Annotated in this window: 89 protein-coding genes, 3 pseudogenes and 1 riboswitch (2 of these 93 running past the window's edge); of the genes and pseudogenes, 33 read left to right on the top strand and 59 right to left on the bottom strand. The window is 71.9% G+C overall.

From position 1 onward, the window contains the following. The 4 genes from SROS_RS18695 to SROS_RS18685 all read right to left on the bottom strand — a co-directional run. On the bottom strand, positions 1-908 hold the beginning of the coding sequence (locus SROS_RS18695; protein ID WP_012890513.1) for an FdhF/YdeP family oxidoreductase. 1,381 nt of this gene lie to the left of the window's left edge; only the first 908 of its 2,289 coding nucleotides appear in the window; the start codon lies at positions 906-908; its stop codon lies off the left edge, out of view. A gap of 115 nt (positions 909-1,023) precedes the next feature. Further along, positions 1,024-2,148, bottom strand: coding sequence for an aromatic ring-hydroxylating oxygenase subunit alpha (locus tag SROS_RS18690; protein WP_012890512.1), 1,125 nt, complete (start codon positions 2,146-2,148; stop codon positions 1,024-1,026). Positions 2,149-2,552: 404 nt separating this feature from the next. Beyond that, a complete protein-coding gene (locus SROS_RS50990; protein WP_012890510.1) occupies positions 2,553-2,711 on the bottom strand; it encodes a hypothetical protein in 159 nt (52 codons plus the stop codon). A gap of 50 nt (positions 2,712-2,761) precedes the next feature. Then, positions 2,762-3,334, bottom strand: coding sequence for a dihydrofolate reductase family protein (locus SROS_RS18685; protein ID WP_012890509.1), 573 nt, complete (start codon positions 3,332-3,334; stop codon positions 2,762-2,764). A gap of 72 nt (positions 3,335-3,406) precedes the next feature. On the opposite strand from SROS_RS18685, the gene SROS_RS18680 reads away from it, so the two are divergent. Next, positions 3,407-3,997: a TetR/AcrR family transcriptional regulator gene (locus SROS_RS18680; RefSeq protein WP_012890508.1), complete on the top strand. Its 591-nt coding sequence runs from the start codon at positions 3,407-3,409 to the stop codon at positions 3,995-3,997. Positions 3,998-4,202: 205 nt separating this feature from the next. Here the strand turns inward: SROS_RS18680 and SROS_RS18675 are convergent, their stop codons facing one another. Beyond that, on the bottom strand, positions 4,203-4,889 hold the full coding sequence (locus SROS_RS18675; RefSeq protein ID WP_012890507.1) for a hypothetical protein: 687 nt from the start codon (positions 4,887-4,889) through the stop codon (positions 4,203-4,205). A gap of 76 nt (positions 4,890-4,965) precedes the next feature. After that, positions 4,966-5,127: a LuxR C-terminal-related transcriptional regulator gene (locus tag SROS_RS54430; RefSeq protein ID WP_081453432.1), complete on the bottom strand. Its 162-nt coding sequence runs from the start codon at positions 5,125-5,127 to the stop codon at positions 4,966-4,968. Between the two features lie 72 nt (positions 5,128-5,199). Then, positions 5,200-5,298: riboswitch (TPP riboswitch) on the top strand. Here SROS_RS54430 and SROS_RS18670 point away from each other — a divergent pair. Then, the gene (locus SROS_RS18670; RefSeq protein ID WP_012890506.1) at positions 5,286-5,972 is read left to right on the top strand and encodes a TenA family protein; all 687 of its coding nucleotides are present in this window, start codon (positions 5,286-5,288) and stop codon (positions 5,970-5,972) included. It overlaps the preceding riboswitch by 13 nt. Positions 5,973-6,175: 203 nt before the next feature. Here SROS_RS18670 and SROS_RS18665 read toward each other — a convergent pair whose 3' ends face one another. Continuing rightward, the gene (locus SROS_RS18665) at positions 6,176-7,159 is read right to left on the bottom strand and encodes a LacI family DNA-binding transcriptional regulator (protein WP_218919872.1); all 984 of its coding nucleotides are present in this window, start codon (positions 7,157-7,159) and stop codon (positions 6,176-6,178) included. A gap of 257 nt (positions 7,160-7,416) precedes the next feature. Here SROS_RS18665 and SROS_RS18660 point away from each other — a divergent pair, with 257 nt between their 5' ends. The 4 genes from SROS_RS18660 to SROS_RS18645 are packed head-to-tail and all read left to right on the top strand — an operon-like array spanning position 7,417 to position 12,417. Next, positions 7,417-8,706, top strand: a complete 1,290-nt coding sequence (locus tag SROS_RS18660) for an ABC transporter substrate-binding protein (RefSeq protein WP_012890504.1) — start codon at positions 7,417-7,419, stop codon at positions 8,704-8,706. Next, positions 8,703-9,635 (top strand): carbohydrate ABC transporter permease, encoded by a 933-nt coding sequence (locus SROS_RS18655; RefSeq protein WP_012890503.1) that lies wholly within the window; start codon positions 8,703-8,705, stop codon positions 9,633-9,635. The genes SROS_RS18660 and SROS_RS18655 overlap by 4 nt, the downstream gene beginning before the upstream one ends. Before the next feature lie 51 nt (positions 9,636-9,686). Next, positions 9,687-10,460 (top strand): carbohydrate ABC transporter permease, encoded by a 774-nt coding sequence (locus SROS_RS18650; protein ID WP_012890502.1) that lies wholly within the window; start codon positions 9,687-9,689, stop codon positions 10,458-10,460. Further along, positions 10,453-12,417, top strand: coding sequence for a glycoside hydrolase family 127 protein (locus tag SROS_RS18645; protein WP_012890501.1), 1,965 nt, complete (start codon positions 10,453-10,455; stop codon positions 12,415-12,417). The genes SROS_RS18650 and SROS_RS18645 overlap by 8 nt, the downstream gene beginning before the upstream one ends. A 190-nt stretch (positions 12,418-12,607) precedes the next feature. Here the strand turns inward: SROS_RS18645 and SROS_RS52180 are convergent, their stop codons facing one another. Next, the gene (locus SROS_RS52180; protein WP_012890500.1) at positions 12,608-12,811 is read right to left on the bottom strand and encodes a hypothetical protein; all 204 of its coding nucleotides are present in this window, start codon (positions 12,809-12,811) and stop codon (positions 12,608-12,610) included. Then, positions 12,808-13,326, bottom strand: a complete 519-nt coding sequence (locus tag SROS_RS18635) for a carboxymuconolactone decarboxylase family protein (protein WP_012890499.1) — start codon at positions 13,324-13,326, stop codon at positions 12,808-12,810. Before SROS_RS18635 ends, SROS_RS52180 begins: the two co-directional genes overlap by 4 nt. Before the next feature lie 89 nt (positions 13,327-13,415). Here SROS_RS18635 and SROS_RS18630 point away from each other — a divergent pair, with 89 nt between their 5' ends. From SROS_RS18630 to SROS_RS18610, 5 genes are all read left to right on the top strand, one after another. Next, on the top strand, positions 13,416-13,955 hold the full coding sequence (locus SROS_RS18630; RefSeq protein WP_012890498.1) for a TetR/AcrR family transcriptional regulator: 540 nt from the start codon (positions 13,416-13,418) through the stop codon (positions 13,953-13,955). A 78-nt stretch (positions 13,956-14,033) separates the two neighbouring features. Then, positions 14,034-14,561, top strand: a complete 528-nt coding sequence (locus SROS_RS46045; protein ID WP_012890497.1) for a shikimate kinase — start codon at positions 14,034-14,036, stop codon at positions 14,559-14,561. Between the two features lie 223 nt (positions 14,562-14,784). Further along, the gene (locus tag SROS_RS18620) at positions 14,785-15,546 is read left to right on the top strand and encodes a carotenoid biosynthesis protein (protein ID WP_043656040.1); all 762 of its coding nucleotides are present in this window, start codon (positions 14,785-14,787) and stop codon (positions 15,544-15,546) included. Continuing rightward, a complete protein-coding gene (locus SROS_RS18615) occupies positions 15,534-16,964 on the top strand; it encodes a phytoene desaturase family protein (RefSeq protein ID WP_043656037.1) in 1,431 nt (476 codons plus the stop codon). Before SROS_RS18620 ends, SROS_RS18615 begins: the two co-directional genes overlap by 13 nt. Then, entirely contained in the window at positions 16,961-18,202 is a 1,242-nt protein-coding gene (locus SROS_RS18610) for a glycosyltransferase family 2 protein (protein ID WP_012890494.1), read from the top strand. Before SROS_RS18615 ends, SROS_RS18610 begins: the two co-directional genes overlap by 4 nt. Here the strand turns inward: SROS_RS18610 and SROS_RS18605 are convergent. Further along, the gene (locus SROS_RS18605; protein WP_012890493.1) at positions 18,126-18,749 is read right to left on the bottom strand and encodes a glycerol-3-phosphate acyltransferase; all 624 of its coding nucleotides are present in this window, start codon (positions 18,747-18,749) and stop codon (positions 18,126-18,128) included. The genes SROS_RS18610 and SROS_RS18605 overlap by 77 nt on opposite strands. 40 nt (positions 18,750-18,789) lie before the next feature. On the opposite strand from SROS_RS18605, the gene SROS_RS18600 reads away from it, so the two are divergent. Next, the gene (locus SROS_RS18600; RefSeq protein WP_043656030.1) at positions 18,790-19,452 is read left to right on the top strand and encodes a hypothetical protein; all 663 of its coding nucleotides are present in this window, start codon (positions 18,790-18,792) and stop codon (positions 19,450-19,452) included. A gap of 121 nt (positions 19,453-19,573) precedes the next feature. On the opposite strand, the gene plsX is transcribed toward SROS_RS18600, so the two are convergent. From plsX to SROS_RS18510, 19 genes are all read right to left on the bottom strand, one after another. After that, a complete protein-coding gene (gene plsX / locus SROS_RS18595) occupies positions 19,574-20,545 on the bottom strand; it encodes a phosphate acyltransferase PlsX (protein WP_012890491.1) in 972 nt (323 codons plus the stop codon). A 44-nt stretch (positions 20,546-20,589) separates the two neighbouring features. Next, positions 20,590-21,489: a phytoene/squalene synthase family protein gene (locus SROS_RS18590; RefSeq protein WP_012890490.1), complete on the bottom strand. Its 900-nt coding sequence runs from the start codon at positions 21,487-21,489 to the stop codon at positions 20,590-20,592. Further along, positions 21,486-23,000, bottom strand: a complete 1,515-nt coding sequence (locus tag SROS_RS18585) for a phytoene desaturase family protein (RefSeq protein WP_245564669.1) — start codon at positions 22,998-23,000, stop codon at positions 21,486-21,488. Before SROS_RS18585 ends, SROS_RS18590 begins: the two co-directional genes overlap by 4 nt. Positions 23,001-23,291: 291 nt before the next feature. Continuing rightward, positions 23,292-23,702, bottom strand: coding sequence for a hypothetical protein (locus SROS_RS18580; protein WP_012890488.1), 411 nt, complete (start codon positions 23,700-23,702; stop codon positions 23,292-23,294). A 27-nt stretch (positions 23,703-23,729) separates the two neighbouring features. Then, on the bottom strand, positions 23,730-25,070 hold the full coding sequence (gene hypE / locus SROS_RS18575; protein ID WP_012890487.1) for a hydrogenase expression/formation protein HypE: 1,341 nt from the start codon (positions 25,068-25,070) through the stop codon (positions 23,730-23,732). Next, the gene (hypD, locus tag SROS_RS18570; protein WP_012890486.1) at positions 25,067-26,194 is read right to left on the bottom strand and encodes a hydrogenase formation protein HypD; all 1,128 of its coding nucleotides are present in this window, start codon (positions 26,192-26,194) and stop codon (positions 25,067-25,069) included. The genes hypE and hypD overlap by 4 nt, the downstream gene beginning before the upstream one ends. A gap of 6 nt (positions 26,195-26,200) precedes the next feature. Continuing rightward, complete coding sequence (locus SROS_RS18565) at positions 26,201-26,452, bottom strand: HypC/HybG/HupF family hydrogenase formation chaperone (protein ID WP_231509982.1); 252 nt, start codon at positions 26,450-26,452, stop codon at positions 26,201-26,203. Further along, positions 26,427-26,819 carry a hydrogenase maturation nickel metallochaperone HypA/HybF gene (locus SROS_RS18560; RefSeq protein ID WP_012890484.1) on the bottom strand — a complete coding sequence of 131 codons (393 nt, stop codon included), beginning with the start codon at positions 26,817-26,819 and terminating at the stop codon, positions 26,427-26,429. The genes SROS_RS18565 and SROS_RS18560 overlap by 26 nt, the downstream gene beginning before the upstream one ends. A gap of 121 nt (positions 26,820-26,940) precedes the next feature. Then, entirely contained in the window at positions 26,941-27,045 is a 105-nt protein-coding gene (locus SROS_RS54425) for a DUF6893 family small protein (protein ID WP_012890483.1), read from the bottom strand. Beyond that, complete coding sequence (locus SROS_RS18555; RefSeq protein WP_012890482.1) at positions 27,039-27,542, bottom strand: hydrogenase maturation protease; 504 nt, start codon at positions 27,540-27,542, stop codon at positions 27,039-27,041. The genes SROS_RS54425 and SROS_RS18555 overlap by 7 nt, the downstream gene beginning before the upstream one ends. Then, complete coding sequence (locus SROS_RS18550; RefSeq protein ID WP_043652308.1) at positions 27,539-28,879, bottom strand: hypothetical protein; 1,341 nt, start codon at positions 28,877-28,879, stop codon at positions 27,539-27,541. The genes SROS_RS18555 and SROS_RS18550 overlap by 4 nt, the downstream gene beginning before the upstream one ends. A gap of 2 nt (positions 28,880-28,881) precedes the next feature. After that, positions 28,882-29,517: a DUF6084 family protein gene (locus SROS_RS18545; RefSeq protein WP_012890480.1), complete on the bottom strand. Its 636-nt coding sequence runs from the start codon at positions 29,515-29,517 to the stop codon at positions 28,882-28,884. Beyond that, positions 29,507-30,196 (bottom strand): DUF5947 family protein, encoded by a 690-nt coding sequence (locus SROS_RS18540; RefSeq protein WP_012890479.1) that lies wholly within the window; start codon positions 30,194-30,196, stop codon positions 29,507-29,509. The genes SROS_RS18545 and SROS_RS18540 overlap by 11 nt, the downstream gene beginning before the upstream one ends. After that, positions 30,193-30,753 carry a NifU family protein gene (locus SROS_RS18535; protein WP_012890478.1) on the bottom strand — a complete coding sequence of 187 codons (561 nt, stop codon included), beginning with the start codon at positions 30,751-30,753 and terminating at the stop codon, positions 30,193-30,195. The genes SROS_RS18540 and SROS_RS18535 overlap by 4 nt, the downstream gene beginning before the upstream one ends. A gap of 67 nt (positions 30,754-30,820) precedes the next feature. Further along, positions 30,821-32,629, bottom strand: a complete 1,809-nt coding sequence (locus SROS_RS18530; RefSeq protein WP_012890477.1) for a nickel-dependent hydrogenase large subunit — start codon at positions 32,627-32,629, stop codon at positions 30,821-30,823. 7 nt (positions 32,630-32,636) lie between these two features. After that, positions 32,637-33,713, bottom strand: a complete 1,077-nt coding sequence (locus SROS_RS18525; protein ID WP_012890476.1) for an NADH-quinone oxidoreductase subunit B family protein — start codon at positions 33,711-33,713, stop codon at positions 32,637-32,639. A 157-nt stretch (positions 33,714-33,870) separates the two neighbouring features. After that, a complete protein-coding gene (locus tag SROS_RS18520) occupies positions 33,871-34,548 on the bottom strand; it encodes a D-sedoheptulose-7-phosphate isomerase (protein ID WP_012890475.1) in 678 nt (225 codons plus the stop codon). Continuing rightward, a complete protein-coding gene (locus SROS_RS18515; protein WP_012890474.1) occupies positions 34,535-34,768 on the bottom strand; it encodes a HypC/HybG/HupF family hydrogenase formation chaperone in 234 nt (77 codons plus the stop codon). The genes SROS_RS18520 and SROS_RS18515 overlap by 14 nt, the downstream gene beginning before the upstream one ends. Next, positions 34,765-35,409: a D-sedoheptulose-7-phosphate isomerase gene (locus SROS_RS18510; RefSeq protein WP_012890473.1), complete on the bottom strand. Its 645-nt coding sequence runs from the start codon at positions 35,407-35,409 to the stop codon at positions 34,765-34,767. The genes SROS_RS18515 and SROS_RS18510 overlap by 4 nt, the downstream gene beginning before the upstream one ends. Positions 35,410-35,577: 168 nt before the next feature. Here SROS_RS18510 and hypF point away from each other — a divergent pair, with 168 nt between their 5' ends. Further along, positions 35,578-37,905, top strand: a complete 2,328-nt coding sequence (gene hypF / locus SROS_RS18505) for a carbamoyltransferase HypF (protein WP_012890472.1) — start codon at positions 35,578-35,580, stop codon at positions 37,903-37,905. Between the two features lie 39 nt (positions 37,906-37,944). Here the strand turns inward: hypF and SROS_RS47505 are convergent. After that, positions 37,945-39,141, bottom strand: a pseudogene (locus SROS_RS47505) (MFS transporter); the annotation flags it as partial. Here SROS_RS47505 and SROS_RS18500 point away from each other — a divergent pair. From SROS_RS18500 to SROS_RS18490, 3 genes are all read left to right on the top strand, one after another. Beyond that, the gene (locus tag SROS_RS18500; RefSeq protein ID WP_342632934.1) at positions 39,140-40,225 is read left to right on the top strand and encodes a LacI family DNA-binding transcriptional regulator; all 1,086 of its coding nucleotides are present in this window, start codon (positions 39,140-39,142) and stop codon (positions 40,223-40,225) included. The pseudogene SROS_RS47505 and the gene SROS_RS18500 overlap by 2 nt on opposite strands. Before the next feature lie 338 nt (positions 40,226-40,563). Next, positions 40,564-41,403 (top strand): metallophosphoesterase family protein, encoded by an 840-nt coding sequence (locus tag SROS_RS18495; RefSeq protein ID WP_012890469.1) that lies wholly within the window; start codon positions 40,564-40,566, stop codon positions 41,401-41,403. Continuing rightward, on the top strand, positions 41,400-42,041 hold the full coding sequence (locus SROS_RS18490) for a 4'-phosphopantetheinyl transferase family protein (RefSeq protein WP_012890468.1): 642 nt from the start codon (positions 41,400-41,402) through the stop codon (positions 42,039-42,041). The genes SROS_RS18495 and SROS_RS18490 overlap by 4 nt, the downstream gene beginning before the upstream one ends. A 91-nt stretch (positions 42,042-42,132) precedes the next feature. Here SROS_RS18490 and SROS_RS18485 read toward each other — a convergent pair whose 3' ends face one another. Further along, positions 42,133-42,801, bottom strand: a complete 669-nt coding sequence (locus SROS_RS18485) for a response regulator (RefSeq protein WP_012890467.1) — start codon at positions 42,799-42,801, stop codon at positions 42,133-42,135. Then, complete coding sequence (locus SROS_RS18480) at positions 42,798-45,338, bottom strand: DUF4118 domain-containing protein (RefSeq protein WP_012890466.1); 2,541 nt, start codon at positions 45,336-45,338, stop codon at positions 42,798-42,800. The genes SROS_RS18485 and SROS_RS18480 overlap by 4 nt, the downstream gene beginning before the upstream one ends. Positions 45,339-45,819: 481 nt before the next feature. On the opposite strand from SROS_RS18480, the gene SROS_RS18475 reads away from it, so the two are divergent. From SROS_RS18475 to SROS_RS18460, 4 genes are all read left to right on the top strand, one after another. Further along, entirely contained in the window at positions 45,820-47,667 is a 1,848-nt protein-coding gene (locus SROS_RS18475; RefSeq protein WP_012890465.1) for an ABC transporter ATP-binding protein, read from the top strand. After that, on the top strand, positions 47,664-49,511 hold the full coding sequence (locus SROS_RS18470; RefSeq protein ID WP_012890464.1) for an ABC transporter ATP-binding protein: 1,848 nt from the start codon (positions 47,664-47,666) through the stop codon (positions 49,509-49,511). Before SROS_RS18475 ends, SROS_RS18470 begins: the two co-directional genes overlap by 4 nt. 357 nt (positions 49,512-49,868) lie before the next feature. Further along, positions 49,869-51,905 carry a glycoside hydrolase family 71 protein gene (locus tag SROS_RS18465; RefSeq protein WP_012890463.1) on the top strand — a complete coding sequence of 679 codons (2,037 nt, stop codon included), beginning with the start codon at positions 49,869-49,871 and terminating at the stop codon, positions 51,903-51,905. A gap of 180 nt (positions 51,906-52,085) precedes the next feature. Next, a complete protein-coding gene (locus tag SROS_RS18460; RefSeq protein ID WP_012890462.1) occupies positions 52,086-53,687 on the top strand; it encodes a phospholipase D family protein in 1,602 nt (533 codons plus the stop codon). Positions 53,688-53,742: 55 nt separating this feature from the next. On the opposite strand, the gene SROS_RS18455 is transcribed toward SROS_RS18460, so the two are convergent. The 6 genes from SROS_RS18455 to SROS_RS18430 form a co-directional block, all read right to left on the bottom strand. After that, positions 53,743-55,494, bottom strand: coding sequence for an acetyl/propionyl/methylcrotonyl-CoA carboxylase subunit alpha (locus SROS_RS18455; protein ID WP_012890461.1), 1,752 nt, complete (start codon positions 55,492-55,494; stop codon positions 53,743-53,745). A gap of 150 nt (positions 55,495-55,644) precedes the next feature. After that, positions 55,645-56,934 carry an RNA-guided endonuclease InsQ/TnpB family protein gene (locus SROS_RS18450; protein WP_012890460.1) on the bottom strand — a complete coding sequence of 430 codons (1,290 nt, stop codon included), beginning with the start codon at positions 56,932-56,934 and terminating at the stop codon, positions 55,645-55,647. Positions 56,935-56,940: 6 nt separating this feature from the next. Next, positions 56,941-57,333 (bottom strand): IS200/IS605 family transposase, encoded by a 393-nt coding sequence (gene tnpA, locus SROS_RS18445; RefSeq protein WP_012890459.1) that lies wholly within the window; start codon positions 57,331-57,333, stop codon positions 56,941-56,943. 244 nt (positions 57,334-57,577) lie between these two features. Further along, positions 57,578-60,355: a helix-turn-helix transcriptional regulator gene (locus tag SROS_RS18440; RefSeq protein WP_012890458.1), complete on the bottom strand. Its 2,778-nt coding sequence runs from the start codon at positions 60,353-60,355 to the stop codon at positions 57,578-57,580. Positions 60,356-60,616: 261 nt separating this feature from the next. Beyond that, positions 60,617-62,374, bottom strand: a complete 1,758-nt coding sequence (leuA, locus tag SROS_RS18435; RefSeq protein WP_245564668.1) for a 2-isopropylmalate synthase — start codon at positions 62,372-62,374, stop codon at positions 60,617-60,619. Between the two features lie 16 nt (positions 62,375-62,390). Next, entirely contained in the window at positions 62,391-62,729 is a 339-nt protein-coding gene (locus SROS_RS18430) for a hydroxyisourate hydrolase (protein ID WP_012890456.1), read from the bottom strand. Between the two features lie 531 nt (positions 62,730-63,260). Here SROS_RS18430 and SROS_RS18425 point away from each other — a divergent pair. Then, on the top strand, positions 63,261-63,479 hold the full coding sequence (locus tag SROS_RS18425) for a hypothetical protein (RefSeq protein ID WP_012890455.1): 219 nt from the start codon (positions 63,261-63,263) through the stop codon (positions 63,477-63,479). A 408-nt stretch (positions 63,480-63,887) separates the two neighbouring features. Beyond that, a complete protein-coding gene (locus tag SROS_RS18420; protein ID WP_012890454.1) occupies positions 63,888-66,956 on the top strand; it encodes an AfsR/SARP family transcriptional regulator in 3,069 nt (1,022 codons plus the stop codon). A gap of 306 nt (positions 66,957-67,262) precedes the next feature. Here the strand turns inward: SROS_RS18420 and SROS_RS18415 are convergent, their stop codons facing one another. From SROS_RS18415 to SROS_RS18405, 3 genes are read right to left on the bottom strand one after another with little or no spacing between them, the layout of a single operon-like run. Next, entirely contained in the window at positions 67,263-69,080 is a 1,818-nt protein-coding gene (locus tag SROS_RS18415) for a serine/threonine protein kinase-like protein (protein ID WP_012890453.1), read from the bottom strand. Further along, complete coding sequence (locus SROS_RS18410) at positions 69,077-69,595, bottom strand: hypothetical protein (protein WP_043652299.1); 519 nt, start codon at positions 69,593-69,595, stop codon at positions 69,077-69,079. Before SROS_RS18410 ends, SROS_RS18415 begins: the two co-directional genes overlap by 4 nt. Further along, positions 69,547-69,831 carry a protein kinase family protein gene (locus SROS_RS18405; RefSeq protein ID WP_043652295.1) on the bottom strand — a complete coding sequence of 95 codons (285 nt, stop codon included), beginning with the start codon at positions 69,829-69,831 and terminating at the stop codon, positions 69,547-69,549. The genes SROS_RS18410 and SROS_RS18405 overlap by 49 nt, the downstream gene beginning before the upstream one ends. Positions 69,832-70,250: 419 nt before the next feature. Between SROS_RS18405 and SROS_RS18400 the strand changes: the two genes are divergently transcribed. After that, entirely contained in the window at positions 70,251-73,088 is a 2,838-nt protein-coding gene (locus SROS_RS18400) for a carbohydrate-binding protein (RefSeq protein WP_012890451.1), read from the top strand. Between the two features lie 307 nt (positions 73,089-73,395). After that, a complete protein-coding gene (locus SROS_RS18395; protein ID WP_012890450.1) occupies positions 73,396-76,791 on the top strand; it encodes a M28 family peptidase in 3,396 nt (1,131 codons plus the stop codon). 68 nt (positions 76,792-76,859) lie between these two features. Here SROS_RS18395 and SROS_RS18390 read toward each other — a convergent pair whose 3' ends face one another. Further along, positions 76,860-79,673 (bottom strand): ATP-binding protein, encoded by a 2,814-nt coding sequence (locus SROS_RS18390; RefSeq protein ID WP_012890449.1) that lies wholly within the window; start codon positions 79,671-79,673, stop codon positions 76,860-76,862. 290 nt (positions 79,674-79,963) lie between these two features. Further along, entirely contained in the window at positions 79,964-81,496 is a 1,533-nt protein-coding gene (locus tag SROS_RS18385) for a discoidin domain-containing protein (protein WP_012890448.1), read from the bottom strand. Positions 81,497-81,851: 355 nt separating this feature from the next. Between SROS_RS18385 and SROS_RS18380 the strand changes: the two genes are divergently transcribed. After that, positions 81,852-83,225 carry an ROK family transcriptional regulator gene (locus tag SROS_RS18380; RefSeq protein WP_012890447.1) on the top strand — a complete coding sequence of 458 codons (1,374 nt, stop codon included), beginning with the start codon at positions 81,852-81,854 and terminating at the stop codon, positions 83,223-83,225. Positions 83,226-83,558: 333 nt separating this feature from the next. Here SROS_RS18380 and SROS_RS18375 read toward each other — a convergent pair whose 3' ends face one another. The 3 genes from SROS_RS18375 to SROS_RS18365 are packed head-to-tail and all read right to left on the bottom strand — an operon-like array spanning position 83,559 to position 84,566. Further along, complete coding sequence (locus SROS_RS18375; RefSeq protein WP_012890446.1) at positions 83,559-83,885, bottom strand: DUF1048 domain-containing protein; 327 nt, start codon at positions 83,883-83,885, stop codon at positions 83,559-83,561. 1 nt (position 83,886) lies between these two features. Next, positions 83,887-84,243 carry a DUF1048 domain-containing protein gene (locus SROS_RS18370; RefSeq protein ID WP_012890445.1) on the bottom strand — a complete coding sequence of 119 codons (357 nt, stop codon included), beginning with the start codon at positions 84,241-84,243 and terminating at the stop codon, positions 83,887-83,889. Further along, positions 84,240-84,566, bottom strand: a complete 327-nt coding sequence (locus SROS_RS18365) for a PadR family transcriptional regulator (protein ID WP_012890444.1) — start codon at positions 84,564-84,566, stop codon at positions 84,240-84,242. The genes SROS_RS18370 and SROS_RS18365 overlap by 4 nt, the downstream gene beginning before the upstream one ends. Before the next feature lie 470 nt (positions 84,567-85,036). Between SROS_RS18365 and SROS_RS54215 the strand changes: the two are divergent. Together SROS_RS54215 and SROS_RS18360 are read left to right on the top strand one after the other, a co-directional pair. After that, positions 85,037-85,216: pseudogene (locus tag SROS_RS54215) on the top strand (IS630 family transposase); the annotation flags it as partial. Between the two features lie 117 nt (positions 85,217-85,333). Next, positions 85,334-85,663 carry a hypothetical protein gene (locus SROS_RS18360; RefSeq protein ID WP_012890443.1) on the top strand — a complete coding sequence of 110 codons (330 nt, stop codon included), beginning with the start codon at positions 85,334-85,336 and terminating at the stop codon, positions 85,661-85,663. Between the two features lie 3 nt (positions 85,664-85,666). On the opposite strand, the gene SROS_RS18355 is transcribed toward SROS_RS18360, so the two are convergent. The 6 genes and pseudogenes from SROS_RS18355 to pdxH all read right to left on the bottom strand — a co-directional run bounded on the left by SROS_RS18355 (position 85,667) and on the right by pdxH (position 91,686). Further along, entirely contained in the window at positions 85,667-85,927 is a 261-nt protein-coding gene (locus SROS_RS18355; RefSeq protein ID WP_043652290.1) for a hypothetical protein, read from the bottom strand. Between the two features lie 445 nt (positions 85,928-86,372). Then, positions 86,373-87,170: pseudogene (locus SROS_RS49660) on the bottom strand (helix-turn-helix domain-containing protein). Between the two features lie 387 nt (positions 87,171-87,557). Then, positions 87,558-88,190, bottom strand: coding sequence for a DUF2461 domain-containing protein (locus tag SROS_RS18340; protein WP_012890441.1), 633 nt, complete (start codon positions 88,188-88,190; stop codon positions 87,558-87,560). A 54-nt stretch (positions 88,191-88,244) separates the two neighbouring features. Then, positions 88,245-89,411 (bottom strand): 3-deoxy-7-phosphoheptulonate synthase, encoded by a 1,167-nt coding sequence (locus tag SROS_RS18335; RefSeq protein ID WP_012890440.1) that lies wholly within the window; start codon positions 89,409-89,411, stop codon positions 88,245-88,247. Next, positions 89,408-91,021, bottom strand: coding sequence for a (2,3-dihydroxybenzoyl)adenylate synthase (locus tag SROS_RS18330; protein WP_012890439.1), 1,614 nt, complete (start codon positions 91,019-91,021; stop codon positions 89,408-89,410). The genes SROS_RS18335 and SROS_RS18330 overlap by 4 nt, the downstream gene beginning before the upstream one ends. A 14-nt stretch (positions 91,022-91,035) precedes the next feature. Continuing rightward, positions 91,036-91,686: a pyridoxamine 5'-phosphate oxidase gene (gene pdxH, locus SROS_RS18325; protein WP_012890438.1), complete on the bottom strand. Its 651-nt coding sequence runs from the start codon at positions 91,684-91,686 to the stop codon at positions 91,036-91,038. A gap of 83 nt (positions 91,687-91,769) precedes the next feature. On the opposite strand from pdxH, the gene SROS_RS18320 reads away from it, so the two are divergent. Continuing rightward, on the top strand, positions 91,770-92,483 hold the full coding sequence (locus SROS_RS18320; protein ID WP_218919870.1) for a methyltransferase: 714 nt from the start codon (positions 91,770-91,772) through the stop codon (positions 92,481-92,483). Positions 92,484-92,739: 256 nt separating this feature from the next. Here SROS_RS18320 and SROS_RS18315 read toward each other — a convergent pair whose 3' ends face one another. From SROS_RS18315 to SROS_RS18290, 6 genes are read right to left on the bottom strand one after another with little or no spacing between them, the layout of a single operon-like run. Beyond that, a complete protein-coding gene (locus SROS_RS18315) occupies positions 92,740-93,120 on the bottom strand; it encodes a nuclear transport factor 2 family protein (protein WP_012890436.1) in 381 nt (126 codons plus the stop codon). Positions 93,121-93,142: 22 nt separating this feature from the next. Continuing rightward, positions 93,143-93,922: a thioesterase II family protein gene (locus SROS_RS18310; protein ID WP_012890435.1), complete on the bottom strand. Its 780-nt coding sequence runs from the start codon at positions 93,920-93,922 to the stop codon at positions 93,143-93,145. Continuing rightward, positions 93,919-95,046 (bottom strand): Gfo/Idh/MocA family oxidoreductase, encoded by a 1,128-nt coding sequence (locus tag SROS_RS18305; protein WP_012890434.1) that lies wholly within the window; start codon positions 95,044-95,046, stop codon positions 93,919-93,921. Before SROS_RS18305 ends, SROS_RS18310 begins: the two co-directional genes overlap by 4 nt. Further along, positions 95,043-96,485: a saccharopine dehydrogenase NADP-binding domain-containing protein gene (locus SROS_RS53895; protein ID WP_012890433.1), complete on the bottom strand. Its 1,443-nt coding sequence runs from the start codon at positions 96,483-96,485 to the stop codon at positions 95,043-95,045. Before SROS_RS53895 ends, SROS_RS18305 begins: the two co-directional genes overlap by 4 nt. After that, on the bottom strand, positions 96,482-102,106 hold the full coding sequence (locus tag SROS_RS18295; protein ID WP_148269123.1) for a non-ribosomal peptide synthetase: 5,625 nt from the start codon (positions 102,104-102,106) through the stop codon (positions 96,482-96,484). The genes SROS_RS53895 and SROS_RS18295 overlap by 4 nt, the downstream gene beginning before the upstream one ends. Continuing rightward, positions 102,103-109,128: a non-ribosomal peptide synthetase gene (locus SROS_RS18290; protein ID WP_081453429.1), complete on the bottom strand. Its 7,026-nt coding sequence runs from the start codon at positions 109,126-109,128 to the stop codon at positions 102,103-102,105. Before SROS_RS18290 ends, SROS_RS18295 begins: the two co-directional genes overlap by 4 nt. Before the next feature lie 321 nt (positions 109,129-109,449). On the opposite strand from SROS_RS18290, the gene SROS_RS18285 reads away from it, so the two are divergent. From SROS_RS18285 to pabB, 5 genes are read left to right on the top strand one after another with little or no spacing between them, the layout of a single operon-like run. Further along, positions 109,450-110,154, top strand: a complete 705-nt coding sequence (locus SROS_RS18285; protein WP_081453152.1) for a Phenylacetic acid catabolic protein — start codon at positions 109,450-109,452, stop codon at positions 110,152-110,154. Then, positions 110,133-110,711, top strand: a complete 579-nt coding sequence (locus SROS_RS51660) for a hypothetical protein (RefSeq protein ID WP_012890429.1) — start codon at positions 110,133-110,135, stop codon at positions 110,709-110,711. Before SROS_RS18285 ends, SROS_RS51660 begins: the two co-directional genes overlap by 22 nt. Continuing rightward, entirely contained in the window at positions 110,704-112,272 is a 1,569-nt protein-coding gene (locus SROS_RS18275) for an AMP-binding protein (protein WP_012890428.1), read from the top strand. Before SROS_RS51660 ends, SROS_RS18275 begins: the two co-directional genes overlap by 8 nt. 54 nt (positions 112,273-112,326) lie before the next feature. Continuing rightward, a complete protein-coding gene (locus SROS_RS18270) occupies positions 112,327-113,184 on the top strand; it encodes an aminotransferase class IV (RefSeq protein ID WP_012890427.1) in 858 nt (285 codons plus the stop codon). 19 nt (positions 113,185-113,203) lie between these two features. Then, positions 113,204-115,315 carry an aminodeoxychorismate synthase component I gene (gene pabB / locus SROS_RS18265; RefSeq protein WP_012890426.1) on the top strand — a complete coding sequence of 704 codons (2,112 nt, stop codon included), beginning with the start codon at positions 113,204-113,206 and terminating at the stop codon, positions 115,313-115,315. On the opposite strand, the gene SROS_RS18260 is transcribed toward pabB, so the two are convergent. Then, on the bottom strand, positions 115,269-115,343 hold the 3' portion of the coding sequence (locus SROS_RS18260) for a response regulator transcription factor (RefSeq protein WP_012890425.1). 663 nt of this gene lie beyond the right edge of the window; 75 of the gene's 738 nt are visible here — the last part of the coding sequence; its start codon lies beyond the right edge, outside the window; it ends in the stop codon at positions 115,269-115,271. The two genes, pabB and SROS_RS18260, sit on opposite strands and share 47 nt — an antisense overlap.

Raw genomic sequence — 115,343 nt, 5'->3', positions numbered from 1 at the left:
CGCGACAGGGCCTGGAAGAGCGCGAGGTCGCCGTTGAGCCGGATCTGCAGGAACCGGTCGGCCAGAGTCGTACCGCGCCCCACCACGCCGGACGGCCGCTGCGGGTTCTTGAAGCGCAGCAGCCCCGCCTCGGGCAGCGGGTTGACCGCGACGATCCGCGCCCCGTTCCGCTTGGCCTTCTCCAGCGCCGACAGCATGCGCGGATGGTTGGTGCCGGGATTCTGGCCGACGACGAAGACGAGGTCGGCGCGGTGCAGATCCTCCAGCGACACCGTGCCCTTGCCGATGCCCAGCGTCTGGTTGAGCGCCGAGCCGCTGGACTCGTGACACATGTTGGAGCAGTCCGGCAGGTTGTTGGTGCCGAACCGGCGCACCATGAGCTGGTAGGCGAACGCGGCTTCGTTCGAGGTGCGGCCGGAGGTGTAGAACACCGCCTCGTCCGGGCCGCCGAGCGCGCGCAGCTCCCGGGCGACGATGGCGAACGCCTCATCCCACGTCACCGGCACGTAGTGGTCGGAGCCGGCCGGCTTGTGCATCGGCTCGGTGAGCCGTCCCTGCTGGCCCAGCCAGTAGTCGGTACGCCCCGCCAGCTCTCCCACGGTGTGCCCGGCGAAGAAGTCGCGGGTGACCCGGCGGGTGGTGGCCTCCTCGGCGACCGCCTTGGCACCGTTCTCGCAGAACTCCGCCGGGCTGCGGTGCTCCCCCTCGGGCCAGGCGCAGCCCGGGCAGTCGAAGCCGTCCTTCTGGTTGACGCGGACCAGGGTCAGGAGGGTGCGGCCGACACCCATCTGGGCGTAGGAGGTCATCAGCGAGCGGGTCACTCCCGGCATGCCCGCCGCCCACTCCTTGGGCGGGCCGACCTCGAGATCATCCTCGGTGACATCCTCGCGCGGAGCCTTCCTCGCCATCCCGGCACCTCTTCCTCCGGTTTCCTTCCGGATCCCGGTTCTCCGCCGGGTGGTCCGGCCCTCCGCCGGATATCCGGCCACGCGGGCGCCGCCCTCGGCCCGCCGGACACCCAATCTACGCCGACGCCGCCCCCAGCCTGCCGAGCACCCAGGCGTGGAACTCCCCGATGTGGTGCTCGCTCGGCACCAGGACGCCGCCCCGGGCGTAGGCCCGGGAGCCCATCGCCGGCTGGCACCTCTCGCAGGCGTCGAAGTCCTGCAGGTTGACCCGGTGGAAGAGCTCGACCGACGGGCCGAGGTCCGTGCCCCGCCCGACGACGTCCTCGCGGAACAGCCAGTCGCACTCGACGATCGTCCGGCCGGCCGCCAGGGGGAACATCCGGTGGATGATCACATGGTCGGGCACCAGGTTGATGAAGACCTGCGGCTTGACGGTGATCGCGTAGTAGCGGCGGTCCTGGTCCTCGCTCACCCCCGGGATCCGGTCCACGCCCTCGGACCCGTCGACCGTGAAGCCCCGGACCTCCTCGCCGAACTCCGCCCCGTGCCCTACGAAGGACTGCGCCGCGTAGCCGTCGGCGAACTCCGGGAGCACCTCGGTGAGCTCGGGGTGGATGGTGGCGCAGTGGTAGCACTCCATGAAGTTCTCGACGACGAGCTTCCAGTTCGCCTTCACGTCGTAGACGATCCTGCGGCCCACGGCGAGCTCGTCGATGCCGTAGTTCCTGATCGGCTCCTCGGCGCCCAGCCGGGTCACCACCTCGCCGACCACGTCCGCCTCGAACGACGGGGGGTCGTCGGCCAGGCACACCCACGCGTAGCCGAGCCACTCCCGCACGTGGACGTTCACCAGCCCGTACCCGGACCGGTCGAGGCCGGGCATCCTGGTGAGGTTCGGAGCGGCGATCAGCCTGCCTTCCAGGTCGTAGGTCCAGGCGTGGTAGGGACACGAGAAGGCATTCTTCACCTGGCCCGACTCCTCGGTGCGGAGCCGGGAGCCCCGGTGGCGGCACACGTTGAGGAAGGCGCGGATCGAGCCGTCCCGGCTCCGGGTGAGCAGGACGCTCTCCCGCCCCACCTGAACCGTCCTGAAGGCGCCGGGCCTGTCCAGCTCGGCGGCGCGGACGGCGCAGAACCACATCGACTCGAAGATCTCCGCCTGTTCCAGGGCGAAGACGCCCTCGTCGGCGTAGTAGCCGCCGGGCAGGGTGGAGATCAGGCTGGGCGGCAGGGCGGTCACGGCGCCTCCTCCGGCGGGACGACATAGAGGGTGCCGTCCTCAGCCACCAGCCGGTGGGCCTCGCCTCGCAGAAGGGCGGCAAGAGGGCGCACGGGGATCATCGCACCCACCTCTGGTTTTACAGGAAGGAACGCTAAGCGCTATACGCAACAGCGTGAGCGCACGGAATTCCCCTGTCAAGAGTCGACATGGGCACCGGATCCCCCATGATCTCTGCGCGTTCCCTCCGTTGGACGGCTACGGCTCCGAACAGACCTGACGGCCGTGGAACCCGGCCGTCAGGTCGCCCCCGGTACCGGCCGAGGCCGCCGACGTGGCGGCCCTGGTCCGCTACGCCCGCGTCCGCAGGTGCGGCACGGCCGGTGCGGGGTGAACCCCCGCACGGCCGGGCCGTACCGGCCCGCTCAGTACCCGCTGCGGCGGGGTGCGGCGGTCGGGCGGCGGGAGGGGTTGGTCCGGCCCATGGGCTTGAGGTCGCGCGCCGGGTGTTCGCGGCGGCTCTGCGAGCGGTCCTGGTGGCCGGGCTTGGCCTGGGTGATCGAGACGGGGAGTTTGACATGCATGCTTTCTCCTTGCGGTTCTAGGCCCTGGTGAATCAGGTGATCTTGTGGTTCTACGCCCTGGCGAGCCAGGTGACCTGGGCGCCGTTGTCGAAGGACTCGCGCCGGGTGGGGGTGAACAGGGTGGGGCTGAACTCTCCCGAGAACATCGGGATGCCGGCGCCCGCCACCACGGGGTAGCTCTTGAGGATGATCTCGTCGATCTCCGGGAGCAGGGAGGCGGCGAGCTTGCCGCCGCCGCAGAGGTAGATGTCCATACCGGTGTCCTCGGCCTTCAGCCGCCGGACGAGCTCGACCGGGTCACCGGTCTCCACCCGCACGGTCGGGTCGTCGATCTTCAGCGTGCTGGAGACGACGTACTGGCGCAGATGGGCGTAGGGGCTCGTGGTGGGGACGGCCAGGGCCGGCTCGAAGGTGCCGCGGCCCATCACGAGCGTGTCGAAGACCTTGTTGGGGACGCCGTCGAGGCCCACGAGCCCGCGGATGTGAGTGGGGAGCGTCTCGGGATAACGGGCGTTGATCCAGGCGGCCATCTGGTCCGACACGGGATAGAAGTCGAACTCGGCGTTGGGGCCGGCGATGTAGCCGTCAAGCGAGACACCGATGTAGTACACAAGCTTTCGCATGCCGTTCAACTCCTGATGTAGTACTCTGTTTGAAGTGGTTTGAATGTAGTACTACACATGGAGTGGTGTCAAGTGCGGAGAAATCCCGAACGGCGGCAGTCGCTGATCGACGCGGCCATCGAGGTACTGGCCAGGGAGGGAGCGCGGGGGCTGACCTTCCGGGCCGTTGATGCGGAGGCGGCGGTGCCCGTGGGCACCGCCTCCAACTACTTCGCCAGCCGCGACGACCTGTTCACCCAGGTCGGCGGGCGTATCTATGAGCGCTTGCTACCCGACGAGGCCACGATCGCCCGCACCCAGGAGGGCGTGCAGGACCAGGCCCGCTACGCCGAGCTCATGCACGAGCTGGTGGACCGGGTCTCCGCCTTCGATTCGGGCTACCTGGCGCTGCTCGAACTCCGGTTGGAGTCCACCCGGCGCCCCGAGCTGCGCGCCGTACTGACCAAGCGCATCCGCGAGGACATCGACACCAACATCGGCAACCACACCGCCTCGGGCCTGCCTGGCGACACGACCTCGGTGCTGCTCCTCTACCTCACGCTGAACTGGCTCATCGTGGAGCGGCTGACACTGCCCGACATCTTCACCGAGCAGGAGATCCGCGAGCTGGTGGACGCGGCCGTACAGAGATCGCTGGATGTGGGCGCGGACGGGCAGACCTGAGTTCGGATCAGCCGTCGCGGCCGGAGTGCCGCAAGCGGCTGATCGATCAGATGCCCCGGGTGGACAGAGCACCTGAACAGGCCTCACGATCAGCCGCACACAGCCCGTACGGTCACCGGCGGCGAGCCCCTTTCCCCGCCGCCGCCGTCAGCCACACGTGGAGCAGGTGCCGTTCATCCCCCGGCGCTGCCGCCGGCGAGGTCCGTCAGGCTCGCGAGCCTGACGGAGTCGCCCACCAGGTTTCCAGGTCGTCGACGGGCTCATGGGTGAGGGAGACGCCGCCGGTCCGATGAGCTATCGAGCGCAGTTCGCTGACGCCCGGGAGGGTCTGGAGGTCTTCCAGCGACACAAGGGTGTTCAGGAGCATGTGGGGGCCGAGGGCGTACCAGTCGGCGATCAGTCCGTGATCGGACAGGTCCTCGGCGGCGCGGGCGACGGCGGCGACGGTCTCCACCAGGGACACGCGACGCGGCGCGACGGCGTCCTCACCTGTGAGACGTCCCTCGTCGGACATACGCCGCCACAGATCCGTACCCGCGTCACAGTAGACGTACGGGGGATCGACGTAGCCGTCCTCAAGCCAGGTCGCGTAGCCGTCGAAGTCGTCGTCGTCCTCATCGAAGACCCGCAGTGCGGTGAAGCCTTCCAGGCCGTCGAAGTACTCACGCCGCCCGGCGTGGTCAGGATGCTGATCCACGGGGAACCGGTAGGTGAATCCACGTCGCAGGAGGATGTCCATCACCCGGAAGTGCGTGAACGAGCAGTCGAATCCACCTTGGAACCTGAACAGCGCGACCACCCAGCCGCGGACGCGCGGGTCGGGGTCGGGATAGTGGGCGTCCAGGGCGCGGATCGAATCCGCGACGAGATCCTCGAACTCGTGCATCGACATCTGGACTCCCGGTCGGCGCTGGAACTCACCGTCGAGAATCTACCGGGATCGGTGCGCCATCCGTCCTCGGGTGGTCTCATCGGTTCTCTCTTGTCCGGGAGGCGTTCAGCCAGAGGGCCTCCTGAATGCGGCTGTCCACCCCCAGCTTGCGGTAGACCGCTTCAAGGTGCTTGTCCAGGGTTCTGATCGAGATCCGCAGCCGTCGCGCCGCGACCTGGCGGGTGAGTCCTGCCGCGATGGACCTGCTCCTCGCGCGGCGTCAGCGGGCGACGGCGGCGCTCCCCGCGGCGGGCAAACGAGCTGTTACCCTACTCGCGACGCGGGGTGCCCCGGCAGGTCCGGAGCTGAGAACACACCCGTCGAACCTGATCTAGTTCGAACTAGCGAAGGGACGTCATGTTCTGCGACGACGTCTGGGCACGCTCCGCCGCACTGCTGCGAGCCATCCACGAGCACCCCTTCAACGCCGCACTCGGCGAGGGCACCCTCGACCGCCGGCGGTTCGCCTTCTACATCGTGCAGGACGCCAGATATCTCGAGGCGTTCTCCAAGGCGCTCGCCACCGCCTCGGTGCGGGCCGCCGACCCCGAGGAGGCCGCGTTCTGGTCGAGCAGCGCGCACGCCGCGCTGGCCGCCGAGCGGACCCTGCACGAGGGCTACATCGAGGAGTACGGCCTGAGCGCCACCGACCTCTCGGGCATCCGCACCTCGCCCACCTGTCTCGGCTACTCCTCCTTCCTGCAGGCCGTCGCGCTGGCCGCGCCGTACTCGGTGCTCGTCGCCGCCGTCCTGCCATGTTTCTGGGTCTACCAGGACGTGGGGGCGGCGCTTGTGAAGCAGGTCGGCGACGTCGCCGGCCATCCCTACCGCGCGTGGATCTCCACCTACGCCGATCCGGATTTCGCCAAGTCGGTCGAGCGGGCCAAGGAGATCGCCGACCGGCTGGCGGCCGGGGCGGACGGCGAGACCCGCGCGGCCATGACCGAGGCGTTCGTCCAGGCCACGGAGTACGAGTGGATGTTCTGGGACAGCGCCTGGCGGCGGGAGACCTGGCCCACGGAACAGTGGCGGCCCGGCAGCTGAGGTCCGCCGTCCCGTCTGCGATCCCCTCCTCCGGCCGCTGGGCCGAACACCCCTCGCCCACCGGAGGAGGCCACGGACCACGCGGCAGGCCCGGCTGCCGCCGACCGACCAGGAGTTCCCGACGGAGACGACGATGAGCAGACGCGGCCGGCGCTGAGCGCGCATCCGTTGCAACGGGTCGGCGGCGCGGTCCCCCCTCCGGGTCAGGAGGGTCCCCGGGGCGCGGTGGAGTCGCGGATGACGAGCCGGCAGGGCATGCGGTGGACGCCCGGGGTGGCACGGCCGTCGATGGCGGCGAACAGGTGCTGGGCGGCGGTGCGGCCGAGCGTCTCCAGGTTCATGTCGACCGTGGTCAGCGCGGGCCGGGTCTCGGTGGAGAACACCTCCCAGTTGTCGTAGCCCACGACCGCGATGTCGTCGGGGATGCGGCGGCCCCGCTCCCTGGTGGCCTCGACGAACCCCGCCGCGATCTGGTCGCTGCCGCAGAAGACGGCGTCCACCTCCGGCTCGGCCATCAGCAGCATCTCCGCAGCGTGCCGGCCCCAGCGCTGCGACCACGCACCGGAGAGCGTCTCGCCGACCTGGGCGACGCCGGCCTCCTCCAGCGCCCTCCGCAGGCCCTCGGTCCTGTCCCTCGCGGCCTTGTAGTCCATCGGTCCCGTGACGTGCGCGATCCTGCGCCGCCCCGCGGTCAGCAGGTGCCGTACGGCGAGGACCGCGCCGCCCACGTCGTCGGGGACGAACGAGACGTCGTCCGGGTTGTCGGACTCCCCGTAGGCGTAGACCACCGGGATGGGCAGGTCGCGGCTGATGGACGAGCGCGTGTTCGTGCTCTCGCCGACCACTATGAGGCCGTCCACGCGCCGGGAGAGCAGCGTGCGGATGTAGTGCTGCTCGCGGATGGCGTCACCACGGGCGTCGCACAGCAGCAGCGCCATCTCCCCCGCCCCGAACGCGTCCTCCGCGCCGAGCAGCACCGGGATCCCGAACCTGCCGACGCTGTCGCTGGTGAGCAGCCCGACGGTCCGGGTCTGCCCGGACAGCAGCCCTCTGGCCAGGGCGTTGGGCTGGAAGGCGAGCTCCTCCGCGGCCTCCAGCACCCGCTGCCGGGTCTCCGCCCGCACCTGGTCCCGGCCGTTCAGCGCCTTGGACGCGGTGGCGATCGACACCCCTGCCAGGGATGCCACGTCGCTTATGGTCACCGCACGTGATCGCCTACCGACCATCTCGCGAAATCCTTTTCTCTCATCCCGCTCCGGGCATCCGTGACAGCCGCGAGCCATTGCGAACAGACTTTAACGAGGGCTTCTCCGATGGGCAAGCCGCCCTCCGGCAGGCCGGCGCCGACGGACCCATTGACACTCTCCGAACGTTTCTTTTATGTTTCCGAAAACCTTTTAGTTCTGTTTCGTGCGTCTCGGGGGGATGCCGTGAGGAGAGGGCCATGAATCCACGTTCACCCCGAGGCCGGAAGGCCGGGATCGCCCTGCTGGGCCTGTTGACCGCCGCGTCGGCGGCCGCCTGCGGCGCAGGCGGCTCGGGCGCCACGGAGGCCGCGAAGTCCACCGGAGGCCTCACGATCACCATGTGGACGCGTGCCGCGACCCAGGCGCAGAGCGAGCGGCTGGTCAAGGCCTACAACAGCAGCCACAAGAACCAGGTGAAGCTGACCGTCATCCCGACGGACAACTACCAGCCGCGCATCGCGGCGGCCGCGGGCGCCAAGCAGCTGCCGGACATCTTCGCCGCCGATGTGATCTTCGTGCCCAACTACACCTCGCAGGGCCTGTTCCTGGACATCACCGACCGGATCGGCGCCCTGCCGTACAAGGACAGCCTCGCGCCCTCGCACATCAAGCTGGGCACGCTGGACGGCCGGTCCTACACGCTCCCGCACACCATCGACCTGTCGGTCTGGTTCTGGAATAAGGACCTGTACGAGAAGGCCGGGCTGGACCCGGAGAAGGGCCCCGGGACGCTCAAGGAGTTCGCCGAGCAGGCCGAAACGGTCGACGAGAAGCTCGGCAAGGACGGCAAGGTGCACGGCACGTTCTTCGGCGGCAACTGCGGCGGCTGCTACGTGTTCACCTTCTGGCCCTCGGTCTGGGCCGCGAACGGGCAGGTCATGAACCCCGAGGGCACGGCCTCGCTCAACGACCGGGCCCCGATGACCGAGGTGTTCGCGATCTACCGCGACCTGTACGCCAAGGGCGTCACCGGCCCCACCGCCAAGGAGGAGCAGGGCCCGACCTGGACCGGTTTCTTCCCCAAGGGCGAGATCGGCGTCATGCCGATGCCCTCGACCACGCTCGGCTCGATGCCCGAGGACATGAAGATCGGTGTCGCGCCGATCGCCGGGCCCGACGGCGGCGAGTCGACGTTCGTGGGCGGCGACTCGGTCGGCATCTCCTCCACCACCGAGAACGCCGACGCGGCCTGGGAGTTCCTGTCCTGGACGGTCTCCGACGAGGCGCAGGTCGAGGTCATGGCCAAGAACAAGGACGTGCCCGCCCGCACCGACCTGTCCGGCAACAAGTACTCCGCCGAGGACCCGCGCGTGGTGATGATCAACTCGCTGGTGGCCAAGGGGCAGACGCCGTACGCGCTGCGGTTCGGGCAGACCTTCAACGACCCGCAGGGGCCGTGGCTGCGCCTGGCCCGCGAGGCGGTGTTCGGCGACGCGGGCAAGGTCGCAGGGCTCAACGCCGACATCACCAAGTCGCTGCAGCAATGACGGTGACCCTGACACGACGCGGCGGGCGGGCGGCGCGCGGGGCCGCCCCGGCTCCACCCCCCTGGTGGCGGAGCCGGGGGGCCCAGGGCTGGCTCTACGCCGCGCCCACCGCGCTGATCGTGGGCGTGCTGTTCGTGGTGCCGCTGGCGCTGGTCGTCTGGATGTCGCTGAACCGCTGGCCGCTGCTCGGCCAGGCGGCGCTCAACGCCCCGGACAACTACACCAAGATCGCCGACAACCCGCTCTTCCTCGACGCGGTGGGCTTCACGCTGAAGTACACCGTCATCACGACGGTGCTGCTGGCCGGGGCGGCCCTCGGCCTGGCCCTGCTGGTGCAGGAGCGCAGGCCGGGCGTCGGCTTCTTCCGCACGGCGTTCTTCCTGCCCGGCGCGGTCGGCTTCGCCTCCGCGGCGCTGCTCTTCTACGCCATGCTGAACAGCGACTTCGGGCCGATCGACCCGATCCTGCAGGCCCTGGGGATCACCGACGAGCCGGTGAAATGGACGGGCACCCCGAACATGGCGCTGTTCTCCACGATCGCGCTGGTGCTGTGGCGGTTCGCCGGGTTCAACATGCTCATCCTGCTCACCGGCCTGCAGTCGATCCCGGTCGAGGTCTACGAGGCGGCCAGGAGCGACGGCGCCGGCCGCCGGCAGATCTTCACCAAAATCACGCTGCCGCTGCTCCGGCCGACGCTCGCGCTGATGCTCATCCTCAGCGTCACCGGCTCGCTGCTCGCCTTCGACCAGTTCTTCGTCTTCACCAACGGCGGCCCGGACAACAGCACCGTCTCCATGGTCATGGTCGTCTACCGCGACGCGTTCTTCCGCTTCGACCTCGGCGGCGCCGCGGCGCTGTCGGTCGTGCTGCTGGTCGCCCTGGTCGCGCTCAACGCCCTGCAGATGCGGGTGCTCAGGAGGTCGGAGTGAACAGGGAACCCGGCGCGGCCGGCGGAGCGGGCGAGGAGCGGTGAACGACCGATGAGAACGCGGTACTACAGCACGATGTCGGCCCTGGCGGTGCTCTTCCTGTTCCCGCTGCTGTGGAGCGGCTGGTCCTCCTTCGACGGAGGGGTGGGGAACTACACCGAGATGGCCCGGTTCGGCGAGGGCGTCGGCACCTACCTGACCAACAGCGCGCTGGTGTCGGCGATGACCGTCGCCGGCACGCTGGTGATCTCCGCCCTCGGCGGCTACGCCTTCGCCCGCTTCGACTTCCCCGGCAAGAACCTGCTCTTCCTCACCACGCTGGCGATCCTGATGGTGCCGTACGCGACCATCCTGATCCCGCTCTACGTCCTGCTCGGCTACATCGGCCTGCAGAACTCCCTGGTCGGTCTCTCGCTCGTCTTCGTGATGTTCCAGCTGCCGTTCGCGCTGTTCATGATGCGCAACGCCTTCGAGGCCATCCCCCGCGAGCTGGAGGAGGCCGCCCTCATCGACGGCTGCGGCACCTTCCGGGCCTTCTCCCGCATCCTGCTGCGCGCGGTGCGGCCCGCTCTGATCACCGTCGGCCTGTTCGCCTTCCTCGCCTCCTGGAACGACTTCTTCGCGCCGCTCATCCTGCTCAACGACGGCGCGAGCTTCACCCTCCCGGTGGCCGTGGTCAGCATGACCCAGCGCACGTTCGGCGCCGTCGACTACGGCATGTTGCAGGCGGGGGTCATGGTCATGGCCGTGCCCTGCCTGATCCTCTTCATCGTTCTGCAGCGCCACTACGTGCGCGGATTCATGTCAGGAGCGTTGCGTGGCTAGTCCTGTCCTGCCCTCCTCGGGCGCGCTGTCCCCTCTGGGGCTCGATTCGGTACGGCTGACGCCGGGTTTCTGGGGCGACCGCGTCGCGCTCAACCGCGAGGTCATCATCGCCCACTGCCAGGAGTGGATGGAGCGGGCCGGCTGGATCGGCAACTTCCGCAGGCTCGGCGGGGACCCGGCCCGCCGCGACCCGGTCCTCCGGCAGGGCCGGGAGTTCAGCGACTCGGAGATCTACAAGCTGCTGGAGGGGATGGCCTGGGCCGGCCACCCCGCCCTGCCGGAGCTGGCCGCGACCGTGGCACGGGCGCAGGAGGAGGACGGCTACCTCAACACCCGCTGGTACGGCGACCGCTACACCGACTTCGAGTGGGGCCACGAGCTCTACTGCTACGGCCACCTGATCCAAGCCGGCGTCGCACGGCTCCGCACGCACGGCGAGGACGAGCTGACCGGCGTCGTCCGGCGGGCGGCCGACCACATCTGCCGGCGCTTCATGGACACCTCCGAGACGTGCGGCCATCCCGTGGTGGAGATGGCCCTGGTCGAGCTGTACCGGGCGACCGGCGCCGAGCGCTACCTGGAGATGGCCCGCCGGTTCGTCGAGCGTCGCGGGCTGCCCGCGCTGGACGACATCGAGTTCGGCCGCGCCTACTTCCAGGACGACCTCCCGGTACGGCGGGCACGGGTGTTCCGCGGCCACGCCGTACGGGCCGTCTACCTCGCCTCGGGAGCGGTCGACGTCGCCGTGGAGACCGGTGACGCCGAGCTGCTGTCGGCGATCGAGGCGCAGTGGGAGCGCACCGTCGCCCGGCGCGTCCACCTGACCGGCGGCATGGGCTCGCGCCACTCCGACGAGGCCTTCGGCGACGACTTCGAGCTGCCGCCCGACCGGGCCTACTCCGAGACCTGCGCCGGGATCGGCTCGATCATGCTCGCCCACCGGCTGCTGCTGGCCACCGGCGACGTGCGCTACGCCGACCTGGCCGAGCGGACCATGTTCAACGTGCTGGCCACCTCACCCGCGCTGGAGGGCCGCTCGTTCTTCTACGCCAACCCGCTGCACGTCCGCGTGCCCGCCGCGCCGCCGGAGGGGATGAACCCGGCCGCCGAGGGCGGCCTGCGCTCGCCGTGGTTCACCGTGTCGTGCTGCCCCAACAACATCGCCCGCACCTACGCCTCCCTGGCCGCCTACGTCGCGACCTCCGACGCCTCCGGCGTGCAGATCCACCACCACACCCCCGCCGAGATCCACCACGAAGGCCTCGTCCTGCGCGTCGAGACCGGCTACCCGTGGTCGGGCGAGGTGACCGTCCGGGTGGTCAGGGGCGGATCGGGGCGGATCTCCCTGCGGGTCCCGCCGTGGGCCTCCGGTGCGCGGATCTCCCACGGCGGGACCACCCGCCCGGTGCCCGCGGGCTACGCGGTCGCCGAAGGGCGCTGGCGGCCGGGCGACGAGATCCGCCTCCACCTGCCGATGACGCCCCGCTGGACCTACCCGGACCGCCGGGTGGACGCCGTACGCGGCTGCGCGGCGGTCGAGCGCGGCCCGCTCGTCTACTGCGCCGAGTCGGTGAAGGACGAGCCCCCGCTCGCCCTCGTCGAGGCGCGGGTCTCGCCCCCGGTCGAGCACCTCGTCGACGGCGTCGTCGAGCTCGACGTCGAGGCCGTGCTCGTCTCCCCCGGGGCGGACGCCTGGCCGTACGCCTCCTCGCCGCGGACGGGCGGCCCGGCGCGGGCGGAGGACGCGGCGACGCCGCCGGCGCCGCCGGCGCCGGGAAACGCGGACACGCCCGGACCGGCGGGGAAAGCGGACACGCCCGAGCCGGCGGGGAAAGCGGGAACCCCGGAGGAGCCTGTCCCGGTCCCCTCGGGAGAGCCCCTCAGGCTCGTGCCCTACCACCGCTGGGGCAACCAGGGCCCCGCCACCATGCGCGTCTGGCTGCCCACCGCCGGCTGACCCGGACCGCCCGGCCGGACCGTGGCTGACGAGCCGCAGCCGGGCGCTGTTCATGAAGGAGCGCGACCCGGCGGTCATCGGGTCCGGCGGCCGCGTCGTTCAGCGAGGCCGGGACCTACCGGGTGCCGCTGACCGCCTCCGACGGAGTGGCCGGCGCCGACGGGCGGCGTGCGGTTGGGGACCGGGCGGTTCAGCCGGTCCGATAGGTGATCAATCGGATCGCCGGGGCGGAGACCACGTCGATCAGGCCGGTGCCCGGTACCTCGATGTGGGTGAAGCCGCCCTCGAACGCGACCCGGGCCTCTTCGACACGGCCGGTGGGGCTGCCGTCGGGGCCGGTCATCCAGTAGCCGTCGACGAGTTCGACGGAGGCGGTGCGCCAGGTGAGGTTCACACGGTCACCTCGGGGAAGTCGAGGTCGGGCTGGGCCAGGTGGTTGAAGGAGTTCGACAGGGTGTTGAGGGCGACGTGGGCGACGATCTCGGCGAGTTCGGCGTCGGTCACACCGGCCTGCCGGGCACGGGCCAGGCTCTCGTCGCTCACCCTGCCGCCCGCGCGTACGACCTCCTGGGTGATCTGCAGCACCGCGTCGGCATGCAGGTCGGCGTCATGGCCGTCACGGGTCAGCTTCAGCTCCTCCTCGCTCATGCCCATGCGGGTCCCGCGCATCGTGTGCGCGCTGACGCAGTAGGTGCAGTGGTTCTCCTGCGCGACCAGCAGGGCGATCTTCTCCCGCAGCCTGGCGGGTAGCACGCCGCCGGTGAGCGCGTCGCGCATCGCCAGGTAACCGCGTAGCGCGGCGGGGCCGTTCGCCAGCGCGGCGTACAGGTTGGGCACCCGGCCGAGCTGGCGTCGTGTCTCCTCCAGCAGGCCATCGGGGTCTTCGGTCAACTGCGGCAGCCGGGGCATGGGTTCTCCTCAAATGGTACCGATCGGTTCCGTTTGAGAAAACGGTACCGATCAGTACCATTTCCGTCAACAGCGGCTAGAATTCTCCTGTGCCGACCCGAGCCCGAGAACGCCTGCTGGACACCGCCGAGGAGCTCTTCTACGCCGAGGGCATCCGAGTCGTCGGCGTAGAGCAGATACTGGCCGTCTCCAAAGTCGGCCGCGCCTCCTTCTACCGGCACTTCCCGAGCAAGGACGACCTGGTCGTGGCCATGCTCGAACGTCGTGACCTGCGGTGGCGCGAATGGCTGGCCGAGCGGGTCGCCGCCCACGGCGGCGGGCCGCTGGCGGTCTTCGACGCGCTCGCGGAACGGTTCGCCCGCGCCGATTTCCGGGGGTGCGCGTTCATCAACACGATGATCGAGAGCGCCGACCCCGGCAGCCCGGCACACCGCGTCGCGACCGACCACAAGAGCCGGGTGACCGACTATGTAGAGTCCCTGCTGGTCACGGCCGGCCACCGCGACTCGGCCACGCTCGCCCGGCAGCTCGTCATGCTCATGGACGGTGCGATCGTCACCGCGCTACGCGAGCGTTCGGTCGTCCCCGCCGAGCAGGCCCGTGCCATCGCCGCCACCCTGCTGGCCTGAACGGGCCGGACGGCTAGAGCCGGTCCTGCTGGGCAGGAAATGGGCACTTCGTTCCATGAACAGCAGGAGGTGGCGTGCATGACGGCCGACGTCCCGATCGTCGTGATCGGATTGATGGGCGCGGGGAAGACCAGCGTGTCACGGCTGCTCAGCAAAGCCCTCGGCAGGCCCATGCGCGACAGCGACGAGTATCTGGAAGAACGCTACGGCGCCACGGCCGCCGAGATCGCCGCCGGTGAGGGGGCCGAGGTGCTCCATGCCAGGGAGGCCGCCCACCTGCTGGACTCCCTCGCCGAACGGCCCGCTCCGGTCATCGCCGCCGCGGCCAGCGTGCTCGACGACCCGCGGTGCCGGACCGAGCTGAAACCGGCCCTGGTCGTGTGGCTGGACGCCACGCCGGAGTTCCTCGCCGAGAAGATCATGGCCAGGTCCCACCGGCCGCGGTTCGGCAAGGAGCCGCTGGAGCTGGCGTCCGAACTGCACGAGCGCAGGGCGGCCTCCTTCACCGAGGTGGCCGACCTGCGCTTCCAGAGACCCGAGATGTCCAAACACGAGGTGGCGCGGGCCGTACTCGACCACCTGGAGGCCACAGGGGCGGGGGGCTGATCTTCCGCGCCGATACGCGCCTTCCCGCACCGAACCCGCCCGGCCCCCACCTGGACCCGCCCGGACCCGCCACGGGACCGGCAGCGGCGGAAACAGCGGCGGTGGCGGGGGATCAAAAGATCAAAGTGAATCTGACCGGCGCCCACCGCTCCGATGACCATCCGCAGGGCACAGCCATGAGGTGAACAGCGGACGCCCGGCTCCCGGCCCGGTGAGGGACGCCGTGAGGCAGAGGTCGTCCGCGGGCGGCCGGGGAGCCCTCGGCGTGCTGGGCGTGGTGCTGCTCCTCGGCGTGATCGCCGCGCAGGTCGCCTCGGGGCTGCAGCCCCGGCCGATCCCTCTCACCAGCGTGGTCGTTCTGCTCCTGGTGGCGAGCGCCCTGGCCTTCGCCGCCGCGGTCCACACCTTTCCCGGAGCCGTCACGGCTCTCACCGCCTCGGTGGTGGCCGGGTACGCCGCGGAGTGGGTCGGCACCAGGACGGGGCTGCCCTTCGGGGACTACGGCTACACCGGGCTGCTCCGGCCGCAGCTCGGCGGGGTGCCGGTGATCGTGGCACTGGCGTGGGGCGGCATGGGACTGGCGGCCCACGCGACGGCCGCGGCCGCGGTCCCCGGGAGCCGCGCGGCGCGGATCGTCCTGGGAGCCCTGGCGCTGACCGCGTGGGACCTGTTCCTCGATCCGCAGATGATCCGGCTGGGCTTGTGGACCTGGCATGACCCCGGCCTTTACCGGGGGGTGCCGATCAGCAACTTCGCCGGCTGGCTGGCGGTATCCCTGCTGGTCATGGTCTTGATCGAGGTCATCTTGACCGACCCGGGCGCCAGGAGCCCCGGGCTGGTCGCGATCTACACGGTGATGGCGTTCATGGAGACCCTGGGTTTCGCGGTGGTCTTCGATCCGCCGGATCCGATGGTCGCCGCGATGGGGGGAGTCTGCATGGGCCTGTTCGCCGTGCTCGCGTGGAGGCGCACGTGGCGGAGGTGATCGTGATCGGCGGCGGCGTGGGCGGCATGGTCTCCGCCCTGCTGCTGGCCGGGCAGGGGCATCGGGTGCGGCTGTACGAGCAGCGGTCCCGGCTGGGGGGCAAGCTCGCCGAGCACGCGCGCGACGGCTTCACCTTCTCCGTCGGGCCGTCGCTGCTGACCCTGCCCGGCGTCTTCGCCGACCTCGGCCTGGAGCTCGACCTCGTCGAGCCGCGGGAGCTGTGCCGCTACCGCTTCGCCGACGGCTCGGCGCTGACGGCGTACCGCGACCCGGCGAGGACGGCCGCCGAGGTGGACCGGCTCTCGCCGGGAGAGGGCCGCAACTGGCTGGCCTTTCACGAGTGGGCGCGGACCTGCTTCGAGGCGTCGCGTCACACGTTCTTCGCCGGGCCGCTCACCCGGCCGCCGGCGCGGGCACGCCTGTCCGACCTGATGGCGGTCGCGCCCGGCCGGACCCTCGACGGCCTGGCCCGCCGCTTCTTCACCGATCCGCGCCTGCTCCAGTACGCCGGCCGTTACGCGACCTACGCGGGCTCCAGCCCCTACCGGGCCCCGGCGGCTCTGGCCTGCATCCCCGCGATCGAGCACGGGCAGGGCGGCTGGTACGTGCCCGGCGGGCTGCCCCGCGTCGCCGACGCCCTGGCCCTGCTGCTGGACAAGACGGGGGTGGAGGTCGCCCTCGGCGCCGAGGTGACGGACGTGCTCGCCGACGGCCGCCGGGTCCGGGGCGTACGGCTGGCCTCCGGGCAGCGCGAACGCGCCGACGTCGTGATCGCCAACACCGACGCGGCGGCGCTGTACGGGCGGCTGCTGCCGGATCGGCGGCGGCTGCGGCGCATCGCCGCGCTCGGCACCTCCTCCTCGGCGTTCCTGCTGCTGGCCGGGGTGGAGGGGCGGACCGAGGGACTGGCGCACCACTCCGTCGTCTTCTCCGCCGACTACGGACGGGAGTTCGCCGACATCTTCGACCGCCGCCGGCCGCCGGAGGATCCGACCGTCTACATCGGCTGCTCGGCGGTGGACGACCCGTCACAGGCTCCGGAGGGCGCCGAGAACTGGGTCATGCTGGTCAACGTCCCGGCCCGCGACCCGGGTCGGTGGCCGATGTCCCCCGAGGCCTACCGGGACCTGGTGCTGGACCGCCTGGCCGCGCGGGGTCACGACCTGTCGGGGCGGCTCCGCTTCGTCGATCTGCTGACCCCCGCCGACCTGCGCGAGCGGTACGGCGCGTGGGGCGGGGCGATCTACGGTGGCGCCTACGCCGGCCCGCTCGCCCCCTTCCGGCGCCCCGGAAACAGGGGTCCCCGGCGCGGCCTGTACCTGGTGGGAGGCTCGGTCCACCCCGGCGGCGGGCTGCCGCTGGTCGCGATGGGCGGCCGCATCGTCGCCTCGCTCGTCCAGGAGGACCTGCGGCGATGAGACCGCTCACCACGCTCCGCACCACCGCTCACCGCCCGGGACTCCTGGCCGCCCTCCACCGTGTAAGAGAGATCGCCCCGATGAGCCCGCTCACCGTGTTCCAGGCCGCCGCCGCCCTCGCCGTCGGGGTACGGCTGGCCCGCGGACGCGACCGGCTGCCACCGCTGGCCCCCACCGGGGCGACGGCCGGGCGGATCTCGGTGGTGATCCCGGCCCGCGACGAGGAGGGCCGTATCGGCCCCTGCCTGTCGGCGGTGCTCACCGATCCGGCCGTCGCGGAGGTCCTCGTCGTCGACGACGAGTCGAGCGACGGCACGGCGCGGCTGGCCGCCGATCTCGGCGCGAAGGTCGTCGTGGGCGCGCCTCTTCCGGAGGGCTGGGTGGGCAAGCAGTGGGCGCTGCTGCAGGGGGTCGAGGCGGCCGGCGGCGACATCGTGGTGACCCTCGACGCGGACACCCGGCCCGCGCCGGGCCTGTTCGGCGCGCTGGCCGCGGCCCTGGACGGCTACGACCTGGTCAGCGCCGGCCCCCGGTTCGTCTGCGACGGGATCGCCGAGCAGGCGCTGCACGCCTCGTTCCTGGCGACGCTGGTCTACCGGTCCGGCCCGATCGGGCCGTCCTCCGTCCCCGCTCCGCACCGTGTCGTGGCCAACGGCCAGTGCATGGCCTTCCGCCGTACGGCGATGCTGGCCGCCGGCGGGTTCGCGCGGGTCCGCGGGCACATGACCGACGACGTGGCGCTGGCCCGGACCCTGGCCGCCGACGGCTGGGCGGTGGGCTTCCTGGACGCGGGCGGCCTGCTGGAGGTCGACATGCACGAGTCGGTGGCCGAGGTGTGGCGGGAGTGGGGGAGGTCGCTGCCGCTGCGCGACGTCACCGGACCCGGCCGGCAGGCCGCCGACCTGGCCGCGATCTGGCTCACCGCCGCCCTGCCCGTGCTGCGGCTGGCGGCGGGGCGGCCCACCCGGCTCGACCTGGGGCTGCTGGCCGTACGCCTGCTGCTGACCGGCGCGCTGCGCGGCAGCTACGCCCGGCCCGGCCCCGGCGTGCTGCTGTCGCCCCTGCTGGATCCGCTGACCGCGGTACGGCTGACGCAGGCGACGCTGTGCCCGGTGCGCAGCTGGCGGGGCCGTACCTATTCCGGGATCACGGCTCCGGGGGTCACGCCCGGCGCCCGGCCCGATCGGCCGGGCCGGGCCGGGCGGCCCGCGCCGCCTGCCCGAAGCGCAGCCCGATGAGGCACATCAGCGCCCCCGTCCCGGCCACGTGCTCGACCGGCGCGAAGAGGAGCTGGAACAGCGGGAGGCCGAAGACGCCCGCCCGCGCGCCGATGGCGAAGGAGCGCGTCACCAGGCCGCCCACGATCAGGGCGGCGACGCCGAGCAGGAACCCGGGCGGGCAGATGACGGCGGAGCCGCCCACGAAGGCGAGGATCGACCGGCCGCCCCGGAAGCCGGCGAACACCGGCCAGGCGTGCCCGATCATCGCGGCGGCCACCGCCAGGTACACCGGCACGGCGCCGGCGCCGGTGACCCCCGCGAGCCCCATGGTGTGCGGGCCGGTGAACGCGAGGGCGAGCAGCGCGGCGAGCGTGCCCTTGAGGGTGTCGCCCGCGAAGACGGGCAGGGCGGCCCGCCGGCCGAGCCGCTCCTTGACGTTCCAGAAGCCGGGATTGCGGTCGCCGACCTCGCGGGGGTCGAAGCCGTACGCCCGGGAGAGCGCCACCGCGACCGGCACGGACCCGAGAAGGTAGCCGCCGATGACCGCGCCGAGCAGGAGAATCATCGCTTCGTTCCACCTCACGAGGTATGTGGATCTGGGATCCATGCGATACATGGCGTTCGACCGGCCGGTGCTGGCGGCCACCCCGGGACTGCGGTTCTGGCGGCTGCTGGGTTCCGGCCGCGGAACCTCGATGAGCCTGGGCGCGGACCTGCGCCGCTGGGCGCTGCTGGCGGTCTGGAGCGAGGAGCGGGCGCTGGAGGACTTCCTGGAGACCTCGCCCGTGGCGGCGCGCTGGCGGGATCAGGCCCGGGAGTCCTGGCAGGTACGGCTGGCGCCGCTGGCCTCGCGCGGCCGGTGGGGCGGGGTGGAGCCGTTCGGGCCGATCGAGGAGGTCCCCCGGCGGAACACGGGCGGGCCGGTCGCCGTGCTGACCCGGGCCTCGATCCGGCCCTCCCGGCTGGTGCCGTTCTACCGGTCGGTCCCGCAGGTGGAGCGTCTCCTGGGCGAGCAGGCCGGCTGCCTGGCCTCGGTCGGTGTGGGGGAATGGCCGTTGGCCCGGCAGGCCACGTTCTCCCTGTGGCGCGACTCCCACGCGGTGCGGGACTTCGCCTACCGGGGGCAGGCGCACCGGGAGGCGATCGGGCAGACCCGGGCGGAGGGCTGGTACTCCGAGGAGTTGTTCGCCCGGTTCGTCCCGTACGGCAGCGAGGGGACCTGGAACGGGACCGACCCCCTCGCCCGGTACGGCGGACGAGGAGGGTGACCGGTTCCCGGAGGCGGTCCCTGCCTGGTCCGCCTCCCCACCCGCGAGCCACCGCCCCGGAGCCCGGCCTCTGCCTCGGGCCCGGTCTCGGGAAAGGTGGACGGTCACCGTGCCGGCCCGTTCAGGTGACCGGCTCGGCGGCGAGACGGTCCGGGACGCCGGGGACGATCCCGCCGCCGGCGAGGTCGTGCGCGACCACGCAGGCCCGGGTGATCGTCGCCGCCCGGGAGGAGCCGTGCGCGACGACGACGGTGCCGCTCAGGCCGAGCAGCGCCGCCCCGCCGTGGGTCTCGGGGTCGTAGCGGCGGGCCACCCCTCGCAGCGCCTCGGGCCCGGCGGCCCCCGAGCGGGCCACCAGGGTCAGCACCGCCCGGACGGATCCCTCGACGTTCTTCAGCACGATGTTGCCGGTGAACCCGTCGGTGACGATCACATCGACGGTGCCGGCCAGCACGTCGTGGCCCTCCACGTTGCCGTGGAAGCGCAGCGGCAGTCCCGGCAGCAGCTCCTCGACCCTGCGGGTCAGCCGGTTGCCCTTGCCCGGTTCCGAGCCGATCGACAGCAGGCCGACCGACGGGTCGGCCACGCCGAGCACGAGCCGGGCGTAGGACACGCCGAGCAGCGCGAACTGGGCGATCATCTCGGGCGTGGGGTCGGAGGTCGCCCCGGCGTCGATCAGCACGGTGGCGCCGCCGGTGACCGAGGGCAGGGCGATGGCCAGCGCCGGCCGGAGCACGGCCGGCGCGCGGCCGATGCCGCGGATGGCGCACGAGACGACCGCGCCGGTGGAGCCGGCCGACACGAACGCCGAGCCCGCGCCCTGCCGCAGGAGCTCGCAGCCCACCCTCAGGCTGGAGGCTCCGGAGGCGACGGCTCCCGCGCCCCTCTCCCCCATCGGGACGACCTCCTCGGCGTGCACCACGTCGACCTCGCCCACCGCGCCGTGGCGGGCCAGCTCCGCGCGGATCTCCCCGGCCCTGCCGACGAGCACGACGGGGACCCCGTGCTCCCGCCGGGCCATGACGGCCCCGCCGACCGTCTCGGCCGGCCCGTGGTCTCCGCCCATCGCGTCGACGACCACCGGCTCCGACATCGCATCCTCCTGGCGACAGTGACAGACGACTCCGCTGGCGCGGTTCAGGGCACCTGGACGACGGCCCTGCGTTCGGCACGGTCGGCCACGGACGCCGCGAGCAGGTGCCGCGCGAAGACGGTCAGCCGGCGGCGCCGGGGCACGGTGGCACGGGTCCCCAGGACGTCGTGGCGGGCGGCCTCGATCTGGTCGAGGATGCCGCCGTACAGCTCGTAGGCCGCGAGGACGCACGGGCGCGAGGAGGGGGTCAGCAGCTCGACGCCCTCCAGCGCCAGCCGGTAGTGGCCGCGTGCCCGCTCGATCTCGAAGGCCAGCAGCCTGCGCAGGGCGGGAGTGGGGTGGGGGTCTCCCAGGTCGGCCACGCTCACCTCGAACCTGTCCAGGTCGGCGAGCGGCAGGTACACCCGGCCGCGTGCCAGGTCCTCGGCCACGTCACGCAGGAAGTTGGTGAGCTGGAAGGCCAGCCCGAGCTCGCGGGCGGGTCCGCGGGCCCGGTCCGCCATGCCCGGCAGCGGTTCGAGGATGGGCAGCATCATCGTGCCGATGGCCGCCGCCGAACCCTCCATGTAGCGGAGCAGGTCGTCGTAGGTGGTGTAGCGGCTGACGGTCAGGTCGGTCCGCATCGACCGGAGGAAGTGCTCGATGTCGGCCCGGTCGATGCCGAACGAGCGCACGGTGTGCGCGAACGCGGGAAGCACCGGGTCGTCGACGGAGCCGCCCGCCAGCGCCTCCGCCAGCCGGCCGGCCAGCCCGTCGAGCGCCTCCGCGCGATCGTCCGTCATCGTGAAGGAGTCGACGAGCTCGTCGGCGTAACGGGCGAAGCCGTACAGGGCGTGCACGTGCGGGCGCTTCCACGCCGGCAGCAGCAGGGTCGCCAGGTAGTAGGAACGGCCATGACGGGCGTTGAGCCTGCGACAGAGTTCGTAACTGCTGGTCAGGGTCATCGAGATGTCTCCAGGATGCGTTCGGCCGCGAGCTTGCCCGAGATCAGCACCGGCGGCACTCCCACTCCCGGCGCGGTGTACATGCCCGCGAAGTGGAGTCCGGGGACGCGCCGGGCCGTGCCCGCCGGTCTGAACCAGGCGGTCTGGGTGAAGCGGTGGTCCATGGCGAAGGGGGTGCCCGCGGAGTGACCGAGCCGCGCCCAGGCGGGCGGGTCGACGGTGAGGCGGAGGGCGGTCGTCAGGTCGCCGTAGCCGAGGTCGGCCAGCCTGCCCAGCAGGCGGTCCTCCAGCCGTGAGGTGAGCCCGTCCCAGCCGTTCACGCCGTTCGCGCCGTCCAGGTTGGCGGTCGGCTCCAGCACGGTGAGCGTGGCGTGGCCGGTGGGCGCGGCGCCGGTGTCGGACTCGGGGTAGGTGACCAGCAGGCTCGGGTCGGGCTGCGGCCTGCCGGCGTTCAGGGCGGAGAAGGTGGAGCTCCACTCGCGGCCGAAGTGCAGGGTGTGGTGTGCCTGGCCGGCGAGCCGCCGGTCCAGGCCGAAGTGGAGGACCAGGCAGGAGGGCGAGTAGCGGGGGCGGCGCAGCCGCCAGTCGCGCGCGGCGCCGGGCAGCAGCCCGGTGTGGGCGTGGGGCAGGTCGCAGGCGACCACGGCGTGGGCGGCGGCGAGACGCTCTCCGGTGTCGAGCCGGACCGCGGAGACCCCGGAGGGTCCGGTCTCGATCCCGACGGCCCGCACGCCGTACCTGATCTGCGCCCCCGCCTTCTCCGCCACGGCGGCCATGGCCCGCGGGATGGCGTGCATGCCGCCGTGGCGGGGGAAGAAGACCCCGCCGACCGTGTCCATGTGGGCGATCACCGCGTAGATGCCGAGCGCCCGCTGGGGGGAGAGGCCCACGTACAGGGACTGGAAGGTGTGCGCCTTGATGAGCCTCGCGTCGGTGAGGTGCCCTTTCACGAGGCGGTCGAGCCGCCGGAAACCTCCCAGGGCGGCCAGCCTGGCCAGGACGCCCGGCTGGGCCAGGCTCCGCAGCCGTGTCATGTCGCGGTCGACGAAGGAGGGCCATTCGCAGGCGAACAGCTCGCCGAGCCTGGCCCGGAACCGCCGGTACCTGTCCGCCTCCGCGGCGCCGCACAGCTGGCGCACCTGCTCGGTCATGGCCTCCTCACCGGGCACGATGTCCAGGTGGGAACCGTCGTGATAGCGCAGCCGGTAGTACGGGTCCAGGCGCCGCAGCGGAAGCAGGCTCTCCATGTCCTCCCCGGCGGCGGCGAAGACGTCGGCCAGCACGTCCGGCATCGTCAGTACCGACGGCCCGGTGTCGAAGCGGTAGTCCCCCACGCTCGCCGTCCCGCAGCAGCCGCCCGGCGTCTCGCGGGCCTCCACGAGCGTGACGTCCCGCCCGGCGGCGGCGAGCCGGACCGCCGAGGACAGTCCGCCGAGCCCGGCCCCGATCACCACGATCGGGCTCATGAGCCCCTCCTCGCCGCCAGAACCGCGCATGTCGATGATCGACATCTTCCGCGCGGTCCATCCCCGGCCCTGTCTGCCGGTAAATCAACTCATCGAGCAAGAAGACGTAAAGGCAGGGAAGGACAGGGCTCACCGGCGTTCCCACCGCGAGCGGGCCGGCTCGCAATCCCACGGAGCCGGTGCACGGACGCATGGAACCGGCGCACGGACCGCATGAAGCCGGCTCGCAATCCCACGGAGCCGGCCCGCGGCCCCAGGGGCCGATGCACGGACGCATGGAAACGGCTCACGGCCGCACGGAGCCGGTTCACGGGCGGGCCGGCCCGCGCGGCGGGCTCAGGCAGTGTCCCCCGGCGGGAGGTGCGGGCTCTCCTCGTCGACGGTTTCCTGGGCCCCGACACCGGTGGCGTCCTCCGCGCCGGAGGTGCCGTAGGGGCGCCCGGTCCTCTCGTCGACGCCGGCCGTCCCGCGCCCCTCCTCCTGCTCCCGGGCCGCGACGTCCTCGGGCCGCCGGGACGTGCTGGCGCCGACGCCGAGGGGCCCCTCGGGCTCGGTGTCGGTGGCGGAGATCCCCTCGCGTTCCTCCTCCGACACCTCGCGCCCCGGCACCTTGTCCTCCGGCGGAGGACCCCAGGCCCGGTTGCCGGCCTGCACCACCTCTTCGCTCGCGTGCCGCACGTCGGGAGAGTAACCGTGCTCGTCTCCCTCGAACCGGCCCGCGTCCTCTGACTCACGTGGCTCGTTCATGTCCAGCCCCCATGGGATTTCGGGCTCTCAGCAGATTCTCGGCAGGGGGTCGCCGACCAGCAGGTCGACGATGCGGGTGCCGCCGAAGGAGGTCTTCAGCAGGACCAGCCCAGGCGGGTCGTCGCCGATCCGCCCGATGACGGCCGCCTCGGAGCCGAGCGGATGGGAGCGCAGGGCGGCCAGCGCGGCCTCGGCGGACCGCTGGGCCACCACCGCGACCATCCGCCCCTCACAGGCCACGTAGAGCGGGTCGATCCCCAGTAGTTCACATGCCCCGCGCACGGCCGGGCATACCGGGATCGCGTCCTCTTCGAGCACGACCGCGACCTTGGAGGCCACGGCGATCTCGTTGACGACCGTCGCCACCCCGCCCCGGGTGGCGTCGCGCAGGCACCGCACCTGCCCGTCGCCGCAGGCGTCCAGCAACCGGCCGGTCAGCGTGTTGAGCGGCGCGGTGTCGGAGGTGAGGTCGGCCTGGATGTCGAGCTCGCCGCGGGCGAGCATGACGGTGACGCCGTGCTCGCCGATCGGGCCGGACACGATGACCACGTCGCCGGGCCGGGCGGCGGCGGCGCTCAGCCGGATCGGCCGCTCCACCGTCCCGACGCCGGAGGTGGTGATGTAGCAGCCGTCGGCCTTGCCGTTCTCCACGACCTTGGTGTCGCCGGTGACGATCCACACGTCCGCCGCCCGGGCCGCCGCCGCCATCGAGGCGGTGATGCGTCGCAGGTCGGCGACGGGGAAGCCCTCCTCGACGATGAAGGCGGCCGACAGGTATCTGGGCCGCGCCCCGCACATCGCCAGGTCGTTGACCGTGCCGTTGACGGCCAGGTCGCCGATGTCCCCGCCCGGGAAGAACAGCGGCGTCACCACGTAGGAGTCGGTGGTGAAGGCCAGCCCGTCGACGACCGCGCCGTCCTCCAGCGGCTCCAGCAGCGGGTTGCGGAAGGCCTCCAGGAACACCGCTTCGATCAGGGTGTGCGTGGCCTTGCCGCCGGCGCCGTGCGCGAGAGTGATCCGGTCCTCGCGGACGCGGGCCTTGCGGCGGCGCACCCGCTCGATCCGCTCCAGCACCTCCTGCTCGCGGCTCGTCGCCGTACTCCCCCGCGGGCCGCGCTCCATCGGGAGCGCGGTCACCCGGGAGTCCGGCCCCTCCGTGCCCGGGAACACGGCCTCCCCCGAATCCCGGCCCGGGAACGCGGTCACCACGGAATCCGGCCCCTTCCGGCCCGGGAGCGCGGTCACCACCGGATCCCGCGTCTCGGAGCCCGCGCGGCCGGCGGGGCCCATCTCACGTGGCGCGGTCCCCTCCCGGAGCTCACGCGCCGCGGTCCCCTCCCCGAGGGAGGAGTCTTCCTCGTCGTTCACCGGTGGGTCGCCTCCTTGACCCGCTCACGGGAGAAGCGGCCGAAGTTGTAGTAGGCCGCGCAGGCGCCCTCCGACGACACCATGCAGGTGCCGATCGGGGTCTCCGGCGTGCAGGCGGTGCCGAACACCTTGCACTCCCACGGCTTGAGCACGCCCTTGAGCACCTCGCCGCACTGGCACGCCTTGGGGTCGGCCACCCGCCCGCCGGGGATCTGGAAGATCCGTTCGGCGTCGAAGGCGGCGTAGCGCTCCCCCATCCTGAGCGCCGAGTGCGAGATGAACCCCAGCCCCCGCCACTCGAAGTACGGCCGCAGCTCCATCACCTGGTTGATGACGCCCAGGGCCTTCGGGTTGCCCTCCCACGGCACCACCCGGGCGTACTGGTTCTCCACCTCCACCCGGCCCTCGGCCAGCTGCGCGAGGATCCGGTAGACCGTGTGCAGCACGTCGAGCGGCTCGAACCCGGCCACCACCAGGGGTTTTCCGTAGTCACGCGCGATGAACCCGTACGGCCGGCAGCCGATGACGGCCGAGACGTGACCCGGCCCGACGAAGCCGTCCAGGCGCAGGTCGGGAGAGTCCAGGATGGCCTTGATCGCGGGGATGATCGTCACGTGGTTGCAGAAGACCGAGAAGTTCTCGATCCCCTCGGCGGCCGCGCGCAGGACGGTCATCGCCGTCGAGGGGGCGGTGGTCTCGAACCCGATCGCCATGAACACCACGCGTCTGGCGGGGTTCTCCCGCGCGATCTTCAGAGCGTCCAGCGGGGAGTAGACCATGCGGATGTCGGCGCCCCGCGCCTTGGCGTCGAGGAAGGAGCCGCCGCCCCCGGGCACGCGCATCATGTCGCCGAACGACGTCATGATCACGTCGGGCTGCTCGGCGATGTGGATGGCGTCGTCCACCCGCCCCATGGGGATGACGCAGACGGGGCAGCCCGGACCGTGCACGAGCGTGACGGCCTCGGGCAGGTAGTCCTCCAGCCCGTGCTTGTAGATCGTGTGGGTGTGCCCGCCGCACACCTCCATGAACTTGTAGGCGCGGCCGGGCTCGCACAGCGCGGCGATCTGCGCGGCCAGCGTCCGGGCCTTCTCCGCGTCCCGGTACTCATCGACGAAGCGCATCGGATCTCATCCTTGTTCGATCATGGATTCTCGGAGGGCCGCGATCTCGTCCTCGTACGCCTCACCGATGCTTTCGAGGAAGTCGAGCGCGGCCCTGGCCTCCACCTCGTCGATCTTCGACAGCGCGAACCCGACATGGATGAGGATCCAGTCGCCGGGCGCGAGGGACTCCTCCTCCAGCAGGCCGATGTTGATCGCGCGCCGTACGCCGCTGACGTCGACCATCGCCAGGTCAGGACGGTCCGACAGGATTTCCACGATCTCGCCGGGAATTCCCAGGCACATGAGTGGCCTCCGCCATCTGGATGGATTCGAGGACGAGATCGTCGCCGCCCTCGGTGTCGATATCGCTGCCGCCGCATTCGGGGCAGGTGGCGAAGGGGTCGACGGACGTGGCCGTCTGCCCGCAGGACCGGCAGATGAGCTGCACGGGGACGATGACCAGGTCCACCCGTGCGCCCTCGGCCAGCGATCCGTCGGCGACCATGGCGAACGCCTGGTTGATCACGGGTTCCGTGATGCGGAGCATGGCTCCCGCGTGCACGCGCGCCCGTTCCACCCGCCGGCCGTCGGCACGTCTCTCCACCGCGTCGAGGATCGCCTCCGCGATCCCGAATTCATGCATGGCTGAACTTCACCTCTTTCACTGGGTTTCTTCCTTGGGTTCCACCGGGACGGGTTCCACCGGGACGCGCGCCACGGCTTGTGTGCCACCGGGACGCGTGCCACGGCCCGCGCCGGGGCCGTCACATCTTCCTGATCCGCAGGTATCGCCTGATGTCGGGGATCGACTGGTAGACGATCACCGCCACCCCGACGAGGAGCGCTCCGGTGACCAGACGTTTCAGCATGTCCGTTCCTCCTGATGAGCCGCGCTGGCGCACGCCATCGCGATCTGTTGCCCGACCAGCTCCAGCACCAGCTCCACCGCCCTGCCGACGGCGTCCGCCACCCGCGGGCTCAGCTCCATACCGGGGGAGAGGTCGGCGGGTTCGCAGCCGACGAGCAGGACCCTGCCGGTCGCGCCGCCGAGTGTGCCCGCCAGCGCCAGCACCGACTCGGGCGTCATGGCGTGGGCGTCGACGAAGGACCCCGGGCACTCGTCCGGCGACGGCTCCAGCACGTACAGCGTGCCGGGCGGGCCGTCGCGCGAGGCGGCGTCGATCAGGATCGTGGCGTCGTAGCCGCCGCCGGTGAGCTCGTAGGCGAGGTGGATGCCGCGGATGCCGAAGTCGGTGACCCCGACCCCGTCGGGGAGGTCCATGTCCGCCAGGCGCCTGGCCACCGTGACGCCGAAGCCGTCGTCGCCGAGGAAGACGTTCCCGACCCCCGCGAGGAGAATCCTCATGCGATGGCCTCCCCGTCCCCGAGCGGCTCGACCTCGTCCGGGGCGAAGTAGAGGAAACGCCCGTGGGAGCGGTGCAGGTCGGCGCCCGGGTCCTCGTCCAGGGTGACGGCCAGGTGCCGTGCCCCGTCGAGGTCGAGGAGAACGGCCTCCACCTGGGCGGTCCTGCCGGCCAGGAACATGTCGTGGGCGTCGGCGCGGCGCCGGCCGGGGACCAGCCGGACCCGGCTGCCCTTGGCGATCTCCACCCCGGAGACGGTCACGCTGTCGGTCTCCGGGGACACGCCGGCGTCGGCCGCCGGATCCCACCAGGGCGTGGCGGCCTCCCGCGCGGGCGTGTCGAGGTAGCGGATCACGCCGTGCAGCCGCTCCACCAGTTCAGGCGGCATGTCGCCGACCATGTCGATGAGCTGCGCCGCCCGGGGATCGGTCGCCCGCGCCTGCCGCGTCTCCTCGTCGGTGAGGGTGAGCGTGCGCAGGTGGAGTATCTCGTCGATCTCGGTCGAGTCGAACAGGTCACCCGGGCTCTCCGGGGCGATGTCCGGATAGTCGTACAGGATGATCGGCGACGACAGCACCACGTCACGGTGTCCGGGCTCGCCGACGAGCACCGGCCAGGTGTGCACGTTGCGGCAGTCCTGCGCCATCGGCCGGGCCCACTCCGGCGGGTCGAGCAGGGAGACGAAGGCGCCTCCGGTCACCCCGATGAGCAGGTGCGCCGAGATCAGCGAGCGCCGCAGCGCCTGCTCGCGCGCCGCTTCCGGCCCGTCCCAGCCGGCGGTGTTCTCCACCCGGACACGCAGCCTGACGAGGCCGTACGGCCCCGGCACCCGCTCGGCCCCGGCCCTGAGCGCCGCGCGCAGCGGCAGGTGCTCGGAGACGACGCGGCCCTCCCGCTCGCCGGACGGCGCGAGGATCAGCTCGGCCGAGCGGTCTCCGGGGACGCGCACCTCGACCGTCTGCTCGGCGTCCAGGAGCGCGGAGATGGGCAGTACGGCCTCCACCTCGCGCTCGGTCGCCTCCTCGAAGGTGAGGTAGGTCCGCTCGCCGCTCGTCAGCTCGGCCACCGGCCGGTGGCCGCCGCCCTCGGCCCGCTCGACGCTGCGGGTCCTGACGTGCAGGAACCGCAGGCGCAGGCGTACCACGGCGTCGTCGGCCCGTTCGAGGAGACATTCGGTCACGCTGGCGGAGGGCTCGGCGGTGGCGGTGAACCCCGGGGGCACGAGCACCCCGAACTGCCAGCGCACCCGGTTCTTGGCCGCCGAGGCCCGGTAGGGGTAGAGCAGGTAGCCCTCGTACAGCACCGCGTCGGCCACCCTCCGGGCGATCTCCATCGGCATGCTCAACCCAGCGTCTCCTTGAGTAGTAGTTCCACGGCCTCGTCCCATGTCGCCAGGGCGCGTTCGGCCTTGAAGCGGTGCAGGGCCCGCAGGGTGTCCCGGCGCAGCCGCAGCCATCCGGTCTCCGGGAAGTAGCGGTTCATCAGCTCCTGCCAGACGGCCACCGGCATCCGGTGGCGCGCCTCGCAGTGCCAGGGCACCTGCCCCACGGTGAAACCGTTGTCCGCCCTGGCGAACACGGTGCCGCTGAAGAGCATGAGCAGCGGGACCTCGCCCTCGTCGAGCGCGGCGAAGTATTTGCCCGCGGCCACCTCCAGGTCGTAGCTGCAGGGCACGGGCAGGTCGATCTCGGTGGTCCCCCTGAACGCGGGGACCGTGATCGAGACGTTGGCGAACTGCAGGGGCTTGAGCGTGTCACCCCACCGGGAGGGGTCGCCGAAGAGGTCGTCGAGCAGTTCCACCTCGGCCGGCACGTACCGCCTGAGATGCGGCTCCACCCGGATCTGGCACCGCAGCGCGATGGCGTGCACCCCGCCGGAGGACGGCTCGGTGATCCGCAGCCGGAAGACCAGCGTCGGGAAGGCCGCGTGCGGCTCCGCCCGCGCGCCCAGGCAGGCGAACTGGAGCTCATCGAGCATCGTCTTCTCCTCCGGGTCCCGCGGGCCCTCCGGGTCCTGCGGCTCCGACGAGCCCCGCGGGCTCCGCGGACGGCACGGCGCGGCTGCGCCGGCGCAGCTCGGCGAAGAAGCCGTCGATGGCCTCCCACGCCTCCTGCCCGCCGTCGAAGCCCTTCCAGTGCAGCCGGACCAGGCCGACGAGCTCGTAGCAGGCGGCGATCGGCACCAGGTGACACACCGAGCCGCCCTCCGGGCGCCGGTCCACCAGGAGCGCCTCGACGTCCGGCCGGATGTCGGCCAGCATCGGGTTGTCCGCCATGACGCGCTCCCAGGTCTCCAGGGAGAGCAGGGACTCGGTCGCCCCGGCGGGGCTCGGGTAGAAGGCGACGATCTGGTCGAGCGCGGAGTTGCGGAAGAAGAACGCCGTGCGGACCGGGATCTGCAGCTCCTCCCAGTCGGCCGCGGCCAGCCTGAACGACGGGGCGTAGAGGTAGCGCTCCGGCACCGCGCGGTAGCGCCTCCGGGTGCCCGCCTCATGGGTGAACAGCAGGTGGCAGGCGCGGCAGGCGCAGAGCAGCGCCCGGCTTTCGATGTTGACCACGTGGCCGTGCTCCTCGCCGGCCGGCTCCGCGCACATCTCGCACCGTGCCACGCCGGGCTCGCGGGGCTCGCGGAACCGGCGCAGCCCGGTGGCCGTCACGGGACCTTCTCCGGCACCGGGCACGGGCCGGGCGGGCGGTGCTGGATCTGCAGCAGCGGCGCCCGGTCGTCGGCCGGCCGCTCGATGTCCACCCCGGACACCTCCGGCGCGGCCTGGAGGACGGCGCGTTCGACGGCGGAGGTGACGGCGAGCTGCGAGGAGGGGCAGCCCCGGCAGGTGCCCTGCAGGCGCAGCCGTACGACCCCGGTCTCGTCCACGCCGAGCAGCTCGACTCCGCCCTCGTGCAGCCCGAGCTGGGGCCGGACGGCGTCGAGGGCGGCGCGGACGCGCTCGGCCGTGCTCAGGGGATGCAGGTCGTGCAGGACGAGCAGGCCCGAGACGAGGTCGTCGGTGGCCAGGCGGTGGAGCACCTCCGCCGCCTCGGCGTCGGTGACGATCTCGACGACCCGTTCCAGGCCCGAGCCGTACAGCTCGACCAGCACGCGGACGAGCTCCTCGGCCTTGGCACGCGTCACGGGGTCGCTGAGCGTGGCGAGTTCGGCGATCAACGCCTCGACGCGGCCTCCGGCCGCCTGAACGTCATGGGCTTGCGGCATCGTGCCCGCGCCACCTTTCCTCACGTCCTCCCGCCGGGGAGCGGACGGCTCCCCGGCGGCCGATTGATCACAGGGTGCTGGCGGCATGGGGGCTGTGCAGCTTGCGTAGTTCCTTGCCGTCACCGAGATACATGTGGACCCCGCACGGTAGGCAGGGGTCGAAGCTACGCACGGTGCGCATGATGTCGATGCCCTTGAAGTTCTCCGGGGAGTTCTCCTCGAAGATCGGGGTGTTCTGCACCGCGTCCTCGTACGGCCCCGGCACCCCGTTGACGTCGCGGACGCTGGCGTTCCAGGGCGTGGGCGGATACGGGTGGTAGTTGGCGATCTTGCCGTTCCTGATCACCATGTGGTGCGACAGCACGCCCCGCACCGCCTCGGTGAACCCGCAGCTGATCGCCTCCTCCGGCACCGTGAACGGCGTCCAGGTCTGGGTCCGTCCCGCGCGCACCTCGGCCAGGCCCTGCTCGGCGAAGTACAGCGCGCACGCCGCCGCGTAGGCCTGGAAGTAGGTGCGGGCCCGGTTGCGTTCCAGCGCGTTGGACATCAGCTCGCCGTTGCGCTCGGGGATCTTCCACTCGAACGTCTTCTCGGGCTTGGTGGCCGTCTTCGGCAGGTTGATCTCCACGCTGTGCCCAGTCGCCCTGACGTAGCCGATGTCGACCTTCCCCGACAGCGCGGTCGACCACAGGCGCGCGATCGGGCCGCCGCCGGTGTCCAGCGCCAGCATGTCCTTGCCGTCGAACCAGCGCGGTGACATCACCCAGCTGTACTTGTCGGTGAAGTCGCGCTTCTGCGGGCGCGGGATGGTGTGCTGGTTCCACGGGTGACGGATGTCGACCGGGTTGCCCAGCGGGTCGTGGGTGACGAACGGCTCCTGCCCCTGCCAGTCGTCGTAGTAGGAGCTGCCCAGCAGGATCCGGATGCCGAGGTTGATGTCGACCAGGTCGTCCGTGACGAGCCTGCCGTCGACGATCACCCCCGGGGTGACGAACATCCGCTTACCCCAGGAGGCCATGTTCTCGTAGGTGAAGTCACAGTGCTCCGGGTCCTGGAAGCTGCCCCAGCAGCCCAGCAGCACGCGCCTGCGGCCGACCTCCTCGTAGCCGGGCAGCGCGTCGTAGAAGAAGTCGAACAGGTCGTCGTGCATGGGCACGACCCGCTTCATGAACTCCACGTAGCGCATCAGCCGGCTGAGGTAGTCGGTGAAGAGCTGCACCGTCGCGACCGTGCCCACCCCGCCGGGGTAGAGGGTGGAGGGGTGCACGTGCCGCCCCTCCATCAGGCAGAACATCTCCCTGGTGGTACGGCTCACCGCCAGGGCCTCGCGGTAGAACTCGCCTTCGAGCGGGTTGAGGGAGCGCATGATGTCGGCGATGGTCTTGTAGCCGTGGTCGGCCGCGTGCGGGGCCTCGGTCCGCTCGGCCTTGGCCAGCACGCCGGGGTTGGTCTCGCGCACCATCTTCTCGCAGTAGTCGACCCCGACCAGGTTCTCCTGGTAGATGTTGTGGTCGAACATGTACTCGGCGGCCTCGCCGCAGTTGAGGATCCACTCCCCCAGGGCCGGCGGGCGGGCGCCGTAGGCCATGTTCTGGGCGTAGACCGAACAGGTGGCGTGGTTGTCACCGCAGATCCCGCAGATCCGGCTGGTGATGAAGTGCGCGTCGCGCGGATCCTTGCCCTTCATGAAGATGCTGTAGCCGCGGAAGATCGACGAGGTGCTGTAACACTCGGCCACCTCCCGGTTCTTGAAGTCGACCTTGCAGTAGATGCCCAGGCTCCCCACGATGCGCGTGATGGGGTCCCACGACATCTCGACCAGCTCGCGTGGCTGGTCCTGCGGGCCGCTCTGCCCCGATCTCGGTGAGGTCTTCATTTTCAGCTCAGCTCCAGGACGCCTTGTAACCGGTGAGCAGCTCGCGGCCCTTCTTGCGCCACTTCGGCTCCTTGTCGACCGTTTTGAGGGTGATGCCACGCAGGGTGCGGATCACGCTGCCGTAGGCGCCGCTGACGGTCGAGGACACCCGCGCCCCCGGTGGCTCGTCCATGAACGGCATGAACTTGTCCGGAAAGCCGGGCATCGTGCACGCGATACAGATCCCGCCCACGTTCGGGCAGCCGCCGATCCCGTTCATCCAGCCCCGCTTGGGCACGTTGCACTTGACCACCGGGCCCCAGCAGCCGATCTTCACCAGGCACTTCGGCGAGCCGTACTCGGTCGCGAACTGCCCCTGCTCGTAGTAGCCGGCCCGGTCGCAGCCCTCGTGCACCGTCTGGCCGAACAGCCACGTCGGCCGCAACGCCTCGTCCAGCGGGATCATCGGCGCCTGCCCGGCCACCTGGTACAGCAGGTACAGGATCGTCTCCGACAGGTTGTCCGGCTGGATCGGGCAGCCCGGCACGTTCACGATCGGCAGCCCCGCCTTCGAGCGCCAGTCCCAGCCCAGGTAGTCGGCCACCCCCATCGCCCCGGTCGGGTTGCCCGCCATCGCGTGGATCCCGCCGTAGGTCGCGCACGTGCCGGCCGCCAGCACCGCCGTCGCCTTGGGCGCCAGGCGGTCCAGCCACTCACTGGTGGTCATCGGCTGGCCGGTCTCCGGGTTGTTGCCGAACCCGCACCAGTAGCCCTCCTGTTTGATCGACTCGTTCGGGATCGAGCCCTCCACCACCAGCACGAACGGGTCCAGCTCTCCCCGGTCGGCCTTGAAGAACCACTCGATGAACACGTCCGCGCCCTGCATCGGCCCGGACTCGAAGTCGATCAGCGGCCAGTGCACCGCCACCTTGGGCAGCCCCGGCAGCGCCCCCAGCACGATCTCCTCGATGCTCGGCTGCGTCGCCGCGGTCAGCGCGACGGAGTCCCCGTCGCAGCTCAGCCCCGCGTTGATCCAGAGAATATGGACGACCGGCTCTTCCTGCCCCTGCGGCCTGCTGCCCGCGGACTCCGTCGGCGCTGTCATGCCGCCTCCCCACTCCTCGTCGATGGCGATCTGTCGTGATCGGTGCGGGGGGCATGTGCGGTACGGGTCATGACGCGTCCCTTCTCCGGGGTCTCCTGGTTCCTGGTCTCCTGGGTCTCCTGGGGAGAGCCGCGGCCGGTCGCCCGGCTCCGCGGGCCTACGGGGCGGGCACCGCTCCGAGCGCGTGCTGGGTGAGCTCCCACAGCACGTGGTAGACCGTCGTCTGGGCCTCCTGGATCCGGTGCACGGACGACGACGGGATGACGAACAGGTAGTCGAGCAGGTCGAGTTCGGCCAGCCTGCCTCCCTCGTCCCCGGCCAGGCCGACGGTGAGCATGCCCCTGCGCGTCGCCTCCTCGAAGGCGCGCACGACGTTGGCGGAGCCCCCGCTCGTCGACAGGCCGACGGCGATGTCACCGTGCCGTCCCAGCGCCGCGAGCTGACGCGCGAAGACGACGTCGAACCCCACGTCGTTGGAGAGCGCGGTGACCACGGCGACGTCGCTGGTCAGGGACAGGGCGGGCAGGGACAGGCCGTAGGGCGGATGGAGGAAGGCGGTCGCCACCTCCTGGGCGTCGGTGCTGCTGCCGCCGTTGCCGAAGGCGAACAGCCGCCCGCCCGAGGCGAACCGCAGAGCCATCTCCCCCGCGCACTCCATGAGCGCGTCGGCGGACGCCTCGGCCACCTGCCAGCGCAGCCGTACGATCTCGGCGGCCTTCTCCTCGGTGGAGCGGCACGCCTCCGCCAGCACCGACTCGAGGTCGGCCCGGCCCTCGTAGAGGAAGGGGTACAGGTCCCGCACCCCCTCGGCCGGCGGTCCCTCAAGCCTGCTCATCGCCGGCTCCCTTCGCGATCACGGCGATGGCCTCCTTGGCGTGCACGAGGACGGTGTCGCCCACCGCCGCGTCGACCAGCGCCACGCTCACCTCCTGGACGGCACCGCCGGTGCCGGCCATCGCCAGGTCCGGCTCCACCAGCCGGAGCACCGTCATCGGCACGGCCTCGTCCGAGCAGGTGACGCACACGCCAGCCGGGCAGTCTCCGGGCCCGGTCATCCGGCCGCCTCCCCGCTCGTCCCTCCGGGCGTCCCGGCACCGAGCGGGCCGGGCTGCTCGTAGAACACATGCACCAGCTCCCACAGCACGTGGTAGGCGGTGACGTGGATCTCCTTGACCACGGCGGGATCGTCCGAGGCGACGGTCAGCACGTGGTCGGCCGCCGGGCTCCGCGCGAGGGGGCCTCCGTCGCCGCCCGCCAGGGCGAAGGTGAACAGGCCCAGGGTCTTGGCCATCTCCAGGCCCCGCAGGACGTTCTCGCAGCGGCCGTCGCGGGAGATCCCCAGCGCCATGTCGGCCGGGTCCGCCCAGCGGTGGACCTGGTGGGCGAAGGTCTCGGCAAGGCCCTCGCGGTTGCCCACCCCGCTGACCGTCGCGGCGTCGTTGCTCAGCGCGATCGCCGGAAGGGCCCTCTTGCCCACGACGACCGGGTGCATGAACTCGACCGCGATGTGGGCCGCGTCCGTGCCGCCGCCGCCGTTGCCGAAGACGATCAGCTTGCCGCCGTGGCGGAACCGGACCGCCATGTCCCGGCATGCCCGCGCGATGCGCCCGGAGTCCTCCGCGAGGGCGCGGGCGGCGCGGTCACGCCGGGCGAAGGCTTCGCCGACGGCTGCTTGCATGGTCGATGTCACTGACATGTGGACGCTCCGTTATTTACGGTAGTCGTCAGATTACGGTGAGTGTTCATATACTCGACACCTTCGCCGCTACAAACCGGAGTAAAGGTCTGATCATGGGCGCAACCTTCTCCCCCGGGACCGTGCGCGTCCGCCGCCGCCGGCCGGGGCCGCGGGCAAGATGGCCGCATGAGCACCGGAGCGGCGCGGACCGAGCCTCGGACGCGGGTCAGGATCCGGGTCGAAGGGATCGTGCAGGGGGTGGGTTTCCGTCCCCACGTCCACTCCCTGGCCCGGCGGCTGGCCCTGTCGGGGTGGGTGGGGAACGACAGCGAGGGCGTGTTCATCGAGGCGGAGGGGACGCGGGAGAACGTCACGCGTTTCCAGGAGGATCTGCGGGGCCACGCGCCGCCGCTGGCGGTGATCCACCGCATCACCGTCACCGCCGTGCCCGCCCTCGGTGACCACGCTTTCCTCATCGCCGGCAGCAGGGAGGGGGGCGCGCGGGCGGCACTGATCTCGCCCGACGTCGCGACGTGCGCGGACTGCCTGGCCGAGCTGTCCGACCCCGCCGACCGCCGTTACCGCCATCCCTTCATCAACTGCACCAACTGCGGGCCGAGGTTCACCGTCATCCGCGACGTCCCCTACGACCGGCCGGCCACGACGATGGCCGGGTTCGCCATGTGCGAGGAGTGCACGGCCGAATACCTCGATCCGCACGACCGCAGGTTCCACGCCCAGCCGACCTGCTGCCCGGCCTGCGGTCCGGCGCTGCGGCTGCTCGGCGCCGGCGGCCGCGCCCACCACCCCGGCGGCGCCGGGGCCGACGGCGGCGGCGGTCGCGATCCGATCGGGCTCGCGGCCGAGGTGGTGCGGTCGGGCGGCGTCCTGGCCGTCAAGGGCCTCGGCGGCTATCACCTGGCGGCCGACGCCACCGACGAGGCCGCCGTGCGGGCCCTGCGGTCGCGCAAGCACCGCGAGGACAGGCCGTTCGCCGTCATGGTCGCCGACCTCGACGCCGCGCGCACGCTGTGCGAGCTGGACCAGGTGGCCGAACGGCTGCTCACCGGCCCCCGGCGGCCGATCGTGCTGCTGCCCCGCCGCCCCGGCGCCCCGCTGGCCGAGGCCGTGGCACCGGGCGACCGCCGCCTCGGCGTCATGCTGCCCTACACGCCCATGCACCACCTTCTCGCCGGAGAGATCGCCCGTCCGTACGTCCTGACCAGCGGGAACCTCTCCGACGAGCCCATCGCCTACCGGGACCGCGACGCGTTCACCCGCCTCGCCGGCATCGCCGACCGCTTCCTCACCCACGACCGCCCGATCCACGTCCGCACCGACGACTCGGTGGTCCTCGCGGCAGGGGGGCGCGAGCTCCCGCTGCGGAGATCACGGGGATACGCCCCCGAGCCGCTCCGGCTCCTCCGTCCCGTACGGCGGGCGGTGCTGGCGTGCGGCGCGGAGCTGAAGAACACCTTCTGCCTCGCCGAGGGAGGACGCGCCTTCGTCTCCCACCACATCGGCGACCTGGAGAACTACGAGACGCTGCGCTCCTTCAGCGAGGGGATCGACCATTTCCGGCGGCTGTTCGACATCACGCCCCGGGTTGTCGCGCACGACCTCCACCCGGAGTACCTGTCCACCAAATACGCCCACGACATGGACGGAGTCGACCTGGTCGGGGTCCAGCACCACCACGCGCACATCGCCTCCTGCCTGGCCGACAACCAGGAGGCCGGCCCAGTCATCGGAGTGGCCTTCGACGGCCTCGGCTACGGCGCCGACGGCACCCTGTGGGGCGGCGAGCTCCTCGTGGCCGACCTGACCGGCTTCACCCGGGCCGGATGCCTGGCACCGGTGCCGCTGCCCGGCGGCACGGCGGCGATCAGGCAACCCTGGCGGATGGCCGCCGCGCATCTGGACGCGGCCTACGACGGCACGCCACCCGGCGATCTCCAGGTGATCTCCCGCCACCGGGACTGGGACGACGTGGTGGCCGTGGCCAGATCCGGCGTGAACTCCCCCCTCACCTCCAGCGCCGGGCGGCTGTTCGACGCCGTCGCGGCGATCCTCGGACTCCGCGACACCGTCACCTACGAGGGGCAGGCCGCGATCGCGCTGGAACAGCGGGCCGATCCCGCCGAGGAGTCCGCCTACCCGGCCCGGCTCCACGGCGGCGACGGCGAGCTGCTGACGATCCGGACCGGCGACCTCATCCGGGCCGTCGTGGAGGACCTGCGTGCCGGCGCCGACCCGGCGGTCGTCTCCGCCCGCTTCCACAACGGGCTCGCCGCCGCCACCGCCGCGAGCTGCGCGCGACTCCGCTCGTCCACCGGCGTCGGCACGGTCGCCCTGTCCGGCGGCGTCTTCCAGAACCAGCTACTTCTCGGCAGGCTCGTCCAGGCGCTCCGGCTCCGGGACTTCCGGGTGCTGACCCACCATCGCGTCCCGCCCAACGACGGGGGCATCAGCTTCGGCCAGGCCGCCGTGGCCGCCGCGCGCGATCTCCTCTGAAGACGGCCGTCCCCCCGCGGGCGGGCGCGTGGACGGGCGGGCGGCGCTCTCCCCGCGGAGCGGGACGGCGGCGCGGAGGGCGGGCCAGGTCAGCAGGGCCAGCGCGCCCGCGAGCGCGGACACCGCCAGCATGGCGCCCGGCAGCCCGGCGGATTGGGCCCAGTACCCCACGTACACCGGCCCGGCGAGGAAGCCCAGGTAGGACACGGTGGTCATGACCGAGGTGGCGGCGCCGCGGGCGGAGTCCGGGACGTCGGCGGTGACCAGGCCGAGCAGGGTCGGGAACAGCACGGCGGTGCCGGCGGCGGCCAGGGCGAGCCCGGCCAGCGCCGGTGGGACGGACGAGGCTGAGGCGAGCAGGACCGTCCCCGTGGCCGCCGTGACCGCGCCGAGGATCAGGACGGTCATGGCGTGGCCGGATCTCAGGGAGCCCGCCGCGAACCGGGTGAGCGCGACGACCGCCGCGAAGACCGCGGGGCCCGCGGCGGCGAGCACGGGATCGGCGCGCAGCATGTCGGCCATGTAGACCGCGCTCCAGCTCTGATGGGCGTTCTCCACGGCGAAGGCGAGCGCGCCCAGCGCTCCGGCGACCAGCAGGAGCGGCAGGTACGCCCGCAGGACCGACCGGCCGCCGGGACCGGGCTCCGGCGCCGCGCCGCGCCGGCCGGGGGAGGCCGAGTGGCCGCGGGCGTCGGCGGCGATGAGCAGGCCCGCTCCCGCGGCGGCCACCGCGACCAGCGCGAACGGGACCACGACGGGCGCCGCGACGCCGCCGAGCAGGCCGGTGGCGAGGCTGGCCACCACCACGGCGGCGGAGAAGAAGCCGTGCGCCCTGGTGATGACCGGCCGGCCCGCGGCGCGCTCGGCCGAGCCGGCGGCCGCGTTGACGGCCACGTCCGCGGCGCCCGACGCCGCGCCGAGCAGCGCCAGCCCGGCGGACAGGCTCGGAAGGTCCCGGGCCACGACGGCCACCGCGACGCCGACGGCGCCGAGCAGGACGAGCAGGAGCGCGGTCAGGCGGTGGCCCCACCGGTCGACGGCCCGTCCGGCGGTCAGCATCGCCGGAAGCGCCCCGGCGCCGACGAACAGCAGCGCCGTGCCCAGCTCCCCGTCGGTGAGACCGGCCTGCTCCCGGATCGCGGGGACGGAGGCGCCCCACACCCCCCAGAAGGCTCCGAAGACGGCGAAGCCGCAGTACGCCGTCCTGACCCGCGTTCCACCCGGCTGGAGAGACATGTGTGTAACGATACACAGGCTAAGGTTAGGGATGACAAGAGCTGCGTCACGCCGGCGTCCGACGATGGCGGAGGTGGCCCGGGCGGCAGAGGTGTCGGTGATGACCGTCTCCTACACCTACGCCCAGCCGGAGCGGGTCTCGGAGCAGACCCGGGCCAGGGTCCGCGAGGCCGCCGAGCGGCTGGGATATCCCGGCCCCCATCCGGGTGCGCGCTCACTGCGGCGCGGCCGCGCCGGCAGCCTGGGAGTGATCCTCGGCGAGCACCTGACCTACGCCTTCGAGGACCCGCAGGCCGCCCGCTTCCTGGCCGGGATCGCCGAAGTGTGCGCCGACCACGGCCTGGGGCTCACGATCGTGCCCGTCACCGGCTCCGCGAGTGACGCCGGCCGGGTGGCCGAGGCGGCCGTGGACGGCTTCGTGGTGTGGACCACCTCCGATGACGACCCCGTGGTGGACGCGGTCGCCGCCACCGGCCTTCCCTCCGTCGTGCACGGCGGCCCGCGCCGCGACGACCTGTCGTTCGTGGCGGTCGACGACCGCGCGGCGGCCCGCGCGGTGGCCGCGGCGGCCTTCGCCGGGGCCCGCCGGCCGATGGTGCTCAGCTTCCCTCTCGATCGCACGCGCGCCACCGGCGTGCACCGGGCACTGGATCCGGCCGGGGCGAGCTTCCGGGTGACCCGCCAGCGCCTGCGGGGATTCCGCGACGCGTGGACGGAGGGTGGCGGCCGATGGTCACAGGTGCGCGTGGCCGTGTGCTCCAGGAACACCGCCCGCGAGGCCGAACGGCTCGCCGCCGGACTGCTCACCGGCCCGCGCGTCCCGGACGCCGTCGCCGCGATGAGCGACGAGCTCGCGCTGGGGCTGATGCGGGCGGCCGGCCGCCTGGGCCTGGCCGTGCCCGGCGACCTCGCCGTCACCGGCTGGGACGACACCGACGCGGCCGCCGCCGCCGGCCTGACGACCATCGCGCAGTCCCTGCGCGACCAGGGCGCCCGCTGCGCCCGGCTGGCCCTCGGCGAGGAGGCCGGCGGCGGGCCGGTCGACTGGCGGCTGATCCTGCGCGACTCCACCCGGCGAGCGTGAGGCCGGCCCCTTTCCGCACGCAGGCGGCGGAAGTACCGCCATCGATCCATCAGATCCTGGACAAACGTCCCCCATGGCAAGAAACTGGCCCCGCCCCCCGAAGTCGGGACGGCACAGTGGCATCCCCTCTGGCCTGATCGAAGGAGAACGACCTTGACGGCAGCCCGTTCCTGGATCCGGCGCCTGCCCGCATCACCACGGAGCGACGTCCAGGTGGCCGGTCTCCCCCCGGCAGGAGGGGCCACGCCGTCCGGAGCCCCGTCCCCGCTCCCCGGGATGCCCGCCGTACCCGGCCCGGAGGCCGGGGCAGCCGCCGGATCGCCGCGGGCGGTCCGCGCATGACGTCGCTGCTGGCCATCAGTGATCTGCACATCGGCTACCGGGAGAACCGGCGCATCGTCGAGGATCTGCGGCCCGCCTCCGCCTCCGACTGGCTGCTGGTGGCGGGAGACGTCTCCGAGAAGGTCGCCGACGTCGAGTGGGCGCTGGGCCTGCTCGCCGGGCGCTTCGCCAAGGTCGTGTGGGTGCCGGGCAACCACGAGCTGTGGACCCACCCCAGCGATCCGGTCCAGCTACGCGGCGAGGAACGCTACCGCCACCTGGTGAAGATCTGCGGCGACCTCGGGGTGGTGACCCCCGAGGATCCCTACCCGGTGTGGGAGGGACCTGGCGGGCCGGTGACCGTCGCCCCGCTGTTCGTGCTGTACGACTACACCTTCCGCGTGCCCGGTGTCGCGTCGGCGGAGGAGGCGCTCGCCCTCGCCTACGAAAAGGGCGTGGTCTGCACCGACGAGATGTTCCTGCATCCCGACCCCCACCCCTCCCGCCCCGCCTGGTGCTCCGCCAGGGTCGCCGAGACCGAACGCCGCCTGGCCGCCCGTCCCCCGGGCATGCCCACCGTGCTCGTCAACCACTACCCGCTGGTCCGCGAGCCGACCCTGGTCATGCGCCACCAGGAGTTCGCGATCTGGTGCGGCACCGAGCAGACCGCCGGCTGGCACGTGCGCTTCGACGCCCAGGCGGTCGTCTACGGTCACCTGCACATTCCCCGCACCACCTGGCACGACGGCGTGCGCTTCGAGGAGGTCTCGCTGGGCTATCCCCGCGAATGGCAGCCCCGGGCCACCCCGCCCGGCGTCCTGCGCCAGATCCTGCCCGCCCCGCAGCGCGTCCCGTGATCGAGAGGATCCTGCCGCCCTGGGTCGCCTCCGCGGAGGCCTTCCACGACCCGCCGGGCGCCGCGCTGTTCCCCGCGGAGGAGGCCGTCGTCGCCGGCGCCGTGGACAAGCGGCGGCGCGAGTTCACCACCGCCCGGCACTGCGCCCGCCAGGCCCTGGCCGGCCTCGGACTGCCTCCGGCGCCGATCCTGCCCGACGAGCACGGCGCCCCGCGGTGGCCCGACGGGGTGATGGGCGCCATCACCCACTGCGCCGGATACCGGGCCGCAGCGGTCTCCCGGAAGGCCGTCACCCTCGGCATCGACGCCGAACCCCACGAGCGGCTCCCCGAGGGAGTCCTGCAGACCATCGCCCTGGACGAGGAACGGGCCGCGCTGGCACGGCTCGGCGGCCGGATCCACTGGGACCGGCTGCTGTTCAGCGCCAAGGAGAGCGTCTACAAGGCCTGGTTCCCGCTGGCCCGCCGCTGGCTCGGCTTCGAGGAGGCGCACATCACCCTCGACCCCTCCGGGGTCTTCACCGCCCGCCTCCTCGTCCCCGGCCCGCAGGTCGCCGGGCGGAGGCTGACCGGTTTCACCGGGCGCTGGATCGTCGCCGACGGCCTGGTGGCCACCGCCGTCACCCTGCCGTTCGAATAGCGCTCCGGCGGCGGGGACGGGCGCCCCTCTCCCCCCGGAGAGGGGCGGCCGAGGTCCGCGCCGGGCCGGGGCCGGAGACCCGGCCCCGGGGTCAGGGCTGGAACCGGTAGCCCATGCCCGGTTCGGTGAGCAGGTGGACCGGACGCGCGGGGTCGGGTTCGAGCTTGCGGCGGAGCTGGGCCATGTACTGGCGCAGGTAGTTGGTCTCCGTGGTGTGCTTGCTGTCCCAGACCTCGGTGAGCATCTGCCGCTGGCTGATCAGCTTGCCCGGATTGCGCAGGAGGAGCTCAAGCATGCGCCACTCGGTGGGGGTCAGCCGCACGCCTCCGGAGATCGTCTTGTCGGCCAGGTCCACCGTGTGGCCGCCGATCTCGATCCGGGCGGGCTCGGCGTCCTGGACGGCGGTGCGGCGGGTCACGGCCCGCATGCGGGCCAGGAGCTCCTCGATGTTGAACGGCTTGGTGACGTAGTCGTCGGCGCCCGCGTCCAGGGCCTCGACCTTGTCCTGGTTGCCGGCCCGCCCGGAGAGCACGATGATCGGTACGGCGGTCCAGCCGCGCAGCCCGTGGATCACGTCCACACCGTCGATGTCGGGCAGCCCCAGGTCGAGGACGACCAGGTCGGGGTGCCAGTCCGCGGCCTGCCGCAGGGCCGAGCCCCCGTCCGGGGCCACCGCCACCTCGAAGTGCCGGGCGAGGAGGTTGATGCGCAGGGCCCTCAGGATCTGCGGTTCGTCGTCGACCACGAGGACGCGCGTCATGGGCGCGCCCCTGAGGAGGTGGGCAGCGTAAGGACCATGGTGAGACCTCCCCCTGGCGTTTCTTCTGGTGTGAGGGTGCCGCCCATGGCCTCGGCGAGCCCCCGGGAGAGCGCCAGGCCGAGGCCGACCCCGGTGTGGTTGTCGCGGTCGCCGAGCCGTTGGAAGGGCATGAAGACGCGGTCGTGCGCCTCGGCGGGGATGCCGGGGCCGCGGTCGACGACGCGGATCTCGACATGATCGCCGTGCCTGCTCGCGGTGATGAGGACCTTCTTCCCCGCCGGGCTGTAGCGCACGGCGTTGGACATGACGTTGACCAGGATCCGCTCCAGCAGCGCGGAGTCGGCGAGGATCTCGGGGAGGTCCACGGACACGTCGCCCTCGACGCGGTCGCGGAGCGGGCCGAGGTCGTCGATCGAGCGCGGGATGACCTCTTCGAGCGCGACCGGCTGCAGGGTCAGGCCGAGCACGCCGGCCTGCAGGCGGCTCATGTCGAGCAGGTTGGCGACCAGCCGGTCGAGCTTGATCAGGGATTCGTCGGCGGTGGCCAGCAGTTCCGCGCGGTCCTCCGCGCTCCATTCGATCTCGGTGCCGCGCAGGCTCTCGACGGCGAGCCTGGCCGAGGCGAGCGGGGTGCGCAGGTCGTGGCTGACGGCGGCGAGCAGGGCGGTGCGCATCCGGTCGGCCTCGGCCAGCGGCCCGGCGAGGTCGGCCTCCCTGCGCAGGCGCTCCTGGCGCAGCGCCACGGCCGCCTCGGCGGCGAACGCCTCCAGCACCCGCCGGTCGGAGGCCTCCAGCAGCCTGCCGCACGCGGCGAGCACGAGACTCCCGTCGATCACCACGTCGGTGTCGGCGGCCCCCGGGCAGCCGCAGGGCGGCCCTCCGGAGGTCGCCACGATCCGCCATGCCCCCGGCTCGGACTGGTCGTCCGGAGCCGGCTCGCCCACCCGTTCCAGCAGTGTGACCGAGGTCAGGGCGAAGGTCTCGCGCAGCCGCGCCAGCAGGGACGGCAGCGCCGACTCGCCGCGCAGCACGTGTCCGGCCAGGGTGGACAGCACCTCGGCGTCCGCGCTCGCCCGCGCCGCCTCCCTGGTACGGCGGGCCGCCAGGTCCACGACCGCGCTCACCATGACGGCCACCAGCACGTAGACGCTCAGCGCGAGCAGGTTGTGCGGGTCGGAGACGGTGAACCGGTCGAACGGCGGGGTGAAGAAGTAGTTGAGCAGGAGGAATCCGGCCACGGCGGCGGTGACGGCCGGCCACATGCCGCCTGCCAGCGCGACGCCGACGACCATGAGCAGGAACAGCAGGATCCCGTTGGGCAACGTCAGGTCGGCTCTGAACGGCACCAGCGCGGCGGTGAGCACCGGGATGCCCAGCAGCGCCATCGCCCAGCCCGCGAGCCTGCGCGTGCGGGTCAGCGCGGCCCCAGGCCGGATGCGCCGCGCGCCCTTGCCCGCCTCCGCGTGGGGGATCATGTGGACGTCGATGGAGCCGGACAGCGCGGTGGCGGTCAGCCCGACGCCCCGGGAGAACAGGTGGGCGAGTCTGCCTCTGCGGGACGCGCCCAGCACGAGCTGGGTGGCGTTCACGCCGCCGGCGAAGTCCAGCAGGGCGCGCGGCACGTTCTCCCCCACCACCTGGTGGTAGGTGCCGCCCAGGTTCTCCACCAGCGCGCGCTGGCGGGCCAGGCGCGCCGGGTCGGCTCCGCCCAGCCCGTCGGAGAGGGTGACGTGGACGGCCAGCAGGTCGGCGCCCTTGGTCCTGGCCGCGATGCGGGCGGCCCGCCGTATCAGCGTGTCTCCCTCGGGGCCGCCGGTCAGCGCGACCACGACGCGCTCCCGGGCCTCCCAGGTCCCCTCGATGCCGTGCTCGGCGCGGTACTGGTCGAGCTGCTCGTCGACCTCCCCGGCGACCCAGAGCAGGGCCAGCTCGCGCAGCGCGGTCAGGTTGCCCACCCGGAAGTAGTTGGACAGCGCCGCGTCAACCTTCTCCGGCGCGTAGATGTTCCCGTGGGCCATCCGGCGGCGCAGCCCGTCCGGCGGCATGTCCACCAGCTGCACCGCGTCCGCCCGCCGTACCACCTCGTCGGGCACGGTCTCGCGCTGCGGCACCTCGGTGATCTGCCGGACGACGTCGTTGAGCGACTCCAGGTGCTGGATGTTGACGGTGGAGACGACGTCGATGCCGGCGTCGAGGATCTCCTCGATGTCCTGCCAGCGCTTGGCGTTCCGGGAGCCGGGCACGTTGGTGTGCGCCAGCTCGTCGATCAGCGCCACCTTCGGCCCGCGGGCGATGACCGCGTCCACGTCGAGCTCGGTGAAGGCGGTCTCCCGGTAGATCACGGTCCGGCGGGGGACGACCTCCATGCCGTCGGCGAGCTCGGCGGTGCGGGGGCGGCCGTGGGCCTCGACGAGACCCACGACGACGTCGGTGCCGCGCGCCAGCCGGCGGTGTCCCTCGTCGAGCATCGCGAAGGTCTTGCCGACACCGGGGGCCGCACCCAGGTAGACGCGCAGCCGCCCGCGTGCCCTGCTCATCGGCCCTCTCTCCTCACCGGTCACCCCGCGAGCCGCCCCTTCCGGCGGACGGCTCCCTGCTCCGATCATCTCCTGCCGGGGGCCGGGCCGAGACGTGGGGCGTCACACCCGGTCACCCGGGCGGCCCGGGGCGGTTCCGGGATCAGGCCCGTCCTAAAGCAAGCAAATACCAGGAATTAAGGCCATTAGCGCATCTTGACGGCTTTAATACGCATTTAGCGTGATTATTGACGCGATCTCTACGACAGCTCCGAGTAACAGGACGACCACTCTCAGGGCAATTGCCGACCCCCTGCCAGGTCGCGGAGACTCTGACAGTCACCCGTGTCGAACAGGCGAGCGGGCGACACCGATCAGCGGAACACCGCCGGGGGCTCGCGACGCGGAAAAACCAGTTGACGGCAGTCTTAGCCTGGGTGGGCCCTTACCCCGGAATGGTGATCAATTCAAGTGAAAACCGTGAGGAGTGTGCTGCCTGCTGATGCCCCCTGATACCGCCCCCGAGCGAGATACCGAGACCGGTCAGTCCCCCACCCCCCGCCCGCGCAGCCTCAGGACGAGCTCGCTGTGGCGGATGAAGTCCTACCTCCGTCCCTACACCACCCGCCTGCTGCTCATCTGGCTACCGGCCTTCGGCGGGATCGCCATCGGCATCGTCATCCCGCTGATCGGCAAGGAGATCATCGACGGCCCCGTCGCCCGCGGCGACGCCGGAGCCCTCCTCCCCCTCGCACTGCTCGCCCTGGCCCTGGGCGTGATCGAGGCGCTGCTCATCTTCCTGCGAAGGTGGTTCCTGGCCGATGCCGTCATCGGCCTGGAGACGACGATCCGCGACGACCTCTACCGGCACCTGCAGCGGCTGCCGATGAGCTTCCACGGCGCCTGGCAGTCCGGCCAGCTGCTCTCCCGCGCGACGACCGACCTGTCGGTCATCCGGCGCTTCCTCGGCTTCGGCATGCTCTTCCTCGTCCTGATCATCTTCCAGATCGTGACGGTGACGGGGCTGCTGCTGCAGATGTACTGGCCGCTCGGCCTGCTGGTCGCCGCGGCGGCGATCCCGGTCGTGGTCACCTCGCTGCGCTTCGAGCGGGGCTACATCACCGTCTCCCGCCAGGTCCAGGACGAGCAGGGCGACCTCGCCACCGTGGTCGAGGAGTCCGCGGTCGGCATCCGCACGATCAAGGCCTTCGGCCGCGGCCGCCACGTCTACGACACCTTCGACGACGGGGCCCGCAAGGTCTACCGGACCTCGATGGAGAAGGTACGGCTGTCGGCCAGGTTCTTCACCTTCCTGGAGGTGATCCCGAACGTCACCCTCGCCGTCGTGCTGCTGCTGGGCGCCCTCGCGGTCGGCTCGGGCTCGCTGACGCTGGGCACCCTGGTGGCCTTCACCACGCTGATGCTGCAGCTCGTGTGGCCCGTCTCGGCTCTCGGCTTCATCCTGGTCATGGCCCAGGAGGCGATGACCTCGGCCGACCGGGTGATGGAGGTGCTCGACACCGACCCGGAGATCGCCGGCGGCCTGGACGTGGTCGAGCGCCCCCGCGGCCACCTGCGCTACGAGGGCGTGGAGTTCCGCTTCCCCGGGGCCGCCGAGCCGGTGCTCCGCGACGTCTGGCTGGACGTGCGGCCGGGAGAGACGGTCGCGGTCGTGGGCGCGACGGGTTCGGGAAAGACCACCCTGACCTCCCTCGTCCCCCGGCTGTACGACGTCAGCGCGGGCCGGGTCACGATCGACGGGCACGACGTGCGGGACCTGTCGCTGCCCGTCCTGCGCTCGATGGTCGCCACGGCCTTCGAGGAGCCGACCCTGTTCTCCATGAGCGTCAGGGAGAACCTCACGCTGGGGCGGCACGACGCCACCGACGAGGAGATCGAGGAGGCGCTGCGGGTCGCCCAGGCCGGGTTCGTCCACCAGCTGCCGTGGGGGCTGGAGACCAGGATCGGCGAGCAGGGCATGTCCCTGTCCGGCGGCCAGCGCCAGCGCCTCGCCCTGGCCCGTGCGGTCCTCAGCCGGCCGAGGGTCCTCGTGCTGGACGACACCCTGTCGGCCCTGGACGTCGAGACCGAGGCCCTGGTGGAGGAGGCCCTGCGGCATGTCCTGCGGGACGCCACCGGGATCGTGGTGGCGCACCGCGCCTCCACCGTGCTGCTCGCCGACAAGGTGGCCCTGCTGCTGAACGGCACGATCGCGCACGTCGGCCGCCACCAGGAGCTGATGGCGGGCGTGCCGGAGTACCGGGCGCTGCTGTCGGCGGAACTGGACGGCGACCCCGACGGGCTGGACGGGCTGGACGGCGACCTGGACAGCGAGGGGGCCCTCCGATGAGCCAGACCACGACTCAGGGATGGCGCGGCGTCGCCGCCGAGAACAAGGACGACCTGTCGGAGCAGGTGTCGTTCCTGCTCCGCGCCCGGTCACGACGGCTGCTCGGCGAGCTGCTGCGGCCGTACCGCAGGGAGATCGCGCTGCTCGTCGCGGTCATCGTGATCTGCAACGCCGCCGCTCTCGCCATCCCCTACCTGATCAAGGTGGGCATCGACGCCGGCATCCCGCCGATGGTCGCGGGCGAGGGGCCGGCCACGCTGGTGACGGTCGTCGTGGCGGTCCTGGCGGCGGCGATCACCCAGGCGGCCACCCGGCAGGTGTTCCTCAGGATGGCGGGCCGCATCGGCCAGAGCATCCTGCTGGAGCTACGGCGGCGGGTCTTCGCCCACTTCCAGAGGCTGTCGCTGTCGTTCCACGACGACTACACCTCGGGCCGGGTCGTCGCCCGGCTCACCTCCGACATCGAGGCCATCTCCGAGATGCTGCAGTCGGGCTTCGACGGCCTGGTCACCGCCGTGCTGACGCTGACCGGCACCGCGGTCCTGCTGCTCGTCCTCGACGTGCCGCTCGCCGTGGTCGCGCTGCTGCCGCTCCCGGTCCTGCTGCTGTTCACCCGATGGTTCCGGCGGCAGTCGAGCATCACCTACCGCAGGACCCGGGAGACCGTGGCGCTGGTGATCGTCCACTTCGTGGAGTCGATGACCGGCATCCGGGCGGTCCAGGCGTTCCGCAGGGAGCCGCGCAACCAGGAGATCTTCGCCCAGCTCAACGCCGACTACGGGCACGCCAACGTGCAGAGCATGCGCCTCATCGCGCTCTTCATGCCGGGCGTCAAGCTCATCGGGAACGTCACGATCGCCGCCGTCCTGTTCTACGGCGGCCTGCTGGCCATCGACGGCGACGTCACGGTGGGCGTGCTCGCCGCGTTCCTGCTCTACCTGCGCCAGTTCTACGAGCCGATGCAGGAGATCAGCCAGTTCTACAACACCTTCCAGTCGGCGGGGGCGGCCCTGGAGAAACTCTCCGGCGTGCTGGAGGAGAGGCCCGCGGTGGCCGAGCCCCGCACTCCCGTGGCGCTGGAACGGCCACGCGGGGAGATCCGGTTCGAGGAGGTGGAGTTCTCCTACCTGGACGGCACCCCGGTACTGTCCCGGATGGATCTGGCGATCCCGGCGGGGCAGACCGTGGCGCTGGTCGGCACCACCGGGGCGGGGAAGACCACGCTGGCGAAACTGGTCTCCCGGTTCTACGACCCCGTCGCCGGCCGTGTGCTGCTCGACGGGGTCGACCTGCGTGATCTCGGCGAGGACTCGCTGCGCGGCGCGGTGGTCATGGTGACCCAGGAGAACTTCCTGTTCACCGGATCGGTCGCCGACAACATCAGGTTCGGCCGGCCCGGCTCGACCATGGCCGAGGTCGTCGAGGCCGCCCGGTCCATCGGCGCCCACGAGTTCATCTCGGCGCTTCCGGAGGGCTACGACACCCAGGTCGCCAAACACGGCGGCAGGCTGTCGGCCGGGCAGCGGCAGCTCGTGGCGTTCGCCCGGGCCTTCCTCGCCGACCCCGCGGTGCTGATCCTCGACGAGGCGACCTCCAGCCTGGACGTCCCCGGCGAACGGCTGGTGCAGCGGGCGATGCGGACGATCCTGGCGGAACGGACCGCTCTGATCATCGCCCACCGGCTGTCGACCGTCGAGATCGCCGACCGGGTGCTCGTGATGGACGGCGGCGGCATCGTCGAGGACGGTCCTCCCGACCAGCTCATCGCACGGGCGGGCCGCTTCGCCGGCCTGCACCAGGCGTGGCTGGACAGCATCTCGGATCTGCCGGCCCCACCCGGTTAGGCGTTCTTCTCCCGGGGCGGGTGCCGGGCCGCGCCGCGACCGCCCCGGAGGAGAGTCTCCTCGGCGCGTTCCGGGCCGGACCGTTTCCACAGCGGCCGGCCCGGTCGCGCGTCCACGGGGAAGCCGCGGCAGTGACGGGACCACCACGTTCCGGAACGGTCTCACAACAGGGAGAACGTCATGGTGAGGGCGCCTTCCGACGCATCCGTCCCGGTTACCCGGCGGCGTTCGCCGTTTCAACCGTTCCAATCCGAAATACCAATAAATCCAGTACCGAAACTTGGGCATTAGCCCCATGGGGCTGACGGGTCGCAGCTATCTTGATCACGACTTGTACAGCAAGCCGATGGAGTTCAATTGCCCCCCAACCGACGGACGACGGTCGCGCTGATCGTCGCCGCTCTCTCCCTCGCCGCCTCGGGAGGGCTCGCCACCGTCTCGGCACCGCCCGCCGCGGCGGCCATGGCGGACACCACGGTGCCCGCGACCGACGACGTCTTCATCAGCCAGGCGGACCCCGCGAAGTCCTACGGGACCGCGACCTGGCTGTCCGCCTGCGCCGCGTCGTGCAACGACAAGACCAACGGTGAGCGCCGCGTGCTCACCGGCTTCACCGTCTCGGGTGTGCCGAAGGGCGCCCAGAACGTGAAGATGACCCTTGAGGTCACGCCCGGCAGGACCGTCGAGACCGTGATCTCGGTGCACAAGGTGACCAGCGCCTGGTCCGAGAGCGCCACCACCTGGAACAGCAGGCCCACGCTCGGCGAGGCCTTCGCCACCCGTGACGGCTTCACCGCGAACAAGGCCGCCGGGATCGACGTTTCCTCGGCCTTCACCGGCAACGGGCGCTACACCTTCGCCCTCACCGCCGGCGAGGGACCCGTCGCCGTCCTGTACTCCTCGCGGGAGACGGGCAACAGGGGACCACGCCTGAAGATCAGCTACTCCCCGGCCGGCGCCACCCCGACTCCCACGCCCAGTGCCACTCCCACCGCTACGGCCACGCCCACGCCGCCGCCGTCAACCGGGAACTGCCTGCCGTTCGACAAGCCCTCGACGGCGGCGCTGCGCTCCTTCGACAAGAAGGTCTTCGCCTTCTACTTCCCGCCCTTCCCCGTGTCGATCGACAACAAGGACCCCTCCAAGGACCAGCACGCCTCCTGGCTGGACCCGATGGGCTCCAACGGGATGTACGCCGGCCAGGGCGGGCACTCGCGTGACCGGCCGCTGCCGCGCCCGGTCCGCCCGGAGAAGAACTGGCGCCAGCTCGACTTCGAGGTCGAGGTACGGCAGGCGATCGCGATGGGCCTCGACGGGTTCATCTACGAGCACCACACCTCGGCCAGCGACCAGCGGTTCAACCAGTTCCCCGCGATGCTGGCGGCGGCCAAGGCGGTCGACCCCAACTTCAAGATCATGCTCAGCCCCGACTTCCCCACGGCCAAGGACTCCCCGCACGACAAGGTCATCGCGGACATCCTCATGGCCAAGGGGCACCCGTCGCTCTACAAGCTCGACGACGGCACCATCCCGCTCGCGCCGTTCTATCCGGAGCGGCACCCTGCGGCCTGGTGGGACCAGCTGCGCGACAAGCTGGCCGCCCAGGGCATGAAGACCTCGCTCTTCCCGATCTTCCTCAGCTGGAACGGCACCGGGAAGACCGAGTGGAACGACCACGTCGTCGGCTACTCCTCGTGGGGCAGCAAGTGGGTGAGCACGACCGAATCCCTGCGCAAGGGCGGCATCGAGGCCCACAAGCGGGGACGCCTCTACATGGCGCCGGCCTCGCTCGAGGACGTGCGCCCCAGGGACAAGCGCCTGTGGGAGCCGGCCAACAGCCAGCTGCTGCAGCAGTCGTTCCTGAAGGCCGCGCAGGGTGACGCGGACATCATCGCGCTCATCACCTGGAACGACTACGCCGAGTCGTGGGTGGCGCCGTCGGTCAAGCGAGGGTACGCGCCCTCCGACCTGATCGCCTACTACACGACGCTGTTCAAGACCGGGAAGGCGCCGGCGGTGGCTCGCGACGCGCTCTACTACTTCCACCGCAGCCACCGCACCGACGCGCCGTTCGACGCCACCAAGCAGACCATCGGCCCGATCAAGGTCCTCAACGGCGACCCCGCCACGAACACCGTGGAACTCGTCGCCTTCCTCAAGACGCCGGGCAAGCTGGTGATCAAGCAGGGTTCCCAGGTCAACACGTTGGACGCGCAGGCGGGGCTGGTCTCGTTCAAGGCGGAGATGGTGCCGGGCACGACGCCCGTCTTCGAGCTCCAGCGCGGCGGGAAGACCGTCCAGACCGTGGAGAGCAAGACCCCGATCCGCAAGAGCGTCGTCTACCAGGACCTCATCAACCACGCCGGAGGTGGCCTGAGCTGCAACCGTCCGTGACCACCGCGGCGTCCCCTCCTCGCGGGGGGACGCCGTCCCGGACGCCGGACCGCTGAAAGCCCGCCGTCTCCGGCCGCCCGATCTGCCGGGCGGCCGGAGACGGCGGGTGCCGGGGAGCCCGCCCCCCTCCCTGACGGCACGGAATGTGAAGTCAGGGTAAAAAAGGGTAGATCGCGCTAAATGAAGGAAGACGACTGGTTCCTCAAGGGCGAGGAGCGCGGCAACCCGGCGTCACAGATCGACGCCCGGCATGACGGCGATCTCGCCTGGTCGGGCGGGAACACCGTACGTCCCATCCCGCACGGCGCGCCGTACTTCACCGAGCTGCTCGCCCGAGTCCGCGAGCTGCGTGCCGGAGACCTGCTGCTGTTCACCGACTGGCGCGGCGATCCCGATGAGAAGCTGGACGGCCCCGGCACCGAGGTCGCCGGCGTGTTCTCCGAGGCCGCCCGGCGCGGCGTCGTGGTCAAGGGCCTTCTGTGGCGCTCGCACTGGGACCGGCTCCGCTTCAGCGAGGCCGAGAACCGCCACCTCGGAGAGGCCATCGAGGCCGCCGGCGGCGAGTGCCTGCGTGACATGCGCGTCCCGCCCGGCGGCTCCCACCACCAGAAGCTCGTCGTACTGCGGCACCGCGCGGAACCGGAGCGCGACGTCGCCTACGTCGGCGGCATCGACCTGTGCTGGAGCCGCCGGGACGACGCCTCGCACAACGGCGACGCGCAGGCCACCCCCATGGCCGAGGTGTACGGCGCGCATCCGCCCTGGCACGACGTCCAGGCCGCGATCCGGGGACCGGCCGTCGGCGACGTCGAGGCCGTGTTCCGGGAACGCTGGGAGGATCCCCAGCCGCTCACCCGCAATCCCCTGCACCGCCTCGCCGATCTGATCCGCCACGAGGACACCCGGCCGGACCCGCTGCCACCGCAGTTCCCCGACCCGCCCGCCTGCGGCCTGCACGCCGTACAGCTCCTGCGGACCTACGCCCACCGGCGCACCCGCTACCCGTTCGCGCCACGGGGGGAACGCAGCATCGCCCGCGGCTACCTCAAGGCGCTGCGCCGCGCCCGCTCACTCATCTACATCGAGGACCAGTATCTGTGGTCGCCCCAGATCGCCGAGTCCTTCGCCGAGGCGCTCGAGGCCAACCCGGGCCTGCGGATGATCAGTGTCCTCCCGCTCCACCCCGACCAGGACGGCGCGCTCAACGGCACCCCCCAGATCCTGGGCCGCAACCAGGCCCTGTCGGTCCTCAAACGCGCGGGCGGAGAGCGCTTCGCGGTGTACGGCATCGAGAACCGGGACAGCACCCCGGTCTACGTCCACGCCAAGGTCTGCGTCGTCGACGACGTGTGGGCGACCATCGGCTCGGACAACTTCAACCGCAGGTCCTGGACCTACGACTCCGAGCTCACCTGCGCGGTGCTCGACGAGACCCCCGACGGCCGGGAACCCCGTGATCCGGGGGGCCACGGTGACGGCGCGCGCCGCTTCCCCCGGGACCTGCGGCTGACCCTCGCCCGAGAGCACCTCGACCGGCCCGGCATCCCCGACGCGGAGCTGCTGGACCCGGAGGCGTTCTTCGCCGCCTTCGCCGACTCCGCGCACGCTCTGGAGCGGTGGCACGCCGGGGGACGCCGGGGCCCCCGCCCGGCCGGACGGCTGCGGCTGTACGAACCGGTGCGCATGTCACCCCTGACCACCGCCTGGGCCACGCCGTTCTACCGGATCGTGTGCGATCCCGACGGGCGCCCCCGCGCCATGCGCCGCAGCGGCGTCTACTGAGCCGCTCCGGCATCCGGCCGTCTCCGGGCGGGTGGGGAGGTTCCCTCCGGGTTGGTCAGGTGTTTTTGATGTCGCAGATGAGCGCGCCGGCGGTGACGCTCTGCCCGGCCGAGGCGGTCAGGTTCGTCACGGTGCCGCTCTGGTGGGCGGTCAGGGGTTGTTCCATCTTCATCGCCTCCAGCACCACGATCACATCGCCCGCGGTGACGGTGTCGCCGTCGGCGGCCACGACTTTCACGATCGTGCCCTGCATCGGGCTGATCAGGCTGTCGCCGCCGGTGGCGGTCTTCTTACCCGGTGCGGTTCGGCGTGGGCTCCGCCCGCCGGTGGTGGGGGTGGGGGTGGCGAAGCCGGCGGGCAGGACCACTTCCAGGCGTTTGCCGCCGACTTCGACGGTGAGGCGTTCGCGGCCGGTCGGTTCGGTGGTTTCGGTGGGGCCGTCGTAGGGGGCGATGGGGGTGGTGAACTCGGTTTCGATCCATCGGGTGTGGATGGTGAAGGGTTCGGCGGTGAAGGCTTGCTCTTCGACGATGGCGCGGTGGAAGTCCAGCACGGTGGGCATGCCGTCGATGGTGAACTCGGCCAGGGCGCGGCGGGCGCGGCGCAGGGCTTGGTGGCGGGTGGCGCCGGTGACGATGAGTTTGGCGATGAGGGAGTCGAAGGCGCCGGGGACGGTCATGCCGGCTTCGTAGCCGGCGTCCAGGCGGATGCCGGGGCCGGCGGGGGTGCGCATCGCGGTGATGGTGCCGGGGGCGGGCAGGAAGTCGCGGCCGGCGTCTTCGGCGTTGATGCGGAATTCGATGGCGTGGCCGCGTAGTGGGGGGTCGTCGTAGCCGAGGGGGTGGCCGTCGGCGATGCGGAGCATCTCGGCGACCAGGTCGATGCCGGTGACTTCTTCGGTGACGGGGTGTTCGACCTGTAGGCGGGTGTTGACTTCGAGGAAGGAGACGGTGCCGTCTTGGCCGATGAGGAATTCGCAGGTGCCGGCGCCGGTGTAGCCGGCTTCGCGCAGGATGGCTTTGGAGCTGTTACGCAGCAGCGTTTCCTGCTCGGCGGTCAGGAAGGGGGCGGGGGCTTCTTCGACGAGTTTTTGGTGGCGGCGTTGCAGGGAGCAGTCGCGGGTGGAGACGACGACGACGTGGCCGTGGGTGTCGGCCAGGCATTGGGTTTCCACGTGGCGGGGGCGGTCGAGGTAGCGTTCGACGAAGCATTCGCCGCGGCCGAAGGCGGCGGTGGCTTCGCGGACGGCGCTGTCGTAGGCGTGGGGGATGTCGGCGATGGTGCGGGCGACTTTGAGGCCGCGGCCGCCGCCGCCGTAGGCGGCTTTGATCGCGATGGGCAGGCCGTGTTGGTGGGCGAAGGCGATGGCTTGGTCGGCGTTGGTGACGGGGTCGGGGGTTCCGGCGACGAGGGGGGCGCCGACGCGGTGGGCGATGTGGCGGGCGGCGACTTTGTCGCCGAGGGCGGTGATCGCGGCTGGGGGTGGGCCGATCCAGGTGAGGCCGGCGTCGATGACGGCTTGGGCGAAGGTGGCGTTTTCGGCGAGGAAGCCGTAGCCGGGGTGGATGGCGTCGGCGCCGCTGGTGTGGGCGATGGTGAGGAGTTTGTCGATGGCGAGGTAGGTGTCGGCGGGGGTGGTGCCGGTCAGGGCGTGGGCTTCGTCGGCCAGGCGGACGTGCAGGGCGTCGAGGTCCTGGTCGGCGTAGACGGCGACGCTGGCCAGCCCGGCGTCCTTGCATGCGCGGGCGATCCGCACGGCGATCTCACCACGATTGGCGATCAAGACCTTGCGGAAACGACGGTTCATTACGGCCTTCGCAGCGTGGGGGACGGTCACGCGATCTCCTCACCGGATTTCCTGGTACACCACTCCAGAGCTATGAAATACACCGATTCCGCAAGGGTAATCAGATATGTCCTTTTCTCGACACCCCTACAATTGAAGCGCTCCCCACGGCTAAAGCCGGGGGATTCCAGCCAGCCCGGACCCCGCTGTTGCGGTGCTCTGCGCTGCTGTTGCTTGGCGATTGGCCTTGCGGCCCACGCGGTTGCGTGGTTTGCGCGCCCCAGCCCGCACACCCGGTCTGGGCTGTGCGAACTCCGCCCTCCCGGCGGTGAGTACGTTCTTGGCGGCGTTCACGTCGGCGTGCTCGATGTGTCCGCACGAGGTGCACCGGAAGACCGCTTGGCTCTCGCGGGACTTCCGGTCCACCACCGTGCACACGTTGCACGTCTGACTCGTGTACGCCGGGTTGACAGTGATCACGTGGGTGCCCGTATACCGGGCCCTACTACGGGTGGCCAGCTCGATCCGGTACCAGCCCTTGTCCAAGATAGACCGGTTCAGTCCGGTCTTAGCGGCGGCCCCGTTCGGCAAAAACGCGCCCGGCTGCTCAGGGTCTGGCCTGGGTTCGACGCCAGCGGTCATGTTCTTGGTCGTGAGCGCCTCGAACACGACCATTTCAAAGCCCGTGGCCAGGGTATGGGCGGTCTTGGCGGCGAAGTCCTCCCGGCGTCTGCGGACCTTCCGCGCCATAGCGGCGACCCGCCCGGCAGCTTCCTTGCGCCGGGCCGATCCCTTCGCGGTCCGGACGAAGTCTCGCTGAAGCTTCTTGGCATGCTCGACTTCCCGATCACGGGCGAACACCCGATGGTGGAAGCGGCCGTCCGAGCGGGTCACGACCTTGACCACGCCCCGGTCGATCCCCACGGCGCTGCCGGGGTCGGCGTGCCGCTCAGGCGGGGTGACTGCGTCCTCGACGAGAAAGCTGATGTACCAATGCTCACCGTCCCGGCTGACGGTGGCGTTCTTGGCCTTCCCGCCGAGCGGGCGGGTGAGGCGGAAGCGGACCCAACCGAGTTTCGGCAGCTTCACTCGCGCCCAGCGCCGGTTGAGCCGCTCGACCGTGATTTTCCCGCCCTCAGGGAATCGGAAGCTCGGCGGGTTGGCGACCTTCGACTTCCAGCGGACCTTCCACGTGCCGTGCCTGGCGCACGCCTGATCCAGGTCGATCAACGCCTGCTGCAGGCAGTGACCGGGCACCTCGGCCAGCCAGGGGAAGTCATCTTTCGCCTCAGCCACTTGGCGGGCCTGGTCGTGATAGCCGATCCACCCACCACGCCGACGGTAGATCCGGCGCTGTTCCAGCGCGGTGTTCCACACCGACCGGCACGCCCCGCCGATGCGTTCGGCGAATTCACCCTGCTCGGGGGTGAAGTCCAGGCGGTACTTGCGTCCGGTAAGCACCGGCGATCACCGGTTCTTCTGCTTCTCGACGTAGCGCTTGACCACGTCCAGGGGCGCACCACCCACGGTCGCTACGGAGGAGGAGTTCGTCCACAAGGTCGGCAGCTTCGACTTCAGCGCCGGGAATTCCTCGCGGAGCAGGCGAGAAGTACGGCCTTTGATGGCCTTGACCAACGTGTGGATCCCGAGTTGGGGGTCCACCTCGACCAGTAGGTGAACGTGGTCGGGCATGACTTCGAGTTCCACCAGCCACGCCCCCTTCTCTTCGATCACCTCACGAATCAACTGTTTAAGCCGTTCTTCGATCCGTCCGCCCAGAACCCGCCGCCGGTACCCGGGGCACCACACCACGTGGAACGCGCACTGGAAGGCGATGTTGCTGTTCGTCCGGAGCGTCACGGTCCCACTGATCAGTATGCGGAAGGGAGCTGTCTACCGCTCAAAGATTCGATTACCCATCAAGGAGAACGCTCATCAGGTCAGAACATGCTCGGCCTGGCGGCCCTCCCGCGCCGGGCTTACCCCCACGGCTAAAGCCAGGGGTCCGCGCCCGGCATCTCAGATCGGCCCCGGCAGCGCCGGCTCGGGTCGAGCCGGCGGCCGGACGCGGTCGGGCCCGCGCCACACCGCCCGCCGGCACGGTTCAGGCGGTGACCGGACTGCCGAATTCGAGGCTTGACGGCAGGTCCGCGCGCCGGGTGATGTTCAGCTTGCGGTATGTCCGGGTCAGGTGCTGCTCCACCGTGCTGATCGTGATGTAGAGCTTGCCGGCGATCTCCCGGTTGGTGTATCCGGCGGCCGCCAGGACGGCGACCCTGCGCTCGGCGTCGCTCAGGACGGCGCCGGGCTCGGCCGTCAGCGTCCCGGTGTCGCCGTCCCCGTCCCGGGGGAGCGCCCCGCCCAGCGGTCCGGCGCCGCATTCCCTGGCCACGGCCTGCGCCCGGCCCGCGATCATTCCCGCGCGCCGGTACTCGCCGAGCTCCTGGTAGACCTTGACGAGATCGGAGAGCGCTCTGGCCAGCTCGTACCTGTCCCCGGCCGTCTGCAGCAGCTCGGTCGCCTGGCGGAGCAGGGTGGTGCGCTGCCGCGCGTTGCCGGTGGCGGCCATCAGGCGCATGGCGATGCCGTGCGCCCTGGGTGTCGCGGGACCGCAGCGCCTGAGCTGTTCCTCGGCCAGCTGCCGTGCCTGCTCCGGCCGGCCCAGGCGCAGGCAGGCCTCGGCGGCGTCGGCCCGCCAGGCGACGAGTCCCGGCACGTCGAGCTCCCACCGGCTCATCAGCTCGCCGCAGCGCTGGAAGTCGCGCAGCGCCAGGGCGGGGTGGTCGGTCGCCAGGCTGTAACGGCCTCTGGCGTGCAGGTAGTGCAGGCCGTACCGGGTCCGGAACATGGCCTCGGGCACGGGCTGGTCGAGGTATTCGTGCACGGCGTCGTATTTGCCCATCGCCGTCAGGGCCAGGACGAGGCTGCTCAGCGGCCCGCCCGCGGCGACGCCCCAGCTGCTCAGGGGGATGATGGCCAGCGCGGTGCGCGCGTGGTGCTCGGCGCCCGGCATGTCGCCCTGGCGGATCGCGATCTCGGCCCGGATGGCGGCGAGCCTCGCCTGGCGGCTCGGGGCTTGCAGCGAGGACGCCTCCGCGCTGAACAGGTCGCACCAGGGCGCGGCCCGGTCGGGCCGCCCGGCGTAGGTGAGGGCCAGGAGCGCGCTCTCCACGGTGTCCATCGACATCTCGTCGAGGCGGCAGCCGCGCAGGATCCGCTCGACCGCGTCCAGGACCTCCTCGCGCGGTCCTCTGGCGAGCACGTCGGCGAGCGCGAGCGCGGCGTCCAGCCGGCGGTTCGCCGTCACCGACACGATGGCGGCGCGGTCCTGCTCGCCGGTCGTCTGCTGGAGGTGGGCCAGGAAGGGAGGATGGGTGGCGCGCAGCCACGGGCGGGCGATGACGAGCTCCGTCACCGTCTCGGCGTCCATGCCGGCCCCCGACTCGCTCAGATGCTCCAGCACGTCCCGCGCGTCCTCGAAGCGGCCGTGCCACAGCAGCGCGCGGGCCAGCACCACGGCGTCGCTCCCCCGGAGATGGCCCCGCTGCATCGCCTCGGCCAGTTCGGCCAGGTGCCCCGCGGGCGCGGCGGGGTTGATCCGCCATTCGGCGCGCACGAGCATCGTGGTGATCTTCATGCGCTGCTGCTCGTCCACGCACTCGCGCCACGCCAGCCGGAGGTAGGCGACCGCCGACTCCACGCGCCCCTCGCGCAGGGCGTTCCTGGCCGCGTCCTCCAGCACGGAGACCCCCCAGGGGGCGTCGACCCGGCCGGCCTGGAGAAGGTGGTCGGCGACCGTCGTGGTGGAGGCGCCGCCCTCGTGGGCCAGCTCCGCCGCGCGCCGGTGGAGATCGGCCCACTCCCCGGAGTCCACCTCGGCCAGTACGGCGGTGCGTGCCGCCTCGTGCCGGAAGCGGCCCAGGGCGAGCAGGCCGGCGACGGTCAGGAAGTGCAGCGCCCGGATCACGGACGCGGGACCGACCCCGAGCAGCTGGGCCAGGGAGTCGGGCCCGCCGAGGATGGCGAGCCCGCGGGCCACCCGGAGCATCTGCGGCTCACCGCGGCGCAGGCACGACAGCACGGCCTGGCCGTACCGGTCGCCGACGACGAGCTCCGCCGGCGCCTCTCCACCGGAGGAGTGCAGGAAGTCCTGGTAGTCGTCCACCAGCGCCCCGGCCAGCAGCGGGTTGCCGCCGCTGACGGCGTACCAGTCCTCGGAGAACCGCTCGGCCGCCTCCTTGCCCACCCGCCTGGCGACCAGGGACATCACCCCCGCCCTGGAGAGCGGGGCGAGCTGGATGCGGCGGCAGTGCGGCTGGCGGAGCAGCTCGGTCTGGAAGAACGTCTCGCTGGACCACCCGTGGTCGGAGTGGCTGAACACCGCGACGATCCGGGCGAACCGCACCCGCCGCGACAGGTAGGAGAGGCAGAGCAGGGACGCCCGGTCGGCGTGCTGCACGTCGTCCACGACGATCATCAGCGGATAGCGTTCCGACAGTTCGAGCAGGAGCGTGCACAGAGCGTGGACGATCTGTGCGTCGACATGGTCGAGAGGCTCCGCCTGGGAGCCGGACGGCGTCACGGTGCGGGCGCCTTCGTCCAGCAGGGCCATGGCCCGCTCGCGCTCCTCCGCCACCAGCGGCGAGTCCTGGATCAGCTGGCGCAGCACGCCCAGCGGCAGGTCGCGCTCGACGCGCGACCCCGTCGCCGTGACGGGCAGGGCGCCCAGTTCGAGGGCCTGCTCCGCGAAGCTGTGCAGCAGCTCGCTCTTGCCGGTGGCGACGGTGCCGCTCACCAGCGCGACCCTTCCCTTGCCCATGACGGCGTTGGCCAGAAGCCCCTCAAGGGAGGCCAACGCCTCATCTCTTTCGACCAAGCTCATGATCAGCCTCCCTCTACGAGAAATGGGTCCGGCGGTTCAGAACCGCAACTTACGGCCGGACGGAGTGCGCAGGTCCAGTGAGTCGAGCGCCTTTACCTTCTGCTTTTTGAGCTGGATTCTCCGCATCGTCGTCGCACCTTTCGATCTCGGCTGTTCTCCGATGGGGTGACGATGACGACGCTAGGCGAGTGCGGTTTTCATCCGTTATCGGCCGGCTATCACCGCTCCGGCCGGCTGTCGCCCGCGGGCGACAGCCGGCCGTCACCTGCCCGCGGCGACCAGTGGCGCGACGATCCCCGTCGCCTCCCCGCCCCTGGCGGGCAGGCGCTTCAGCCGCGCCCTGATCACGGCCGAACGCACCGCCGCGAGGGACGCGGCCTCGATGTCCCTGTCGATGCCCACCCCCCAGGAGACCCGCCCCTCCACCCGGCACTCGGCGTAGACGGCCACGTCCGCGTCCGGACCGCGGTCCTGGCCGGCGATCCCGGTGCGATGTACGGCCCGCACGTCGAAACCCCAGCGGGTGAGCGTCGCCCGGACGGCCTGGACGGTGTCCGCCCTGTCCGCGCCGACGTCGAATCTCTCGCCGTCGATGTGCAGGGAGGTCGTCACCAGCTCGGTGCCGGAGGCGAGGGGGACGGGCAGGTCGGAGCTGGAGAGGTACTCGCGCTCGAAAAGCCTCTTGACCCGGTCGGGCGTGATCTCCCCGCCCTCCGCGTCGGCCTGCGACTGGACCACGTGCGCGAAGTCGATCTGCAGGTCACGCGGCAGGTTCAGGCCGTGCCAGGCGCTCATGACGTAGGCCACGCCGCCCTTGCCTGACTGGCTGTTGATCCGCACGACGGCCTCGTACGTCCGGCCCACGTCCTCGGGGTCGAGCGGCAGGTACGGCATCTCCCACGGGAGGTCTCCGACGGCGGCGCCCCGATGGGCGGCCTCGCGCTCCAGGGCGTCGAACCCCTTCTTGATCGCATCCTGGTGGGAGCCCGAGAAGGAGGTGTAGACGAGGTCGCCCCCGTAGGGGTGCCGCGGATGGACGGCCAGCCCGTTGCAGCGTTCGACGGTGCGGCGGATCTCGTTGATGTCGGAGAAGTCGATGCCGGGATCGACCCCGTGGGTGAACATGTTGAGCCCGAGCGTGACCAAGCAGACGTTGCCCGCCCGCTCGCCGTTGCCGAACAGGCAGCCCTCGATCCGCTCCGCGCCCGCGAGAAGGGCCAGCTCGGCGGAGGCCACGGCCGTACCCCGGTCGTTGTGCGGATGGATCGAGAGGCAGACGTGCTCTCTTCTGGAGAGGTTGCGGCTCAGCCATTCGATCTGGTCGGCGAAGACGTTGGGCAGGGAGCGCTCGACGGTCGTGGGGAAGTTGAGGATGATCCCGCGGCCCGGTTCCGGCTGCCACACGTCCATGACGGCCTCGCAGACCTCCAGCGAGAAATCCAGCTCGGTGTCGCTGAAGAGTTCCGGGGAGTACTGGAAGCCGAGGTCGCAGTCGCCCAGCGTCTTCTCGGCGTATTTCATCATCAGCCGGGTTCCCTGCACCGCGAGGTCCTTGCACTCGTTGCGGCTCATGCCGAACACGACCCGCCTGAACAACGGCGATGTCGCGTTGTACAGGTGGATCGTGGCGCGCGGCGCCCCCTCAAGGCTCTCCACGGTGCGCCTGATCAGCTCGTCCCGGGCCTGCACGAGCACCGAGATCCGCACGTCCTCGGGGATCCGCTCCTGCTCGATGAGCACGCGCAGGAAGTCGAAGTCGTCCTGGCTGGCGACCGGGAACCCCACCTCGATCTCCTTGTATCCCATGCTCACCAGGAGTTCGAACATCGCCAGTTTGCGGTCGGGGGACATGGGGGTGGCCAGCGACTGGTTGCCGTCGCGGAGATCGGTCGACAGCCAGCGCGGCGCGGAGCCGATGATGTTGTTCGGCCAGGTGCGCCCGGGGAGGGGTACAGGCGTGAACGCGCCGTAACGCCCGGTCTGTCGTGTCGTGGTCTTCACCGGCGAATTCCTTTCCATGCCTGCGCGATCGCCGTTAATTATTCGACCCGAAATACGTCGAATAGGAGTACGGCGAAAATATTACTTTGATTTGGTATGCGTCTGTTTCATCTTTCATGCGGAATATAACTGCTATTTCGGGATAAGCGGCGCTGAGGCCGAGGTTGACGAAGTAGTAGTCGCTGTCGAACACGATGCGATACAGCCCGCGCTCGAACTTCTGGCCCCACCACTCCGTGATGCAGCCGTCGCCGTCGGTCTCGGCGACCGCGATAGCGCTCCAGTAGCTGTCCTCGGCCCGTTCCAGGCGCGCCCGCACGCCGGCGGCCGAGCGCCCGTAGACGCTGTCCAGCGCCTGTGCACTGATACCCATGTCAGGAATACCTATCTGTCAGGCCCGCCGCGGCGGACCGTCTGATCACCTCTGCCATCACGCACCGGAGCGCGGCGGCGGGCCTCCGCGGCCCGGTGGACGCCTGTACGCGTCCCGGCTCCTCCGGCTCCCGACCCGACACGCGCCGGCCCGGCCGCCGGATAACGGCGGACACCGGCCGGTCCGGTGCTCCGTCCAGACTTCCGGAGCCCGCTATCGATACGCCTTCGTCCCGCTATCGCCGCTCGGCGTCCCGCTATCGCCCGCAGGCGTCCCGCTATCGCCCGCCGGGCCGGGTCGGAGGGGTCGATGCCGCGGAACCGCCGGCGGGCATCGCCACGGCCCGGCCGCACAATTGGCAACCCCTCCCCGCAACCGGCGATGAAAGGCGTATTCACCCTCTTGAGCTGCGCTAATGGCACGTCAGAAGCGATCCGATAATGACCGGATGGCGGCGGCTGCGAACTTCGAATTGCACAGACCAACCGGCCCGCGACGACAGGCCACCGCGACAGACAAGAGGGCAGAAAAATGAGCGCTTACACCAACAGCCGCATCTTCCGCATCGCTTTCTCCGCCATCATCGTCACCGCGGGTGTGACGGCCACGGGCGCCGTCGCCAGTGCGGGTGTGGCGGCCACGGGTGCCGCGGGGATCACGGTTGTGAGCGCGTCGGACGTCCAGCCGGTCCCCACCCCCACCCCCACCCCGACCGCCCACCCGAACGGCGACCCGTGGGGCGGATCGTGAGCTCATGAGCTCGTGAAGTGAGCGTCGCGGGCCGGCATCGGCCAGCCGAACGGCCGGAGACATAATGTCTCCGGCCGTTTTCCGTTCCCGTATCAATGAGGTTACGGTCACAAACAGTGGGCGAACTCAACGGAATCCACATAATCCCCCTGGCAGGCAATCACGCGAAGTAGTACACTCCACACGAAAGAGACACATTGCACACGGGGTGACTCTGGTGTCGGTAGGATGAGCAGCCGCGGACATCGCGAACATCAACGACAATTGCCGAGACAAGACAGACCTTCCTGGTCTCCCTGGGGACGCACGCCTGACAGTGAGGTTGGACAACTGACGCTTCTCTCGCATCGGGAAGCGTAGGGACTTTCGCATGGGCCGGGGTTGCGGGTTTTCTTCAAGGAGATGCGGGTGGAGTTTCGCGTTCTGGGCCCTCTGGAGGTAGTCACCGGCGACCAACGGCTCGACCTGGGAGGCATCAGGCAGCAGACCGTGCTCGCCGCCCTCCTCCTCGACGCCAACCGAGCGGTCACCACCGGCCGGCTCATGGAGGCGATCTACGGAGACGATCCCCCCACCACCTCGCGGGCCCAGGTGCAGATCTGCATCTCCGCGCTCCGGCGCCTCTTCGCCGCCCACAGCAGCGCCGACGTCATCTCCACCCAGTCCCAGGGATACGCGATCCAGGCCGACAGCAGCCAGATCGACTCGCACCGCTTCGAGAAACTCGTCCTGCAGGCCCGGCGCGCCCGCGAGGACCGCAACCTCGACGAGGCCATAAAGCACTACCGCAAGGCGCTCGCGCTCTGGCGCGGTCCCGCCCTGGACGGCATCGAGAGCAGGCTCGTGCAGTCGGCGGCGAGCAGGCTCGCCGAACACCGGATCACGGCGAACGAGGACTGCGTCCAGCTCGAACTGGACCTGGGCAGGCACCACGAACTGGTCGGCGAGCTCACCGAGCTCGTGGAGGAGTATCCGCTGCGCGAGCGGCTCCGCGGCCATCTCATGCTGGCGCTGTACCGCTCGGGACGCCAGGCGGAGGCGCTGCAGGTCTACCGGCTCGCCCGGCAGACCATGATCGACGAACTGGGGATCGAGCCCAACGAGCGGCTCCAGCAGCTCGAATACGCCATCCTCACCTCCGACGAGAGCCTCGACCTGCCGGCGCAGCCCGCCAAGGTCGTCGAGGAGCCGACGGCCCGCGTCCCGAACTCGCCGAGCATGCTCCCCACCGACATCGCCGACTTCACCGGCCGCACCAAGCAGATCGACGACATCCGCCAGCGGCTGACGCTCGCCGTCGACGACCGGTCCCGCTTCGCCGTACCGATCATCGCGATCGTCGGGAAGGCGGGGATCGGGAAGACCACCGTCGCGGTGCACTCCGCGCACAGCGTCGCCGAGCACTTCCCCGACGGGCAGCTCTACGCCGACCTGCACGGAGGCGTCTCTCGCCCGACCAGCCCGATGCAGGTGCTCGAACGGTTCCTGCGCGTGCTCGGCGTGCCCGGCACCGCGCTCCCCGACGGCCTGGAGGAGCGGGCGGAGATGTACCGCTCCCTGCTCGCCGACCGCAGGATGCTGATCGTGCTGGACGACGCGGGCAACGAGAGCCAGGTCCTGCCGCTGCTTCCGGGCAATCCCGCCTCCGCCGTGATCATCACCAGCCGTAGCCGGCTCGCCGGGCTGGCCGGCGCGATCCACGTCGACGTGGACGTTTTCGATTCGAGCCAGTCGATGGACCTGCTGTCCCGGATAGCGGGTGTGGAGCGGGTGCAGTCCGAGGCGGAGTCCGCCGCGGCGCTGGCCGAGCTCTGCGGGCAGCTCCCCCTGGCACTCCGCATCGCCGGCGCGCGGCTCCTGGCGCGCCCCCACTGGAGCATCGAGCAGCTCGTGGGGCGGCTGGAGGACGAGACCCGCCGGCTGGACGAGCTCAAACACGGCGACATGGGGATCAGGGCCAGCATCTCGCTGACCTATGACGGCACCGGCGACGACGCCCGGCGGCTCTTCCGCCGCCTGGCGATCCTGGACTCCCAGATCTTCTCCGCCTGGATCAGCGCGGCCCTCCTCGACATGCCCTTCGCCGACGCGCAGGACCTGCTGGACGACCTGGCCGACGCGCAGCTCGTCGAGACCACCGGAGTCGGGCGTGGCGTGCACACGCAGTACAGGTTCCACGACCTCATCCGGGTGTTCGCCCGGGAGCGTCTCGCCGCGGAGGAGTCCGCCCCCGAGCGGGGCGCGGCGCTGGCCCGCGTGCTCGGCGGCCTGCTCTTCCTCGCGGAGGCGGCCCGCCGCCGGGAGTACGGCCCCGACATCCTGATCCACAGTGACGCCTCCCTCTGGTCGCTGCCCAGGGATCTGGTCGACCAGCTCATCGCGGTGCCGCTCGCCTGGTTCGAGCGCGAGCGCATGATCCTGGTCTCCGGCATCCGGCAGGCGGCGCAGGCCGGCCTCGTCGAGCTCTGCTGGAGCCTCACGATCAACGCGGTGACGTTCTTCGAGGCGCGGGTCTACCTCGACGACTGGCGGGAGACCCACGACATCGCGCTGGCGGCCACCCGGCACGCCCGGGACAAGCGCGGCCAGGCGGCGATACTCCACTCGATGGGCTCGCTGGCCATCACCGAGCAGCGATTCGACGACGCGCAGCGCGAATTCGAAGCGGCGGTCAGGCTGTTCCGGGAGGTCAGCGACGATCGCGGCGTCGCCATGGCCATCCGCAACATCGGGTTCCTCGACCGGATGAACGGCCGCTTCGACGAGGCGGCGGCGCACTACGAATGGGCGCTGGAGATCTTCCGCACGATCGGGGACCAGGTCGCCGCCGCCTACGCGCTCCACAACCTGGCCCAGCTCAGGCTGGAGTTCGACGACCTCGAAGGCGCCAAGCGGCTGCTGTCGGAGGCGCTGCAGCTCAGCGGGAACGGCGGCAGCCGAAGGGTGCGGGCCCAGGTCCTGCACCGGATGGGCCACGTCCACCTCCAGTCGGACGAGCCCGCCCTCGCCGCACGCGTCTTCGACGAGGCGCTGACCGTCGTCAGGGACATCGGCGACCCCACCGGAGAGGCGTACGCGCTGCACGGGCTGGGCATCGCACGGCTCCGGCAGGGCATGCTCGCCGAGGCGGAGGGGGCGCTGCGCCACGCCCTGATGCTGGCCAGCACATCCAGCCAGCGGCTCGCGGAGGCGCGGGTGCTGGTCGGGCTGGGTGAGCTGACCATCGCGTCGGGCAATCCGGCACAGGCCGTGCCCTATTTCCAGCAGGCCCTCACCCTGTTCCGCCGGATACAGGTTCCGGTGCACGAGGCCCGCACCCTCATCATGCTCGGCGACGCGCACCTGGCCGCCGGAGACAGTTCCGCGGCCCACAACGCGCTGGCCGAGGCCCACGCCCTGGCCGAAAAGCTGGATCCCCCGGCGGCCGAGCAGGTGCGCGAACAGCTCGCCGAAAGGGCGCGCGGCCGGGCGGAGTGACGGAGCCGCCGCTTTCCGGGAACGTTCCGTGGAGGCGGGGAGACGTCCATTCGAAATGTTCTTCCGAATCACTCCGCCAGAGCATCATTCCGAATCATCCGGATCGCACGGCGCGCCCCGTCCGCGCGACCGCTCCGGCCATGGACGCGTACGCCGGAGACACGCGAAACAATTCTCGCGGGACGCACGGCACTGGCCCAGTGGACCGAGCAGGGCACCGACCGGGTCAAGATGATCGTCTTCTTCTACGAGCAGTAGTACGAGCGGCAGGCCCGTGGCGCGCCTGCCGGGCCGCGGGCCGTCCCGTCAGCGCCCCACCCGCCGCCGTTCCGCGCGGTCGAGCCGCCAGCGGCCGTACCGGCCCTGCCAGCGCACCCGCGCGCGGCGCCAGCTCGCCTGACCCCGGGAGAGCCCGCTCTCGGAGCGCTCCACCAGCGCCCGCGTCACCGCCGACCTGATCGCCGGGTAACGCAGCCGCAGCTCGAACCAGAGGGACTCGGCGGCCCCGCCGGCCCGGACCAGGACCGAACGCCCCTGGTCCGTGAGCTCCTGCCGCCGTCGCCGGAACTCCTCCCGGCTCTCCTCGGCGAGCTGCCTGCCGGCCTCGTCGGCGCTTGAGGTGAGCAGGAGCACCGACACGATGGCGGCGCGGGTCTCGACCTCCCCGGCGTTGCCCTTCAGGGCTTTCCTGCGCTGCTCCGCCCACCAGGTGACCCGCCCGATCGCGGCCCGGCGCAGCGGGTGCAGGCTTTCGGCGCGCAGCCGCCACCGCTGCGCGCGGGCGGCCTGCGGGACCAGGCACAGCTCGACGGCCGCCGCCACGCCCCGCTCCCACGTTCCGGCGGAGACCGGCCCGACGATGTCGTACAGCCGGTCGAGCACGGCGCGGACCTCGGCCATCACGACGGGGACCTCGGCCTCGACCGCGAGCAGGCGCGCGCATCCGCCCGCCGTACCCTCCGGGCATTCCGGGTGCGAGCAGCGGTGGCGGGCCGCGTGGGCGAGCGCGCCGGCCGCCATGGCGTCGGCGACGGCGTGGTGGCCGGACGATCCGCCCCTGGCCAGGTCGAGGAGGCCCTCGGCGTCGATGGCCATCCCCCGGTATCTCGGCCGCAGCCCGGCCGTGAACGCGGCGGCGAAGGCGGCGACGGCCACGGGCTCCGCCTTGTCGAGCCACTCCCGGTCGAAGCGCTCGTCGCGGACCTCGCGATCGAGCCAGGCCACGAGGCGGTTCCGGCCGCCGTCGCGCAGCCAGGTCTCGGCCGCCCCGGGCCGCGCGGTCAGGTCGATCGCCAGTGCGGCGGGGGTGGCGTGGTGCCGGCCGGCGAACTCCACGGGAGCGTACCGGCGGACGGCCGCGACGGGCGGCTCGGCGCCCGCCAGCCACGACCGCACCTCGGCCGCGCCCCACCGGGTGGCGGGGTCGACGGCCAGCAGCCCGGCGAGCAGCGGCTCCCAGCGCTCCCGGTCGACGGCTCCGAGCTCGACGTCCGCGTCACCCGGCTCGAACACCGGAGGACGCCCGGTCAGGAGCTCGTGAGCGACGACACCCAGCGTCCACCAGGCGGCGGGGGCTCCGCGGACCCCTTCGAGGGTCTCGGGCGGCGCGGGCCAGGGAGAGCCGCCGGGAAGGGCCGCCCACTGTGCGGCACGGTGGTGGCCGAGCGCCAGGACCAACGGCTCGGTCTGCCTGACCAGCAGGTCCTCGGGGCCGAAGTCGCCTACCTCGTGTCCCAGGGCTTTCTGCCAGCCGTCGAGGCAGCGGGTGACGGCGGCCACGACCTCGCATGACCGCTCCTCGTGGAACGGCCCCCTGTTCATGAAGTTCAGGAGGTCGCGCAGGCTTCCCAGCGGGAGGAACTCCTGGACCAGCCAGGTCGCCTTCGAGCGGTCGTAGTCGATCAGCCTCGTGGTGTACGGCTCCGCCGTGATGAGGCCGGCCACCCGTTCCAGCAGGGCCGGGTCCGCGTTCAGCCCCGGGCGGTAGATCCTGAGCGTCACCGCCGTGGAGTCACCCCCGTGGGGGTAGGCGAGGTAGAGGTCGCACTCGTCGTTCTGGAGCAGGAGGCGCTCGGGCGCGTATCTCCCGCCGAGGGTCCACGGGACGGACGCGCGGGGGATCATGCGTCCCCCGCCGGCAGTCCGAGGAGGACAGGCAGGATCACCGGCACCGCGAACCGGCGGCAGCGCCCGGCGCGCCGGGCCCTCTCCCCGGCGTCCTCCGGCCGGCGCGGCCGGAGGGCCGCACCGGTCACCGGATACATCCGCCGGGGAGCCGGGGCCGAGACAGGGGCGAGGACCGGGGCCGGGGCGTAGCGGGCGAGGAGACGGGTGACCACGATCCTGCCGCGGCCCGGGACGCTCTCCACGTCGGCGTCGTGAGCGGCTCTCCGTTCCCGGATCCACCAGGGGGCGTCGCTCTTCACCTTGCGGATTCTAGCCAAAAAGGCGCCGAGCGCTCCCGGGCGGAGGGTCAGCTCGGCCGCGGCGCTCCACGCGAGGCACATGTCGCCGGCGGCGGGGACCCCTCCCGGTGCAAGGTCGTGGCCGAGATTCCTGGCGTGCCGTTCGATCACCGGGCGCAGCCAGCTCAGCCTGCCGACCACTTCGGCGACGGTCCGGGGCACCTCGTCGGCCACCCGCCCGAGCACCCGGCAGCCGTCCGGGCACATCCGCCGGTGCGCGCATTCGTGTGCTGCCAGCGGGAGTCGCGGTCGACGGTCAGCAGCCCCTGGACCAGCATGCGCCAGCGGGGATCGGCGATCGCCGACAGGTCGAAGGGACGCGCCTGCCGCAGGACGGCGGGTATGTCGCCCTCGGCGAGGTCGTGGTACGGCGTCCTGCCGGTGAACAGCTCGTACACGATCACGCCCACCGACCACCACGCCGGCGGCCCGCCACCGGGAGTCGCGCTCCTGTCAGTTCAGCGGGAGGACGTGGGGGCGTTCGATCGGCGTTCCCTCCGGGACTCGATGCCGCGACGCGGCGGATTGCGACGGTCGCGGGGTCGGAGAGCACGCGTTCGCCGAATTAAAAACATCCGTACGGCGGGGGCACAAGTGTCGAAACGTTTCGGCTTGTGTAACATTTTCATAACCTTGCACAGATTTTTCGCCGACCTGCAACGGATCAGCCGGTTGCTGATTCGTTACCTGCCTCGGGGGTGCACAGCGCGACACCCGCGTGTTACAAACCCAATTAATTGCTCTCCAAGACAAATAAAGGCACCACGGCAACCAGCGCGGCGGCGCGCGCCTTGCCTGACTTAACCCCCCAGGTCAGGAAAGGACCCACATGTCACCCCGTTCTCGGCCCTGGATCAGGACGCTCGCCACGGCGTTGCTGGTCACGGCCGGCAGCCTGGCGATCCCCACGGCCCACGCGGCCCGGACCGCTCCCGCGGCTCAGGCGACGGCCGCCATCCCCCCGTCCGACTACCAGCAGGTCCAGCTCGCCGTCGGCGCGGCCAAGCTCGGCGAGGCGATGTCCCTGGCGGTGCTGCCCGACCGGTCGGTGGTCCACACCGCCCGCAACGGCACGGTCCGCGTCACCGACGCGTCGGGCACCACCAAGGTCGCCGGCACCCTGAACGTCTACACGCACGACGAGGAAGGGCTGCAGGGCGTCGCGGCGGACCCCGGCTTCGCCACGAACCGCTACATCTACCTGTACTACTCGCCGAAGCTCGCCACCCCGGCGGGCGACGCCCCGAAGACGGGCACCGAGGCCGACTTCGCCGCCTGGAAGGGCCACCTCAACCTGTCGCGGTTCGTGCTGAGGACCGACGGCACGCTCGACCTCGCCAGCGAGAAGGTCGTCCTCGAAGTCCCCAACGACCGGGGGCAGTGCTGCCACGTCGGCGGCGACATCGACTTCGACGCGGCCGGGAACCTGTATCTCACCACCGGTGACGACACCAACCCGTTCGAGTCCGGCTCCTTCACGCCCATCGACGAGCGGACCGACCGCAACCCGCAGTTCGACGCCCAGCGTTCCTCGGGCAACACCAACGACCTGCGCGGCAAGGTCCTGCGGATCAGACCGACCGCGGCCGGCGGCTACACCGTCCCCTCCGGCAACCTCTTCGCGCCCGGGACCGCCGGGACCCGGCCGGAGATCTACGCGATGGGCTTCCGCAACCCGTTCCGGATGTCGGTCGACAAGGCCACCGGCGTCGTCTACCTGGGCGACTACGGTCCCGACGCGGGTTCGGGCGACGCCAACCGCGGCCCCGGCGGCCAGGTGGAGTTCACCCGGATCACCGGGCCGGGCAACTACGGCTGGCCGTACTGCACCGGCACCAACACCCCCGCCGAGACCTACAACGAGTTCACCTTCCCCGACGGCCCGTCCGGCGCGAAGTACGACTGCGCGGGCGGCCCGGCGAACAACTCCTTCCGCAACACCGGCCTGGCCAGGCTCCCCGCGGCCAAGCCGAGCTGGATCAAGTACGGCGACGCCGGCTCACCGCCGGAGTTCGGCGGCGGCTCGGAGTCGCCGATGGGCGGGCCGGTCTACCGCTACGACGCGAACCTCGACTCCGCCGTCAAGTTCCCCGCCTCGCTGAACGGCCGCTACTTCGCCGGCGAGTACGGCAGGCGCTGGATCAAGGCGATCGAGGTCAAGGCCGACGGCTCCCCCGGCGAGATCGCGGCGTTCCCTTGGACGGGCACCCAGGTCATGGACATGGCCTTCGGCCCGGACGGCGCGCTGTACGTGCTGGACTACGGAACCGGCAGCGACAACCAGGCCCTCTACCGGGTCGAGCACATCGGCGGCACCAACCGCAACCCCGTCGCCAAGGTGACCGCGGACAGGACCTCGGGTCCGAACCCGCTGGCCGTCGCCTTCTCCTCGGCCGGCAGCTCCGATCCCGAGGGCGGCGCCCTCACCTACTCGTGGAGGTTCGGCGACGGCGGGACGTCCACCCAGGCCAACCCGTCCCACACCTACACCGCCAACGGCACCTACACGCCGACCCTGACGGTCACCGATCCGACCGGGCTGACCGGCACCGCGAGCGTCATCGTGACGGTCGGCAACAGCGCTCCGTCGGTGTCGCTCGCCTCCCCCGGCGACGGCCGGCCCTTCGCCTTCGGCGACACCGTCCCCTTCCAGGTCAACGTCTCCGACCCGGAGGACGGCGCCGTCGACTGCGCCAAGGTGAAGGTCACCTACCTGCTGGGCCACGACAGCCACCGCCACGCGATCACCTCCAGGAACGGCTGCTCCGGGAGCATCGCGGTGCCGGTCGACGGTGAGCACGACGCCGCGGCCAACATCTACGGCGTCTTCGACGCGGAGTACACCGACGCCGGCGGCCTGACCACGCACAGCGTCCGCGTGCTGCAGCCCCGGCACAGGCAGGCCGAGCACTTCGGCGCGCAGTCCGGAATCCAGCCGGCCGACCACACCGCGGCGGAGGGCGCCAGGACGGCCGGGTTCATCGACAACGGCGACTGGATCTCCTTCCAGCCGTACGTGCTGTCCGGCGTCAGGAGCGCGTCCTTCCGGGTCTCCTCGGCCGGGGCGGGAGGGACCATCGAGGTGCGGGCGGGCTCGGCGACCGGCACCCTGCTCGGCACGGCCGCCGTACCGGTCACCGGTAGCTGGGAGACCTTCACCGACGTGACCGCGAGCATCTCCGGCGCGCCCGCCGGGAGCACCACGCTGTTCCTGGTGTTCAAGGGCCCGACCGGCGCGGGCAACCTGTTCGACGTGGACGCCTTCACCCTCGTGACCGCGGCCGGCACGACGGCCGAGGCGGAGTCCTACACCTCCACCTCCGGCGTGCAGATCGCCGACCACGCCCCCGCCAGCGGCGGCAGGACCGCCGGATACATCAACAACGGCGACTGGACCGGCTACTCCACCATCACCACCACCGGCGCCACCGCCTTCAGCGCCCGCATCTCCTCCGCCGGACCCGGCGGCACCATCCAGATCCGCTCCGGATCGGCCACCGGCGCCCTCCTCGGCACGGTCACCGTACCCACCACCGGAGGCTGGGAGACCTTCCAGAACGTCACCACCCCCCTGACCGCCTCCGCCACCGGCCCCCTCTTCCTCGTCTACACCGGCACCGGCACCGGCTTCCTGTTCGACGTCGACACCTTCACCCTCACCAGGTAGGCGAGCCGTGGCCCGTGGCGCGCCGTACCGGCCGCCACGGGCCTTCGCATGCCTCCCGGCGGTCCGGTGGCACTTCATGAGCTTCCTGGCCGGGGTCGCTTTTTCCGTATGTATACGGATATCGATACGGATGTTCGGCACCTGATCGCGGATCTAGCGTCACGGCACAGGTTGCTGCACATCCATCTTCCTTTTCACCCCCCGATTCCCGCTGCGCCCGCCGCCGGGTGTCCACCCGGCGGCGCGGTCGCCGCTGCTCGCGTACACGGCGAGACGCGGCAGGGGATACCGACCGAAAGGAACACGCGTGAGACGCAGAGCTGTACTCGCGGCCGCCGTCGGCTTGGCCGTGGTCGCCGCGGTGGCACCTTCCTCACCTGCGGCCGCGAAACCCTCCCCCGGAACGGCCGGCTACCACCGCTCCCCCGCCGACCCGCCCCAGCTCGCCGTGGCCGCCGCCGACCAGGCAGTCGCGAGCGGCCTGGACGAACTGCGGAAAAGCCCGGACGAGACCTACCGGCGCACCGCCGTGAGCACGGGCGCGGGCGGCATGTACTCCGTCGCCTACGAGCGCACGTACAAGGGACTGCCCGTGGTGGGCGGCGACGCGGTCGTGATCACCGACTCCGCCGGGAACGTGCGCGACACCGCGGCGGCGGCCGGCGCCATCCGGAACGTGCCGACCTCGGCGGCGGTGACCGCCGCGGACGCCAGGGCGAAGGCGAAGACCCGGCTGTCCCGGACCGACGACAGCGCGGACCCGCGCCTGGTGGTCCTGGCCTGGGGGGACAAGCCACGGCTTGCCTGGGAGACGCTGGTCTCCGGCATCGCCGACGGCAGACCGAGCAAGCAGCACGTGTTCGTCGACGCGCGCACCGGTGAGATCGCCGACTCCTACGACGAGGTGCGGGCGGGCACCGGGACCGGCTACTACTACGGCCAGGTCACCATCGGCACGAGCGGCTCCGGCAGTTCGTACTCGATGACCGACACGACCCGCAGCGGCATCCGCTGCGGCGGGCAGAACGGTTCCGCCTACACCGGCACCGACGACGTCTGGGGGAACGGCTCCGGGACGAACCTGGAGAGCGCCTGCGTGGACGCGCTCTACGCGGTTCAGAAGGAATGGGACATGCTGCGCGACTGGCTCGGTCGCAACGGCATCAACGGCAGCGGCGGCGGCTTCCCGGCCCGGGTGGGGCTGGCCGATGTCAACGCCTACTGGAACGGCAGCTACACCAACTTCGGCCGCTCGCAGGACGGCCAGCGCCAGGCCACGCCGATCGACGTGGTGGGACACGAGTTCGGCCACGCCATCTTCCAGACCACGCCCGGCGGCGCCGGCTCCGGCAACGAGAACGGCGGCATCAACGAGGCCGTCGGCGACGTCTTCGGGGCGCTCACCGAGGCCTACGCCAACAACCCGAACGATCCGCCGGACTACGAGGTCGGCGAGGAGGTGGACCTCGTCGGCGACGGCCCGATCCGGTACATGTACGAACCGTCCCGGGTGGGCGACCCCAACTGCTGGTCCTCCTCCATCCCGAGCACCGAGGTGCACGCCGCGGCCGGCCCGTTCAACCACTGGTTCTACCTGCTGGCCGAGGGCTCCTCGCCGGGCGGCGGCAAGCCGAACAGCCCGATCTGCTCCGGCGGCCCCTCCTCGGTGTCCGGCCTCGGCATCCAGAAGGCCGGAAAGATCTTCATGGGCGCGCTGATGCGCAAGACCTCCACCTGGAGGTACGCCAACGCCAGGTCGGCGTCGCTGGCGGCGGCCGTGGAACTGTACGGCGCGGGCAGCCCCGAGTGCGCCGCCACCAAGGCGGCCTGGAACGCGGTCAGCGTACCGGTGCAGTCGGGCGAGCCGACCTGCGCCGCGACGGGCAACGACTTCTCCGTCTCGCTGAACCCGGCCGCGGGCTCGGTACAGCCCGGCCAGCAGGTCACCTCGACCGTCGGCACGCAGACCACCTCGGGCAGCGCGCAGACGGTCGCCCTCACCGCTTCCGGCCTGCCGGCGGGCGCCACCGCGAGTTTCAGCCCGTCCTCGGTGACCTCGGGCGGCTCCTCCACCATGGCCGTCAGCACCGCCGGGTCGACGCCGGCCGGGACCTACATCGTCACGGTCACCGGCTCCGCCACCTCCGGCACGCACACGGCGGCCTACACCCTGACGGTCGGCAGCGGGCCCGCCCCGACCGACCCGCCGGACATCAGCCTCGCGAACGTCAAGGCGCACCTGCAGCAGTTCCAGAGCATCGCCACCGCCAACGGCGGCACCCGCAGGTCCACGGGCGCCGGCTACACCGCGTCGGTGTCCTACATCGAGCAGAAGCTCACCGCCGCCGGCTACACCGTGGTGCGGCAGCCCTGCACCTCCGGCTGCACCTCCGGGGCCGGGCCGAACCTGATCGCCGACTGGCCCGGCGGCGACGCCAACCAGGTCGTCATGGCCGGCGCCCATCTGGACAGCGTCTCGGCCGGTCCGGGCATCAACGACAACGCCTCGGGTTCGTCGGCGCTGCTGGAGGTCGCGCTGACCCTGGCCGCGAAGAACCCGGCGATGGCCAAGCACGTGCGGTTCGGCTGGTGGACCGACGAGGAGCAGGGCCTCAACGGTTCGGAGTTCTACGTCAACTCGCTGGGCTCCACCGAGCGGAGCAAGATCACGGTCTACCACAACTATGACATGGTGGGCTCGACCAACGGCGGCTACTTCATCAACAACATCACCACCTCGGCGGCGACGCACCTCAAGGCCTTCTACGACGGCCTGAACCTCCAGCCGGAGGAGAACACCGAGGGGGCCAACCGCTCCGACGACGCGTCGTTCCGCAACGCGGGGATCGCCACCTCCGGCGTGGCGGCCGGCGCCAGCGCCGTCAAGACATCGGCCCAGGCCGCCAAGTGGGGCGGTACGGCGGGCCAGGCGTACGACCCCTGCTACCACCGCGCGTGCGACACGACGAGCAACATCAGCGACACCGTTCTGGACCGGGCCGCCGACGCCTCGGCGTACGCGATCTGGAAGCTCGCGACGGGCACCGCCACGAGCCGGGACTTCTCCATCTCCGCGAGCCCGTCGTCGGGGACGGTCCAGGCGGGCCAGGCGGTGACCTCCACGGTCGCCACCGCCACCACGGCGGGAACCGCGCAGACGGTCAGCCTGTCCGCGTCGGGGCTGCCCGGCGGCGCCACGGCCGGTTTCAACCCGGCGTCGGTGACCTCCGGCGGCTCGTCCACGCTGACCATCGCCACCACGGCCACGACGCCCCCCGGCACCTACCAGGTGACGGTCACCGGCACCGGCGAGACCGCCACCCGCACCTCGGTGTACACGCTGACCGTGCAGGGCACCTCGTCCGGCCGCACGTTCCGCAATGACACCGACCACACCATCGACGACTTCGGCACCGTCGAGAGCCCGATCACCTCCACCGCGACCGGGACGGCGACGTCGCCCGTCAAGCTCACCGTCACGATCGACCACACCTGCGCCGAGGACCTGGAGATCTGGCTCCGCGGCCCGAACGGACGGTGGTACCTGCTCGACAGCAGCGGCGGCTCCACCTGCACCGCGTACGGCACGCGGACCTACACGGTCCCGGTCACCCAGCAGGCGGCCGGGCAGTGGCTGCTGGAGGTGAGCGACTACTACTTCCAGGACACCGGCACTCTCGACTGGTGGAGCATCACCGTCTGAGCGGCGGACCAGCGGACGCCCCCGGGACCGAGCGATCGGTTCCGGGGGCTCCCCGCCGTCTCCCGCGTTCAGACGGGCGGGGCGACCTCGGTCCGCGACCGTACGCCGAGCTTGCGCAGCACGGTGGCGACGTGGGTCTCGACCGTGCGCGTCGACAGGAACAGGACGTCGGCGATCTCCCGGTTGGTCCGGCCGAGCGCGACGAGCCGGGCCACCTCCCTCTCCCGCTGCGACAGCGCGCCGGCGGTGCCCTTGCGGCCCCGCGGCAGCGGGGACTCCGCGCCGATGTCGCGCAGCGCGCGGCGGCAGCGCGCGGCGTCGTGGGTGGCGCCGAGCGCGCCGAACCGTTCCGCCAGCTCGGCGAGGGCCGAGGTGGCGTGGCGATCACCGAGGGCGAGCCGGGCACGCGCCTCGCCCTCGCCCGCCCGCGCCGCAGCGTAGGGCTGGGGCAGGGCCGCGTACGCCTCCCGGGAACGGGCGAAGAAGCCGGCGGCGTCGGCCGGTCGCCGATCGGCGGCCAGCGCGCCCCGGGCGTGGTCGAGGGCGGCGTGCGCGGCGGGCGCGAGGCGGCCCGCGATCCCGCCGGCGAATTCGGCCACCAGCTCGGCCCCCTCCCGCAGCCGCCCGGCGCGGGCGAACGCGGTGACGGCCGGCGGGATCAGGTAGGCACCCCAGACCCACACCCCCTTGCGGCGTAGCCGGGCGACCGCCTGCTCGGCCTCCGTGACCGCGCTCTCCAGCGCACCACGGGCGAGGTGCAGCTCGACCAGGCCCCCCGCGGCGGCCACCACGACCGGAAGGAAGCGCGCGTCCGGCGCGTCCATGCCCGCGCCGCGAAGGTGCCCGGCGGCCTCCTCCCACTCGCCGGTGGCCAGGGCGAGCAGCCCCAGCACCAGCCAGACGTCCACCGCGATCAGCGGCGTCTCGGTGGCCAGCTCCGCCAGGGTGGCCGCCCGGTCGCGGAGCCCGTCCCATCGGCCGGTCAGCCAGTTCCTGCGGACCGTCGAGACGTCGACGAGGTAGGCGGGGTACTGCGCACCGGTCTCCGCGGCCAGCCGCCTGCCCTCCTTGCCGAACCGTTCCGCCGCGGCGTAGTGGCCCAGCATGGTCGCCGCGTCGTGAAGGTTGCAGTAACCGCGGGCGGCCTCTCGCCGGACCGCCGTGGACGGGTCGGCGACCGGCAGCGTGGCGGCGACGGTGAACGCGTCCGGGGAGCCGATCGTCATCTCGAAGGAGGCCCGGTTGGCCAGGACCGCGGCCGCCAGCTCCGGGGTGCCCGCGGTCGCGACGAGCGCCTCGGCGCGGGCCATCCACTCCTCGTGCGTCGCCAGCGACTCGGTGCCCCATCCCGGCAGCGCGAGGCTCGCCCAGCCGCGGGCGGCCAGCGTCGGCCGGTCGTGCAGCTCGGTGACGGCGGCCATGATCTCAGGACGTCCGGCGGCGCTGTCGCCCGCCTGGTTGCACAGCACCAGGCCGAGGTTGAGTCGCGCCTCGCCGCGCACCTCGCGGGCGAGGAAGTCGTCCCGCAGCAGGCGGCGCAGCAGGCGCACCACCCGCTGGTGCGACAGCCCGGTAGCCGCCAGGCGGCTCAGTGCCAGCGCGAGGGGGCCGCGGTCCGGCTCGGGCAGGTCGGGATCGGCGAGCATGCCCTCCAGCACCTCCACGGCCAGGGCGGTGTCGCCGAGCGCGGCCGCGCGGTCGGCGGCCGCCCTGCCGTGGCGCAGCCAGGCCTCCATGTCCCCGGCCTGCCGGGAGTGATAGGCGAGCTGGACCAGCGGCGGAGGCTCCATCGCCGCCAGCGCGGTCATCGCGCGCTCGTGCGCCGGCCGCCGGTCCGGGCCCGGGATCGCGTCGTACACGGCCTGCTGGGCCAGGGCGTGGCGGAAGCCGTAGCGGCCGCCGGGATGCTCGCGGAGCACGCCGACGCGCAGTGCCTCGCCCAGCCCGGTGGAGTCCCCGCCGACCGCCGCGATCAGTTGCTCGCCCACGGGAAGCCGCAGCACCGCCGCCGCCTGCACCGCGCTCACCGCCGCCGCGGACAGGCCGGCCATCCGCTCGGCCATCGCCTCGCGCAGCAGCAGCGGCACCCCGACACGGTCCAGCGCGTCGGGCCCCTCCGCGTCGGGCAGGGACCGGACGACCTCCTCCACCACGAACGGGATGCCCGCCGTACGCTCGTGCAGCCGCGCGACGAACGGGGCCGGCAGGTCGGACCGGTTCAGCAGCGCGCGGGCCAGGCTGTTCACACCCGGCACGTCCAGCGGCCTCAGCGGTATCACCAGGCTCGTCGTGCCGGGCGGGTGCCGGTAGGTGTGCCCCAGCGGCAACCCGGGCGTGCCCAGGTCCTCCCGCCGGTACGTCGCCACCACCGTCAGGCCCCGGGGCGGCTGGTCGGCCAGGAACCGCAGCAGGTCCCGCGTCCCGTCGTCGGCCCAGTGCAGGTCCTCGATCACGAGCAGGGCCGGTCCGACGGCCGCCAGCAGGGCACGCATCGCGCGGAACAGCCGATGCCGCTCGGCCCGTGGATCGTTCGGCCGCCGCGGCGACGGCGGCAGCGCGCGAGCCAGCTCGGGGAGGTAGTCGCGGAGCGCGCCGGTGACCGGGTTGAGCGCCTCGATCGCCGGCAGCCGGCCCGCGATCTCCCGCAGCGCCTCCACCACGGGCCCGTACGGAAAGGGTTCGCGGATCTGGTGGCAGTAGCCGAGAAGGACGGACCGGTCACCGGACACCAGGCGGCTCAGCGCGGCGTGCACGAGCCGGGTCTTCCCTATGCCCGCCTCCCCCTCCACCAGCACCACGGCCGGCGGGCGGGTCATCGCGTCGATCAGAACCTGCAGCTCAGCGGTACGTCCAACGAGTACGGGCGAGGCCAGGCTGCTCATCGGCGGCTCCGAGGGGATACGGGCTGCGGGACCCTCACGGAGGGTACCCACATATGTCCGTTCAAGGTCAACCCTTGGATATAACGGGCTTGTTGCGGCTGCGTGTCAGGATTCACACGCGGGCGGCCGCTGCCGGGCCGTATCCGGCGCTCACCGGGGTCGCGCCACAGGACACCCGCCGGCGATCCGCCCGCGGAACGTGTCAAGTCCGGCGGTGAGGTCCCGCGCCGGCCGCGGTGGCGACGCCCTCCTCGGACCCCGCTCCGCCGATGCCGCCGCCGGCGCGGATCTCAGCCGAGATCTCCGATGCCGGTGGGGTGCCGGCTCCGGAAGACCTGCAGCTCCGCGAGCTGCCCGGCCGGCCAGCCGGTGTTCGCGGTGATGGCCAGCCGGATGTGGCGCTGGGTGGTGGCGGGGAAGGTGATGGTGACGGTGTTGCCGGTGGCCGGGTCGAAGGTACGGCCCGCGGACGGGGAGATCGTCGAGTACGCCGAGCCGTTCAGGCTTCCGAGGACGGAGAGGGTCTGGGTCCTGGCACCCCAGGCGGGCGACGGCGGCAGTTTGAGGACGATCCTGCCGACGCTGCTCGCCGCGCCCAGATCGACGGTGATGGACTGCGGGAACGTGTGGTTGAGGCTCTCCCAGTAGGTGCCGGTGTTCCCGTCGTTGGCCGCCGCCGCGCCGTAGCCGCCGGTGTGGCTGCTCGCCGTGATCGCCTTGCCGGCCGCCAGGTCGGGATCGGGCGGCGCGACCTCCCCGGTGAACTGGGTGACCCAGTGCCTCGTCCGGTCGAGGTAGGCGGTCTCGGCGTCGGTGCCCGTCTTGCCGTAGGCGCCGGCGAAGGTCTGGTAGCCGGATCCCGCGGGCGGGGTGGAGCTCGCCGGTTCGAGGATCGAGCCCTCGTGCCACTCGTTGAAGGAGGTGACGGAGACCCAGGTCGGCGACCCGCCCGTGGCCGGGGCCAGCGCGTTGCGCCACTCCAGGTCGTAGGTGGCGCCGTTGTCGCGGCCCAGTGTCGGGGTGGTGTTGCCGGGGACCGCCCGGTCGTCGACGTAGCCGGGGCCCACCGAGGGCGCCCAGACGAGACCGTTCGCCCTGCAGAAGTCGCTCGCCTGCTTCCAGCCGGGGGCCGTCGCGCCGGCGATCGCGTCGTAGGTGTACATCCCGCCGAAGTGCGCGACCTTGGTGGTGTCGGTGGTCTGCGCCAGCACGATGCTGTGCGCGCGCACCTGGTCCAGGGCCGACCAGTCGGCGATCCGCAGGCTCTCGAAGACGTAGAACGCGCCGCGGCCGCCGTGCCCGGCGTCGCGGTAGAAGGCCGGGCTGCTCCCGTAGCGGGAGTTGATGTAGGCGATGTCGGCGACCGTCGAGGCCGCCGTCCGGCCGGCGTAGGGCTCCAGGTGCCAGGCGACCTTGACCCCGGATCGCGCCGCCGCCTCCAGCACCCCGGCGGCGAGCCGGTCCTCGTAGGAGTCCTCCCCCCACCAGCTGAAGACGATGACCCCGGCGCCCGAGCGCCGGATCCAGCTCATGTGCTGTGCCACCGCGCCGTCGAAGTCGCCGGAGTCGTAGGCGCCGAGCTTGGGGTAGAAGTCCGCGCCCACGTCGCCGGGCGGGGTGTGGCCGCCCTGCTGCCAGTGCCGGTAGCCGCCGGAGACCGCCGGGCTGCCGTACCAGGGGTAGTAGAACAGGTGGACGTCGGTCGCGCTGCGCTCCGCCGCGACGGCCGTTCCGGCCGCCAGGGCCGGCGGCGCTCCCCCGGCTGTCAGGCCGGCAGTCAGGAGCAGGGCGGCGACGGCCGCCGCGCTTCGCCAGTTGCGCATGGGTGAATCACTCCTCGCGTCGATGTGCCCTTCCGGCAGGCGGGAGTCTCCCGCTGCCGTACCGGCTGCGCACCGCCCCCTCCTTTCGATGAAATTTCATCGCTCATCCATTGTTTTGCATGTTTTGCGCTGAAATTTGCGCAGCTTGCCGCATTAAAGGACGCCCTCTCTTATGACGCAAGCCTCGAAACGTTCCACCCTCGGTAACGTTTCGGCAACATGCCGGGCGTGTCACCCTCCCGCGACCTCGTTCGAGGGCCGCGAAGTCGTTATCGGCCCATGCTGTACGGCCGGACCACCCGGTGTTAGAAATCAATTAATTGCGCTTCAAGATAAATAAAGGCCGGTGACCGCGATGACGCAGGGGCAGCACTTCACCCGCCTCGCGGGGGGCGCCGCCCAGCCGGCGGGCCATGCGTCGCTGCGCCGGACCAACCTCTCGCTGGTCCTGCGTCACCTGCGTGACCACGGCTCCAGCTCGCGCGCCGACATCGCCGAGGCGACCGGCCTGCACCGTGCCACCGTATCCAACCTGATGGCCGAGCTGCTCGAACGGCGGCTCGTCCGCGAGGTGGGCATCGAGCACGCGGGGACGGTCGGGCGTCCCCGGCGGGCGGTGGCGCTCGACGGCGCCCACGTCGGGGTCCTGGGCCTGGAGATCAACGTGGACTACGTCGCGGTCCACGGCACCGACCTGGGCGGGCGTGTCCTGGTGGAGCGCCGCGTCGGCTTCGACGCGATGGGCAGCGGCACCAACCACTCGCTGCGCGAGCTCGGCCGGGTGGCCCGGCAGGCCATCGACGAGCTCACCCGGGCCGGGGCCGGACCCTCCGGGCTCGGGCCGGGTGACCTCGCGGCAGCCGGCGCGTCCGGCATCGCGGCAGCCGGCGGCGGCATCAGAGTGGCCGGCATCGGAGTGGCCGTCCCCGGCCTGGTGGACGTCGGCCACGGTGTGGTCGCGCTCGCGCCGAACCTCGGCTGGCGTGACGTGTCGCTCGCCTCCCGGCTGTCCGTCGCGCTCGGCGACGTGCGGGCCCCGGTGACGGTGGACAACGACGCCAACCTCGCCGCGCTGGCCGAATACACCTCGGGCGTCGCCGCGGGGACGGCCGACATGGTCTACCTGACCGGCGAGGTCGGCGTGGGCGGCGGCATCATCGTCGGCGGCCGCCTGCTCCGCGGGGCGGACGGCTTCTCCGGCGAGGTCGGGCACATGCCCGTCGACCCGGGCGGCAGCCGGTGCGGATGCGGGCGCAGCGGCTGCTGGGAGACCAAGGTCGGGCTCGCGGCGCTGGTGCGCATGGCGACGCCGGACCAGGCCTACGGGATGGGCACCACCCCGGTGCCCGACCCCGAGGAGCGGGTGGCGGAGATCGCCCGCGGGCTGGCCGGGGGCGATCCGCTGATGCTCGCGGCGGTGGCGGAGGTCGGCCGGTGGCTCGGGCTCGGCGGCTCGATCCTGGTCAACCTCTTCAACCCCCGGGTCATCGTGGTCGGCGGCTACTTCGCCACGCTGGCCCGGTGGCTTCTCCCGTTCGCCCAGGCGGAGCTGGAGGACCTGGTCGTCGCCGGACCCGCCGCCCGCTGCCGCTTCGTCGCCTCCGACCTCGGTTTCGGCGCCGCGTCCCTGGGCGCCGCCAACGTTGTGATCAACCAGCTCATCGACGACCCCACCGCGATCGGCTCGCCGCCGGTCAGGCTCGCGGCCCCGCAGCCCACCGCCACCTGATACGGGGTGTCGTCAAGAGTCGTGTCACCAGGTACACGTGATCGTGTTGACCCTGGTGACAGCTCTCGCAGCACCGCTGGGGTTCACCTGCAGAATGCTGATTCTGTTTGGCCAGTCCGGCGCGCTGACCTGGGTTAACGCAATCGCGTGTGCCTGCTGACAGCTCCGTTGCCGACACCCCGATCGGGTCCACGCCCCGGGCCCGGCGCGGCAGTCCGGAGGAGTGCTCACAAGCTGCTCAGCTCGCCAAGGGCCGTCCGGGCATACGCCCACTGGCGCGACAACGACGTCCCGGTGGTCGAGGCGCCCGCCGGTGCCTCGGGTCGACAGGTGTTACTTCTCGGCCGTGCCGGGTCCCCCGCTGATGGACTCCTGATAGATGTCCGCGTAGGTGCGCGAGTCCTTGACCAGGTCGTCGCAGAAGGCAGCGACGTCGTTGCCGATGAGTTCCAGGACTCCCTTGCCGGCCCCGACGCCCTCCTCGAAGAAATCGATGATCCCTGAGAGCAGGGGCCCGTCAAGCAAGTCGATCGGTCCAACCTTGAAGATGTACCTCTGAATCTCCTTGTAGACGATCTGGTAGTCCGGCGGGAGCGCCTTGACCCGCGCCATGTGCGCCCGCCACTGCTTCTTGCCCTCGATGATGTCTTGGATGCCCACGTCAGCCTCCTAGCCGGCCCAGTTTCCTTGCGACGTTCCTGTTCAACTGCTCGCGCCACCGGTCGCGAAAGTCCCGAGCCCCTTCTCCGCCGGCCAGCGCCGCGCAGAAGCCCTTGACGTCGTCACCCAGCACGTCGTGAATGCTCTGCCCGTCGGCCGCTGTCTCTTCGAGCAGCCCCAGAGCACCGTCGAGAATCGGCATCAGGTTTCGACCTGTGAAGTCCGCGTAGGGAGAAAGATGACCCTTGATCTCTTCCCACGCCGCCCGGTAGTCGGCCGGCAATGCCTCGGCCCGAGCTTCGAACGCCTTCCATTCCCTGGTGAGATCGCTGCCTGTCATGGCCTCCCAGAAGTTCATCTCCCGCCCTCCTTGAGCTTGTCGATCCGTGATGTGATGTACTCCCATTTCGCCCAGAACGTCGCGAGTTCTTCGCGCCCCGCGTCGTTGAGCGCATAGAACTTGCGCGGCGGGCCCATCCCGGACGGTCGTTTCGTCACCTGGACGAGCCCGTTCTTCTCCAGTCGCAGCAGAATGGTGTAAACCGTCCCCTCGACGACGTCGGCGAAGCCGAGTTCGTTCAGCCGACGCGTGATGGCGTACCCGTAGGTCTCCTCGCTGTCGATGATTTCAAGCACGCAGCCCTCAAGCGTGCCCTTCAGCATCTCCGTCAGGTCGTCCATCGTGGGTCCTTTTCGGTCTCCTGGTACTCGGTAGTACCGAGTACTACTATAAAGTACCACAGAGTAGTGGACCACGACACTGGCAGTACGCCGGAACCACCGCGTGGCGCAGGCGCCTCGCCGAGAGGATCGCTTCCAGCAATCACGGAAATCCAACGAACCTGTCTGACCTGCGGTTACGTTGGTTTGGGATACAGAGCGCCGCGGGCACATCCCGATTCAGGGACTTGTCCTGAGGGTTCAGATCTTGCGGCGCTCCGTCGTTGTCCGGGGTTGTTGACCTCTTATTGCAGGCCAGAGCGGGGTCACGTCCGTGGACGTGACCCCGAGCGAACTAAGCGCCTATCCAGGAGTTCTGCACGTAACCGGGTGCGAGATCGCCGGAGTGAACAGACGTTGACAAGGGCCTCGCCGGAGGTTGGATCGAAGTTGCCTCCATCGTCCATCCGCCCGGCGAGGTCGTGGCCAGCATGCGCCCTTCTGTCGTGTTCGCCAATGCTCAGGCCGTCTCGATCGAGCACCTGCAGGCGCAGTTACGGGGCCGTTGGCGGCAGGCGACGCGAGCGGTGATGCTGCCGCTGTCGCTGCATGGATTGCCGGCCCGGACGATTGCGAGCCGCTGTCTGTGCGCTCATTGTCAAGGAACACTGCACTCTGTGCTAACGACTTCCATGATCGGCCGCAGCACACTGAGCACGCCGGATCCGCCGAGCGGGTTCGACGCCGTAGGTTTCCAAAGGATTCTCAGTGCAGGGCAGGAAATGAAAATGAATCTCAAGCGGTGGGGTGCCCTCGGCACCGCGGCCGTTTCCCTGGCAGGGGCCATGGTCGTCACGGGCGGGACCACAGCGGCACACGCGGATACCCGGTGCGACTGGAGCTGGATCTACATCAACGACAGCCCCGGCGGAGACCCCAAGGAGGCGGCCCGCGGTCACTCCCACAACACCGGTAACCACTACATCAGCTACTCCTCATGGTCCGACTATTATCAGAAGTACGCCTGGTACTGGGAGTCCGACAATGACGGTGGGTCGGACGGTGACACCTACGACACCTATTACAGCTGGAACTTGTGCGATCACCCCGCGTGGTAGCGCTCACGAACGAGCGAAACTCCATTTCGTGAAGGCCTCACCAGTCACGCGGGGGGCGCCGGAGAACACGTCATCGGCCACGAAGTCCAGTCGCACCCCGTCGGCGTAGACGTCTTTGAGCAGGCCGATGGCCAGATTCAGAGGCAGGCCGGTAGTGATCGCGGCGATGGGGTCGCTGATCTGCTTGGCGGGGATCCGCTGCCGGGAGGCGATCAGGGCGTGCCCGGCACCGGCGCGGATGTAGGCCAGGTGCACGATGCTCATCGCGTCGGCGGTGTCCCAAATGACGCGGTTCAGCAGGCGCTGCGTGGGGGCTGTGGTCGCCCGCCCACTCGGCGATCGTCCAGCCGTTGTGTTTGGGCAGGTGGGATATCACGGCGCGGACGTATTTGCCGGCTTGCAGCCCTGGTTCGATCCGGGCGAACATCGGAGCCAGCGCGGCCGGCAGGTCTTCGGAGTTTTGCCGCACCCGCGCGGCTTCTACGATGAGAGTGGCAGCCGCTCTCGATCTTGTTCTCGTCACACAGACATGATCACGAGCCGGTGCCACGCCGCACGATGCGCAGCAGCCGGTTTCCCTCATCGTCATCGATCTCGCGTACGCGAACCCGCTCAGCCACGAGCAGAGCCTGAAGCGATCACGCCCACCGAGGTGGGACCTTGATCGACATGTCCCCACGAAACAGGGCAAACCCAAGATGATGCGGCACTAAGCGGCATTCCAGAAGTTTCGTTTGTAACCGGCTGGGAGCCAGGGGCTGGTCCATGGAGCCGCGGCGGTCGGCAACTGATCCGGTGAGCGGGCGCGCAAGAAGGCGTGGATCTGTCTCAGACGGCCGGGCCAGGTGACGGCGGTGTTGGCGATGAACGCCTTCAGCCCGGCCCGGACGCGCTCCACGGGAGCGTCGTGCGGACTGTAACGCGCCCCGTACAGCAACTCCAGCCGGGGATGCTCGACCAGGTGGGCGGTGACGGTCCTGGCATGGTGGATGCCGTCGTTGTCACAGATCACGATGATGTGCGGGGCCGCCGCCAAAGGGCCACCAGCCGCACCCGCCGATACAGGGTGCGCCTGCTGAGGCGGGGGCGGGGCGGTTCGGCAACCGCCACAGCCGCGAGATCGTCCATGGTCCCGCGGCCGGGCCGGTAGAGCCGCGATGCGGTCGGTCAGCCGTTGGCCACCCAGATGCGGGCGGCCCGGACGAGGCCGGTCGGCCAGGCCCGCCATCCCGTGGCGGTCGAACCGGTCGGCCAGGCCCGCCATCCCGTGGCGGTCGAACCGGTCGGCCAGGCCCGCCATCCCGTGGCGGTTGAACCGGTCGATCCAGCGGCGGGCCGTGCCCGGGTCGTGGCCGAGCAGATCGGCGATCCGCACCGCCGGCAATCCATGCAGTGACAGCGGCAGCATCACCGCTCGCGTCGCCTGCCGCCAACGGCCCCGTAACTGCGCCTGCAGGTGCTCGATCGAGACGGCCTGAGCATTGGCGAACACGACAGAAGGGCGCATGCTGGCCACGACCTCGCCGGGCGGATGGACGATGGAGGCAACTTCGATCCAACCTCCGGCGAGGCCCTTGTCAACGTCTGTTCACTCCGGCGATCTCGCACCCGGTTACGTGCAGAACTCCTGGATAGGCGCTTAGCTGGTCAACCGCTTGCAGTCCGTTAACGGCGCGACCTCGGTCTGGCGTCAGGAGGTCTGCTGCACGGCCCGGCAGATGGCGCCACGGCCAACCCCAGGGCCTTGGCGATCTCGGCCACGGTGCCCTCCTGTGCCGCATAGCGCGATCGGGCGATCCGACCCGAAGACCAAGATCACATCCGGGCTGCGCTGAAACCGGAACGCACGCCAACGCCCCGGATGACCCGCTCCGGACGCCCCGCGCCGCGGAGCTCACCCCTTGGCGACGTGTTCGAGCAGCCAGTCGACGAGAGGGCGCAGGAGGCGCCAGTCGTCACGGACCACGGTGAGCGCCTTGCGCCCCCGCACCTTCGACTTCGGCACCCGGCGTTCGGCTCCCAGCGATCTGTGACGGAGCAGCTCGATGCGCGGGTGATCGGCCGGGTAACCGCGCGGCCGGGTCTTGACGCGCTCGCCCACCAGCTCGAACCCGTCCTTGACCAGCCGGTCGGTGATCTTGACGAGCGCGCCGCCGGCGTGCCCGTCGTCGACCGCCGCGCGGTAGCGGGTGGTCTCGGCGGAGTCGAAAGCGTGGAAGCCCGCGCCGAGGAAAAGGCCGCCGGCCTCAAGCTGGAGGTAGTAGCCCACGGTCCCGCCCGCGCCGACCGTCACCCCCTGATAGGTCTTGTAGGGCGACTTGTCCTTCGCGAACCTGGTGTCGCGCTGCGGGCGGAACAGCTTGGCCTCGCCGAACTCGTCCTCGAGCTCCCCGAGCAGGGCGAGCATCGGCTCCCGGACGGAGCTGTCGTAGACCTCCTTGTGCTCATGCCAGTAGTCGCGCGAGTTGTCGGCGCTCAGCCCTTCGTAGAAGGCGAACGCCCTGCTCGGAATCCCCTCGAAGCCCATGCCTCTCCTTCCCTCTGTCTCCGCGTCCCTCCCGTTCCCCTCCCTCCGCCGTTCTCACAGCACGCTCGCGAAGCGTCCGACCACCTCGGCCGCCTGTTCGGCGTTGAGGCGGGGATCGCACGCGCTCCGGTACCGCGGCAGGGGAGGCAGCGCGGAGAAGGGACGCGGGGTCGACACGCATTCGGTCACGTCCTCGGGCGTCATCTCCAGGTGCAGTCCCGCCGGGTGCCGCCGCAGGGAGCGCAGCACCCGGACGAACGCCACGACCTCCTCCAGGATCGCCCCCACGGGCCGGGTCTTCAGCCCCTTGCCGATCCGCACGGTGTTGCCGTGCATGGGATCGCACAGCCACAGCACCGGTGCTCCCCGCCTGGCGACCTCGCCCACGATCTCCGGCAGCAGCCGCCGGACCCGCGCGCCGCCCATCCGCACGATGAAGGACAGCCGCCCGGGGATCGCCTCCGGGTTGAGCAGGCGGCTCAGCCGTACGGCGTCCGCCGGGCGGGTGGTGGGGCCGATCTTCACTCCGATCGGGTTGGCGACCGACGCGGCGAACGCCACGTGCGCCCCCTCCACGGAGCGGGTGCGGTCGCCGATCCAGACGGAGTGCGCCGAGGAGGCGAACCGCGCGCCGCTCCCCTGCCTGACGAGGGGGTGCTCGTAGTCGAGCAGCAGCGCCTCGTGGGAGACGTGTGCCCGTTCGATGGTCTCCCGGCCGTCCCAGGAGGCCCGCACCGTGGCGAGCACCCGTTCGGCGCACTCGTAGGCCCGCAGCAGCCGCGCCGGATCGGGGAAGCGGGCATCGGGGTCGGCGTCCGGGCTGTTGACCGCGTCCCCCCGGTAGGCCGGCATGACCGTGCCGTCGGGGACCCGTTCCCAGGCGTCGGACCGCGGCTTGCCGTACTGGCCGGCGAGCCGGCCGACCGGCACGACCGGGACGCCCGCGGCGGCGCCCAGCCCGCGGGCCAGATGGTAGAGCTGGTCGAGCTTCCTGCCGACGTCGCACGGGTTGGACTCGCGGAAGCGCTCGGCGCAGTCGCCTCCCTGGAGCACCAGCGCCTCGCCGGCGCCGGCGCGCCCCATCGACGCCGACAGCCGCGCGCACTCCTCCTCGGTGACCAGCGGCCGCAGCGATCCCAGCGTCCGCCTGACCTCGTCGAGCAGGCCGGGGTCGCTCCAGTCGGGCTGCTGGGGCGCGCGCCCCGGCGTCAGCGCCGTCACGGCCGCCTGCCGCCCCGCCGATGGGCGATGTCCGCGCGCAGGCGGGCCTTGTCGATCTTTCCCACCGGGGTGTACGGCAGGGCGGCGACGTCCTCGATCCAGTCGGGGACCTTGTAGGCGGCCACGCCTCGTTTGCGGAGGAACGCCTCGATCGTCTTCAGGCTCGGGGCCTTCCTGCGGGGGACGATGTAGGCGCAGGTCCGCTCCCCCAGCAACGGGTCGGGCATCGCGACCACCGCCACGGCGTCGACTTCGGGGTGGGCGAGGAGGTGGTCCTCCACCTCGTCGGCGGGCACCTTGTCGCCGCCCCTGTTGATCACGTCCTTGACCCGTCCGACGATGGCGAGATGGCCGGTGCCGGTCAGCCGGGCGAGGTCGCCGCTGCGGAAGAACCCGTCCGGGGTGAAGGCGGCGGCGTTGTGCTCGGGCGCACGGTAGTAGCCGCGGATGGTGTAGGGGCCGCGGACCAGGAGCTCGCCGGCCTCTCCCGGCGGGACGTCGCGGCCGTCGTCGCCGACGAGGCGCACCTCGTCGGCCTGGGCGAGCGGCTTGCCCTGCGTGGACACGAGCAGCTCCGCGGAGTCGTCGCCGCGGCTCTGGCTGAGCAGCCCCTCGGCCATCCCGAAGGACTGCTGGAGACGGCCCAGTGTCCTGCCCACCCGGCCGGCCAGCTCGCCCGAGACCGCGGCACCGCCGACCTGGACCAGGCGGAGGCTGGACAGGTCCCGCCGGGCCCACTCCGCCGCCTCCGCCCACAGCTGGGCGAGTGAGGGGACGAGGCCCGTGACGGTGACCCGCTCGCGCTCGATCAGCGGGAAGGCGTCGTCGGGGCTCGGGGTCGGGGTGAGGACGACCGTCCCGCCCGCCTGCAGCGTGCCGAGCACTCCGGGGCAGCCGAGCGCGTAGTTGTGCGCGATCGGCAGGGCGGCCAGGTAGACCGACGTCTCGTCCAGGCCGGCGTTCTCCGCGCTGAGCCGGATGTTGCAGGCGTAGTCGTCGTGGGTGCGCGGGATGAGCTTGGAGCGGCCGGTGGTCCCGCCCGACAGCAGGAACAGGGCCACGTCGCCGGGATCGGGGGAGTCGTGCGGCACGGGGTCGCGTTCGAGGTCGGCCAGGGCCGTGAACTCCTGCGGGTCGCCGGACACGATGACGTGGCGGAGCGACGGCGCCGACGCCTGCACCCGCCGGGCGAGTTCCCGGTGGTCGAAACCCTGGCAGGTGTCGGGGACGACGTAGGCGACGGCGTCGGTGGCGGCGGCCAGGTGGCCTATCTCGCTGTGCCGGTGGGGCGGCAGGGCGAGGACCGGCGCCGCCCCGAGGCGGAACAGCGCGAAGCAGAGGAACACGAGGTCCGGGATGTTGGGCAGCTGGACCAGCACGCGGTCGCCGGAGCCTATGCCGAGTCCGCCCAGGCCCGCCGCGAGGCGGTCGGCGCGCTCGTCCAGCTCCCGGTAGCTCCAGCGCGAGTCCCCCGACACCAGGGCGGTCCGGGGGCCGTGGGCCGCGGCCACGCGGCGCAGCAGGTCGCCGAGCGTCTCACCGCGCCAGTAGCCCTCCCTCCGGTAACGCGCGGCCACCTCTTCCGGCCACTCCACACATCCGGGCATCATCGGCTTCTCCCTCCTCAGGGGGCTATCTGCGCGCTCCGCCAGCCGTCGCCGACGATCTCGCGGCGGTAGCGGAAGCGGTCCTGTATCTCGTCGGTACGGCGCTGCCAGAACTCGACCTCCTCGGGTGTCAGGCGGTAGCCGCCCCAGTGGGCGGGCCGCGGCACCTCCTGCCCGGAGAAACGGTCGCCGGCCTGGGCGAGCTGCGCCTGCAGCACGTCCCGGTCGCCGACCACCCGGCGCTGGTCGCTCGCCCAGGAGAGCAGCTGGACGCCGCGGGGCAGACCGGCGAAGAAGGCGTCGGACTCGACGTCGGTGAGCCGGGCGATACCGCCTTCGGCGCGCACCTGCCGGCCCACCTCCAGCCAGCCGAAGCAGAGCGCGGCCTGCGGGTTGACGGCCAGGTCGGCGCTCTTTCGGCTGCCGTAGTTGGTGAAGAACACGAATCCGTGGTCGACGTAGGCCACGTCGACCCACCGCGCCGACGGGCGGCCGTGGATGTCCGCCGTGGCGAGCACGGCGGCCTGGCCCGCGGCCGGGCCGGTGCCCAGCCACTCGTCGTGCCAGTGCCGGAACTGGGCCAGCGGGTCGCTCTCCAGCTTCCCGGGGTCGACTCCGTCCCTTCGGTAGGAGGCACCCAGCCGGATGAGATCGGTGGTCGTCGACATCAGCCTCTCCATCCGTCATTACATATTTCATAGCTACATGCCGTTCGTGGCATGATTTAAACGCTAATGCCTATAATTATCTAATGCAACGTCCATCGGAGACCGGAGAGACGATGAATACTCGCGCCCGGCAGGCCGCCGGAAGTCTTCTCGCCCGCCATCGGGAAATCACGCTGCGACAGAATTTCCGGCTGCTCGGCCTCGACTGGGATCTCCTTCCCGGCGTCTACGCCCCGCACCTCTCACAGTCCTCGGCGCTGTACGCCGAGTGGATCCCCTACCCGGTGCACGGCTCCCTCTGCGAGATCGGCAGCGGCACCGGCTACGTGGCCGTCACCGCCGCCCTCCGCGGATGCGACGCGGTGACCGCGATCGACATGAGCCGGGCCGCGGCGGACAACACCCGGCTCAACGCCGAACGGCACGGCGTCGCCGACCGCGTCCGCGTGGCCTGCGGGGACATGTTCTCCCCGCTGAGCGCGGACGACCGCTTCGACCTGATCTACTGGAACTCCAACTTCGTCGAGGCCCCCTCGGGCGAGGCCGCGGCCGACGACCTGGAGCGCGCGTTCTTCGACCCCGGCTACACCGCGCACGACGCCTTCCTGCGCGACGCCGGGGAGCACCTCAACCCCGGCGGGCGGCTGATGCTCGGCTTCACCGATCTCGGCAACGCGGCGCTCATCGGCGAGCTCGCCGCCCGGCACGGCTGGCGACCGGCCGTTCTCAGGGCGGCCGGCTGCGCCGCCCCGGAAGGGAAAATCAATTATCAGCTCGTCGAATTCCTCCGGGACTGAAAAGTCCCGGAGGAATTCCTCCCCTTATGTTCAATCGCTTAACGACGGCGATAGAGGCGCAAGGAAACGGGCGCCGATATCGCCGTCACCACCAATTACCCAGGCGAATGTGAAAAGCACGGCAACCGCCACGGGAGCGCCCCGCGGCAGTCCCACCGGAGCGTCGCCCGCCACTCCGTGCATGACAGTGCCTCCCGGTGCGAGATGTCCGGCGACCGGCCGCTCCCCATCCCGGGGAACGGCGGGGGGGAGCGCCTCAGTCTTCCTGTTTCACCGGTGTCTGCTGGTGGAAGGCGAGCTTCCACGCGCCGTCGCTGCGGACGTAGGCGCTGCTCATGTAGAGCTGGAAGACGAAGCCGGCCTCCTTGAGGCTGACGACCGCCCGGTAGGTGATGACCGCGCTGTCGGCGGTGAGCGGCAGGACCTTGACGTCCTGCAGCTTGTAGTCGTCGAAGGGCGACTTGTTGGCGTCGATGTCGGCGGCGAGCTCCGCTCCGGTCTGCAGGCCGTCGGGCTCGACGCACAGCGTCCGGTCGGTGATCAGCCGGCGGTAGAAGTCGCCGTCGCCCACCGATATCGCCGCCCAGCCCTGCTCTTCGAGGGCGAGCAGGTCCTTCTCGATTGCCTTGGTCTCCAACGTGCTTCCTTTCGTGACGTGTCTACGGGGTCGACGGCCATGGATCGGACAGGTGGCAGTGGCGCAACACCTCCCTGATCAGCTCGTCCTCGTGGGCGACCAGGTAGAAGTGGTCCCCGGGGAAGGCGCGCAGCCCGAAGGCGCCGGCCGTGTGGTCCGCCCACGCCGCCGCCTCGTCCAGGTCGACCTCGGGGTCGGCGTCTCCGAGGCAGACGCAGATCGGCGCCCGGATCGGCGCGCGGGGCCGCGGCTCGTAGGTCTCTATCAGCCGGTAGTCGGCACGGAGCGCGGGCAGGACCAGCGCGCGCAGCGCGGGGTCCGCGAGGACCTCCTCGCTGGTGCCGCCGAGCCTGCGCAGGTCGGTCAGGAGGGCCTCGTCGCCGCCGAGGTGCACCCCGGCGGGTCTCAGGCGGTCCGGCGCGGGCCGTCCGGAGACGGCGAGGCCCGCCAGCGGCACCCTCCCCCGCTCTTCGAGCCGCCGCGCCACCTCGTGCGCCACCGCCGCGCCCATGCTGTGGCCGAACAGCGCGACCGGGACGTCGGGCAGGTCTTCCAGGGCCGCCGCGACCGGTCCGGCGAGCCCGTCCATGTCGGCGGCGAACTCCTCCTCGATGCGGTCCTGGCGGCCGGGGTACTGCACCGCGTACAGCTCGACGCCGTACGGCAGGCGCCCCGCCCAGGTCCGGAAGAAGCCGGCCGCGCCGCCCGCGTGGGGGAAGCACACCAGCCGCAGCCGCGGCGCGGGGTCGGCGCGCTGGCAGCGCAGCCACCGGTCGCGCATCTCGGTCGTCATGATCGTCATGTGAGCAGCTCCTCGTGCTGCGATCTCATGGCGGAGATCAGCTCGTCGGCGGAGAGCGGACGCGGCGCCGGGCCCAGCAGGCGCTCGGGGAAACCCAGTGCCCCCGCCATCGCCTGCCACACCTTGCAGACCGCGAGATGATACTGGCCGTCACGGAGCGGATCAACTCCGTCACGCTGCGCCGTCCATGTGGCGCTCAGGGCCCTCTCGACCCCGGCGGGCCACATCTCGCCGAGGATCTCGCGGTAGCTGGGGGCCCGCGCCGGCCCGATGGGCGTGCTGCTGGGGAAGTCGAGGTGCTCGTCGTCGGCGCCGTCCAGCGTGGCGAGCCCCCTGGCCTGCGCGGGCAGGTGCGGGCGGGGGGACCACAGCACCGGCCCGTGGGTGTTGACCAGCGTGAGCGTGCCTCCCTCCGTCCCCAGGGTGACGCGGTGCAGGAAGTGCGCGTGGTTGTCGGGGTCGGCCGGGTGGAGCTGGTTCTGCACCCGCAGGGTGAGCGGCACCCCGGCCAGGACTCCGCTGAGGGTGCGGAACGGCGGCTCGGCACCGGACAGCCGGCGGATCTTCTCCGGCACCTCCGGCGGATCGGCGAATCCCCACGGCCGCAGGCCGCCCAGGATCCTGCCGAGGATGTCGACGAGGTTGTAGGAGACCTGGATGCCGCAGACGGCGTCCACGAAGAGGGGCCGCTGGCGGGCCAGCAGCACCCGCGCGGCGGCGGTGAACCGGCGTACCGGCGGCAGCTGGGTGTAGTGCGTGTTGACCTGGTAGAAGACCTTCTCCCTGCGGGCGGTGCGCAGCGAGGCGGCGAGCTCGTCGTGGAGCAGGGGGCCCTCCTGCAGCACGTGCACGCCGCGGGACATGAACCGGGCCGCGACCTCGCTGCCCGGGCCGCCGTTGACCTCCCCCAGGAGCACCACGCAGGCGAGGTCGACGTCGTCGGGCACCTGCTCGACCTCGGTGTACAGCGGGACCCCGGCCCGGTCGGCGCAGAGCCGCGAACGATCGCTGCCCCTGGCCAGCACCCCGGCCAGCTCGAACGGCACGCCGGGCCTGCCCAGTGCCGCCAGGTGCACCCGGCCGAAGCCGGTGCCGCAGACGATGACGCGTGGCCGCTCGCTCACAGGACCCCCTCCTCCACCTCTACGGCCGGCGAGACGTCGTCGACGACCTCCAGCCGGGTGACCGCCGGGTCGTCGAGGAGGGCCTGGAAGACCGCGCCGGCGTCGAGCACGTCGGCCGCGTCGTGCAGCCCCGGGCGGACGAGGCCCCGCAGGACCGCCCCGGCCGCCAGCACGGCGACCGCCGCGCTCAGCTCGTAGCTGTCGGCGGCCCGCGCGACGAGCGTCCGGGCGACCGGCCGCCCCGCCGCCTCCCCTTCCATCCGGAAGACCATCTGGAAGTACGGCGTGCGCCCGAAGGCCTCCAGGCGCGAGGTCCGCACCAGCTCTCCGGCCGCGGTGTCCGCGTCCAGGTCGTGCAGGCGGGCCAGTGCCGCGAGCGTCAGCTCCCCGTCGAAGACGCTCGACCACTCGACCTCGGCGAAGCCCAGCGATCTGGCGAGCCGCTCGGCCTCCGCGCTGAGGTAGGGGTAGGCGTTGACCCGGCCGGGGAAGTGCGGCAGCTCGACGCCCCGGCGGGGCCTGGAGGCGCGGGGGATCACCTGGTGTCCCCGCCAGACCGCCAGCGGCGTCGCGTACCCGCCGGACAGCGAGGCCACGTAGTCGAGCGCGGCGGCGGGGGTGAACCTGTCGACGCCGCCCACGTGAGCGGTCAGGCGGTCCACCCGGTCGAACCCCTGTCCGGCGAGATGCCTCGGCAGCAGGGCCGACAGGCCGGGCATCATCCCCGCCGAGAGCACGACGACCCGCCCGGAGCCATCCCGCCCGGCGCGGCCCCGCCCCCTGGAACCCCGGCCTTCGGAGCCGTGGCCCGTGGAACCCCGCCCCGCGGAACCTGGGCCGTCAAAGCCGTGGTCCCCGGAACCCGGGCCGTCAGAACCCCGCCCCGCGGACTCCGGGCCGTCAGAACCGTGGTCCCCGGAACCCGGGCCGTCAGAGCCGTGGCCCGCGGGGTCCCGGCGGGCCGCCGAGCCCGTCGGGAGACCCGCCGCCGTGAGCCTGTCGCGCACGGCCGCGTCGCCGGCGACGTCGACGTAGTGGGCGCCGGCGGCGAGCGCCGCGCGGGCCACCGTGTCGAGGATCCGGCTGGACGGCCCCGCGCAGTTGACCACCACGTGGCAGCCCTCGCAGAACGCGGCGAGCGCCGCCGCGTCGCGGAGGTCGACCGCCACGGCCTCGTCCGCCCCGGCCCTCGCCTCCACTGCTCCGGCGCCCGCCGTACCCGTCACGGCCTCGCCGGTGGCGGCTCCGCCCGTCGCGGCCTCGGCCCCGGCCGGCCCTCCGGACCCGGTTCCGGCCAGGGCGCGGACCCGGTCGAGATCCCTGCCGCCCAGGCGCAGCGGGCCCGTCCCGGCCTCCCTGAGGCGGCGGACGACCGACCTGCCCACGGCTCCGTAGCAGCCCAGGACGGCGATGGCGGGCGCCCCGCGGCCGGCCCTCATCGCGCCGCCTGGGACGTGGCCAGGAAGGTCGCCACCTCGTCGACGTTGGGCGGCTGCAGGCAGGTGAAGTGGTCGCCGGGGACGTCGACCACCTCCAGGTCGCCCAGGCACAGCTCGCGCCAGAAGCCCGTCATGTCGTCGCGCAGCCACGGCAGGAAACGGGTGTCGCCGAGCTGCCGCAGGAAGGTGATGTCCCCGGCGTACGGCTCCGGGGTGTGCGTGCCGACCGCCAGCAGGCTGTGCCGTACCACCTGGAAGAGGGAGTTCACGTGCCGCTCGACCTCGGGGTCGGACCGGGTCTCGGTGGCGGCGCGGCCGATCGCGGCCAGCCGCTCCCGCTGGGAGAGCCCGGCGAGCCGCCGGAAGTCGGCGGCGGCCGACTCCAGGGCCGGGTCGCCGGTGAGCCCGGCCACGCGGCCGGCGGGGACGCGTTCGGGATCCTCGGCGAGGAGGAGCTCGAACACCCGCGACATGGTGGCCTCGTCGCCCGGGTAGCCCGCGTCGGCGGGGTCGATCCCCATCACACGGGCGAAGACGTACTCGACGACCAGCTCGTCCTCGATGATCCGCGGCAGAGTGTAACTGCTGATCACGGTGAGGCTCTCCACGGCGGCGCCCGCCTCGGTGAGATGGCGGGCGACCTCGGTGGCCAGCAGGCCCCCCATGCAGTAGCCCACGACGTGGAAGCGGGAGGAACCGGTGTCGAGCAGCGCCCTGGCGTAGCGGGCGGCGCGCCTTTCGATGAGGCCCTCGGGCTCCTCGGCGAGGTACCGCTCGACCTCGGTGATCGCCAGGCCCACCAGCGGCCCACCCTTGGCCGCCAGCAGCCGGGCCAGCGCGCGGTAGGGCGCCAGGGTGCCGCTGCCCTCGTGGACGAGCACCCGCAGGGCGCCGTCGCCCCCGTCCTCGTCCCCGCCGAGCGGGACCAGCGGCGAGGCCTCGCCGCGGGGGCCGGACTCCTCCTCGTCCCGTGCCCGCCGGACGTGCTCGGCGAGCGCGGCCACGGTGGGCCGGTGCAGGATCTGGCGGACCAGGTCGTCCCAGAACAGGTCCCGGGTCTCCGCCACCTCCTCGCGCAGGCGGGCCGCCAGCTTCGCGACGACCAGCGAGTCCCCGCCGAGCTCGAAGAAGTCCTCCTCCCTGTCGACCCGGACCAGCCCCAGGACCTCGGCCCACACGGCGGCGAGCCGGCGTTCGAGGTCGTCGCGGGGCTCGCCGCCCGCCGCGGCGCGCCCGGACGCCGCGCGGGGCAGCCAGGACCGCAGCGCCGCGTGGTCGACCTTGCCGTTGCCGGTGAGCGGCAGGGCGTCCACGACCTGCGTGTGGCTGGGGATCATGTACTCGGGCAGCCGGTCGGCCAGGTGTTCGGCGAGGCCGGCCACGCCGAGCCGGGCCCGGTCGCTCTTGAACCGGGCGGCGAAGACGTTCTGGCCGAGCGGGCCGGTGACGTCGTCCGGTCCCGGCAGGCAGAGGGTGGTGTCGGCGCCGGCGCCGGTGAGGAGCCCCAGCCACTCCTCGCGGCCCAGGAACGTCTGGTCGCGTCCCTTGCGCAGGTCCTCGTAGTCCCACTTGCGCGGGTCCTTCTCCGGCATCATGAACTCCATCGAGGTCATGATCTGGTAGCTGTCCTTGGTGGTCTCGATGAAGACCAGCCAGCCGCCCGGCCTGAGCATCTCGCGGAGCCCGGCCAGCACCCGGCCCGCGTGCCGCGAGTTGTGCAGCACGTTCGCGCACAGGACGACGTCGAAGTCGTTGGGGGCGTAGCCCTGCTCGCGGTAGTCCTCGTTGATGTCGAACAGCCCGTAGCGCACCCAGGGCCGCTCGCCGAACCGCTCGCGGGCCTCGTTGAGGAAGAACGGCGAGACGTCGGTGAACAGGTAGTCGACGTCGAACTCGGCCAGCGCGGGGATCATCTGGGCACTGGTGCCGCCGACGCCCGCGCCGACCTCGATGACGCGCAGGGGCCCGTCGTGCCGGGCGGCGATCCCGCGCAGCACCGCGATGGCGGCGTGGTTGACGTAGCGGCTGATGATGTTCTCCCGGTAGGCGGCCTCGGAGATCTCCAGCCGGCCTTCGGGGAACAGCAGCGGAAGCGGGTCGAGCTCGTCGCGGAGCAGCTCGGGCAGGCGCTCGGTGCTCTCCTTGAAGTAGTCGATGAGCACGGCCTTGTAGCTGTCCTCACGCTGGAGCTCCTCCACCGCCTGCCAGGCCCGCGCCAGGTCGGCCGCCTCGATCACCCGTGTCGCGCGGAAGCCGTCGCCGTCGCCGGCGATGACGCCCTCCCGCTCCAGCACGCGCAGCCACCGCCGGACGAGCCGGTGGTGCCGGGGAGCCGCCCCGGTCGCGGCCAGGACCTGCTCGGTGGTCGTCCGCTCGGAGGTGGAGCCGAACAGGCCCCGCCGCCGCAGCGCCCACATCATGCCGATCACCGCGGCCCGGTCGAGCCTGCCGATGAACTCCATGAGCTCGGCGCGGTCGATGTGGGTGGTGTGCGGATCGGCCGCGGCGGCGGCCGCCGCGGCCAGCTCCGCGGCCGGATCGTCGCCGGAGGCGGCCCGCCGTACCGGTTCGGCGAAGGCGGCCAGCCTGCGCTCCATGCCGGTGCCGTCGAGCAGGACGTGGACCGCCGCGACCGCCGGGTGCGACTGGATCGCCGCCTCGACCTCGGCGAGCTCGATGCGATGCCCGCGGATCTTGACCTGCCTGTCCTCCCGGCCGAGGAACTCGATCGTGCCGTCGTCGTGGTAGCGGCCCAGGTCGCCGGTGCGGTAGAGGCGCTCGCCGGTGCCGGGACGGCGGATGAACCGCTGGGCGGTCCTGTCCTCGTCGCCGAGGTAGCCCAGCGCGAGGCCCGCGCCGCTGATGTACAGCTCGCCGGGCACCCAGTCGGGGCAGGGGCGCAGGGCCTCGTCGAGGACGTGGAAGGCCTGGTTTGCCAGCGGCGTGCCGTACGGGATGCTCCGCAGGCCGTCCCGGACCTCGCCGATCGGATGGTAGATCGACCAGATCGCCGCCTCGGTGGCGCCGCCGAGACTGATCAGCTCCAGGCCCGGCAGGCGCCCCCGGACGCGGCCGGGCAGCGCGATGGGGATCCAGTCGCCGCTGAGCATCGCCAGCCGCAGGGACGGCAGGTCCGGCTCGGGCTGGGAACCCAGGTAGTGGTCGAGCATCTGCAGCTGCGCGGGCACGGAGTTCCAGACCGTGACACCGTGTCCGGCGATCAGCCGCGCCCAGTGCGCGGGGTCGCCCCGCCCCTCGGCGTCGGGCAGCACGAGGGCGCCGCCCAGGGACAGGGGGCCGAAGATGTCGTACACCGACAGGTCGAAGCCCAGGCCCGCCAGGCCGAGGACGCGGTCCTCCGCCGTCACCGCGAAGCGCCGGTTGACGTCGGCCACCGTGTTGAGGGCCGCGCGGTGGGAGATCATCACCCCCTTGGGGTCGCCGGTGGAGCCCGAGGTGTAGATCACGTACGCCAGGTCGCCGGGGTCCGCCGCCGGCTGCGGGGCCGGGAGCGCGGACGGCAGGAGGAGGTCGACGTCGACGAGGTCGGCCCCCTCCGGGCGGTCGCGGATCCACGACTGCGTGAGCACGTGCCGGACACCGGCGTCGGCGAGGATCCGCGCCCGCCTGGCCGGCGGCTGGCCGGTGTCGACCGGCAGGTAGGCGCCGCCGGCCAGGAGGGTGCCGAGGACGGCGACGACCTGCTCCCAGCCCTTGTCCATCATGACCGCGGCCAGGGCGCCCTGCTCGAACCCCCGGGCCTTCAGCGTCTCGGCCACGCCCACGGCCCTGGCGAGCAGCTCGCCGTAGGTGAGGGTGCGCTCCCCCGTCACGACGGCCGCCCTGCCGGGCTCGCGCAGCGCCTGGGCGACGACCGCCTCGTGCAGCAGCCCGCGGGGCAGCGGCTCGGTGGTCGCGTTCACCCGGTCGCGCCGGCCGGCCTGTACGGCGGGCAGCGCGACCGGGCAGGCGCTGTCCCACGGCTCGTCCGAGGTGGCCAGGGCGCGCAGCAGCTCCTCCATCGCGCCGAAGGCGTCCTCGACCAGCCCCGGGGGGAACACCCCGTCACGCACGTCCCACCTGACCTCGAGCGCGCCGCCCTCGACCACCGCCTGGCAGTCGATCCACACCTGCGGTGTCTGGCTCCTGCCGTACACCACCTCGGCCAGGCCGTTCATGCCCTCGTGGCCCGACGCCTCGTCGCTGAGCCCGATCGTGCTGGTGAAGACGACCGGCATCAGCGCGGCACCCCGGCCGCGGCGGCGGGCGATCTCGCGCATGACCTCCACGCCGGAGTAGAGGCGGTGGTCGAGGTCCTCCCAGAGCCGGTCCTGCAGCGCGCGGGCCCGTCCGTGGAACGCCGCGCCCGCCTCGCCGTCGACGGCCAGCAGGCTGACCGTCGTGAAGTCGCCGACCAGCCCTCCCACCTGGGGGTGGAGCGGCTGCCGGTTGAGCAGGGTCAGGTTCAGCGAGAACCGGGGGCGCCGGCTCCACCTGGCCACCACCTCGGCGAAGGCGGCCAGGACCGCCGTGGAGGGGGTGACGCCGTGGGCGCCCGACCTGGCCCGGAACCGTTCCCACTGCCCGGCGTCGAGGGTGACCTGGTGGCGGGTGAAGCGGCGGCCGGCCTCCGCGGCCGCGTTGTCGCGGACCGGAAGCTCCGGCGGCCCCGGCAGCTCGTCGACGCGTCCCTCCCAGTAGTCGCGGTCGCGCTCGTAGGCGGCGCCCTCGCGCAGCCGGCGGGCCGCGAGCAGGTAGTCGCGGAAGCCGATCTCCAGGGGCGGGAGGGGGTGGTCCGGGTCGAGGTAGAGCCGCTTGAGCTCGGTCAGCAGCAGCTGGATGCTCAGGTAGTCGGCGATCAGGAAGTCGATGGAGACGTGCAGCAGCGCCTGCCCGTCGGTGCGCGTGACGCGCAGCTCGAACAGCGGCCAGGCGTCGGCGTCGTAGACCCGGTGGTCCATCGCGGCGCGGACCTCGTCGAGATGGCCGCTCACCCGCCCGGCGGGCTCGCCGCGCAGGTCCGTCACCTCGATCCGGTAGTCCGGCACGTCGGCCAGCACCTGCTGGTAGCCGTCGACGTGGACGACCGCCCGCAACATGTCGTGGCGGCGGACCAGCGCGCGCCAGGCGGCCTCCAGCCGGGGCGGGTCCAGCTCGGGGAAGGCCAGCTCGGCGTAGACCTGGCAGGCCGTGCCCCCGTAGTCGAAGGCGTCCCGGCGCCCGAGGACGTAGGCGGCCTGGACGTCGGTCAGCGGGAACGGCTCGTGGCGGTCCTCCGGCTGCGGGGTCACCTCCGGGCCGGGCCGGCTCAGGTGGTCGAGCACGGCCTCCTTGTGCGCGGACAGCAGCGCCCGCCGCTCGTCGGTCAGCACGCCCTGCGGCGCCCGGAAACGGAGCCGCCCGTCCTCCTCCCAGAGCCGGACGCCCTGGCGTTCGAGCTCGGCGACGAGCCGTCCCGCGGCCGCACGCTCCCCTCCGCCGGGCTTGCCCGCTCCGGCGGTCACGCCTTCCCCGCCTCCGGCCCTCCCCGGCCCGGCCGCACCCGCGGCCCGCTCCGGTCGCACGGCTGCGGCGCTGTCCGTCTCCTCGGTCCGCCCGGTCCACTCGGTCCGCTCGGTCATATCGCACCTTCCTCGAAGGCCGCTGTCTCGGTCTCGGTCCGCCGCTGCTCGATCAGGGCCGCGTGCTCGGCGACGGTCGGGCCCGCGAAGATCTCCCTCAGGGCCAGGTCGGCGCCGAACCCGATCCGGATCTCCTCGGCGAGGCGGGCCGCCAGGATGCTGTCGCCGCCGAGGGCCACGAAGCTCTGGTGCCTGCCGACCCGGTCCAAGCCCAGCAGCTCGCACCAGATCCGGCCCAGCGCCTCCTCGACGGGGCCGGAGGGCGGCGCGTCCTCGTCGGTCCCCTGCCCGTCCCGTTCGGCGAGCTTCGCGAGCGCGCCGCGGTCCACCTTGCCGTTGGCGCTGAGGGGGAACCGGTCAAGCATCGTGATCGTGGGTGGCACGGCGTAGGGCGGCAGGCGTTCGGCGAGCCAGTCCCGCAGCTCCCGCGGGCCGGTGCCGGGGGCGGCCACCACCAGCGCGGCCAGCCGGCGGGTGGGCTGCCCGACCGTGGTGACCACCGCGTGGTCCACGCCCGGGTGGGCGTGCAGGGCCGACTCGACCTCGCCCAGCTCGATCCGGTGGCCGCGCACCTTGACCTGGTGGTCGGCCCGGCCGAGGAACTCCAGCGTGCCGTCGGGCCAGTAGCGGCCCAGGTCGCCGGTACGGTACCAGCGGGCGCCGTCGCGCTCGACGAACTTGGCCGCCGTCACCTCCGCATCCCCCCGGTAGCCCAGCGCCACCCCGGCCCCGCCGATCCACAGCTCGCCCGGCACCCAGTCGGGACAGTCACGCCCCCGGCCGTCCACCACGCGGTAGCACTGGTTGCGCAGCGGGAACCCGTAGGGGATCGACCGCCATCCCGGGTCCACCTCTGCGACCTCGAACGCGTTGGACCAGATGGCTGCCTCCGTGGCCCCGCCCAGGGCGACCAGGCGGCAGCCCGGCGCCGCCGCGGCCAGCCGGCCGGGCAGGTCCAGCCCGACCCAGTCACCCGAGACCATCGCCAGCCGCAGGTCCGGCGGGAGTCCCTCGGGCACCGCGACCAGCAGCATGTCCAGCAGCGCGGGGACGGTGTTCCACACCGTCACGCCGTGCGCCGCCATCAGCTCCGCCCACCGGCGCGCCTCCCGCCGGGCCTCCTCCTCCACCAGTACCAGGGCGCCGCCGGCCGACAGCAGCCCGAACACGTCCCACACCGACAGGTCGAAGTCCAGCGCCGACAGCGCCAGCACCCGATCATCAGGCCCCACCCCGAACCGCTCATTCACATCCACCACCGTGTTGAGCGCCGCCCGATGCGACACCTCGACCCCCTTGGGCTCCCCCGTCGACCCCGACGTGAAGATCACATACGCCGGCGCACCCGGATCCACCTCCACCGGCCCCGCCAGGGGAGCGCCGACGGCCTCCGTCACCGGCACGCGCTCCACGCCGTCCGGGGAGCCGTCCGAAGAGCCGTTCGAGCCGCGGTCCGGGGAGCCGTTCGAGCCCCCGTCCGGGGCCCCGTCCGGGGAGACGCCGGGCTCGCCCGTCAGCACCAGCCGCACGCCCGCGCGCCGGTAGATGCGGTCCCGGCGGACGGGGGGCTGATCCACCCCCACGGGGACGTAGGTCGCGCCGGCGGCCAGCACCCCCAGCACCGCCACGAGCTGGTCGGCGCCTCGCGGCACCGTCACCGCGACCGCGTCGCCCGGCCCGACGTTCCGCGACCGCAGCGCCCCCGCCACCCGCAGGGCCCGGCCGGCGAGCTCGCCGTAGGACAGCTCGACGCCGTCGCCGGCCAGCGCGACCCGGCCGGGCTCCCGCTCGGCCAGGGCGAAGAACCCCGCGTGCAGGCTCCCCTCGGGCACCGGACCCGCGGTGCCGTTCGCCTCGGAGCGGACCACGAGCTGGCCGGCCGGGACCGGGCAGGGCGCCGCGGCGTCCCAGTCGTCCCCGGCCAGCCACTCCAGCATCTCGGCGAAGGCGCCGAACATCGCGTCCAGCATGCCCGCGGGGAACAGCTCCTCGACCGCGTCCCAGTTGAACAGCAGCCCGCCCTCCGCCTCCACCACCTGGTGGTCCAGCCACACCTGGGGCGTCTGGGAGACGCCCCAGACCGGCTCGGCGAAGAGCCGCGCGCCGGCGTTCCACGGGTCGTCGCCCGTCACGCCGAGCGTGCTGGTGAACACCACCGGCATGGAGACCTCGGCGGAGCCGGTGCTCCTGGCCAGCTCCCGCATGACCCAGATGGCCGAGGCGTCGCTGTGCTCGAGGTCGCGGACCACCTGCTGCTGCAGGCGGCGGGCGCCGTCGAGCCAGCTCTCCCCGGCGACGGGCTCGTAGGCGACGAGCAGCAGGGAGGTGAAGTCGCCCAGGACCTTGTCGATGTCGGGGTGGACCTCCCTGCGGTCGAAGAGGGTGAGGTTGATCGTCAGGTCCTGCCGCGCGCTCCACGCCCCCAGCACCTCGGCGAAGGCCGTGGCGAGCACGGTCGAGGGGGTGAGCGCGTGCCGCCTCGCGGACTCCTTGACCGCCTGCCACTTCTCGGGCGACAGGCGGGCCTGGCGCCGTACGAAGCGGGGGCGGCCGATCTGCGAGGGGTCGGCGGCGAGCGGGAGCTGGGGCGCGGGGGGCAGCTCTGTCACCCGTCCGGACCAGTACTTCCGCGCCTTTTCGAGCGCGGCGGGATCCGGCTGGACGCCGAGCACGTAGTCGCGGAAGGACATGCCGACCGGGGGCAGCCCGGCGCCGGGGTCGGTGTAGAGGACCTCCAGCTCCCGCAGCACGTTCATCGAGCTCAGCGCGTCGAGGATGATGTTGTCGAAGCTGATCCCGATGCGGGTGCGGTCACCGCCGTAGCGCACGGCCCGCACGTCGAACAGGGGCCAGCGCGTCGCGTCGATCAGCTGGTGGGACATGGCGTCCCGCAGCTCCGCCAGGGCCCGGTCGGCCGTGCCGTCGTCGGCGCCGGGGACGTCGGTGACCGGGATGGCGAACCTCGGCACCTCGGGCAGGATGCGCTGGCGGCCGTCGGGGAGGAACTCGGCCCGCAGCATCTCGTGGCGCGCGATGAGCAGGTTCCACGCCTCTTCGAGCCGGGCGAGGTCCATTCCGGTGATGTCGTATTCGGTGTAGAAGTGGCAGCCCACGCCGCCGAGGGCGAAGTCGTCGGTCCGCCCGACCCAGTAGGCGCGCTGCACGTCGGTCGGGGGGAACGGGTCGTGCCGGTGCTCGGTGTCGGGCGTCAGCGTCCGCTGCGTGAGGGCGGCGCCGCCGAGTTCGAGGGTGGCCGCGAAGTCGGCGAGCACGGGCGTCTCGAACAGCCGGGACAGCTCCGCCCCGCCGATGCCCGCGGCGCGCAGCCTGGTCATCAGCCGCGTCGCGAGCAGGCTGTCGCCGCCGAGGGTGAAGAAGTTCTGGTCCCGGCCCACGGCGGGCAGACCGAGCAGCTCGCTCCAGATCTCCGCCACGGCCGTCTCGACCGGGCCGGCCGGCGGCACGGACCGCTCGGTGCGGCCGGCGAGCCGGTCTTCGAGGAGGGTGCGCACGGCGCCGCGGTCGACTTTGCCGTTGGCGCTGAGGGGCAGGTCCGGCAGCGCCGCGAACCGCTCGGGGACCATGTACGGCGGCAGCCGTTCGGCGAGCCAGTCCCGCAGCCCCGGGGGGGCGGTGCCGCCGGGCGCCGTCACCAGCGCGGCCAGCCGGCGGGTGGGGTGCCCGACCGTGGTGACCACCGCGTGGCCCACCTCCGGGTGCGCCGCCAGCGCGCTCTCGATCTCGCCCAGCTCGATCCGGTGGCCGCCCACCTTCACCTGCAGGTCGGCCCGGCCGAGGAACTCCAGCGTGCCGTCGGGCCAGTAACGGCCCAGGTCACCGGTCCGGTACCAGCGGGCGCCGTCGCGCTCGACGAACTTGGCCGCCGTCACCTCCGCATCCCCCCGGTAGCCCAGCGCCACCCCGGCCCCGCCGATCCACAGCTCACCCGGCACCCAGTCGGGACAGTCACGCCCCCGGCCGTCCACCACGCGGAACCGCTGGTTGGTGAGCGGCCTGCCGTAGGGGACCGAGGTCCAGTGGGCCGGCACCGGCACCGGCACGTCGGTGAAGTTGGACCAGATGGCTGCCTCCGTGGCCCCGCCCAGGGCGACCAGACGACAGCCCGGCGCCGCCGCGGCCAGTCGGCCGGGCAGGTCCAGCCCGACCCAGTCGCCCGAGACCATCGCCAGCCGCAGGCCGTCCAGCGCTCCCGGCGCGGTCTCGCCGGCGACCAGCAGCATGTCGAGCAGCGCCGGGACGGTGTTCCACACCGTCACGCCGTGCCCGGCCACCGCCTCCGCCCAGCGGGCGGCGTCCCTGCGCTCGTCCTCGGTGATCAGCACCAGGGCGCCGCCGACCGACAGCAGCCCGAACACGTCCCACACCGACAGGTCGAAGTCCAGCGCCGACAGCGCCAGCACCCGATCACCGGGCCCCACCCCGAACCGCTCATTCACATCCACCACCGTGTTGAGCGCCGCCCGATGCGACACCTCAACCCCCTTGGGCTCCCCCGTCGACCCCGACGTGAAGATCACATACGCCGGCGCACCCGGATCCACCTCCACCGGCCCCGCCAGGGGAGCGCCGACGCGGAGGGCTGCCACGTCCTCGACGGACGTCACCGCCCGCGACAGCGAGGCGATCCGGTCCCTGCGGGCCTGCGGCTGGTCGACGCCCACCGGCACGTAGACCCCGCCCGCCGCCAGCACCCCGAGCACGGCGACGATCTGGTCGGCGCCCTTCGGAAGGGAGACGGTCACCGCGTCGCCCGGACCGACGCCGCGGGCGCGCAGCGCGGCCGCCACCCGCAGGGCCCGGCCGGCGAGCTCGCCGTAGGACAGCTCGACGCCGTCGCCGGCCAGCGCGACCCGCCCTGGCTCCCGCTCGGCCAGGGCGAAGAACCCCGAGTGCAGCAGTCCGGGCGGGACCGGCCCGCGGGTGTCGTTGACCCGCCCGCGGACCGCACGCTGGCCGTGGGGCAGAAGTTCGGGGACGGGTGCGTCCCACTCGTCCTCCGCCAGCCGCCCGAGCAGGCCCGCGAAGGCGCCGGCCATCGCGTCCAGCACGCCCGCGGGGAACAGCTCCTCGACGGCGTCCCAGTTGAACAGCAGCCCGCCGTCCACCTCGACCACCTGGTGGTCCAGCCACACCTGGGGCGTCTGGGAGAGCATCCAGCCGAGGTCGCCGAGGCTCTTCTGGACCTCGGCGCCCACGAGGTCGCCCATTCCGACGGCGCTGGTGAACACGACGGGGGCGCTCACCTGGCCGGCGCTCCGGCCGCGGTTGAGGTCCCGCAGCACCTCCACCCCCGAGTACGCCGAGTGCGCGACGTCGGCCTGGAAACGGCTCTGCAGCGTCCTGGCCCGGTCGGCGAAGGACATCTCCTCCGACAGGTCGACCTGGAGCAGGAGCAGGTTGGTGAAGTCGGCGACCATCAGCGGCACGTCGGGATGGAGCGTCTGCCGGTCGAACAGGGGGAGGTTCAGCAGGAAGCGGGGCTGGCCGCTCCAGGCGCCCAGTACCTCGGCGAGCGCCGTCGCCAGCACCATCGGCAGCGTCAGACCGTGCTCCCGGGCGCGGTCGGCCAGCCGCCGGCGCCGCTCGGGCGGCATCCAGTGGTCGCGGCGGACCACGCGGACCCGCCCGATCCGCTCGGGCTCGACGGCCAGGGGGAGCTGCGGGCCTCCCGGCAGGTCGGCGATGCGCTCCTGCCAGTACTCCCGGTCCGCGCGGCGGGCCTCCCGCCGCCGGACCTCCTGCTCGGCGAGGTAGGTGGGGAATCCGTAGGTGAGCGGGGGCAGCGGGTCGTCGGGCCGGGAGTAGAGGGCGGCGAGATCCTCAAGGATGATCTGGATGCTGCGCACGTCGGCGACGAGGAGGTCGAAGCCGGTGTGCAGCCGGTAGGCGCCGCCGGGCAGCAGGGAGATCCGGAGGTCGAACACCTCGCCGCGGCCCACCTCCAGGCACCGGTGGGAGAGCTCGTCCCGTAAAGCGGCGAGCCGTTCGGCGGCCGCCTCGGCGGGCTGCCCGCGCAGGTCGTGCACGGTCAGGCCGGACCAGGGGCCGCGGTCGAGGATCTGCTGGGTGCCGTCGTCGAGGAAGCGGGTACGCAGCAGCGCGTGCCGCCGGAACAGCGCGTGGACGGCGCTCTCCAGCCTCGGCACGTCCACGCCGGCGCCGTCGAACTCGACGTAGAAGTGGCAGCCGACGCCGCCGAGCACCTGACGGTCCTGGCGGCCGATCCAGTAGGCGTACTGCACGGGGGTGAGCCCGAACGGCGCGCTCTGGTCCACCTCCGGCGCCGTCTCCCGCGCCGGCCTCTCCTGTTGCGGGCGGGCCGACAGCAGCTCCCACCAGGCGGCGAGCGTGGGGCGGTCGAAGAGGTCGGCGAACTTGACCTCCACCCCCCTGCGCTGCCACTCGTTGGCCAGCTGCATCGTGCGGATGGAGTCGAGCCCGCACCGGACCAGGTCGTCCTCGTCGCCCAGATCCGCGGGCTCCATGCCGAGCATGGCGGCGGCGGCCTGGCGGACGGCGTCGAGCGTCAGCGGCCCGGCGCCGGCCGCGGCGGGCCGTTCCCCGGTGTCGCCGTCCCGCCCGGGATCGCCGTCCCGCCCGGCGTCACGTCCCGCCCACTCCCCCGTGGCGGGCCGGGGCGCGGGGGTGAGCGAGTCGACGTGCAGCACCTCGATCTCGCCGTGGCGGTAGCGGTTGAGCAGGGCCGAGCGGCCGGGCCCGTCCCCGGTGTCCGGGCCGAGCTGCCCGGGGGCGACGAGCACGACGGTCTCGGCCACCACCTCGTGCTCCCCGGCCACGGCGGCGCGCATCCGGCCGGCCAGCTCGGCCGTCCACGCACGCGGGAGGTCACGCTCGGTCTCGGCCGCCAGGAGCAGCCCGCCGCCGGAGGTCGGCTGCAGCACACGGCACGGGCGCCCCGTGGCCTCGGCCAGTGTGCGCTCCAGATCCTCCGGGCGGTGAATGCGATCCTGCACGGTCAGGTCGGGTCGCCGCGTCGCCATGTCCCACATAGCGAATAACCCTGGCACGGGCCTCGAAGAACAGGCAATCAATGAAATCAATTGACGGAGCCACAGGACATGGACGGGGTAGCCGATCAGTGATTAAGTATGCCTTGCCTAACTTCCGGAAGGTGTTAGCGTGTGCTGCGAGAATGTGTGGAGCATATCCATCCGGGCGCTTGCGGCTACCCGTCGGAAATAATTTCCCACCTATTTCGAGGTGCCCGATCGGGCACTTGACCCCCTCTCGGGACCGTCCTAGCTTCGGCAGGGCCGGCTCTGGAGAGGAGACGACAAGTGTCCGATACGCTCGGGGTTCTCATGAACCAGGTGGTTTCCGGCCCGGAGGAGGCTCGCACCCTCGGAGACGAGTACATCACCGCGGTCAGCAAGATCGTGAACAGCCATGTCCGCAACGAGGCGGCGGGGGCCGCGATATTCGACGAGCCGTCGATCGCGCTCGCCCCGACGCCCCGGGAGAAGTGGCTGGCCTGCAGAATGGCGATGGAAGAATACGGCCATCACCTGAAATTCAACAAACTCGCCGCCGAGCTGGGCCTGGAGGATCCCCACGCCCGATCACCTCTTTCCGTATTCGAATACGAGGTGGGCAGCTGGACCGAATACGTCATGACGAAGGCGATCGTCGATCTCGCCGAGGTCGTCCTGATGGAGGATCTCAGCCACTGCTCCTACCTCCCCTTGCGCAAGCTCTGCCGGTCGCTGATGCCCGAGGAGCGCTTCCACGTCGGGTTCGGCACCACGACCGCGCGGCAGCTCGTGGCCGACCCCGCCAAGCGCGACGACGTACGGCGGGCGGCACACGAGCTGATCACGATGACGCTCCCCTTCTTCGGCCGCAGCGACTCCAGGAACAACGAGGTCTTCCGCCGATGGGGCATCAAACGGATGACGAACGACGAGTGCCGCACGGAGTTCGTCCGGCGGACCCGGGCCCTCCTCGAAGACGAGCTGGGCCTCGACCACCCGGAAGTGGACGCGCGATGGCACGGCACTTCGAGCTGAGCGAGCCGCCCGCCGGCCTGGCCACCCAGCTGGGCCGGGGCGGCGACCGCGTCGAGCGGCTGCTCCACGGTTTCTGCGAGGCCACCCGGCCGAGCACGGCACCCGGCTTCACCAGCCCCGCCCCCGCGCGGCCCGCCACCCGCTTCACGGTCGTCCTCGACCGGGGCACCGCCGCCGCGACCATGGACCAGGTCGATCCCGGCTGGCTCGCCGACCTCGACCGGCGGCGTGCGGCGGCACGGTCGCGGCTCCTCGAAGCGGGCCGCGAGGACCAGCTCGAACTGGCCGAGCACGTGGCCATGCTGGTCGCCACCCCCCGGCTCGACCCGGCCGACCCGGAGGACGCCGAGGCCCGCGCGGTCTCCGGCGCCCTGCTGTGGCTCATCGGGACGGTCGTGGCGGGCGCCCTCGCCGGAGGGGACGGCGGGGAGGACGAGGACGGCACGCTCGCCGAGCTCGCCGACCTGCTGGAGAGCGGATGGTGGCCGATCGGCCGCGTGAACGGCCGGTTCCTGATCAGCCCCTACACCGCCGCGCGAGGTGAACCACGTGACTGAGATCCGGAGCGGCCGCCGGAACGGCCTCGCGACCGGCATCCGGATCGGCCGGAGCGAGGCCGGCCCGCCGGCCAGGACACTGATCGGCCAGACCAACATCGCGGCCGAGCTCGCCGAGCTCGCGCAGCGGAACGGCTGGGCCGCCTCGCCCGCCTTCCACTCCGGCGATCGCGTCTGGAGCCACGGAGAGGTGCACGACCTGGCGGCACGGACCACCTCGGCCCTGGTCGGCCTGGGCGTGCGGCCGGGTGACCGGGTGATGCTGGCGCACGGCGACGGCGTGGCGTGGGTGGCGGCTTTCCTCGGCACGGCACGGCTCGGCGCGACGGTCGTGCCGGTCAACCCGGAGCTGACCGCCGCCGACCACGCCTTCATGGCCGAGGACTGCGAGGCCTCACTCGTCGTCGCCGAGGACAGGACGGCGGATCGATTCGACGGCCTGCCCTGCCTCACCGGTGACCGCCTCCTCGATCTCGCCGCGGGCGCGGCCCCCGGCCCGGTCGCCCGGGTCACCGGCGCCACCGCCCTGTACGCCCAGTACACCTCCGGCACGACCGGGGCGCCCAAGGCCGCGCTGCACCGCCACGCCGACCTCGCCCTCTACCACCGCGCGGCCGGGCAGGGGGTCGTGGGCATCCGTCACGACGACGTGACGCTGTCGGTGTCGAAGCTGTTCTTCGCCTACGGCCTGGGCAACGCGCTGGTCTTCCCGCTGTTCTCCGGGTCGTCGGCGGTCCTGCTCGGCGACCGGCCCGGCCCCGCGCAGATCGAGGAGACGGTCGAGCGGCACGGTGTCACCGTGCTGTACGCGGTCCCCTCCGCCTACGCCAACGTCGCCGCCGAATGCGACGGAGCCTCCTTCGCCTCGGTGCGGGTCGCCGTCTCCGCGGGCGAGTCGCTCAACGAGACGCTCGCGGCACGGGCGCGGGACCTGCTCGCGGCCCCCGTCCTCGACCAGCTCGGCTCGACCGAGGCCGGGCACGCGTTCTGCTCCAGCACCCTCGACGCCGACGAGGCGGGAACGATCGGCCGCCCCCTGGCCGGTTACGAGATACAGATACGCGACGACGACGGCGGACCCGTCTCGGAGGGCGAGGGAGAGCTCTGGGTCCGCGGCGGATCCGTCATGGCCGGATACCTCAACCGGCCGGAGCAGACCGCCCGGACCCTGGTGGACGGCTGGCTGCGGACCGGGGACCGCGCCGAGCGCCTCCCCGGTGGCGCCTACGTCCATCGCGGCCGGCGCGACGATCTCGAAATGGTCGGCGGCATCACCATGTCGCCCGTCGAGGTGGAGCGGGTCCTGGCCGAGCATCCGGCCGTCGCCGAGGTGGTGGTCGCCGTCGTCGCCGACGAGCGCGGCGCCAGCAAGCTGCGGGCCTTCGTGGTGCCGGCCGTGCCGGACCCCGATCCGGCGCGGGTGGAGGAGGAGCTGATCGCGCTGGCCCGCCGGCGGCTGGCGCCGTTCAAGGTCCCGCGCAGCGTGGAGCTGTGCCGGGCGCTGCCGCGGACACACACGGGGAAGCTGCGCCGCTTCGCCGTCCGTAACGGAGATTGGTGATCGCTTGGCTCCCTCCCCAGGGCAGAGCCCGAGGTCCCCGCACTGGAGGTATCAATGACGACGGCCCGTCCCGATCTCGCCCCGCTGACCGGGCGCCGCCTGTCCTGGTCGCGGGAGGCGTCCTTCCTCCCCGGCCCCGGCGGGTCCGCCGAGCCCCCGGCGGTGGTCGACTCCTGGCTGGTCGCGCGGGGCCGGGTCCGCGGCCTGGCCCTGCACGAGCAGCGCTTCCAGCTCGCCTGTTCCCGGCTCGTCCCCGGCCTGCCCCGGAGCACCGTACGGCGCTTCCTCGCCGACGTCCGCCGCGAGCTCCCGGGCGAGGGACGCTGGTTCCCCCGGATCGAGGCCTACGGGGGGTCGTCGCCGGGCCTGGCCCTGTGGATGCGCCCGGCACCCGGCACCGGCGACACGGTCAGCCTCTGGATCCCCCGGCGGCCCGATCCGCGCACCCGTCCCGGCGTGAAGGGGCCCGACCTGCCGGCGCTGGCCGACCTGCGGGCCGGCGCGCGGGCGGCCGGCGCCGACGACGCGCTGCTGTACGCCGGGGACGGCACGGCGCTGGAGGCGGCCCACTCCTCGATCGTGTGGTGGCGGCGTGACACTCTCTGCGTCCCCGCCCCCGACCTGGCCGTGCTGCCCTCGATCACCCGTGTCCTGCTGGAACAGCTCGCCTGGGCGTGGCGGTTCCGGATCCGGTCCGAACGGTGCTCGCCGGACGAGCTCCAGCGGGTGGAGACGTGGACGCTCAACGCCCTGCACGGGATCCGGCCGGTACGCGCGTGGGTGGACGCGCACGGCCGTACCGTCGAGGCGCGCGTCTCGGGGCGGGCCGGAGAGTGGCGGCGGGCGCTCCACGCCCGCGCGCTCCTCTCCCACGCCCTGCCCGCCGGCGGGAAGTCCGCCGCCGCCCTCTGACCTACCCCAGGGAACCGCCGTGCGCACGCTGATCATCGACAACTACGACTCCTACACCTACAACCTGTTCCAGCTCATCGCGGAGACCTACGGGGTCGAGCCGGTCGTCCTGGCCAACGACGACGACAGCTGGCACAGGATGGACCTGGACCGGTTCGACGCGCTGATCATCTCCCCCGGCCCCGGGCGTCCGCAGGTGGAGCGGGACATCGGGGCGTCCCTCGACGTGATCCGCGAGTCCGGGCTGCCGGTGCTGGGGGTGTGCCTGGGCCATCAGGCACTCGGCTGGCTGTCGGGCGCCGACGTGGTGCCGGCCCCCGCCCCGATCCACGGGTACGTCGAGGAGATCCGGCACTGCGGGCGCGACCTGTTCCACGGCCTGCCGCAGGGCTTCAACGCCGTGCGCTACCACTCCCTGTGCGTGGCCACCCCCGCCCCGGACGACCTGGAGATCACGGCGTGGGCCGGCGACTCCGTCGTCATGGGGCTGCGGCACCGGACGATGCCGTGGTGGGGCGTGCAGTTCCACCCCGAGTCGATCTCGACGGAGTACGGCCCGGCGCTGCTGCGCAACTTCCGCGAGCTGGCCCTGTCGGCGGGACGGAAGGACGGCGGCGGGGCCTGCCCGACCCGGAGTCCCCGATGGTCGCTGGAGGTGGAGCGTGTCCCCGGCGCCGCCGACGCCGAGACGGTGTTCGCCGAGCTGTTCGGCGCGCAGCCGTACGCGTTCTGGCTGGACAGCAGCCGCACCGGCCAGGGGGCAGCGCGGTTCTCCTTCCTCGGTGACGCGGGCGGCCCCCACGGGGAGGTGCTGTCCTGCGGCGCCGGCTCGGGAAGCGTGCAGGTCCACGACGCCTCGGGCATCGGCACGGCGATCTACAACTCGATCTTCGACGTGCTGGACGACCGCGTGCGCTCGCGCGCCGTGGCGGCCGACCCCGCGCTGCCGTTCGATCTGAACAGCGGCTACGTGGGGCACTTCGGCTACGAGCTGAAGCGCGACTGCGGCGCGGCCTCGCCCCATGTCTCCCCGCTCCCCGACGCGGTCTGGATGTCGGCCACGCGCTTCGTCGCGATCGACCACGAGACGGAGGAGACGTGGGCGGTGGCGCTCACCGACGGCCGGCCCCGCAGCAGGACCCTGGCCAGGCGCTGGGTGTCCGGGGCGGCCGAGGCCGCCGAGGCGGGCCGGCGGCCGGTCGATGACCCCGTGGTGGCGGACGGGCCGCCGGACGGGGAGGAGTTCGATCCGGAGCCGTGGCTGGTGCGCTCGCGCGAGGGCTACCTCGCCGACATCGAGGAGTGCCTGCGGCTGCTGCGGGCCGGGGAGAGCTACGAGATCTGCCTGACCAACGTGGCGGAGATCCCGTTCGACGGCTCGGCGCACGCGCTCTACCTGCGCCAGCGCCGTCTCAACCCCGCCCCGTACGCGGCCTACCTGCGGCTGGGCGACCACGAGGTACTGTGCTCGTCCCCCGAACGTTTCCTCAAGGTCGGCAGGGACGGGATCGCGGAGTCCAAACCGATCAAGGGCACCGCCCCGCGCCATCCCGAGCCGCGCAGCGACGAGGCGCTCAGGGACGAGCTGGCGTCGTCGGACAAGACCCGCGCGGAGAACCTGATGATAGTCGACCTGCTCCGCAACGATCTCGGCAGGATCTGCGACATCGGCACGGTCGACGTGCCGCGGTTCATGGCCGTGGAGTCCTACACCACGGTCCACCAGCTGGTCTCCACGGTGCGCGGGCGGCTGCACGAGGACATGAGCGCCGTGCTGGCCGCGCGCGCCTGCTTCCCCGGGGGGTCGATGACCGGCGCGCCCAAGCTGCGCACGATGGAGATCATCGACAGGCTGGAGGGCAGGGCGCGGGGCGTCTACTCCGGGACGATCGGCTTCTTCGGGCTCAACGGCACCGCGGACCTCAACATCGTCATACGGACCGCGATCGCCCACTCCGGCAGGCTCACGGTCGGCGCGGGCGGCGCGATCGTGCTGGACTCCGATCCCGTCGAGGAGTACGAGGAGATGCTGCTGAAGGCCAGAGCTCCGCTGCGGGGCCTGAACGGCCTCGCAGGGGCGCCCGTCAGCCGTGGAACGCCTGCCGCGGTTCGGGCAGCAGACCCCGGTTGAGCGCCACGGCGGTCGCGAGTGTCCTGTT

Source organism: Streptosporangium roseum DSM 43021 (genome assembly GCF_000024865.1).
Taxonomy (GTDB): Bacteria; Actinomycetota; Actinomycetes; order Streptosporangiales; family Streptosporangiaceae; genus Streptosporangium; species Streptosporangium roseum.
This window is presented reverse-complemented; position numbering and strand designations above follow the sequence as displayed.

What these genes read in the sequence shown, in the direction of transcription:
- SROS_RS18415 (WP_012890453.1), bottom strand. Translation starts at nt 69,080, where the DNA reads ATGATCCCCCGCGCGTCCGTCCCGTGGACCCTCGGCGGGAGATACGCG.
- SROS_RS18520 (WP_012890475.1), bottom strand. Translation starts at nt 34,548, where the DNA reads ATGAGCAGGCTTGAGGGACCGCCGGCCGAGGGGGTGCGGGACCTGTAC.
- SROS_RS18460 (WP_012890462.1), top strand. Translation starts at nt 52,086, where the DNA reads ATGAAGGAAGACGACTGGTTCCTCAAGGGCGAGGAGCGCGGCAACCCG.
- SROS_RS18430 (WP_012890456.1), bottom strand. Translation starts at nt 62,729, where the DNA reads ATGGGTATCAGTGCACAGGCGCTGGACAGCGTCTACGGGCGCTCGGCC.
- SROS_RS18660 (WP_012890504.1), top strand. Translation starts at nt 7,417, where the DNA reads ATGAATCCACGTTCACCCCGAGGCCGGAAGGCCGGGATCGCCCTGCTG.
- SROS_RS18510 (WP_012890473.1), bottom strand. Translation starts at nt 35,409, where the DNA reads ATGTCAGTGACATCGACCATGCAAGCAGCCGTCGGCGAAGCCTTCGCC.
- SROS_RS18270 (WP_012890427.1), top strand. Translation starts at nt 112,327, where the DNA reads ATGACGACGGCCCGTCCCGATCTCGCCCCGCTGACCGGGCGCCGCCTG.
- SROS_RS18500 (WP_342632934.1), top strand. Translation starts at nt 39,140, where the DNA reads ATGTGTGTAACGATACACAGGCTAAGGTTAGGGATGACAAGAGCTGCG.
- hypD (WP_012890486.1), bottom strand. Translation starts at nt 26,194, where the DNA reads ATGCGCTTCGTCGATGAGTACCGGGACGCGGAGAAGGCCCGGACGCTG.
- SROS_RS18340 (WP_012890441.1), bottom strand. Translation starts at nt 88,190, where the DNA reads ATGGGCTTCGAGGGGATTCCGAGCAGGGCGTTCGCCTTCTACGAAGGG.
- SROS_RS18560 (WP_012890484.1), bottom strand. Translation starts at nt 26,819, where the DNA reads ATGCATGAATTCGGGATCGCGGAGGCGATCCTCGACGCGGTGGAGAGA.
- SROS_RS18545 (WP_012890480.1), bottom strand. Translation starts at nt 29,517, where the DNA reads ATGCTCGATGAGCTCCAGTTCGCCTGCCTGGGCGCGCGGGCGGAGCCG.
- SROS_RS18580 (WP_012890488.1), bottom strand. Translation starts at nt 23,702, where the DNA reads ATGAACGAGCCACGTGAGTCAGAGGACGCGGGCCGGTTCGAGGGAGAC.
- SROS_RS18290 (WP_081453429.1), bottom strand. Translation starts at nt 109,128, where the DNA reads ATGGCGACGCGGCGACCCGACCTGACCGTGCAGGATCGCATTCACCGC.
- SROS_RS18550 (WP_043652308.1), bottom strand. Translation starts at nt 28,879, where the DNA reads ATGCCGATGGAGATCGCCCGGAGGGTGGCCGACGCGGTGCTGTACGAG.
- SROS_RS18675 (WP_012890507.1), bottom strand. Translation starts at nt 4,889, where the DNA reads ATGTCGATGCACGAGTTCGAGGATCTCGTCGCGGATTCGATCCGCGCC.
- SROS_RS51660 (WP_012890429.1), top strand. Translation starts at nt 110,133, where the DNA reads ATGGCACGGCACTTCGAGCTGAGCGAGCCGCCCGCCGGCCTGGCCACC.
- SROS_RS18650 (WP_012890502.1), top strand. Translation starts at nt 9,687, where the DNA reads ATGAGAACGCGGTACTACAGCACGATGTCGGCCCTGGCGGTGCTCTTC.
- SROS_RS18370 (WP_012890445.1), bottom strand. Translation starts at nt 84,243, where the DNA reads ATGAACTTCTGGGAGGCCATGACAGGCAGCGATCTCACCAGGGAATGG.
- SROS_RS18380 (WP_012890447.1), top strand. Translation starts at nt 81,852, where the DNA reads ATGACGCAGGGGCAGCACTTCACCCGCCTCGCGGGGGGCGCCGCCCAG.
- SROS_RS18440 (WP_012890458.1), bottom strand. Translation starts at nt 60,355, where the DNA reads ATGAGCTTGGTCGAAAGAGATGAGGCGTTGGCCTCCCTTGAGGGGCTT.
- SROS_RS18400 (WP_012890451.1), top strand. Translation starts at nt 70,251, where the DNA reads ATGTCACCCCGTTCTCGGCCCTGGATCAGGACGCTCGCCACGGCGTTG.
- SROS_RS18330 (WP_012890439.1), bottom strand. Translation starts at nt 91,021, where the DNA reads ATGATGCCCGGATGTGTGGAGTGGCCGGAAGAGGTGGCCGCGCGTTAC.
- SROS_RS18655 (WP_012890503.1), top strand. Translation starts at nt 8,703, where the DNA reads ATGACGGTGACCCTGACACGACGCGGCGGGCGGGCGGCGCGCGGGGCC.
- SROS_RS18525 (WP_012890476.1), bottom strand. Translation starts at nt 33,713, where the DNA reads ATGACAGCGCCGACGGAGTCCGCGGGCAGCAGGCCGCAGGGGCAGGAA.
- SROS_RS18470 (WP_012890464.1), top strand. Translation starts at nt 47,664, where the DNA reads ATGAGCCAGACCACGACTCAGGGATGGCGCGGCGTCGCCGCCGAGAAC.
- SROS_RS18455 (WP_012890461.1), bottom strand. Translation starts at nt 55,494, where the DNA reads ATGAACCGTCGTTTCCGCAAGGTCTTGATCGCCAATCGTGGTGAGATC.
- SROS_RS18535 (WP_012890478.1), bottom strand. Translation starts at nt 30,753, where the DNA reads ATGCCGCAAGCCCATGACGTTCAGGCGGCCGGAGGCCGCGTCGAGGCG.
- SROS_RS18425 (WP_012890455.1), top strand. Translation starts at nt 63,261, where the DNA reads ATGAGCGCTTACACCAACAGCCGCATCTTCCGCATCGCTTTCTCCGCC.
- SROS_RS18585 (WP_245564669.1), bottom strand. Translation starts at nt 23,000, where the DNA reads ATGTCGATCATCGACATGCGCGGTTCTGGCGGCGAGGAGGGGCTCATG.
- SROS_RS46045 (WP_012890497.1), top strand. Translation starts at nt 14,034, where the DNA reads ATGACGGCCGACGTCCCGATCGTCGTGATCGGATTGATGGGCGCGGGG.
- SROS_RS54425 (WP_012890483.1), bottom strand. Translation starts at nt 27,045, where the DNA reads ATGCTGAAACGTCTGGTCACCGGAGCGCTCCTCGTCGGGGTGGCGGTG.
- SROS_RS18390 (WP_012890449.1), bottom strand. Translation starts at nt 79,673, where the DNA reads ATGAGCAGCCTGGCCTCGCCCGTACTCGTTGGACGTACCGCTGAGCTG.
- SROS_RS18360 (WP_012890443.1), top strand. Translation starts at nt 85,334, where the DNA reads ATGAATCTCAAGCGGTGGGGTGCCCTCGGCACCGCGGCCGTTTCCCTG.
- SROS_RS18590 (WP_012890490.1), bottom strand. Translation starts at nt 21,489, where the DNA reads ATGACCCTGACCAGCAGTTACGAACTCTGTCGCAGGCTCAACGCCCGT.
- SROS_RS18475 (WP_012890465.1), top strand. Translation starts at nt 45,820, where the DNA reads ATGCCCCCTGATACCGCCCCCGAGCGAGATACCGAGACCGGTCAGTCC.
- SROS_RS18485 (WP_012890467.1), bottom strand. Translation starts at nt 42,801, where the DNA reads ATGACGCGCGTCCTCGTGGTCGACGACGAACCGCAGATCCTGAGGGCC.
- SROS_RS18310 (WP_012890435.1), bottom strand. Translation starts at nt 93,922, where the DNA reads ATGACGATCATGACGACCGAGATGCGCGACCGGTGGCTGCGCTGCCAG.
- SROS_RS18685 (WP_012890509.1), bottom strand. Translation starts at nt 3,334, where the DNA reads ATGCGAAAGCTTGTGTACTACATCGGTGTCTCGCTTGACGGCTACATC.
- SROS_RS18480 (WP_012890466.1), bottom strand. Translation starts at nt 45,338, where the DNA reads ATGAGCAGGGCACGCGGGCGGCTGCGCGTCTACCTGGGTGCGGCCCCC.
- SROS_RS18670 (WP_012890506.1), top strand. Translation starts at nt 5,286, where the DNA reads ATGTTCTGCGACGACGTCTGGGCACGCTCCGCCGCACTGCTGCGAGCC.
- SROS_RS18355 (WP_043652290.1), bottom strand. Translation starts at nt 85,927, where the DNA reads ATGAGCATCGTGCACCTGGCCTACATCCGCGCCGGTGCCGGGCACGCC.
- SROS_RS18515 (WP_012890474.1), bottom strand. Translation starts at nt 34,768, where the DNA reads ATGACCGGGCCCGGAGACTGCCCGGCTGGCGTGTGCGTCACCTGCTCG.
- SROS_RS18605 (WP_012890493.1), bottom strand. Translation starts at nt 18,749, where the DNA reads ATGATTCTCCTGCTCGGCGCGGTCATCGGCGGCTACCTTCTCGGGTCC.
- SROS_RS18600 (WP_043656030.1), top strand. Translation starts at nt 18,790, where the DNA reads ATGCGATACATGGCGTTCGACCGGCCGGTGCTGGCGGCCACCCCGGGA.
- pdxH (WP_012890438.1), bottom strand. Translation starts at nt 91,686, where the DNA reads ATGTCGACGACCACCGATCTCATCCGGCTGGGTGCCTCCTACCGAAGG.
- SROS_RS18285 (WP_081453152.1), top strand. Translation starts at nt 109,450, where the DNA reads ATGAACCAGGTGGTTTCCGGCCCGGAGGAGGCTCGCACCCTCGGAGAC.
- SROS_RS18555 (WP_012890482.1), bottom strand. Translation starts at nt 27,542, where the DNA reads ATGAGGATTCTCCTCGCGGGGGTCGGGAACGTCTTCCTCGGCGACGAC.
- SROS_RS18635 (WP_012890499.1), bottom strand. Translation starts at nt 13,326, where the DNA reads ATGCCCCGGCTGCCGCAGTTGACCGAAGACCCCGATGGCCTGCTGGAG.
- SROS_RS53895 (WP_012890433.1), bottom strand. Translation starts at nt 96,485, where the DNA reads ATGAGGGCCGGCCGCGGGGCGCCCGCCATCGCCGTCCTGGGCTGCTAC.
- plsX (WP_012890491.1), bottom strand. Translation starts at nt 20,545, where the DNA reads ATGTCGGAGCCGGTGGTCGTCGACGCGATGGGCGGAGACCACGGGCCG.
- leuA (WP_245564668.1), bottom strand. Translation starts at nt 62,374, where the DNA reads ATGGAAAGGAATTCGCCGGTGAAGACCACGACACGACAGACCGGGCGT.
- SROS_RS18365 (WP_012890444.1), bottom strand. Translation starts at nt 84,566, where the DNA reads ATGGACGACCTGACGGAGATGCTGAAGGGCACGCTTGAGGGCTGCGTG.
- hypF (WP_012890472.1), top strand. Translation starts at nt 35,578, where the DNA reads ATGAGCACCGGAGCGGCGCGGACCGAGCCTCGGACGCGGGTCAGGATC.
- SROS_RS18320 (WP_218919870.1), top strand. Translation starts at nt 91,770, where the DNA reads ATGCAACGTCCATCGGAGACCGGAGAGACGATGAATACTCGCGCCCGG.
- SROS_RS18385 (WP_012890448.1), bottom strand. Translation starts at nt 81,496, where the DNA reads ATGCGCAACTGGCGAAGCGCGGCGGCCGTCGCCGCCCTGCTCCTGACT.
- SROS_RS18295 (WP_148269123.1), bottom strand. Translation starts at nt 102,106, where the DNA reads ATGACCGAGCGGACCGAGTGGACCGGGCGGACCGAGGAGACGGACAGC.
- SROS_RS18610 (WP_012890494.1), top strand. Translation starts at nt 16,961, where the DNA reads ATGAGACCGCTCACCACGCTCCGCACCACCGCTCACCGCCCGGGACTC.
- SROS_RS18495 (WP_012890469.1), top strand. Translation starts at nt 40,564, where the DNA reads ATGACGTCGCTGCTGGCCATCAGTGATCTGCACATCGGCTACCGGGAG.
- SROS_RS50990 (WP_012890510.1), bottom strand. Translation starts at nt 2,711, where the DNA reads ATGCATGTCAAACTCCCCGTCTCGATCACCCAGGCCAAGCCCGGCCAC.
- SROS_RS18530 (WP_012890477.1), bottom strand. Translation starts at nt 32,629, where the DNA reads ATGAAGACCTCACCGAGATCGGGGCAGAGCGGCCCGCAGGACCAGCCA.